Origin of the sequence: Neoroseomonas lacus, from assembly GCF_014644535.1 — a bacterium.
Classification (GTDB): Bacteria; Pseudomonadota; Alphaproteobacteria; order Acetobacterales; family Acetobacteraceae; genus Neoroseomonas; species Neoroseomonas lacus.
In genome coordinates this window covers 1-109,374 of record NZ_BMKW01000002.1, presented here as the reverse complement: position 1 = coordinate 109,374, position 109,374 = coordinate 1, and the positions used below count along the sequence as shown (strand labels likewise).

Annotated in this window: 115 protein-coding genes and 2 tRNA genes (1 of these 117 only partly in view); 57 read left to right on the top strand and 60 right to left on the bottom strand. The window is 69.1% G+C overall.

All coding sequences use genetic code 11. The annotated features are described in order from the left end of the window. The 3 genes from IEY36_RS03905 to IEY36_RS03895 all read left to right on the top strand — a co-directional run. Nucleotides 1–433, top strand: the final stretch of a protein-coding gene (locus IEY36_RS03905; protein ID WP_188965630.1) for a hydantoinase B/oxoprolinase family protein. It extends 1,211 nt beyond the left edge of the window; the window shows 433 of its 1,644 coding nt (coding positions 1,212–1,644); its start codon lies off the left edge, out of view; it ends in the stop codon at nt 431–433. A gap of 160 nt (nt 434–593) precedes the next feature. Continuing rightward, entirely contained in the window at nt 594–2,648 is a 2,055-nt protein-coding gene (locus IEY36_RS03900) for a hydantoinase/oxoprolinase family protein (protein WP_188965629.1), read from the top strand. Nucleotides 2,649–2,651: 3 nt separating this feature from the next. Then, nucleotides 2,652–3,305: a hypothetical protein gene (locus IEY36_RS03895; protein ID WP_188965628.1), complete on the top strand. Its 654-nt coding sequence runs from the start codon at nt 2,652–2,654 to the stop codon at nt 3,303–3,305. Here the strand turns inward: IEY36_RS03895 and IEY36_RS03890 are convergent. From IEY36_RS03890 to IEY36_RS03850, 9 genes are all read right to left on the bottom strand, one after another. Further along, nucleotides 3,268–3,921, bottom strand: coding sequence for an HD domain-containing protein (locus tag IEY36_RS03890; RefSeq protein ID WP_188965627.1), 654 nt, complete (start codon nt 3,919–3,921; stop codon nt 3,268–3,270). The two genes, IEY36_RS03895 and IEY36_RS03890, sit on opposite strands and share 38 nt — an antisense overlap. Before the next feature lie 4 nt (nt 3,922–3,925). Further along, complete coding sequence (locus IEY36_RS03885) at nt 3,926–4,318, bottom strand: hypothetical protein (RefSeq protein WP_188965626.1); 393 nt, start codon at nt 4,316–4,318, stop codon at nt 3,926–3,928. Nucleotides 4,319–4,615: 297 nt separating this feature from the next. Then, nucleotides 4,616–4,807: a hypothetical protein gene (locus IEY36_RS03880; RefSeq protein ID WP_188965625.1), complete on the bottom strand. Its 192-nt coding sequence runs from the start codon at nt 4,805–4,807 to the stop codon at nt 4,616–4,618. Between the two features lie 189 nt (nt 4,808–4,996). Continuing rightward, nucleotides 4,997–6,223: a 2-oxoglutarate dehydrogenase complex dihydrolipoyllysine-residue succinyltransferase gene (odhB, locus tag IEY36_RS03875; RefSeq protein WP_188965624.1), complete on the bottom strand. Its 1,227-nt coding sequence runs from the start codon at nt 6,221–6,223 to the stop codon at nt 4,997–4,999. Between the two features lie 31 nt (nt 6,224–6,254). Further along, nucleotides 6,255–9,128: a 2-oxoglutarate dehydrogenase E1 component gene (locus IEY36_RS03870; RefSeq protein ID WP_188965623.1), complete on the bottom strand. Its 2,874-nt coding sequence runs from the start codon at nt 9,126–9,128 to the stop codon at nt 6,255–6,257. 271 nt (nt 9,129–9,399) lie between these two features. Beyond that, nucleotides 9,400–10,296, bottom strand: coding sequence for a succinate--CoA ligase subunit alpha (sucD, locus tag IEY36_RS03865; RefSeq protein ID WP_188965622.1), 897 nt, complete (start codon nt 10,294–10,296; stop codon nt 9,400–9,402). 3 nt (nt 10,297–10,299) lie between these two features. Continuing rightward, nucleotides 10,300–11,493, bottom strand: a complete 1,194-nt coding sequence (gene sucC / locus IEY36_RS03860; RefSeq protein WP_188965621.1) for an ADP-forming succinate--CoA ligase subunit beta — start codon at nt 11,491–11,493, stop codon at nt 10,300–10,302. Nucleotides 11,494–11,556: 63 nt separating this feature from the next. Beyond that, nucleotides 11,557–12,510 carry a malate dehydrogenase gene (gene mdh / locus IEY36_RS03855; RefSeq protein WP_188965620.1) on the bottom strand — a complete coding sequence of 318 codons (954 nt, stop codon included), beginning with the start codon at nt 12,508–12,510 and terminating at the stop codon, nt 11,557–11,559. Nucleotides 12,511–12,622: 112 nt separating this feature from the next. After that, complete coding sequence (locus tag IEY36_RS03850) at nt 12,623–13,060, bottom strand: hypothetical protein (RefSeq protein ID WP_188965619.1); 438 nt, start codon at nt 13,058–13,060, stop codon at nt 12,623–12,625. Between the two features lie 154 nt (nt 13,061–13,214). On the opposite strand from IEY36_RS03850, the gene IEY36_RS03845 reads away from it, so the two are divergent. Further along, the gene (locus tag IEY36_RS03845) at nt 13,215–13,580 is read left to right on the top strand and encodes a carboxymuconolactone decarboxylase family protein (RefSeq protein ID WP_188965618.1); all 366 of its coding nucleotides are present in this window, start codon (nt 13,215–13,217) and stop codon (nt 13,578–13,580) included. Nucleotides 13,581–13,641: 61 nt separating this feature from the next. On the opposite strand, the gene zapE is transcribed toward IEY36_RS03845, so the two are convergent. After that, complete coding sequence (zapE, locus tag IEY36_RS03840; RefSeq protein WP_373290293.1) at nt 13,642–14,832, bottom strand: cell division protein ZapE; 1,191 nt, start codon at nt 14,830–14,832, stop codon at nt 13,642–13,644. Between the two features lie 102 nt (nt 14,833–14,934). Between zapE and IEY36_RS03835 the strand changes: the two genes are divergently transcribed. Continuing rightward, entirely contained in the window at nt 14,935–15,702 is a 768-nt protein-coding gene (locus tag IEY36_RS03835; RefSeq protein ID WP_188965617.1) for a sulfite exporter TauE/SafE family protein, read from the top strand. On the opposite strand, the gene IEY36_RS03830 is transcribed toward IEY36_RS03835, so the two are convergent. Then, nucleotides 15,689–16,375 carry an RraA family protein gene (locus IEY36_RS03830; RefSeq protein ID WP_188965616.1) on the bottom strand — a complete coding sequence of 229 codons (687 nt, stop codon included), beginning with the start codon at nt 16,373–16,375 and terminating at the stop codon, nt 15,689–15,691. The two genes, IEY36_RS03835 and IEY36_RS03830, sit on opposite strands and share 14 nt — an antisense overlap. Nucleotides 16,376–16,672: 297 nt before the next feature. On the opposite strand from IEY36_RS03830, the gene atpH reads away from it, so the two are divergent. The 11 genes from atpH to IEY36_RS03775 all read left to right on the top strand — a co-directional run bounded on the left by atpH (nt 16,673) and on the right by IEY36_RS03775 (nt 27,440). Then, nucleotides 16,673–17,212, top strand: a complete 540-nt coding sequence (atpH, locus tag IEY36_RS03825; RefSeq protein WP_188965615.1) for an ATP synthase F1 subunit delta — start codon at nt 16,673–16,675, stop codon at nt 17,210–17,212. Nucleotides 17,213–17,214: 2 nt separating this feature from the next. Continuing rightward, entirely contained in the window at nt 17,215–18,747 is a 1,533-nt protein-coding gene (atpA, locus tag IEY36_RS03820; protein ID WP_188965614.1) for a F0F1 ATP synthase subunit alpha, read from the top strand. Between the two features lie 25 nt (nt 18,748–18,772). Next, nucleotides 18,773–19,660, top strand: a complete 888-nt coding sequence (locus IEY36_RS03815; RefSeq protein ID WP_188965613.1) for a F0F1 ATP synthase subunit gamma — start codon at nt 18,773–18,775, stop codon at nt 19,658–19,660. A gap of 16 nt (nt 19,661–19,676) precedes the next feature. Next, complete coding sequence (gene atpD / locus IEY36_RS03810) at nt 19,677–21,104, top strand: F0F1 ATP synthase subunit beta (protein WP_188965612.1); 1,428 nt, start codon at nt 19,677–19,679, stop codon at nt 21,102–21,104. A gap of 209 nt (nt 21,105–21,313) precedes the next feature. Beyond that, nucleotides 21,314–21,724, top strand: a complete 411-nt coding sequence (gene atpC, locus IEY36_RS03805) for an ATP synthase F1 subunit epsilon (protein ID WP_188965611.1) — start codon at nt 21,314–21,316, stop codon at nt 21,722–21,724. A gap of 227 nt (nt 21,725–21,951) precedes the next feature. Next, entirely contained in the window at nt 21,952–22,812 is an 861-nt protein-coding gene (locus tag IEY36_RS03800) for a ferritin-like domain-containing protein (RefSeq protein ID WP_188965610.1), read from the top strand. 586 nt (nt 22,813–23,398) lie between these two features. After that, on the top strand, nt 23,399–24,529 hold the full coding sequence (locus IEY36_RS03795; RefSeq protein WP_188965609.1) for a type III PLP-dependent enzyme: 1,131 nt from the start codon (nt 23,399–23,401) through the stop codon (nt 24,527–24,529). A gap of 223 nt (nt 24,530–24,752) precedes the next feature. Beyond that, on the top strand, nt 24,753–25,223 hold the full coding sequence (locus tag IEY36_RS03790) for an Lrp/AsnC family transcriptional regulator (RefSeq protein ID WP_188965608.1): 471 nt from the start codon (nt 24,753–24,755) through the stop codon (nt 25,221–25,223). A gap of 31 nt (nt 25,224–25,254) precedes the next feature. Beyond that, nucleotides 25,255–25,926: a leucyl/phenylalanyl-tRNA--protein transferase gene (gene aat, locus IEY36_RS03785; RefSeq protein WP_188965607.1), complete on the top strand. Its 672-nt coding sequence runs from the start codon at nt 25,255–25,257 to the stop codon at nt 25,924–25,926. A 198-nt stretch (nt 25,927–26,124) separates the two neighbouring features. Beyond that, nucleotides 26,125–26,574 (top strand): carboxymuconolactone decarboxylase family protein, encoded by a 450-nt coding sequence (locus IEY36_RS03780; RefSeq protein ID WP_188965606.1) that lies wholly within the window; start codon nt 26,125–26,127, stop codon nt 26,572–26,574. Further along, a complete protein-coding gene (locus IEY36_RS03775) occupies nt 26,574–27,440 on the top strand; it encodes a sigma-70 family RNA polymerase sigma factor (protein WP_188965605.1) in 867 nt (288 codons plus the stop codon). Before IEY36_RS03780 ends, IEY36_RS03775 begins: the two co-directional genes overlap by 1 nt. An 86-nt stretch (nt 27,441–27,526) precedes the next feature. On the opposite strand, the gene IEY36_RS03770 is transcribed toward IEY36_RS03775, so the two are convergent. Beyond that, a complete protein-coding gene (locus tag IEY36_RS03770; protein WP_188965604.1) occupies nt 27,527–28,324 on the bottom strand; it encodes a thiazole synthase in 798 nt (265 codons plus the stop codon). Between the two features lie 5 nt (nt 28,325–28,329). Next, entirely contained in the window at nt 28,330–28,542 is a 213-nt protein-coding gene (thiS, locus tag IEY36_RS03765) for a sulfur carrier protein ThiS (protein ID WP_188965603.1), read from the bottom strand. 132 nt (nt 28,543–28,674) lie between these two features. On the opposite strand from thiS, the gene aroQ reads away from it, so the two are divergent. The 9 genes from aroQ to IEY36_RS03720 all read left to right on the top strand — a co-directional run bounded on the left by aroQ (nt 28,675) and on the right by IEY36_RS03720 (nt 37,489). After that, nucleotides 28,675–29,127 carry a type II 3-dehydroquinate dehydratase gene (gene aroQ / locus IEY36_RS03760; protein WP_188965602.1) on the top strand — a complete coding sequence of 151 codons (453 nt, stop codon included), beginning with the start codon at nt 28,675–28,677 and terminating at the stop codon, nt 29,125–29,127. After that, nucleotides 29,124–29,585 carry an acetyl-CoA carboxylase biotin carboxyl carrier protein gene (gene accB / locus IEY36_RS03755; RefSeq protein ID WP_229681098.1) on the top strand — a complete coding sequence of 154 codons (462 nt, stop codon included), beginning with the start codon at nt 29,124–29,126 and terminating at the stop codon, nt 29,583–29,585. The genes aroQ and accB overlap by 4 nt, the downstream gene beginning before the upstream one ends. Nucleotides 29,586–29,607: 22 nt before the next feature. Next, nucleotides 29,608–30,954, top strand: coding sequence for an acetyl-CoA carboxylase biotin carboxylase subunit (accC, locus tag IEY36_RS03750; protein WP_188965601.1), 1,347 nt, complete (start codon nt 29,608–29,610; stop codon nt 30,952–30,954). 134 nt (nt 30,955–31,088) lie between these two features. After that, nucleotides 31,089–32,687, top strand: coding sequence for an ABC transporter substrate-binding protein (locus IEY36_RS03745; protein ID WP_188965600.1), 1,599 nt, complete (start codon nt 31,089–31,091; stop codon nt 32,685–32,687). A 21-nt stretch (nt 32,688–32,708) separates the two neighbouring features. After that, on the top strand, nt 32,709–33,716 hold the full coding sequence (locus IEY36_RS03740; protein WP_188965599.1) for an ABC transporter permease: 1,008 nt from the start codon (nt 32,709–32,711) through the stop codon (nt 33,714–33,716). Next, on the top strand, nt 33,713–34,639 hold the full coding sequence (locus tag IEY36_RS03735; protein ID WP_188965598.1) for an ABC transporter permease: 927 nt from the start codon (nt 33,713–33,715) through the stop codon (nt 34,637–34,639). Before IEY36_RS03740 ends, IEY36_RS03735 begins: the two co-directional genes overlap by 4 nt. A gap of 2 nt (nt 34,640–34,641) precedes the next feature. Further along, nucleotides 34,642–35,628: an ABC transporter ATP-binding protein gene (locus IEY36_RS03730; protein WP_188965597.1), complete on the top strand. Its 987-nt coding sequence runs from the start codon at nt 34,642–34,644 to the stop codon at nt 35,626–35,628. After that, a complete protein-coding gene (locus IEY36_RS03725; protein WP_188965596.1) occupies nt 35,625–36,662 on the top strand; it encodes an ABC transporter ATP-binding protein in 1,038 nt (345 codons plus the stop codon). The genes IEY36_RS03730 and IEY36_RS03725 overlap by 4 nt, the downstream gene beginning before the upstream one ends. Nucleotides 36,663–36,733: 71 nt before the next feature. Next, the gene (locus IEY36_RS03720) at nt 36,734–37,489 is read left to right on the top strand and encodes an FkbM family methyltransferase (RefSeq protein WP_188965595.1); all 756 of its coding nucleotides are present in this window, start codon (nt 36,734–36,736) and stop codon (nt 37,487–37,489) included. Between the two features lie 40 nt (nt 37,490–37,529). On the opposite strand, the gene IEY36_RS03715 is transcribed toward IEY36_RS03720, so the two are convergent. The 8 genes from IEY36_RS03715 to IEY36_RS03680 form a co-directional block, all read right to left on the bottom strand. Beyond that, nucleotides 37,530–38,705: an MFS transporter gene (locus IEY36_RS03715; RefSeq protein ID WP_188965594.1), complete on the bottom strand. Its 1,176-nt coding sequence runs from the start codon at nt 38,703–38,705 to the stop codon at nt 37,530–37,532. A 286-nt stretch (nt 38,706–38,991) separates the two neighbouring features. Continuing rightward, nucleotides 38,992–39,750: an NAD kinase gene (locus IEY36_RS03710; RefSeq protein ID WP_188966140.1), complete on the bottom strand. Its 759-nt coding sequence runs from the start codon at nt 39,748–39,750 to the stop codon at nt 38,992–38,994. Further along, nucleotides 39,747–40,601 (bottom strand): carbon-nitrogen hydrolase family protein, encoded by an 855-nt coding sequence (locus tag IEY36_RS03705; protein WP_229681096.1) that lies wholly within the window; start codon nt 40,599–40,601, stop codon nt 39,747–39,749. Before IEY36_RS03705 ends, IEY36_RS03710 begins: the two co-directional genes overlap by 4 nt. Nucleotides 40,602–40,832: 231 nt before the next feature. Continuing rightward, nucleotides 40,833–41,228, bottom strand: a complete 396-nt coding sequence (locus tag IEY36_RS03700) for a hypothetical protein (protein WP_188965592.1) — start codon at nt 41,226–41,228, stop codon at nt 40,833–40,835. A gap of 1 nt (nt 41,229) precedes the next feature. Beyond that, nucleotides 41,230–42,252: a GTP 3',8-cyclase MoaA gene (gene moaA / locus IEY36_RS03695; protein ID WP_188965591.1), complete on the bottom strand. Its 1,023-nt coding sequence runs from the start codon at nt 42,250–42,252 to the stop codon at nt 41,230–41,232. 92 nt (nt 42,253–42,344) lie between these two features. Continuing rightward, complete coding sequence (locus tag IEY36_RS03690) at nt 42,345–42,716, bottom strand: GYD domain-containing protein (protein ID WP_188965590.1); 372 nt, start codon at nt 42,714–42,716, stop codon at nt 42,345–42,347. A 42-nt stretch (nt 42,717–42,758) separates the two neighbouring features. Next, a complete protein-coding gene (locus IEY36_RS03685; RefSeq protein ID WP_229681095.1) occupies nt 42,759–43,514 on the bottom strand; it encodes a sulfite exporter TauE/SafE family protein in 756 nt (251 codons plus the stop codon). After that, nucleotides 43,511–43,666 (bottom strand): DUF3553 domain-containing protein, encoded by a 156-nt coding sequence (locus IEY36_RS03680; protein WP_188965589.1) that lies wholly within the window; start codon nt 43,664–43,666, stop codon nt 43,511–43,513. The genes IEY36_RS03685 and IEY36_RS03680 overlap by 4 nt, the downstream gene beginning before the upstream one ends. A 99-nt stretch (nt 43,667–43,765) precedes the next feature. On the opposite strand from IEY36_RS03680, the gene IEY36_RS03675 reads away from it, so the two are divergent. The 6 genes from IEY36_RS03675 (at nt 43,766) to IEY36_RS03650 (ending at nt 49,869) form a co-directional block, all read left to right on the top strand. Then, nucleotides 43,766–44,383 carry a histidine phosphotransferase family protein gene (locus IEY36_RS03675; RefSeq protein WP_188965588.1) on the top strand — a complete coding sequence of 206 codons (618 nt, stop codon included), beginning with the start codon at nt 43,766–43,768 and terminating at the stop codon, nt 44,381–44,383. 71 nt (nt 44,384–44,454) lie between these two features. Beyond that, nucleotides 44,455–47,049 (top strand): hybrid sensor histidine kinase/response regulator, encoded by a 2,595-nt coding sequence (locus IEY36_RS03670; RefSeq protein ID WP_188965587.1) that lies wholly within the window; start codon nt 44,455–44,457, stop codon nt 47,047–47,049. A 13-nt stretch (nt 47,050–47,062) separates the two neighbouring features. Further along, on the top strand, nt 47,063–47,563 hold the full coding sequence (locus tag IEY36_RS03665) for a chemotaxis protein CheW (protein WP_188965586.1): 501 nt from the start codon (nt 47,063–47,065) through the stop codon (nt 47,561–47,563). Nucleotides 47,564–47,573: 10 nt separating this feature from the next. After that, nucleotides 47,574–47,957, top strand: coding sequence for a response regulator (locus IEY36_RS03660; RefSeq protein WP_188965585.1), 384 nt, complete (start codon nt 47,574–47,576; stop codon nt 47,955–47,957). Beyond that, a complete protein-coding gene (cheB, locus tag IEY36_RS03655; protein ID WP_229681094.1) occupies nt 47,954–49,045 on the top strand; it encodes a chemotaxis-specific protein-glutamate methyltransferase CheB in 1,092 nt (363 codons plus the stop codon). Before IEY36_RS03660 ends, cheB begins: the two co-directional genes overlap by 4 nt. After that, complete coding sequence (locus IEY36_RS03650; protein ID WP_188965584.1) at nt 49,042–49,869, top strand: CheR family methyltransferase; 828 nt, start codon at nt 49,042–49,044, stop codon at nt 49,867–49,869. The genes cheB and IEY36_RS03650 overlap by 4 nt, the downstream gene beginning before the upstream one ends. A 165-nt stretch (nt 49,870–50,034) precedes the next feature. Here the strand turns inward: IEY36_RS03650 and ctrA are convergent, their stop codons facing one another. From ctrA to IEY36_RS03605, 9 genes are all read right to left on the bottom strand, one after another. Continuing rightward, nucleotides 50,035–50,784 carry a response regulator transcription factor CtrA gene (gene ctrA, locus IEY36_RS03645; RefSeq protein ID WP_188965583.1) on the bottom strand — a complete coding sequence of 250 codons (750 nt, stop codon included), beginning with the start codon at nt 50,782–50,784 and terminating at the stop codon, nt 50,035–50,037. A gap of 132 nt (nt 50,785–50,916) precedes the next feature. Next, on the bottom strand, nt 50,917–51,819 hold the full coding sequence (locus tag IEY36_RS03640) for an alpha/beta fold hydrolase (RefSeq protein WP_229681092.1): 903 nt from the start codon (nt 51,817–51,819) through the stop codon (nt 50,917–50,919). Nucleotides 51,820–51,846: 27 nt separating this feature from the next. Next, the gene (locus tag IEY36_RS03635) at nt 51,847–52,302 is read right to left on the bottom strand and encodes an STY0301 family protein (RefSeq protein WP_188965582.1); all 456 of its coding nucleotides are present in this window, start codon (nt 52,300–52,302) and stop codon (nt 51,847–51,849) included. A 71-nt stretch (nt 52,303–52,373) separates the two neighbouring features. Then, complete coding sequence (locus IEY36_RS03630; protein ID WP_188965581.1) at nt 52,374–53,282, bottom strand: lipid A biosynthesis lauroyl acyltransferase; 909 nt, start codon at nt 53,280–53,282, stop codon at nt 52,374–52,376. Continuing rightward, entirely contained in the window at nt 53,269–54,291 is a 1,023-nt protein-coding gene (locus IEY36_RS03625) for a zinc-binding dehydrogenase (protein ID WP_188965580.1), read from the bottom strand. The genes IEY36_RS03630 and IEY36_RS03625 overlap by 14 nt, the downstream gene beginning before the upstream one ends. Before the next feature lie 143 nt (nt 54,292–54,434). Beyond that, nucleotides 54,435–55,700: a beta-ketoacyl synthase N-terminal-like domain-containing protein gene (locus IEY36_RS03620; protein ID WP_188965579.1), complete on the bottom strand. Its 1,266-nt coding sequence runs from the start codon at nt 55,698–55,700 to the stop codon at nt 54,435–54,437. Continuing rightward, nucleotides 55,697–56,872: a beta-ketoacyl-ACP synthase gene (locus tag IEY36_RS03615; protein ID WP_188965578.1), complete on the bottom strand. Its 1,176-nt coding sequence runs from the start codon at nt 56,870–56,872 to the stop codon at nt 55,697–55,699. The genes IEY36_RS03620 and IEY36_RS03615 overlap by 4 nt, the downstream gene beginning before the upstream one ends. Then, nucleotides 56,869–57,315 carry a 3-hydroxyacyl-ACP dehydratase FabZ family protein gene (locus tag IEY36_RS03610; protein ID WP_188965577.1) on the bottom strand — a complete coding sequence of 149 codons (447 nt, stop codon included), beginning with the start codon at nt 57,313–57,315 and terminating at the stop codon, nt 56,869–56,871. Before IEY36_RS03610 ends, IEY36_RS03615 begins: the two co-directional genes overlap by 4 nt. Nucleotides 57,316–57,342: 27 nt before the next feature. Next, nucleotides 57,343–57,624 carry an acyl carrier protein gene (locus tag IEY36_RS03605; RefSeq protein ID WP_188965576.1) on the bottom strand — a complete coding sequence of 94 codons (282 nt, stop codon included), beginning with the start codon at nt 57,622–57,624 and terminating at the stop codon, nt 57,343–57,345. Nucleotides 57,625–57,741: 117 nt separating this feature from the next. Between IEY36_RS03605 and IEY36_RS03600 the strand changes: the two genes are divergently transcribed. After that, complete coding sequence (locus IEY36_RS03600) at nt 57,742–59,022, top strand: chloride channel protein (RefSeq protein ID WP_188965575.1); 1,281 nt, start codon at nt 57,742–57,744, stop codon at nt 59,020–59,022. After that, on the top strand, nt 59,019–59,390 hold the full coding sequence (locus IEY36_RS03595) for a DUF427 domain-containing protein (protein WP_188965574.1): 372 nt from the start codon (nt 59,019–59,021) through the stop codon (nt 59,388–59,390). Before IEY36_RS03600 ends, IEY36_RS03595 begins: the two co-directional genes overlap by 4 nt. Before the next feature lie 34 nt (nt 59,391–59,424). Here the strand turns inward: IEY36_RS03595 and IEY36_RS03590 are convergent. The 3 genes from IEY36_RS03590 to IEY36_RS03580 all read right to left on the bottom strand — a co-directional run bounded on the left by IEY36_RS03590 (nt 59,425) and on the right by IEY36_RS03580 (nt 60,694). Beyond that, a tRNA-Leu gene (locus IEY36_RS03590) sits at nt 59,425–59,507 on the bottom strand. A 53-nt stretch (nt 59,508–59,560) separates the two neighbouring features. Next, nucleotides 59,561–59,959, bottom strand: a complete 399-nt coding sequence (locus IEY36_RS03585) for a cupin domain-containing protein (protein WP_188965573.1) — start codon at nt 59,957–59,959, stop codon at nt 59,561–59,563. 108 nt (nt 59,960–60,067) lie between these two features. Next, complete coding sequence (locus tag IEY36_RS03580; protein WP_188965572.1) at nt 60,068–60,694, bottom strand: glutathione S-transferase family protein; 627 nt, start codon at nt 60,692–60,694, stop codon at nt 60,068–60,070. Between the two features lie 89 nt (nt 60,695–60,783). Between IEY36_RS03580 and IEY36_RS03575 the strand changes: the two genes are divergently transcribed. From IEY36_RS03575 to IEY36_RS03550, 6 genes are all read left to right on the top strand, one after another. Continuing rightward, entirely contained in the window at nt 60,784–61,263 is a 480-nt protein-coding gene (locus tag IEY36_RS03575) for a disulfide bond formation protein B (protein WP_188965571.1), read from the top strand. Next, complete coding sequence (locus tag IEY36_RS03570; RefSeq protein WP_188965570.1) at nt 61,260–61,790, top strand: demethoxyubiquinone hydroxylase family protein; 531 nt, start codon at nt 61,260–61,262, stop codon at nt 61,788–61,790. The genes IEY36_RS03575 and IEY36_RS03570 overlap by 4 nt, the downstream gene beginning before the upstream one ends. Nucleotides 61,791–61,861: 71 nt before the next feature. Next, nucleotides 61,862–63,127: an ABC transporter substrate-binding protein gene (locus IEY36_RS03565; RefSeq protein WP_188965569.1), complete on the top strand. Its 1,266-nt coding sequence runs from the start codon at nt 61,862–61,864 to the stop codon at nt 63,125–63,127. Further along, entirely contained in the window at nt 63,121–64,041 is a 921-nt protein-coding gene (locus IEY36_RS03560; protein WP_188965568.1) for a carbohydrate ABC transporter permease, read from the top strand. The genes IEY36_RS03565 and IEY36_RS03560 overlap by 7 nt, the downstream gene beginning before the upstream one ends. Continuing rightward, a complete protein-coding gene (locus IEY36_RS03555; RefSeq protein ID WP_188965567.1) occupies nt 64,038–64,880 on the top strand; it encodes a carbohydrate ABC transporter permease in 843 nt (280 codons plus the stop codon). The genes IEY36_RS03560 and IEY36_RS03555 overlap by 4 nt, the downstream gene beginning before the upstream one ends. Nucleotides 64,881–65,025: 145 nt before the next feature. Further along, a complete protein-coding gene (locus IEY36_RS03550) occupies nt 65,026–66,051 on the top strand; it encodes a 2OG-Fe(II) oxygenase (RefSeq protein WP_229681090.1) in 1,026 nt (341 codons plus the stop codon). A gap of 16 nt (nt 66,052–66,067) precedes the next feature. Here IEY36_RS03550 and IEY36_RS03545 read toward each other — a convergent pair whose 3' ends face one another. Beyond that, nucleotides 66,068–66,643 (bottom strand): HNH endonuclease, encoded by a 576-nt coding sequence (locus tag IEY36_RS03545; protein WP_188965566.1) that lies wholly within the window; start codon nt 66,641–66,643, stop codon nt 66,068–66,070. 150 nt (nt 66,644–66,793) lie between these two features. Beyond that, complete coding sequence (locus tag IEY36_RS03540; RefSeq protein WP_188965565.1) at nt 66,794–67,453, bottom strand: alpha/beta hydrolase; 660 nt, start codon at nt 67,451–67,453, stop codon at nt 66,794–66,796. Nucleotides 67,454–67,471: 18 nt separating this feature from the next. Here IEY36_RS03540 and gluQRS point away from each other — a divergent pair, with 18 nt between their 5' ends. Both gluQRS and IEY36_RS03530 read left to right on the top strand, forming a co-directional pair. Further along, nucleotides 67,472–68,353, top strand: a complete 882-nt coding sequence (gene gluQRS, locus IEY36_RS03535) for a tRNA glutamyl-Q(34) synthetase GluQRS (protein WP_229681088.1) — start codon at nt 67,472–67,474, stop codon at nt 68,351–68,353. 78 nt (nt 68,354–68,431) lie between these two features. Then, entirely contained in the window at nt 68,432–69,397 is a 966-nt protein-coding gene (locus tag IEY36_RS03530; RefSeq protein WP_188965564.1) for a Bug family tripartite tricarboxylate transporter substrate binding protein, read from the top strand. On the opposite strand, the gene IEY36_RS03525 is transcribed toward IEY36_RS03530, so the two are convergent. Both IEY36_RS03525 and IEY36_RS03520 read right to left on the bottom strand, forming a co-directional pair. Then, the gene (locus IEY36_RS03525; protein ID WP_188965563.1) at nt 69,363–69,845 is read right to left on the bottom strand and encodes a GNAT family N-acetyltransferase; all 483 of its coding nucleotides are present in this window, start codon (nt 69,843–69,845) and stop codon (nt 69,363–69,365) included. The genes IEY36_RS03530 and IEY36_RS03525 overlap by 35 nt on opposite strands. Next, nucleotides 69,842–70,642 carry an enoyl-CoA hydratase/isomerase family protein gene (locus IEY36_RS03520; protein WP_188965562.1) on the bottom strand — a complete coding sequence of 267 codons (801 nt, stop codon included), beginning with the start codon at nt 70,640–70,642 and terminating at the stop codon, nt 69,842–69,844. The genes IEY36_RS03525 and IEY36_RS03520 overlap by 4 nt, the downstream gene beginning before the upstream one ends. A gap of 289 nt (nt 70,643–70,931) precedes the next feature. Between IEY36_RS03520 and IEY36_RS03515 the strand changes: the two genes are divergently transcribed. The 4 genes from IEY36_RS03515 (at nt 70,932) to IEY36_RS03500 (ending at nt 76,711) form a co-directional block, all read left to right on the top strand. Continuing rightward, nucleotides 70,932–72,476: an ABC transporter substrate-binding protein gene (locus IEY36_RS03515; RefSeq protein WP_188965561.1), complete on the top strand. Its 1,545-nt coding sequence runs from the start codon at nt 70,932–70,934 to the stop codon at nt 72,474–72,476. A gap of 136 nt (nt 72,477–72,612) precedes the next feature. Continuing rightward, nucleotides 72,613–73,473 (top strand): metallophosphoesterase family protein, encoded by an 861-nt coding sequence (locus IEY36_RS03510; RefSeq protein ID WP_188965560.1) that lies wholly within the window; start codon nt 72,613–72,615, stop codon nt 73,471–73,473. Between the two features lie 40 nt (nt 73,474–73,513). Further along, complete coding sequence (locus IEY36_RS03505; protein WP_188965559.1) at nt 73,514–74,533, top strand: NADP-dependent oxidoreductase; 1,020 nt, start codon at nt 73,514–73,516, stop codon at nt 74,531–74,533. A 126-nt stretch (nt 74,534–74,659) separates the two neighbouring features. Then, nucleotides 74,660–76,711 (top strand): HWE histidine kinase domain-containing protein, encoded by a 2,052-nt coding sequence (locus tag IEY36_RS03500; protein WP_188965558.1) that lies wholly within the window; start codon nt 74,660–74,662, stop codon nt 76,709–76,711. A gap of 232 nt (nt 76,712–76,943) precedes the next feature. Here IEY36_RS03500 and IEY36_RS03495 read toward each other — a convergent pair whose 3' ends face one another. Then, nucleotides 76,944–78,008 carry an LLM class flavin-dependent oxidoreductase gene (locus IEY36_RS03495; RefSeq protein WP_188965557.1) on the bottom strand — a complete coding sequence of 355 codons (1,065 nt, stop codon included), beginning with the start codon at nt 78,006–78,008 and terminating at the stop codon, nt 76,944–76,946. 122 nt (nt 78,009–78,130) lie between these two features. Between IEY36_RS03495 and IEY36_RS03490 the strand changes: the two genes are divergently transcribed. Then, nucleotides 78,131–79,081, top strand: a complete 951-nt coding sequence (locus tag IEY36_RS03490) for a tripartite tricarboxylate transporter substrate binding protein (protein ID WP_188965556.1) — start codon at nt 78,131–78,133, stop codon at nt 79,079–79,081. A gap of 79 nt (nt 79,082–79,160) precedes the next feature. Here IEY36_RS03490 and IEY36_RS03485 read toward each other — a convergent pair whose 3' ends face one another. The 4 genes from IEY36_RS03485 to IEY36_RS03470 form a co-directional block, all read right to left on the bottom strand. Then, entirely contained in the window at nt 79,161–79,451 is a 291-nt protein-coding gene (locus tag IEY36_RS03485; protein WP_188965555.1) for a DUF1330 domain-containing protein, read from the bottom strand. A gap of 71 nt (nt 79,452–79,522) precedes the next feature. After that, nucleotides 79,523–80,959 carry a DUF2252 domain-containing protein gene (locus IEY36_RS03480; RefSeq protein WP_188965554.1) on the bottom strand — a complete coding sequence of 479 codons (1,437 nt, stop codon included), beginning with the start codon at nt 80,957–80,959 and terminating at the stop codon, nt 79,523–79,525. A 119-nt stretch (nt 80,960–81,078) separates the two neighbouring features. Further along, complete coding sequence (locus IEY36_RS03475; protein WP_188965553.1) at nt 81,079–81,852, bottom strand: short-chain dehydrogenase/reductase; 774 nt, start codon at nt 81,850–81,852, stop codon at nt 81,079–81,081. A 423-nt stretch (nt 81,853–82,275) separates the two neighbouring features. Further along, on the bottom strand, nt 82,276–83,814 hold the full coding sequence (locus IEY36_RS03470) for an acetolactate synthase large subunit (RefSeq protein WP_188965552.1): 1,539 nt from the start codon (nt 83,812–83,814) through the stop codon (nt 82,276–82,278). A gap of 187 nt (nt 83,815–84,001) precedes the next feature. On the opposite strand from IEY36_RS03470, the gene IEY36_RS03465 reads away from it, so the two are divergent. The 4 genes from IEY36_RS03465 (at nt 84,002) to IEY36_RS03450 (ending at nt 87,364) form a co-directional block, all read left to right on the top strand. Further along, nucleotides 84,002–84,433, top strand: coding sequence for a hypothetical protein (locus IEY36_RS03465; RefSeq protein ID WP_188965551.1), 432 nt, complete (start codon nt 84,002–84,004; stop codon nt 84,431–84,433). 515 nt (nt 84,434–84,948) lie between these two features. After that, a complete protein-coding gene (locus IEY36_RS03460) occupies nt 84,949–85,725 on the top strand; it encodes a LamB/YcsF family protein (RefSeq protein WP_188965550.1) in 777 nt (258 codons plus the stop codon). Between the two features lie 5 nt (nt 85,726–85,730). Next, entirely contained in the window at nt 85,731–86,423 is a 693-nt protein-coding gene (locus IEY36_RS03455) for a 5-oxoprolinase subunit B family protein (protein ID WP_229681086.1), read from the top strand. Next, the gene (locus IEY36_RS03450; protein WP_188965548.1) at nt 86,420–87,364 is read left to right on the top strand and encodes a 5-oxoprolinase subunit C family protein; all 945 of its coding nucleotides are present in this window, start codon (nt 86,420–86,422) and stop codon (nt 87,362–87,364) included. Before IEY36_RS03455 ends, IEY36_RS03450 begins: the two co-directional genes overlap by 4 nt. Nucleotides 87,365–87,420: 56 nt before the next feature. Here IEY36_RS03450 and IEY36_RS03445 read toward each other — a convergent pair whose 3' ends face one another. The 13 genes from IEY36_RS03445 to IEY36_RS03385 all read right to left on the bottom strand — a co-directional run bounded on the left by IEY36_RS03445 (nt 87,421) and on the right by IEY36_RS03385 (nt 100,971). After that, a complete protein-coding gene (locus IEY36_RS03445) occupies nt 87,421–87,903 on the bottom strand; it encodes an RNA pyrophosphohydrolase (protein ID WP_188965547.1) in 483 nt (160 codons plus the stop codon). Then, on the bottom strand, nt 87,900–89,144 hold the full coding sequence (locus IEY36_RS03440) for a divergent polysaccharide deacetylase family protein (RefSeq protein ID WP_188965546.1): 1,245 nt from the start codon (nt 89,142–89,144) through the stop codon (nt 87,900–87,902). The genes IEY36_RS03445 and IEY36_RS03440 overlap by 4 nt, the downstream gene beginning before the upstream one ends. Nucleotides 89,145–89,167: 23 nt before the next feature. Next, nucleotides 89,168–90,556, bottom strand: coding sequence for a S41 family peptidase (locus IEY36_RS03435; protein ID WP_188965545.1), 1,389 nt, complete (start codon nt 90,554–90,556; stop codon nt 89,168–89,170). Between the two features lie 186 nt (nt 90,557–90,742). Continuing rightward, nucleotides 90,743–92,005 (bottom strand): murein hydrolase activator EnvC family protein, encoded by a 1,263-nt coding sequence (locus IEY36_RS03430; RefSeq protein ID WP_188965544.1) that lies wholly within the window; start codon nt 92,003–92,005, stop codon nt 90,743–90,745. A gap of 364 nt (nt 92,006–92,369) precedes the next feature. Further along, nucleotides 92,370–93,929 (bottom strand): 2,3-bisphosphoglycerate-independent phosphoglycerate mutase, encoded by a 1,560-nt coding sequence (gpmI, locus tag IEY36_RS03425; protein ID WP_229681084.1) that lies wholly within the window; start codon nt 93,927–93,929, stop codon nt 92,370–92,372. A 65-nt stretch (nt 93,930–93,994) separates the two neighbouring features. Beyond that, a complete protein-coding gene (locus tag IEY36_RS03420; RefSeq protein ID WP_188965543.1) occupies nt 93,995–94,672 on the bottom strand; it encodes an NnrU family protein in 678 nt (225 codons plus the stop codon). A gap of 47 nt (nt 94,673–94,719) precedes the next feature. Further along, the gene (locus tag IEY36_RS03415) at nt 94,720–95,169 is read right to left on the bottom strand and encodes a 23S rRNA (pseudouridine(1915)-N(3))-methyltransferase RlmH (protein ID WP_188966080.1); all 450 of its coding nucleotides are present in this window, start codon (nt 95,167–95,169) and stop codon (nt 94,720–94,722) included. A gap of 1 nt (nt 95,170) precedes the next feature. Next, nucleotides 95,171–95,968, bottom strand: a complete 798-nt coding sequence (rsfS, locus tag IEY36_RS30525; RefSeq protein WP_229681080.1) for a ribosome silencing factor — start codon at nt 95,966–95,968, stop codon at nt 95,171–95,173. A gap of 95 nt (nt 95,969–96,063) precedes the next feature. Beyond that, nucleotides 96,064–96,690, bottom strand: a complete 627-nt coding sequence (locus tag IEY36_RS03405) for a nicotinate-nucleotide adenylyltransferase (RefSeq protein ID WP_188965542.1) — start codon at nt 96,688–96,690, stop codon at nt 96,064–96,066. After that, a complete protein-coding gene (locus IEY36_RS03400) occupies nt 96,687–97,538 on the bottom strand; it encodes a 2-keto-4-pentenoate hydratase (RefSeq protein WP_188965541.1) in 852 nt (283 codons plus the stop codon). The genes IEY36_RS03405 and IEY36_RS03400 overlap by 4 nt, the downstream gene beginning before the upstream one ends. A gap of 62 nt (nt 97,539–97,600) precedes the next feature. Continuing rightward, nucleotides 97,601–98,353, bottom strand: coding sequence for a hypothetical protein (locus tag IEY36_RS03395; RefSeq protein ID WP_188965540.1), 753 nt, complete (start codon nt 98,351–98,353; stop codon nt 97,601–97,603). Further along, on the bottom strand, nt 98,350–99,615 hold the full coding sequence (locus tag IEY36_RS03390; RefSeq protein WP_188965539.1) for a glutamate-5-semialdehyde dehydrogenase: 1,266 nt from the start codon (nt 99,613–99,615) through the stop codon (nt 98,350–98,352). Before IEY36_RS03390 ends, IEY36_RS03395 begins: the two co-directional genes overlap by 4 nt. Before the next feature lie 312 nt (nt 99,616–99,927). Further along, complete coding sequence (locus IEY36_RS03385) at nt 99,928–100,971, bottom strand: amidohydrolase family protein (protein ID WP_188965538.1); 1,044 nt, start codon at nt 100,969–100,971, stop codon at nt 99,928–99,930. Nucleotides 100,972–101,187: 216 nt separating this feature from the next. On the opposite strand from IEY36_RS03385, the gene IEY36_RS03380 reads away from it, so the two are divergent. Next, the gene (locus IEY36_RS03380) at nt 101,188–101,610 is read left to right on the top strand and encodes a hypothetical protein (RefSeq protein WP_188965537.1); all 423 of its coding nucleotides are present in this window, start codon (nt 101,188–101,190) and stop codon (nt 101,608–101,610) included. Nucleotides 101,611–101,657: 47 nt separating this feature from the next. On the opposite strand, the gene IEY36_RS03375 is transcribed toward IEY36_RS03380, so the two are convergent. After that, nucleotides 101,658–102,581, bottom strand: coding sequence for a Bug family tripartite tricarboxylate transporter substrate binding protein (locus IEY36_RS03375; RefSeq protein ID WP_188965536.1), 924 nt, complete (start codon nt 102,579–102,581; stop codon nt 101,658–101,660). A gap of 250 nt (nt 102,582–102,831) precedes the next feature. Between IEY36_RS03375 and IEY36_RS03370 the strand changes: the two genes are divergently transcribed. Further along, nucleotides 102,832–103,215 carry a hypothetical protein gene (locus IEY36_RS03370; RefSeq protein ID WP_188965535.1) on the top strand — a complete coding sequence of 128 codons (384 nt, stop codon included), beginning with the start codon at nt 102,832–102,834 and terminating at the stop codon, nt 103,213–103,215. A 40-nt stretch (nt 103,216–103,255) separates the two neighbouring features. On the opposite strand, the gene proB is transcribed toward IEY36_RS03370, so the two are convergent. Next, nucleotides 103,256–104,380, bottom strand: a complete 1,125-nt coding sequence (gene proB, locus IEY36_RS03365) for a glutamate 5-kinase (protein WP_188965534.1) — start codon at nt 104,378–104,380, stop codon at nt 103,256–103,258. A 191-nt stretch (nt 104,381–104,571) separates the two neighbouring features. Between proB and IEY36_RS03360 the strand changes: the two genes are divergently transcribed. The 4 genes from IEY36_RS03360 (at nt 104,572) to IEY36_RS03345 (ending at nt 106,986) form a co-directional block, all read left to right on the top strand. After that, nucleotides 104,572–104,847, top strand: a complete 276-nt coding sequence (locus tag IEY36_RS03360; protein ID WP_188965533.1) for a DUF4242 domain-containing protein — start codon at nt 104,572–104,574, stop codon at nt 104,845–104,847. A gap of 62 nt (nt 104,848–104,909) precedes the next feature. Further along, nucleotides 104,910–105,326: a VOC family protein gene (locus IEY36_RS03355; RefSeq protein WP_188965532.1), complete on the top strand. Its 417-nt coding sequence runs from the start codon at nt 104,910–104,912 to the stop codon at nt 105,324–105,326. Further along, nucleotides 105,313–106,383 (top strand): GlxA family transcriptional regulator, encoded by a 1,071-nt coding sequence (locus tag IEY36_RS03350; RefSeq protein WP_188965531.1) that lies wholly within the window; start codon nt 105,313–105,315, stop codon nt 106,381–106,383. The genes IEY36_RS03355 and IEY36_RS03350 overlap by 14 nt, the downstream gene beginning before the upstream one ends. A 117-nt stretch (nt 106,384–106,500) precedes the next feature. Beyond that, entirely contained in the window at nt 106,501–106,986 is a 486-nt protein-coding gene (locus tag IEY36_RS03345) for a DUF1269 domain-containing protein (protein WP_188965530.1), read from the top strand. A gap of 45 nt (nt 106,987–107,031) precedes the next feature. Here the strand turns inward: IEY36_RS03345 and obgE are convergent, their stop codons facing one another. The 3 genes from obgE to rplU all read right to left on the bottom strand — a co-directional run bounded on the left by obgE (nt 107,032) and on the right by rplU (nt 108,713). After that, nucleotides 107,032–108,036, bottom strand: a complete 1,005-nt coding sequence (obgE, locus tag IEY36_RS03340) for a GTPase ObgE (RefSeq protein ID WP_188965529.1) — start codon at nt 108,034–108,036, stop codon at nt 107,032–107,034. Nucleotides 108,037–108,106: 70 nt separating this feature from the next. Then, nucleotides 108,107–108,376 carry a 50S ribosomal protein L27 gene (rpmA, locus tag IEY36_RS03335; RefSeq protein WP_188965528.1) on the bottom strand — a complete coding sequence of 90 codons (270 nt, stop codon included), beginning with the start codon at nt 108,374–108,376 and terminating at the stop codon, nt 108,107–108,109. Between the two features lie 19 nt (nt 108,377–108,395). Further along, nucleotides 108,396–108,713 (bottom strand): 50S ribosomal protein L21, encoded by a 318-nt coding sequence (gene rplU / locus IEY36_RS03330; RefSeq protein WP_188965527.1) that lies wholly within the window; start codon nt 108,711–108,713, stop codon nt 108,396–108,398. A 236-nt stretch (nt 108,714–108,949) separates the two neighbouring features. On the opposite strand from rplU, the gene IEY36_RS03325 reads away from it, so the two are divergent. Continuing rightward, nucleotides 108,950–109,039: transfer RNA gene (locus tag IEY36_RS03325), tRNA-Ser, on the top strand. The last annotated feature ends 335 nt before the right edge of the window (nt 109,040–109,374 follow it).

Here is a 109,374-nt window from a genome sequence, read left to right as displayed (position 1 = left end):
GGCGGGCGAATGGCATTCGGCCGGCGGGCTGAAATTTGGGTCCGTCGAGATGGCGGAGGCGCGCTTTCCGCTGTTCTTCGCCAAGCATGAATTCCGCCCCGGCAGCGCGGGGGATGGGACGTATCGCGGCGGGCTGGGTGGTGAGTTGGTAATGCGGCTGGAGACGGATGGCCCTTCCGTGGCGAACACGGCGGGTGATGGTGTGCGCTATGGCGCGGCGGGGATGCTCGGCGGGCGCGACGGCGCGCCGCACCATTACACGCTGGACCGGGCGGATGGGACGTCACGCGATCTGAAGACCAAGGAGGTCGGCATTCCGCTGGCCCCTGGCGACACGTTGCATGTGCGCGCCGGTGGTGGCGGTGGATGGGGGCCGCCGGAGAAGCGCGACCCGGCAGCGCGCGCGCGCGATGCCGAGGAGGGGTTGCTATGAGGGCGGGGCAGAAGGTCGGGGGGAGGGAACTCCCCCCGAACCCCCCTCCTTTTTTTGTCACTTGGCGCCCCGCCTCCGCGGTTGATCACCAACAGATAGAAAAAGGAGGGGGCTCGGGGGAGTTCTCTCCCCCGACCTTCCTTTTTTCAGGACCTTCTGCATGACCTACCGTATCGGCGTCGATGTCGGCGGCACCTTTACCGATGTGGTTTGCGTGGCCGCTGATGGCGTCACGACCCTTGCCAAGGCGTCCTCCACGCCGGCCGACCAGAGCGAGGGCGTGGTGAATGGCCTGGTCGTGCTGGCGGGGCGGCTCGGGCTGGCGCTGCCCGACCTGCTCGCGCGAACTGAACGCATCGTCCATGGCACCACGGTCGCGACCAACGCGCTGCTGGAACGCAAGGGCGCGCACGTGGCCATGCTGACGACGGAAGGCCATCGCGACGTCATCGAAATGCGCGAGGGGCTGAAGCCGGAACGCTACAACCTTCGCCTGCCCGCGGCGCCCGCGCTGGTGCCGCGCCGGCTGCGCCTGCCGGTGGCCGAACGCATCCGCCCGGATGGGCGAGTGGAAGTGGCGCTGGACCGTGCCTCGCTCGATGCCGCCATCGCCACGCTGAAGGCCGAACAGGTCGAGGCGGTGGCGATCTGCTTCCTGCATTCCTGGCGCGACGACAGCCACGAACGCGCAGCCGCTGAGGCGGTGCGCGCCGCGCTGCCGGGCGTGTTCGTCACGACGTCGGCGGAAGTGCTGCCGCAGATCAAGGAATTCGAGCGCTTCTCGACAGCCTGCGTGAACGCCTATGTCGGGCCGGTGGTGTCACGGTATCTTGCGCGGCTGCGCGGGCGGCTGGCGGAAGCCGGCTATTCCGGCCCGGTCTTCGTCATCCTGTCCCATGGCGGCGTCGCGCCGGTCGAGGAAGCCGCGCGCCTCGCCGCCGGCACCGCGCTGTCCGGCCCGGCGGGCGGTGTCGCGGCGGGTGTCGCGTTGGCCGAACGCGGGTTGGGCGACGACCTCATCACCTTCGATGTAGGCGGCACCTCCACCGATATCGCGCTGGTGCAGGCAGGCGAGGCGGCGCTGGGCCGCGGCCGCACCGTCGCCGGGGAACGCATCGCGCTGGAGAGCCTCGATATCGTCACGCTCGGTGCCGGCGGTGGGTCGATCGGCCATGTCGGCGCCGCCGGCACGCTGCAGGTCGGGCCACGCAGCGCCGGTGCCGTTCCGGGGCCGGTAGCCTATGGCCAGGGCGGCACCGAGCCCGCCGTCACTGACGCCAACTTGGTGCTCGGCTATCTAGATGCCGCGAACTTCCTTGGCGGGGCGCGCAAGCTTGACCGCGAGGGCGCGCTGGCGGCCTTCGAACGGCTGGGGGCGACGCTTGGCATCGATGCGATGGCGACGGCCGAGGGCGTTCATCGCTTGGCCAACGTGCGCATGGCCGATGGCATCCGTGTCGCGACCGTGCGCCGCGGCGTCGACCCGCGCGACTTCACGCTGCTCGCCTTCGGTGGCGCGGCGGGGCTGCATGCCTCGGCGGTGGCGCGGGAACTCGGCATGCGGCGCGTCGCTGTGCCGGTCTTCGCCGCCGGGCTGTCGGCCTGGGGGATGCTGCACACCGATTTGCGCTACGAGATGGCGCGCAGCGAGATCGACACCGGCGGCGTGCCGGACGATGCCACGCTGCGCAGCATCTGGGCCGGGCTGGAAGCCGAAGGCCGGGCCCGCGTCGCCTCCTGGTTCGGCGGCGAAGTCGAGACGAAGCGCGCGGCCGACATGCGCTACGGCGAACAGGTCTTCGAGATCGCCGTGCCGCTCGAGGATGTGGACTGGGACACGCCGGGCCTGACCGGCCGCGTGACGGACGCCTTCCACGCGCGGCATGAGGGCCTGTTCACCTACGCGCTTCGCGAGGAGGAGGTGGTGCTGGTCAATGCCCGCCTCGCGGTGATCGGGCGGCTGCCGCCGATGTCGGCGCCGCAGGCCACCGCCGGTGGCGCGCCGGCCGCGCCCTTCGCGACGCGCCGGGCACGGCTTGGCGGCGCCGAGCAGGACCTGGCGGTTTACGACTTCGTGGCGCTCGCCCCCGGCCAGGAGGTCGCCGGGCCGGCGATCATCGAAAGCGACACCACCACCGTCCTGTTGCTGGCCGGCGACGTCGCGCAGATGGACGGCCGTGGCTGGGTGACGGTGACCTTGCCCGAGGAGGCATGAGGTATGGCCGGCTGGACACCACCGGCCGGCACAACCACGCGATGGCTCCTGGCCTGCGTGGCCGGGCTTGGTGTTGGGCTGCCGCTCGCCACGTTGTGGGGCGTGATGCTGATGCGCGACCTGCTGCCGGCGGGGTATCACGTCGGCGTGCCGGCGATGGCGCTCCGCGCGCTGGGCGGCGCGGTCGTCGGCGGGTGCCTTGGCGGCGCGCAGGCCTGGGCGCTGCGCCGGCTCTATCCGCGGCTGTCGTCGCTGCGGTGGATCGGCGCGACGGCGGTGGCCGGCTACCTCGCCGCGCTGGTCGGCATGGCGACCTACGGGCTGCTGATGCTGCAGTTCGAGAGCATTCCGGTGCTGGCCTTCATGCTGGCCGGCCCGCTGATCTCGGGGTTGTTCGGCGGGTTGCTCTATGGCCTGGGGCAGGGCCTCGTGCTCGACGGGATTGTCGAGGCGCGCAGCCGCTGGGTGTGGCTGGTCACGCTCGGCTGGGTGCTGGCTTCCGTGGTGGCCAGCCTGCGCTGGGTGCTCGGCCTGATGGGTGTTGAGCTTGTCCCGATCGTGGTCGGCGCCGTGCTCGAGGGGCTGGCGCTCGGCCTGGTGACGGCCAGCGCCTTTCGCTTCATGCCGCCGATGACAGCGCTGCGATCTCCGCCGTGAGGTTGGCGCGCGCCGGCGCTTCGTAGATCGCCGACATGCGCGTGCGGAACAGCCGGTCGGCCGCCAGGAAACGCGCCAGCACCCGGCCGCGGCCGGCTCGCCAGGCTGGCTCGGCGACCGCGGTGTATTCGTGCCGCAACAGCGCGGTGTTGCGGGCGAAGACCTCAGGCGCCTCGGCCAGCGGCGTCAGGTCGAGGTCGAGCAGCCGCAGCACGCGGCAATCCGGTCCGGCATAGGCAAGGTGGTCGGCCGTGGCGATGATCGCCGCCTGCACCCAGCCGGTATCGCCGCGCACCAGCCGCGCGGCCAGGTCGGCGGAGCGTGCCTCATTGTCGCGCGCCAGCGGCTCGTACACCGCGTCATGGAACAGGATGGCGAGCGCCATGTCGCGGTCGCCCGGGTCGCCGCCATGCATCAGGTGGCGCAGCCACATCAGCCCGACATGTGCCGCGTCGTGATAGGCGCGGTGCGGTTCATCGTAGCGGCGGCGCAACTCGGCGCCGGTAGCGGCCGACAGGTCGGCGCGGGCCAGCAGGGCGCCGAAGCCGGCGCGGCCTTGCTCGCGGTCGACGGCCAGGGCGAAGGCGGGGTCGAGGGATTCGGGGGTGATGCTCATGGCGTCAACTCGCCCGCTGGAATTCGGTGCGCCCGCCGGTGTCCTCGAGCATCAGCCGATCACCGTCGCGCAGGATGTAGCGATAGGTCTCGCCGGGCAGCATGCGGATGTCGGTGCAGCCGAACAGGCCGCAGGCGCGGCGCGGCGCCCAATCCTCGACCACGAGGCGCAGCCAGGGGCCGGAACCGTTCAGCGTCCAATGGCCGGAGACCGTCATCGCCGTCCCGTCCGGGGCGCGGTCGCGGCGGGCGAAGGCACCATCGGGGGAGAGGGTGATCTCGACCGACTGGCCGCCCTGCGTAGCGCGCCAGGTGCCGGCGAGGGGGTTGGCCGAGGCGCCGACCATCGGCGCGGCGCCGAGCAGCAGTGTCAGGGCGGTGCGAATGATCGGAGCCATGGCGTCCTCCAGCCTCGACAGGCCTTACGGGCGGAAGCTAGGGACGGATGCATCGCCTGGCGCTGAAGTGGTTCAGGGCGTGTGGGGGCTGGTGCAACTATTCACGCGGCCCTCACGCGGAGGGGCCGCCGCTTTCCGCGCCCTCGGTGCGGACGCGGTGCGGAGAGGGGCGGCGCCCCTCTCCATGGTCGCCATCAGAGCGCGATTGGTTCACTTCGTTCACCAACCTCGATCCAACTGTTTGTTCGATCGCGTGATTCAGACCTCCGGTGCATTCGCACCTGCGGCCATCACGCTCTACCGGCGCGTGGCGGCGAGTTCCGCTTCCAGTTCCTTGACGCGCGCCTGCAGCGTGGTGCGCATCGACGCCGAAGCGTGCGGCTTCAGCCCCGCCAGCGTGTCCTTCAGTTCGCGAAGCAGCTTTTCCTTCTCCGCGGGGCTGCGCTGGATGGGGCGTGTGTCGGAAAACTGGCCTTCCCGGCTGCGCATGATGGATTCTCCTGCGTGTGACGATGGCGCGGCGCGCCCGGTGCGAGCCGCGGGAAACACCAAGGCCGCCTCGATACGGGCGGCCTTGGCGCTTGGCCCCGCGGGAATGCTCCGCGAGGCCCGGATGAACGGGGGTGTGCCGCCCCATCAACGGGGGGCACGCCCCCGTCCATGGCGACGGTTGGCGGGTCAGATGTCGAGCATCAGCCGGCGCGGGTCCTCGATGCTCTCCTTAACCCGTACCAGGAAGGAGACCGCCTCCTTCCCGTCGACGATGCGGTGGTCGTAGGACAGCGCGATGTACATCATCGGCCGGATCTCTACCTTGCCGCCAATCGCCATCGGGCGTTCCTGGATCTTGTGCATGCCCAGGATGCCGGATTGAGGCGGGTTCAGGATCGGCGTGGACATCAGCGAGCCGTAGATGCCGCCATTGGTGATGGTGAAGGACCCACCGGCGAGCTCGTCGAGCTTCAGCGCGCCGTCGCGCGCCTTCTTCCCATAGCCCGCGATGGTCTTCTCGATCTCGGCGAAGGACATCTGGTCGGCATGGCGCACCACCGGAACGACCAGGCCCGACGGCCCGCCCACCGCGATGCCCATATGGACGAAGTTCTTGTAGACGAACTCGTCGCCGTCGATCTCGGCGTTGACCGCGGGGAACTCCTTCAGCGCGGCGACGCAGGCCTTCACGAAGAAGGACATGAAGCCGAGCTTCACGCCGTGCTTCTTCTCGAAGACGTCCTTGTATTCGGTGCGCAGCGCCATTGCCGCGCCCATGTCGACCTCGTTGAAGGTGGTGAGCATGGCGGCGGTGTTCTGCGCTTCCTTCAGGCGACGCGCGATGGTGGCGCGCAGGCGCGTCATCTTCACGCGTTCCTCGCCCGCTTCCAGGGCGCGCGCCGCCTTCGGCGCGGCGGAGGTGGCGGCGACAGGCGCCGGGCGGGCCAGGTAGTCGAGCACGTCGCCCTTGGTAATGCGGCCATCCTTGCCGGTGCCGGCGCCAACGGCCTCAGCGGTGGCGCCCTTTTCGGCCATCATCTTGGCGGCGGCGGGCAGCGGCGCATGGGTGCCGGGCACGGCGACCGGGCCGGTCACGGCGCGCGGGGCCTCGACATGCGGCGTCGCCGGCGTGGCGGCGGCCGGTGCGGGGGCGGCGGGCTTCGGCGCGCCGGCGGCACCGCCGGCGGTGATCGACCCCAGCACCGCGCCGGGCTCCACCTCGGCGCCTTCGGCGACGGCGATGGCCTCCAGCACGCCGGCGGAGGGGGCGTTGACCTCGACCGTCACCTTGTCGGTCTCAAGCTCCACCAACGGCTCATCGGCGGCCACGGTCTCCCCGGCCTTCTTCAGCCAGCGGGCGACGGTTGCGGTGGATACGCTCTCACCGAGCGTTGGTACGAGGATGTCGGTCATGTCTACCGTCCGTTATCTGCCCGGCGCGCCGTCACAGCCCGAGGGCCGCGCGCACCAGGGCTGTCTGCTGCTGCTGGTGGATCCTGGCGAGGCCCGTGGCCGGGCTCGCCGCGTCTTCACGGCCCACGAAGTCGGGACGCTTGGCCTTGATGTCGAGCGTCTTGAGCACGTTTTCGATGCGCCGGTCCATGAAGGTCCAGGCGCCCATGTTCTCGGGTTCCTCCTGGCACCATACCACATCGGCGTTGCGGTAGGGCGACAGCGCCTTGGCCAGGCTGTTCTTGGGGAAGGGGAACATCTGCTCGACGCGCACGATGGCGACGTCGGTGACGCCCTTGTCGCGGCGCTCCTGCAGCAGGTCGTAATAGACCTTGCCGGTGCAGAGCACGACGCGCTTCACCTCTTCGTCCGGCGCGATCGCGTCGATTTCGGGGATCACGTAGCGGAAGCTGCTGCCGGGCCCGAAATCGGCCAGGGAGCTGACCGCCAGCTTGTGGCGCAGCAACGACTTCGGCGTCATCAGCACCAGCGGCTTGCGGTAATTGGCCTTCAGCTGGCGGCGCAGCGCGTGGAAGTAATTGGCCGGCGTGGTGAAGTTGCAGACCCGCATGTTGCGCTCGGCGCACATCTGCAGGTAGCGCTCGAGCCGGGCGGAGGAATGTTCTGGCCCCTGGCCTTCGTAGCCATGCGGCAGCAGCATCACCAGGCCGGACATGCGCAGCCACTTGGTTTCGCCCGAGGCGATGAACTGGTCGATGATGACCTGCGCGCCGTTGGCGAAGTCGCCGAACTGGCCTTCCCACAGCACCAGCGTCTGCGGATCCGCGAGGGTGTAGCCGTAGTCGAAGCCGAGCACGCCGAACTCGGCGAGCAGGGAGTTGAAGGCCTCGAATTTCGGCTGCTCGCCGCGGATGTTGTTCAGCGGGACGTATTCGGCCTGGGTCGCCTGGTCGATCAGATAGGCATGGCGGTGGGAGAAGGTGCCGCGCTGCACGTCCTCGCCCGACAGGCGCACGCGGTGGCCGTCGAGCAGCAAGGTGCCGAAGGCGAGCGCTTCGCCGGTCGCCCAGTCGATGCCCTCGCCGGTGTCGATCGCCTGCTGCTTGGCTTCGAGCTGGCGGACGATCTTGGCGTTGGCGTTGAAGCCCTCGGGCACGCGGCACAGCGCGCCGCCGACCTCGCGCAGCGTGTCGAGCGAGACAGCGGTCTCGTGCAGTTGCTCGACTTCCTCACCGGCGGTGGCCGGCTTTAGGCCCGACCAATGGCCTTCCAGCCAATCCGCCTTGTTCGGGCGGAAGGACTGGGCAGCCTGGAAGGCCTCCTCCAGCTTGGCGTTGAAGGCGTCGTTCATCGCCTTGGAGGCGTCGGCCGGCAGCGAGCCCTCGCGCGCCAGCTTCTCCGCGTACAGGGTGCGCGTCGTGCGCATCTCCTTGATGCGGTTGTACATGATGGGCTGGGTGAAGGCGGGCTCGTCGCCTTCATTGTGGCCATGGCGGCGGTAGCAGACGATGTCGAGCACGATGTCGGCGCCGAACTGCATGCGGTATTCCGCCGCCATGCGGGCGCAGAACACCACCGCTTCCGGGTCGTCGCCATTCACATGCAGGATCGGCGCCTGGATCGCCTTCGCCACGTCGGTGCAGTACAGGCCCGAATAGGCGTGCGCCGCGACGGTGGTGAAGCCGATCTGGTTGTTGGTGATGATGTGGATGGTGCCGCCGGTGCGGTAGCCGATGAGCTGGGACATCGCCAGCGTCTCATAGACCACGCCCTGGCCAGCGAAGGCGGCATCGCCATGCAGCAGGATGCCCATCACCGAGCGGCGGGTCTTGGTGTCGCCGGCCATGTCCTGGCGCGCGCGCACCTTGCCGGCGACCACCGGGTTGACCGCTTCGAGATGCGACGGGTTCGGCTGCAGCGACAGATGCACCATTTGCCCGGCGATCTCGAGGTCGGTCGAGGTGCCGAGATGGTACTTCACGTCGCCCGAGCCCTGCACGTCATCAGGGTTGGCGCCGACGCCCTTGAACTCGGAGAAGACCTGCACGAAGGGCTTCTTCACCACGTTCACGAGCACATTCAGCCGGCCGCGATGGGCCATGCCGATGGCGATTTCCTTCACGCCGCCGATCGCCGCCGTCTCGATGACGGACTGGATCGCCGGGATGGTGGATTCACCGCCCTCCAGGCCGAAGCGCTTGGTGCCGACGAATTTGCGCGCGCAGAAGGATTCGAAGCCCTCCGCCTCGGTCAGGTCGGAGAGGATGCGCGTCTTGGCGGCGGGGTCGAAGGCGGCGAGCCAGGGCGCGCCCTCGATGCGGCGCTGGATCCAGGACTTCTGCTCCGGGTCCTGGATGTGCATGAACTCGACGCCGATCGACCCGCAATAGGAGGCGCGGCAGATCGCGATGATCTCCTTGAGCGTCGCGGTCTCCTTGCCCAGCACCATGTCGAGGAAGATCGGGCGGTCGAGGTCGGCCTCGGTGAAGCCGTAGGTCTTGGGGTCGAGCTCGGGATGCGGCTTGGGGCTGGTCAGGCCGAGCGGGTCGAGCTGCGCTTCCAGGTGCCCGCGCACGCGATAGGAGCGGATCAGCATCAGGACGCGGATCGAATCGAGCACCGCGCGGCGGGTCGCTTCCGGGTCGGCGGCGGCACCTGGCTTCGCACCCTTGGCGGCGGCCGGGGCTTCCGGGTCCGGTCCGAAGGCGCCGCGGATGCGCGGCGCCCAGGAGGCGCCGGTCGCGTCGGTCAGCACCGAGCGCGCTTCATCGTTCAGCGCGTCGAAAAGCTCGGCCATGGAGGGGTCGACGCTGTCGGGCTTCTCCGCCCAGCGGGCGTAGAGATCCGCAAGATAGGCGGCATTCGCCCCCGTCATGGCGGTTGCGAGGATGTCCACTCCGGCCATCGTTTTTCTCCGTGCCGGCGGGCAGCGCCGCCGGTGTCACGCTCTGTTGGTCTGCATAAGGGTCGCTGCCGCCCCCGGGGATCCAGGATGCGGCAGCGGTCGTTAATATAGGCCCTGCGGCCGTTTCATGGCAGGCCCAAGGCCCGCACGATACGCGGCGCGGGGTTTTGGAGCGGGATGCGTCCACCGTGGTTCACGCATCTCGCTCTAACCTTCTGTTTGGTCGCGTGACTCAGGCCTTCGGTGCATTCGCACCTGCAGCCATCACGCTCTAGCCCTTGAGCGCGCGCACCATGGTCGAGCCCAGCGCCGCGGGGCTGTCAGCAACATGGATGCCAGCCGCGGCCATCGCTTCCATCTTCGCCGCGGCGGTGTCCTTGCCGCCCGAGATCACCGCACCGGCATGGCCCATGCGGCGACCCGGAGGGGCAGTGGCACCGGCGATGAAACCGACCACAGGCTTGTTCGGCTTGCCGGGGGCGAAGTTCTCGCGCCTGAGGTATTCCGCGGCATTGATCTCGGACTGGCCGCCGATCTCGCCGATCATGACGATCGACTTGGTCTCGTCGTCCTTGAGGAACAGTTCGAGCACGTCGATGAAGTCCATGCCCTTCACCGGGTCGCCGCCGATGCCCACGCAGGTGGACTGGCCGAGACCGGCCGCAGTGGTCTGTGCCACCGCCTCATAGGTCAGGGTGCCCGAGCGCGAGACCACGCCGACCGAGCCACGCTTGTGGATGTGGCCGGGCATGATGCCGATCTTGCAGGCGTCCGGGGTGATCACGCCGGGGCAGTTCGGCCCGACCAGGATCGACTTCGACCCGGAAAGCGCGCGCTTCACGCGCACCATGTCGAGCACCGGAATGCCCTCGGTGATGCAGATGATGAGCGGCAGTTCGGCATCGATGGCTTCGAGGATCGCATCCGCCGCAAAGGGGGCGGGGACGTAGATCACCGAGGCATTGGCCTGCGTCTTGGCCACACACTCAGCTACCGTGTCGAACACCGGCAGGTTCAGCTCGGGGTGCATCGTGCCGCCCTTGCCGGGCGTCGTGCCACCGACATAGGTGCTGCCATAGGCGATGCCCTGCGAGGCATGGAAGGTGCCCTGTGCCCCGGTGAAGCCCTGGGTCATCACGCGGGTGTTCTTGTCGATGAGAACGGCCATGGCTCAGGCCCCCTTCACGGCGGCGACGACTTTTTGCGCAGCGTCGGCCAGGTTGTCGGCGGGGATGATGGCGAGGCCGCTCTCGGCCAGGATCTTCTTGCCGAGTTCGACATTGGTGCCTTCGAGCCGCACCACCAGCGGAACCTTCAGCGACAGGCTCTTGCTGGCGACCACGATGCCCTCGGCGATCATGTCGCATTTGGCGATGCCGCCAAAGATGTTGACCAGGATGGCCTTCACATTCGCATCGGAGGTGATGATGCGGAACGCCTCGGTGACGCGCGCGGCGTTCGCCGTGCCGCCGACATCGAGGAAGTTAGCGGGTGAAGAGCCGTACAGCTTGATGATGTCCATCGTCGCCATGGCCAGGCCGGCGCCGTTGACCATGCAGCCGATCTCGCCGTCGAGCGCGACGTAGTTCAGGTCGTTCTTGACCGCGTCGAGTTCCTTCGGGTCCATCTCGCTGTCGTCGCGCAGGGCCTCGAGGTCCTTGTGGCGGTACAGCGCGCTGTCGTCGAAGGACACCTTGGCATCGAGTGCCACGATGTCGCCCGCGCCGGTGACGACCAGCGGGTTGATCTCGACGATCATGCAGTCGAGTTCGAGGAAGGCGCCGTAGAGCGCCGTGACGAACTTGGTGAAGGAGGCGACCTGCTTTCCGGTCAGCCCCAGCCCGAAGGCGAGCTTGCGGGAATGGAAGCCGGAAATGCCCGAGGCCGGGTCCACCGCGACCTTGAGGATCTTCTCGGGGTGGTGTTCGGCCACCTCCTCGATCTCCATGCCGCCTTCGGTGGAGGCCATGATGGTCACGCGCGAGGTGTCGCGGTCGACCAGCAGGCCGAGATACAGCTCGCGCTTGATGTCGCAGCCATCTTCCACATAGACGCGGGAGACCAGCTTGCCGGCCTCGCCGGTCTGCTTGGTGACCAGCGTCTTGCCGAGCATCGCCTCGGCGGCGGCCTTCGCATCGGCGATCGACTTGACGACGCGCACGCCGCCCTTGCCGGTCGGGTCTTCGGCGAAGTGGCCGGCACCGCGGCCGCCCGCATGAATCTGCGATTTCACCACATAAACGGGACCCGGCAGGCTTTCGGCGGCCTTGGCGGCCTCCTCGGGCGTCCAGGCCACGTGACCGTCGAGAACGGCGACGCCATAGCGGCGGAGCAGTTCCTTCGCCTGGTATTCATGAATGTTCATGCCGAGTTCCCTTTAAGGGGCGCACAGGAAAAGGGCCCGACGTTGCCGCCGGGCCCGGGTGGATCAGCCCACCAGCTTCTTGCAGGCGTCGAGCAGTTCCTGCACCGCGCCGCAGGACTTGTCGAAGGCCGCCTTCTCGGCGGGGGCGAGGTCGATCTCGACGATCCGCTCCACGCCGCCTTCGCCGATCACGACCGGCACGCCGACATACAGGTCCTTCACGCCATACTGGCCGGTCAGCCAGGCGGCGCAGGGCAGGACCCGCTTCTTGTCCTTCAGGTAGGCTTCGGCCATCGCGATGGCCGAGGCGGCCGGCGCGTAGAAGGCCGAGCCTTTCTCCAGCAGCTTGACGATCTCGCCGCCGCCATTGGCGGTGCGGGCGACGATCGCGTCGATCTTCTCCTGCGTCGTCCAGCCCATCTTGATCAGGTCGGGGACGGGGATGCCGGCGACGGTCGAATACCGGGTCAGCGGCACCATCGTGTCGCCATGGCCGCCGAGCACGAAGGCGGTGACGTCCTCGACCGACACATTGAACTCATGCGCCAGGAACAGGCGGAAGCGGCTGGAATCCAGCACGCCGGCCATGCCCACCACCTTGTGCGGCGGCAGGCCCGACTTCTGTTGGAACACCCACACCATCGCGTCGAGCGGGTTGGTGATGACGATGACGAAGGCGTTCGGGCAATGCGTCTTCACGCCCTCGGCCACCTGCGCGATGACGCCGGCGTTCTTCGACACCAGGTCGTCGCGGCTCATGCCCGGCATGCGGGGGAAGCCGGCGGTGATGATCACCACATCCGACCCGGCGATGGCAGCATAGTCGCCGGCCCCCGCCATGGCGGAATCGAAGCCGTCAACCGGCCCCGACTGCATGATGTCGAGAGCCTTGCCCGCGGCGACGCCGGGGAAGACGTCAAACAGGACGACGTCGCCCAGTTCCTTGAGGCCAATCAGGTGGGCCAGCGTGCCACCGATGTTGCCGGCGCCGATCAGCGCGATCTTCTTGCGGGCCATGTGCCTTCCTTGGGGGAATGTGGTGCAGTGCGAAAAGCGCCGCTACCTACTCCCTGGCCTGCGCGGCGGCAAGGCTGGGAGCGGTTTCGCGGCCGTGGGCGCCGGTTTGCCGCTACAGCGGCAGGCAGCGCACCACGTCGGAATGCCCGCGCGCCAGGGTGGCGAGCGTGCCCGCCGGGCAGGATTGCGCCTGGGCGTTGGTCGCGGGCTCGAGGCCTGACTGCCAGGCGACATTACGACGTTCGCCGCTCCGCCCCTGCCGGGTCGTGGTGGTGGCGACCTGCTGCCGGCGCGTGCCGCTGCGCTGTGCGCTGGCGCGGCTGGCGGTCCGGTTCGCGGCCTGGCGGGAGGCCGGGGCCCGCGTGCCGGCCAGCTGGCGCTGCGGCGCGACCGACCGGCGCGTCGCCGTGGCGCGCGCGGTCTGTGGGGCGGCGGCGGCGGGGGTCTGCGCCTGGGCCTGTGCCTGCTGGGTCCGACTCCGCGCTTCGGCCCCGGTGGTGGCCGACGCCAGGGTGGCGAGGGCGAGCAACGCCAAGGCCAAAATCCGCATGTGCCGAACCTCTCATTCCGTTTCGCAATATGTCGGGAGTCTACCGTCACGGCGGCCGGGGGAAAAGCCCGGGCGGTGATTGATGCGCGTCAAGGCCGATCCGGGGCCGTTTGCATAAGAACTCACCTGTTCATCGGCAGGGGAGATCGACGCGATGCATCAGGATTGGCCGGGCCTTGCCGCGGGGCTTTCGGGGCCGCTGAAGGAGCTGCGGGGCGGCACCCCCGAGGTGATGAAGGGCTTCTCCGCGATGTCCAGCGCTGCGCTCGAGGCCAGGGCGCTCGACACCAAGGCCAAGGAGTTGATTGCCTTGGCCATTGCGGTGGCGATCCGCTGCGCCCCCTGCATCACCTTCCATGCCGAAGCCGCCGTGAAGCTCGGCGCGACGCGGGAGGAGGTGATGGAGGCGATGGGCGTGACCATCTACATGGGCGGCGGCCCGTCGGTGATGTACGCCGCCCAGGCGATCGAGGCCTTCGACCAATACTTCGACCAGCACAAGGCTCGCACGGCGGTCTGACTGTCCGTTCGGGAATGCGCCAGAAGGTGCATTCCCGAGTCCAGCGCCGGCCCGCGCCCCGTCAGGTGAGATGCGCGAGCGCCAGGTATTCCTGCGACTGCATCTCGACGAGGCGGGAGGCGGTGCGTTCGAACATCGCGGCGTTCTCGCCCCGCTCATACAGCCGGTCGGGGTAGTCCTCGGCGCTTGCGACCAGCTTCACCCGGTGTTCGTACAGCGCGTCGATCAGCGTGATGAAGCGGCGCGCCTTGTCGAAATTCTCCGGCCCCAGCCGGGGGATGGCGTCGAGCACGACAGTATGGAAATGCGTCGCCACCGCCAGGTAGTCGGCCGGGCCGAGCGGCTTGCCGCAGATGTCGTTGAACTCGAAGCGCGCGACGCCGCGCGCCGCCTGCGGCACCTCCACCGCGCGGCCGAGCAGGGTCAGCCTGGTCGGCGCGGCGGGCGTGTCGCCGGTCAGCTCGGCGAAGGCGGTGTCCAGCGCGCGCTCGGCGCGGCCGTCGGGTGGCACATGCCACGTCGGCATGCCGCGGATGCGCTCGCGCCGGTAGTCGCGCGCGGCATCGAGCACCAGCACCTCGATCCGCTTCTTGATCATGGCGATGAAGGGCAGGAAGGCGTCGCGTCCGGGCTTTCCCTTGAACAGGTTGTCCGGCTCGGTGTTGGAGGTGGCGACGACCACCACGCCGCGGGCGAACAGCGCCTCGAACAGCCGGCCGAGGATCATCGCATCGGCGATGTCATGGACCTGGAATTCGTCGAAGCACAGCAGCGCGGCCTCGGCGACGATCGAATCGGCCAATGGCGGGATGGGGTCGGCGGTGTCGCCGTGTTCCTTGCGCCAGGCATGGATGCGCCGATGCGCCTGCTGCATGAACTGGTGGAAGTGCAGCCGCTGCTTGCGCGGCACTTCGGCCGAGGCGAAGAACAGGTCCATCAGCATGGACTTTCCGCGCCCGACCTCGCCGACGAGGTAGAGGCCGAGTGGCGCCTCGGAGGCGGCCTCGTCCACCGCCTTGCGCCGGAAGAAGCGGCCGAGGAAGCCGCCGGTGTCCGGCGGTTCGACCTTGGGGTCGTAGCCGCGGGTGCGGCGCCACAGGTCCTGCAGCTTCTCGGCGGCCAGTTCCTGGGCCGGGTCGGCGGCGATGGCGCCGGCGGCGATGCGCGCGCGCAGGGCGGGCAGGGGGCCTTCGGCGAGGGCGAGGGGATACGGGCCCGCGGCGGCGGACATGGCGTCCGGGGGAGGGGTCATGACGGCGCATGCTGTAGCCCGCGCCCGGGCAGGCGACAACCGCAGGCCGGCCATGTCCCCGGCGGCCTGGACGGGAGGGGCGCGGCGCCGGAGGCTTGCGGCATGGAATACCTGCTGTCCCACCTGCCGCCCTCGGGCGTGCTTGCCGGCATCGCCATCGCGGCGCTGGCCGGCGGGTTGTCGCGCGGCTTTTCCGGCTTCGGGGCGGCGCTGGTCTTCGTGCCGCTGGCCTCGGCGGTGGCTGGTCCGCGCGCGGCGATCCCGGTGCTGGCGCTGCTGGAGAGCGTCGCCTGCCTGGTCTTCCTGCCCGGGGCCTGGCGCTATGCCGCCCGCCGCGAGGTGACGGCGATGGCAACCGGGGCGATCCTCGCAGTGCCGATCGGCAGCCTGATCCTGGCCCATAGCGACCCGGTGGCGCTGCGCTGGGGGCTGACGGCCCTGGTGCTGGTGGCGGTCGTGGTGCTGGCCTCGGGCTGGCGCTACCGCGGGCCGGATTCGGTGCCCTTGACGGTCGGCGTCGGCGCGCTGGGCGGGGTGATGAGCGGCGCGGCCATGCTGGGCGGCGTGCCGCCGGCGGTCTGGTGGCTCGGGCGCAGCGCCACCGCCCGGGTGCTGCGGGCCAGCATGAACCTATATTTCGTGGTCTTGACGTTCGCCATCGTCGCCGCCTTTGCCTGGCGCGGGCTGTTCACCGGCTCGGCGCTGTGGCTCGCCCTGGCGGCCGGGCCGGCCTATGGGGCCGGGCTGTGGGTCGGGTCGGCGCTGTTCGGCCTGGCGAGCGAGACCACCTTCCGTCGTACCGCCTACGGCCTGATCCTGGCCGCGGCGGTGCTCGGGATGCCGCTGTGGGACCCGCTCACGGGCCGATGATGCGGGCGGCCGCGACGATCTCGCGGATCCGGTCCGTGTCGGTCGCGCCCGCCTCGACTCGGGCGATGGCGGTCACCTCGGCGGCCTGCACGGCGCGCAGCCGGTCCAGGATCGCCGCCGCGCGGTCGAGCGGCACCACCACCACGCCATCGGCGTCGCCCACGATGATGTCGCCCGGCCGGACATGCTGGCCGCCCAGGGTGACCGGGGCGCCTACCACCGCCGGGCCGTTGGCGGCCGGGGAGGCCGGGATGATGCCGGCGGCGAACAGCGGCAGGCCGGTGGCGACGATGCCGGCGCGGTCGCGCGCCAGCCCGTCGGTCACGAAGGCGGCGATGCCCTTGTTCTTCATCATGCCCGCGACGATGTCGCCGACCACAGCGGTCGCCGTATAGGCGTCGTTGGCGATGACCACGACGTCGCCGGGCTGTGCTTCGGCCAGGGCGCCGTACACGCCGACGACATCGGCGGGGTAGGACAGCGCGGTCAGCGCCGGGCCGACGAAGGCGGCATTGTCCGGGTCCATCGGCTTGATGCGGTGGTCGAGCGCCCCGCGCCCTTCCATGGCATCGACCAGGTGGGAGGTCTGGGCTCCGCGGAACGCCTCGACGAGGGCGGCATCGGGCCGTCGGTGGCCGCGATGGATGGTCAGCAGCGGCGGATTGTCGAGCATGGCGCATTCCCCTTGGCTTATGGGGCGGGAGCCTCGCGCGGCCCGGCAAGGCCGTCCAGATGGGCGCGCGACGCATAATTGCACCATGCTGAATCGGTCCGAAACGCGCGAAATCGTGGTGGATCGGTTGCGGTGCCGCAAACCCTATGTTAAGCGCCGGCCGCCGCCCGAGGGGAACCTCGCGTGGCCATGTTGTATGCCGCAGCCCAACAAGAAACAGGACCGCGATCGCCCGTGGCCACCGCCGAGACAAGCCAAACCGCTTCCTCCTCCTCCAATGCGTATGGAGGGGCCCCCATGCGTTATGCGCTGGCGTTGCTCGGCCTTGCCGACGACAAACGCCAGGCTGACCCGGGCGCGCTCGACCGCATTGCCGCCGACCTGGAGGCGCTGTTCGGCCTCTGGCGCGACAATGCCGAGTTCCGCGACTTCGTCGCCGATCCGCGCTTCGATGCCGCCAAGCAGCGGGCTGGCGTGTTTGCCGTGCTCGACCGTGCCGGCATCGGCGCCGAGGTGCGCAACCTGATCGGCGTGATGATCACCAATCGCCGGCTGTCCCAGCTGCCGGCTGTGGCGCAGGCCTTCGGCACGCTGCTCGCGGAACGCCGTGGCCAGCAGACGGCCGAGGTCGTCACCGCGCATCCGCTGACGGACACGCAGCGCGCCGCGATCGTCGCGCGGCTGACCGAGGCCGGGCATTCCGGCGTGCGGCTGTCCGAAAGCATCGACGCTTCCATTCTCGGTGGGCTGATCGTCCGGATCGGCTCCCGCCTTTACGACAACAGCATCAAGTCGAAGCTGCAGCGTCTGCAGTACGCTATGAAAGGGGCCGCCTGACCATGGACATTCGTCCCGCCGAAATCTCGGAGATTCTGAAGCAGCAGATCGCCGGGTTCGACGCCGACGCCAATGTGGCCGAGGTGGGTACCGTGCTGACCGTGGGTGACGGTGTCGCCCGCGTGTACGGTCTGCAGAACGTGATGGCCGGCGAGCTGGTGGAATTCCCCGCCGCCGGTCTGCGCGGCATGGCGCTGAACCTCGAGGCCGACAATGTCGGCGTCGTGATCTTCGGCAACGACCAGGGCATCCGCGAAGGCGACACCGTCTCGCGCACCGGCTCGATCGTGGACGTGCCGGTGGGCAAGGGCCTGCTCGGCCGCGTCGTCGATGCACTTGGCAACCCGATCGACGGCAAGGGCCCGCTCACCGACGTGACGCGCACCCGCGTCGAGGTGAAGGCGCCGGGCATCATTCCCCGCAAGTCGGTGCATGAGCCGATGCAGACCGGCATCAAGGCGATCGACGCCCTGATCCCGATCGGCCGTGGCCAACGCGAGCTGATCATCGGTGACCGCCAGACCGGCAAGACCGCGGTGATCATCGACACGATCATCAACCAGAAGCCGATCAACGCGCAGGACGACGAGTCCAAGAAGCTCTACACCATCTATGTCGCGATCGGGCAGAAGCGCTCGACCGTCGCCCAGCTGGTGAAGACGCTCGAGGAAAACGGCGCGCTGGAATATTCGATCATCGTGGCCGCGACGGCGTCCGACCCGGCGCCGATGCAGTTCCTCGCGCCGTATTCGGGCTGCGCGATGGGCGAGTTCTTCCGCGACAACGGCATGCACGCGGTCATCTTCTACGACGATCTGTCGAAGCAGGCGGTCGCCTATCGCCAGATGTCGTTGCTGCTGCGCCGTCCGCCGGGCCGCGAAGCCTATCCGGGCGACGTGTTCTACCTGCATTCGCGCCTGCTCGAGCGCGCGGCGAAGATGAACGAGGAATTCGGCCTGGGTTCGCTGACCGCACTGCCGGTCATCGAGACGCAGGCGGGCGACGTCTCGGCGTACATCCCGACCAACGTCATCTCGATCACCGACGGGCAGATCTTCCTCGAGACCGAGCTGTTCTATAAGGGCATCCGACCCGCCGTGAACGTCGGCCTTTCGGTCTCGCGCGTCGGTTCCGCCGCGCAGATCAAGGCGATGAAGCAGGTTGCCGGCAAGATCAAGCTGGAGCTGGCGCAGTACCGCGAAATGGCGGCCTTCGCGCAGTTCGCCTCGGACCTCGACGCCACGACGCAGGCGCTGCTGGCCCGCGGCGCGCGTCTGACCGAGCTGCTGAAGCAGCCGCAGTACAAGCCGGTGCCGGTTGAGGAGCAGGTGATCTCGATCTTCGCCGGTACCCGCGGCTATCTCGACCGCATCTCGGTCGGCCAGGTCGGCGAGTTTGAGCGTCGCATGCTGGCCGACATCAAGCTGCGCGAGCCGGGCATCGTGGACTCGATCCGCACCGATCGCGAGATCAAGAAGGATGTCGAGGCGAAGCTGGTGGCTTTCCTCGACGCCTTCGCCAAGTCCTTCGGCTGAGCGGACAGGGCGCGGAGAGCCATAGATGGCGAGCCTTAAGTCCCTCCGCATGCGGATCAACAGCGTGAAGTCCACGCGGAAGATCACGCAGGCGATGAAGATGGTGGCGGCGGCCAAGCTGCGTCGCGCGCAGTCGCGCGCCGAAGCCGCCCGTCCCTATGCCGAGCGGATGGAGCGCATGCTCGCCTCGCTCGGCACCGCTGTGGCAGGGCAGCCGGACGCGCCGCGTCTGCTGGTCGGCACCGGTGGCGATGCCGTGCATCTGCTGGTCGTGATCAGCGGCGATCGTGGCTTGGCCGGCGCCTTCAACACCAATGTGGGCCGTTTCGCGCGCGCCCGCATCCGGGAGTTGGAGAGCCATGGCAAGACGGTGAAGATCCTCGCCGTCGGTCGCAAGGGCGCGACCTATCTGAAGCGCGAGTTCGCCTCCCGCTTCGTCGGCGAGATGTCCTTCGCCGGCAAGAAGGTGGTGGGCTTCGAGGATGCGACCGAGGTCGCGGCGAAGGTCACCGAGTTGCTCGACCAGGGCGCTTTCGACGTCTGCTCGCTGGTCTACAACCGTTTCCGCAATGTCATCAGCCAGGTGCCGACGGCGCAGCAGATGATCCCGGCGGCGTTGCCGGAAGCCGGCGACGATGCGCCCGCGGCCGGTCCGCAGGCGCTGTATGAATACGAGCCGGCGGAGGATCAGATCCTCGCCGCGCTGCTGCCGCAGAATCTTGCCGTGCAGATCTATCGCGCGATCCTGGAGACCAGCGCCGGCTTCTACGGAAGCCAGATGACGGCGATGGACAATGCGACGCGCAATGCCGGTGAGATGATCAACAAGCTCACGCTGAACTACAACCGTACACGCCAGGCCAACATCACCCGGGAGCTGATCGAGATCATCTCCGGTGCTGAAGCCCTTTGAGCAGGGAAACCGCGCGATGAAGAACAACGTTGGCAAGGTCACGCAGGTGCTGGGCGCCGTCGTGGACGTGCAGTTCCCGCAGGACCTGCCGAATATGCTGAACGCGCTGCACACCAAGGTCGAGGACCGCACGCTGGTCCTCGAGGTGGCGCAGCACCTGGGCGAGCGCACCGTGCGCTGCATCGCCATGGACACCACCGACGGCCTGGTTCGCGGCACCGAGGTCGTGGACACCGGCAAGGGCATCACGGTGCCGGTCGGCCCGGCGACGCTGGGGCGCATCCTGAACGTCATCGGCGAGCCGATCGACGAGCGCGGCCCGGTGAACGCCGAGAAGTACTACACCATCCATCGCGAAGCGCCGTCCTTCGAGGATCAGTCGACCAGCGCCGAGATCCTCGTTACCGGAATCAAGGTGATCGATCTGCTCGCGCCCTACATCAAGGGCGGCAAGATCGGCCTGTTCGGCGGCGCCGGCGTGGGCAAGACCGTGACCATCCAGGAACTGATCAACAACATCGCCAAGGGCCATGGCGGCGTGTCGGTCTTCGCCGGGGTGGGTGAGCGGACCCGCGAGGGCAACGACCTCTACCACGAGATGTGCGACGCCGGCGTCATCAAGCTGGGCGAAGGCACTACCGAAGGGTCCAAGGTGGCGCTGGTCTATGGCCAGATGAACGAGCCGCCGGGTGCCCGCGCCCGCGTCGCGCTGTCGGGCCTGTCCATCGCGGAGTACTTCCGCGACGAGCAGGGCCAGGACGTGCTGTTCTTCATCGACAACATCTTCCGCTTCACCCAAGCGGGCGCGGAAGTCTCGGCGCTGCTGGGCCGCATCCCGTCGGCGGTGGGCTATCAGCCGACGCTCGCCACCGACATGGGCGCGCTGCAGGAACGCATCACCTCGACGAAGAAGGGTTCGATCACCTCGGTGCAGGCGATCTACGTCCCGGCCGACGACTTGACCGACCCGGCGCCAGCGACCTCCTTCGCGCACCTTGACGCGACGACCACGCTGAACCGCTCGATCGCCGAGTTGGGCATCTTCCCGGCCGTCGACCCGCTGGACAGCACCTCGCGCGCGATGGATCCGCGTATCGTCGGCGAGGAGCATTATGCGACGGCGCGCGAAGTGCAGCGCATCCTGCAGACCTACAAGTCGTTGCAGGACATCATTGCCATTCTCGGCATGGATGAGCTGTCGGAAGAGGACAAGCTGATCGTGGCGCGCGCGCGCAAGATCCAGCGCTTCCTGTCGCAGCCTTTCCATGTCGCGGAAGTCTTCACCGGCACCCCGGGCGTCTTCGTGAAGCTCGAGGACACGATCCGGTCCTTCGCCGCGATCTGCAAGGGTGACTACGACCACCTGCCGGAAGCTGCCTTCTACATGGTCGGCACCATCGAGGACGCGGCGAAGAAGGCCGAAGGCATGAAGGCCGCCGCATAAGCAGCGGGCTTCGTTCGACCCTCAGGCGCCGGGGGGCGGCCATCCGGCCGCCTTGGCTTCGCCGCACCGCTGGCGCGCCTGGGGGTTGAGTTTTGTGGGTGGCGCCGGCCGCTGTGCGGCCGGAACGTCCAAAGGTGGCGCACCGTTGGTGCGTTGTTGGATGTGGCGCCTGGCGCCGGTGTTTTGATGCAGGTTCGGGAGCGTTCGTGATGGCCACTTTCCAGCTGGAATTCGTCTCCCCCGAGAAGCTGCTGCTCTCGCGTCCGGTGGAGATGGCCTCGTTGCCGGCCGCCGAGGGCGAGATGGGCGTGCTGCCCGGCCATGCGCCGATGATCGTCGCGCTGCGCGGCGGCGTGATCAGCGTGCAGGAAGGCGGGCAGACCACCGAACGGCTGTTCGTCGCCGGCGGCTTCGCCGAGGTCACGCCGACCCGCGTCACCATCCTGGCCGATGATGCGACGCCGGTGGCGCAGTTGTCGCGCGCCGATGCCGAGGCGCGCATCGCCGAATGCGAAGCGGCGCTCGCCGCGGCGCAGGACGGAACGCCGGAGAAGCGCGATGCCGCGATGGACCGGTTGCTCTCTGCCCGGGCCATGCTGGAAGCCGCCGAGGCGGCCTGACCCTCACCGGCGGGGGCGGCACCTGTCGGCACGTCACATGATTGCCCTGTTCGCACGCCATCATGCCCCCGCGACAGTTTTCGCAAGTGGGCGTGAGGCGCATGCGGTAGAGATTGCCGGGCGTCGTGAACCGTCTATGACAGGCTGTCTTGAAACTGCCACGGCCTGGACCAGAATGCTGAACCGGGCATCCGGGCCCGCCCGTGGCCACCAGCGCGCGAGGTTGCATGAAGCACTGGCATATCGACGAGGTGGGCTGGGACCAGTTCGACCCGTCGAAGGTCGACCCGCAGGTCGTCCCGCTGGTGAAGGCCGCGGCGATGGTCGAGCGCAACGCGGCCGACTACGTGACCTACCTGACCCGCGTGTTCGTCGACGATCCTGACTTCAAGGCCGCGGTGGAACATTGGGGCGTCGAGGAAACCCAGCATGGCGACGCGCTGGGCCGTTGGGGCGAGATCGCCGATCCGGGCTGGAACTTCCAGGCCGCCTTCGCGCGGTATCGCGCCGGGTATCAGATCCAGCTCGATGCCGATGCCTCGATTCGCGGGTCCCGCACGGGGGAGCTGATCGCGCGATGCATGGTTGAGACCGGGACCTCCTCCTACTATACCGCGCTCGCCGACTCGACGGAGGAGCCGGCGCTCAAGCAGGTCTGCAAACTGATCGCGGCGGATGAATACCGCCACTTCAAGCTGTTCTACGACCATATGAGGCGCTACCTGGCGCGCGAGCAGCTTTCCTTCCCCAAGCGGCTGCGCGTCGCCCTTGGGCGGATCGGCGAGAGCGAGGACGACGAGCTTGCCTTCGCCTTTCATTGCGGCAATGAGCCGGAGGGCATGGCCTATGACCATGACCGCTGCATCGCCGGCTATATGGGCCGGGCGATGGGCTTCTATCGGTTTCGCCACATTGAACGCAGCATGGGCATGATCTTCAAGTCGGTCGGGTTGCAGCCGCGTGGGCGCATGGCCGACATCGCCGCGAAGGGGGCTTGGCGCCTGCTGTGCTGGCGGCGCGACCGCTACCAGCAGGCGCTGCAGCGGGCCGTGAACGAGAATGCCGGGGCCGCGGCCGCGGCGGCCTGACCGCGCGACGAGGGAGGGGCGTTTACTCCTCCGCACCACCGCTTCACGACCGATCGATGCGTGAGTTCGGCGCCTGTGCCGTGGCGAGGCGCCGCGTCGCCGCGGTCGTCCCCCACTGTACCCTTGCGCGTCTGATGGCCCCGAGGGGCCGGCGTTGTCCCTCGACCCAGCATCACACCGGGATGCCGAAGGCCGAGCGCGCTGTGGGGCAAAGCGCCGGGCCCGACCGACCGGCAAGCTTCCTGCGATTCGGCTTTGTTACGGGGCGAAACTCCCGGCCCCGCATCACTCCCCTGGCCCCTTTCCGGGCTTTGTGCCGGGATTGAGAAAAAAATTCGGGATGGCCTCATTTTTCACTTTTCGGCGGGTCCGGCTGGGCCTATAGCGCCCGCCTAGACGCAGTACGCACGTGCCTCTGGCCCCCGGCCTACCCGGCCAAAGGGTTTACGCAACGACGTCAAGCGTTCTGGCAACCCCGTCCGGCATCTGCCGGGCGGCTCAATTTGGTCGCTGGTTCGTTCGACCGTTTCGTCAACCTTGGGCCGTCGCCTCAGCAGGCGGCCCACCGGAGCTGGAGTGTGTGGCGGTGACCCCAAAGATCGCCCAGTACCTGCGCGAATCCGCGCCTGCGACGCCGTGCCTGGTCGTCGATGTCGACCGGATCGAGCAGAATTATCGCCGCCTGAAGGACGCGCTGCCGCTGGCGCGCGTCTACTACGCGGTGAAGGCCAATCCGGCTTTGCCGATCCTGGCGCGGTTGACCGGGCTCGGCTCCTCCTTCGACGCTGCGTCGTGGGAAGAGATCGAGGCCTGCCTCGCCGCAGGGGCGGAAGCGCGCGACATCTCCTTCGGCAACACGGTGAAGAAGGTCTCCGCCATCCGCGCGGCACATGAGGCCGGCGTCACCATGTTTGCCTTCGATAGCGAGCCCGAACTGCTGAAGATCGCGAAGAACGCGCCCGGCGCGCGCGTCTATTGCCGCATCCTGGTGAAGAACGAGGGCGCTGAATGGCCGCTGTCGCGCAAATTCGGTTGCGAGCTGGAGATGGCGCGCGAGCTGATGATGCAGGCGCGCGACCTCGGCCTCGATCCCTACGGAATCTCCTTCCATGTCGGCAGCCAGCAGACCAGCACCGCCGCCTATGAAGGCGCCATCGCCCGCGTCGCCATGCTGTTCACCGACCTCAAGGAGGCGGGCGTCAAGCTGCGCATGGTCAATCTCGGCGGCGGGTATCCGGTGCGCTACCGCGCCGAGGTGCCGGCGATCGACGATTTCGGCATGGCCATCATGGGTGCGATGACCCAGCATTTCGGCAATGACCTGCCCGAGATGGTGATCGAGCCGGGCCGATTCATGGTGGGCGATGCCGGCGTGGTTTCCAGCGAAGTTGTGCTCGTCTCGCGCAAGTCGAAGGACGACCCGGTGCGTTGGGTCTATCTCGACATCGGCCGCTTCGGCGGCCTCGCCGAGACCGAGGGCGAGGCGATCAAGTACGCCTTCCGCACGCCCCATGACGACGGCGCGGACGGGCCGGTGACGATCGCCGGGCCGACCTGCGACAGCACCGACACGCTGTACGAGAAGTCGAACTACCGCCTGCCGCTCGCCCTCGATTGCGGGGACCGGGTGGAGCTGCTGTCGACCGGCGCTTATGTCACTACCTATGCGTCGCAAGCGTTCAATGGGTTCAAGCCGTTGACGGAGCACTACATCTAGGAGCAACCGCGGAAGATCGAGGGGCGCCGCTCCTCGAGCTCCCTGGCAGGAAACTCAGTTCACGCGGTTGGTGAAGGGCGAGGGGCTCCGCCCCTCGAGCACTTCGGCAGGAAACTCAGTTTCCTGCACCTTTGTTCGATTTCTGCGAAATCGCGGGGGCGTCGCCGGGCTTCACGCTCGATACTGCGTTCCATTTGGACGCGTCGCCGGATAGCATACGGCGATGGACAGTATAGACCGGAACATCTTGGTCGCGTTGCAGCATGATGGCGCCGCGGGGCTGGCGGAACTCGCCAAGATCGCGGGGTTGTCGGTCTCCGCGACGGCCGAGCGGGTCAAGCGGCTGGAGGAACGTGGCACCATTCGCGGCTGGCGCGCCGATCTCGACCCTACCGCCGTCGGCTGCTCGTTGCTCGCCTGGGTCTTCGTCGCCCTGCGCACGGATGCCCGAGACCAGGCCTTCCGCGACGCGATTCTGCCGCTGGAGCAGGTGTTGGAATGCCACGCGGTCACCGGCCCCTGGTCCTACATGCTGAAGTTGCGCGCCGCCGGCTTGCGTGAGCTCGAAGCCCTGGTCAGCCAGGAGATCCGCCGCTGCGCCGGAGTGGAACGGACCGAGACCGTCCTCGCCCTGCTCACCGCCAAGGAGACGGCGATCCTGCCGGTGGCGCCGCCCGACGACGACGAAGAGTGACGGCGCCAGAGGGCTGGTGCAGGCTTCGGCGATGAGCCGCCGGCCGCTTGAGGTCACGCCCGATCTGGTGATTCGCGCCTATGCCGTGGGGGTCTTCCCGATGGCCGAGAGCCGTGGGTCGGACCGGATGTATTGGCTCGACCCCGCGCTGCGTGGGGTATTGCCGATCGATGCCGGTTTCCATCTGCCGCGCCGGCTGCGCCGCACCGCCCTGTCCGACCGCTTCACCGTCACTGCCGACCGCGATTTCGCCGGCGCCATCCGCGGCTGCGCGGAACCGGCGCCCGGGCGCACCGACACCTGGATCAATGGCGAGATCGAAGGCCTGTTCATCGAACTGCATCGGCGCGGCTATGCCCATTCGATCGAGACCTGGTCGGATGGTGAACTGGTTGGCGGGCTGTACGGCGTCGCCCTGGGCGGGGCGTTCTTCGGGGAAAGTATGTTCTCCCGCGTCACCGATGCCTCGAAAGTGGCACTGGTGCATCTGGTCGCCCGGTTGCGGCTGTGTGGCTACGTGCTGTGCGACACGCAGTTCCTGACGACGCATTTGGCGCGCTTCGGCGCCGTCGAGATCCCGAAGGCCGAGTACAAGGCCCGTCTGGCGGCAGCGCTGGAGGTGCCGGCGCGTTGGGTGGCCGACCTGCCGACCGAGCGCATTGCCGAGGAGATCCGCGGCCTGCGTGCCGCCGCCGAGGAATAAGGCAAATTCTGATCAGACGGCACCGGCGCGCATCCCCTCCCGGCGACCCGACGATGGCATCCTGGATGGGCGGCCGAGTGAGGATGCGGGCCGGTGCCGGTTCAGAGTGAGCTGAACATGGTCCAGTTGCGGCGCCATGTCACAACGGCCTTGGCTGCCTCGTCCTGCTTCCGAACCCCGGATGCAGGAGAGCACCGCATGACTACCCGACTGAACCACGCCGCCGCCGCGCCCAAGGTGATCCAGGCGATGATGGCACTGGAGAAGGCCAGCCGCAGCCAGGGGCTGGAGCCGCCCCTGCTGGAACTAGTGAAGACCCGCGCTTCCCAGATCAACCGCTGCGCCTTCTGCCTCGACATGCACACGCGCGAGGCGCGTGCCGCCGGCGAGACGGAGGAACGTCTGACCATGCTCGCTGCCTGGGAGGAGGCGACCTGCTATACGCCGCGTGAGCGTGCCGCGTTGAGCTGGACTGAATCGCTGACGCTGTTGGCGGCCACCGGCGCGCCCGATTCGGCCTATGCGGCGATGGCTGCCGAATTCAGCCCGGAGGAACAGGTGGCCCTGACTCTGGCGATCGTGACGATCAATGGCTGGAACCGCTTCGCCGTTGGCTTCCGGGCCGAGCCGGCGCGGGCGGCGACCTGATGTCGGGCGCCGCGGCCGGGGCGGAGGCCTTTGTCGCCCTGCGTCCCCGGCTGCGGGCGCTGGCGTACCGTTTCCTCGGCTCGGTCGCCGATGCCGAGGATGTCGTCCAGTCCGCCTGGCTGCGTTGGGAAGGGGTGGATCGTGGCGCCGTCGAGGATGCCGAAGGGTATCTGCTGCGGATTGTCGCGCGGCTGTGCCTCGATGAGTTGAAATCGGCGCGGCGCCGGCGCGAGACCTATATCGGCCCCTGGCTGCCTGAGCCGGTGGTCGAGACCGACCCGCTGGCCGGGCGTGCGGCGGCCGAGGAGGTGTCGGTCGCGCTGATGCTGGCCCTGGAGAGGTTGTCGCCTTTGGAACGGGCTGCCTTCCTGCTGCATGACGTATTCGGCTCGGACTTCGAGGATGTGGCGGCGACCTTGGGGCGCAGCCCGGCGGCGGTGCGGCAATTGGCGGCCCGGGCGCGGACGCATGTTCAGGAGGCCCGGCCGCGATTCCCGGTGACGCCGGAGGAGGGGCAGCGCATCGCCGGGGCCTTCCGCGCGGCCATGGATACGGGCGACGCGGCCGCCTTCGGACGGCTGCTGGCCGAGGATGCGGTGCTGCGCACGGATGGTGGGGGGGTCGTGACGGCGGCGATCAACCCGGTGGTCGGCCGGGATCGGGTGGCGCGGTTCTTTGCCGGGCTGGCGCGCAAGGCGCGGATGGGCCGGGATCATTCGCCGGCGTGGATCAATGGCTTGCCGGGCTATGTGACCCGCTTCGAGGATGGCTCCGTGCAGACGACGGCCCTGGAGATCGAGGCGGGTCTGATTCGGGCCGTCTATGTCGTCCGCAATCCGGAAAAACTGCGATCCCTACACTGGTGATGGCGAGCGCCCGTCGCGCGGCGCCGCCCGCCCAACAGCCAAAAAAAGGAGGGGGTTCGGGGGAGTTCTCTCCCCCGACCTTTGCTTCAGCGAATAAGCCCCGTCATCGGGCTCGACGCATCCGCATTGTAGTTCCACGGCATCCGCCCCGCGAGAAACGCCCCGCGCCCGGCCTCGACGGCGGCCTTCATGGCGATGGCCATGCGTACCGGGTCCTTCGCGTGGGCGATGGCGGAATTCAGCAGTACCGCGTCGCAGCCGAGTTCCATCGCCTTGGCGGCGTCCGATGCCGTGCCGATCCCGGCATCCACCAGCACCGGCACCTTCGCGTTCTGCTTGATGGATCGGATCATGAAGGGGTTGGTCAGCCCGAGCCCTGAGCCGATCGGCGCGCCGAGCGGCATGATGGCGACGCAGCCCATGTCTTCCAGTCGCTTGGCCGCGACGGGGTCGTCGGCGCAATAGACCATGACCTCGAAGCCGTCCTTGATCAGGGCTTCGGCGGCTTCGAAGGTGCCGGCCATGTCGGGGTAGAGATACGGTGGCGGGCCGAGGACCTCGAGTTTCACGAGGTTCCAGCCGCCGGCCTCGCGGGCCAGGCGCAGGGTGCGCACGGCTTCGCTGGCGGTGTGGCAGCCGGCGGTGTTGGGCAGATAAGTGTAGTCCTTGGGCGAGACGAAATCCTGCAGCATCGGCGCGCCCGGGTCGGACAGGTTTACACGCCGCACCGCGACGGTGACGATCTCGGCGCCGGAGGCGGCGATGGCCGCGCCGGTTTCCTCGAGCGACTTGTAGCGCCCGGTGCCGACGATCAGGCGCGAGCGGAAGCGGCGCCCGGCTACTTCCCAGGTATCGTCGCCGGTCATTGCGGGGGTTCCGTCCATGGCCTTCAGCCTCCGCCGATGAAATGCACGATTTCGAGTTGGTCGCCGGCGGCGAGCGTCACCTCGGGATAGGTCGAGCGGGGCACGATTTCCTCGTTGCGCTCGACCGCGACCTTGCGGGTGTCGAGGCCGATGGCGCGCAGCAGGGCGGCCAGGCTTTCGCCGGCGGCGACCTCGCGCCTCTCCCCATTCACCGTGATGGCTATTGTCTCGGACATGCTGGGGGGAATGTGGCGAAGGGCGGGGGCGGCGGCAAGAAGGGGGGTTGCATGGCAGGGGTGCCCGACCGCTTGCCCCGCGTGAAGTGCCCGTGCTAGCCCAGCCAGCCCCATTTTTGGCGGGAATCGCCCGTGACACCCCCACTGATCGTCGTCCTGAACGGCCCGAACCTGAACATGCTCGGCGTGCGAGAGCCGGAGAAGTACGGCACCGCCACGCTGGATGACGTCGAGGCGCTGTGCGCCGAGACGGCGGAGGAATTCGGCCTGGCGATCGATTTCCGCCAGACCAATTCGGAAGGCGAGCTGGTGACCTGGGTGCAGGAATGCCGGGGCCGCGCCGCGGGGATCATCATCAACCCGGCGGGCTATACCACTACCTCCATTGCGGTCATGGACGCGCTGCTGACCACCGAGGTGCCGGTGATCGAGGTCCACATCACGAATATTCATCGCCGGGAGGAATTCCGGCATCACAGCTATGTATCCAAGGCGGCGACCGGGGTGATTTGCGGGCTGGGCGTGGCGGGCTATGCGCTCGCGATGCGCGCCATGGCGGATCTGGTCGAGCAGGACGAGGAATGATGGGCAAGAACTTCATCGAATTTGACGCGGCCGCGATTCGCGAGCTGGCGCAGATCCTGCGCGATACGGATCTGACCGAGATCGAGCTGATGGACGGCGAGTCACGCCTGCGCGTGGTGCGCCAGGCGGTGGTCGCCGCGCCGGTGGCGACGCAGGTGGCGGTGGCCGCGCCGGCCGCCGCTGCGGTGGTCGCGCCGGTGGCCGAGATGCTGGACGCCGACCATCCGGGTGCGGTGGTGAGCCCGATGGTGGGCGTCGCCTACCTGGCGCCGGAACCTGGCGCGGCGCAGTTCGTCACGGTCGGTGCCAAGGTCACCCAGGGCCAGACCCTGCTGCTGATCGAGGCGATGAAGACCTTCAACCAGATCAAGGCACCGCGCGCGGGCACCGTGACGCGCATCCTGATCGAGAGCGGCACGCCGGTCGAATACGGCGAGCCCCTGATCATCATCGAATGAGCCGCGCGACGAGGCATTCCTGATGTTCGGCAAGGTCCTGATCGCCAATCGCGGCGAGATCGCGCTGCGCGTCCATCGCGCCTGCCAGGAGATGGGCATCCGCACCGTCGCCGTGCATTCCACGGCGGATGCGACGGCGATGCATGTGCGCCTCGCCGATGAAAGCGTGTGCATCGGCCCGCCGGCCGCGCGCGACAGCTACCTGAATGTCGCCGCGATCCTGTCGGCGGCGACGATCACCGGCGCGGATGCGGTGCATCCGGGCTACGGCTTCCTGTCGGAGAACGCCCGCTTCGCCGAGATGGTGGAAGCGCATGGCCTGAAGTTCATCGGCCCGTCGCCCGACCATATCCGCATGATGGGTGACAAGATCGCCGCCAAGGACGCGATGCGCCGGCTGGGCGTGCCGCTGGTGCCGGGCTCGATGGGGGCGCTTGATTCGCTTGAAGAAGCGCGCGCGATCGCCGAGCAGATCATGTACCCCGTGCTGATCAAGGCCGCCGCGGGCGGTGGCGGGCGTGGCATGAAGGTGGCGCGCGACGCTTCCGAGATCGAGGAAGCCTGGCGCGTCGCCCGCACCGAGGCGAAGTCGGCCTTCGGCGACGACAGCGTCTATCTCGAGAAGTACCTCGACCGGCCGCGCCACATCGAATTGCAGGTGCTCGCCGACACCCACGGCAATGTCGTGCATTTCGGCGAGCGCGACTGTTCGCTGCAGCGTCGCCACCAGAAGCTGGTGGAGGAAGCCGGTAGCCCGGTGCTGACCGCCGCTGACCGCGAGGAACTGGGCGCGCGGGTGACGGCGGGGCTGGCGTCGCTCGGCTACCGCAATGCCGGCACGCTGGAATTTCTGTGGCAGGACGGGCAGTTCGCCTTCATTGAGATGAACACTCGCCTGCAGGTTGAACATCCGGTGACCGAGATGGTCTGCGGCATCGACCTGGTGAAGGAACAGATCCGCATCGCGGCGGGCGAACCGCTTGGCTACACGCAGAAGGACATCGTCTTCGGCGGTCATGCGATCGAATGCCGCATCACCGCCGAGGACCCGGACACCTTCGCGCCCAGCCCGGGCCGCGTGAACACCTATCACGCGCCGGGTGGCCTCGGCGTGCGGGTCGATAGCGCGCTGTATTCTGGCTACACGGTGCCGCCGCATTACGACAGCCTGGTTGCCAAGCTGGTGGTGCATGCGCCGTCGCGCCCGGAGGCGATCGCGCGCATGCGCCGCGCGCTGAACGAGATGGTGGTGGCGGGCATCCGCACCACCCTGCCGCTGCACCAGGCGGTGATGGACGACCCGGAATTCCAGTCGGGCGACTATACCATCCATTGGCTGGAACGCTTCGTGGCGGGTCGCCAGGGCTAGCAAGCAGGCCGGACGCCCGAATTGCGCGAAGATGCGCTCGGGGCGCGGCGGTGCCATGCGCCCTGAGCGAGCCTAGCGGTGCCCCTGGCTGGCTGCTACAAACAATCATGACGCTTTTTGCCTGGGAGTGCTCCATGAAACCCAATATCCGCCGGCGCATGCTCGCCGCTTCCACCATTGCCGCAGCGGGTTTCGTGCTTGCCGCGGGCCAGGCCTCGGCGCAGACGGCGACGATCGCAGTCGGCGCACCGGTGACCTCGCTCGATCCGCATTACCATCAGCTGTCGCCGAACAACGCGGTGTCGGACACGATCTTCGACCGGCTGGTGAATGTCGACGACCGGTCGCGCGAGACCCCAGGCCTGGCCACCGAATGGCGCGCGGCGGAACCCACCGTGTGGGAATTCAAGCTGCGCCCGAATGTGCGCTTCCAGAATGGCAATGCCTTCACCGCCGAGGACGTCGCCTTCACCATCGCGCGGCTGCCGAATGTGCCGAACAGCCCGTCCTCCTATGCGGCCTATGCGCGTCCGATCACGCGCATCGAGATCGTCGACCCGCTGACCATTCGCTTCCACACGGCGGAGCCCTACCCGCTGCTGCCGCTGGACATGACGAATGTCCGCATTATCGACAAGGAAGTCAGCGAGAACGCGACGACCGAGGATTTCAACTCGCTGCGCGCCGCGATCGGCACTGGCCCGTACCGTGCAGTCGCCCACCGCAACGGCGACCGCATCGAATTCGAACGCTTCGATGGCTACTGGGGCGAGCGCGCGCCGTTCCAGCGCGTCAACTACCGCATGATCACCAATGACGCCGCGCGCACTGCGGCGCTGCTGGCCGGCGATGTGGACCTGATCGACCAGGTGCCGACCTCGGACCTGACCAATCTGCGGCGCAACAACAGCGTGCATCTGTCGGAGACGCTGGGGCTGCGGCTGGTGTTCCTCGGGCTCGACCACCTGCGCCAGGCAAATGAGAATTCGCCGCTGATCACCGACAATGACGGCAAGCCACTGGGGCGCAATCCGCTGCAGGACGTGCGGGTGCGCCGCGCGCTGTCCATGGCGATCGACCGTCGCGCCATCGTGGAGCGTGTGATGGAAGGGGCGGCCGTGCCGGCCAACCAGTTCCTGCCCGAGGGGGTGTTCGGCTATGTCGCCGACCTGCCCGCGCCGACCTACGATCCGAATGGTGCGAAGCAACTGCTGGCCGAGGCCGGCTACCCGAACGGCTTCCGCATCCAGCTGAACGGGCCGAACGACCGCTACATCAATGATTCGCGCATTATCCAGGCGGTCGGCCAGATGTGGACGCGCATCGGCGTGCGCACCGCCGTCGAGGCACAGCCCTGGACCACCTTCGTCGGCCGCGCCGGACGGCAGGACTTCTCCGCCTTCCTGATCGGCTGGGGGTCGAACCCGGATGGCTCGCATCCGCTGCGCAACATCCTCGCCACGGTGAACCGTGACCGCGGCTGGGGCGCGTCCAACCGCGGGCGCTATTCCAACCCGCAGGTGGATGCGCTGCTGCTCCAATCGCTGTCGGAACTCGACAACGCGAAGCGCGAGCGTGAAGTGGTCGACGGAATGCGGATCGCCATGACCGATGTGGGCGTGATCCCGCTGCATATCCAGACCAACATCTGGGCGGTGCGGCGCGGCTTCGAGCACACCGCGCGTCGTGATGAACTGACCCGGGCGCAGGATCTGCGTCCCGCAGCACGCTAACCCAGGGCAGGGGCGCCGCCGATGACCGTCTATCTTGTGCGGCGCCTGATCCAGGCCCTGTTCGTCGTATTGGCCATGTCGCTGATCGTGTTCGTCGGCGTCTATGCCATCGGCGACCCGGTCGAGATCCTGATCAGCCCGGATGCGGACCAGATCGAACGCGAGCGCGCCATCGTGGCGCTCGGGCTCGACCTGCCGCTGTGGCAGCAATACCTGGTGTTCCTGACCAATGCGGTGCAGGGCGACCTTGGGCGGTCCTTCGTGTTCAATGAACCGGCGCTGAGGCTGATCCTACAACGCATGCCGGCGACGCTGGAACTCGCCTTCGGGGCGACCTTCCTGGCGCTGGTCATCGGCCTGCCGCTCGGCCTCTATGCCGGGCTGCGGCCGAACGCCTCGGCCAGCAAGACCATCATGGCCGGCTCGATCCTCGGCTTCTCGCTGCCGACCTTCTGGGTCGGGCTGATGATGATCATGGTCTTCGCCGTGCAACTCGGCTGGCTGCCCTCGACCGGGCGCGGCACCACTTGCTCGGTGCTCGGCTTCATCGGGCTGCAACCCTGTAGCAGCGGGGTGCAATGGTCGTTCCTGACCATCGACGGCCTCTCCCACATGGTCATGCCGGCGGTCAATCTCGCGCTGTTCAAGATCAGCTTGGTGATCCGGCTGACCCGCGCCGGCGTGCGCGAGACGATGCTGATGGACTATGTGAAGTTCGCCCGCGCCAAGGGGCTTTCCCCCGCGCGCGTGACCTTCGTGCACGTGTTCAAGAACATCATGATCCCGGTCGTCACCGTGGTCGGGCTGGAGCTCGGTTCCACCATCGCCTTCTCGGTGGTGACGGAAAGCGTCTTCGCTTGGCCGGGCATGGGCAAGCTGATCATTGATTCGATCAACGTGCTCGACCGGCCCGTCATCGTCGCCTACCTGATGATCATCGTGATGATGTTCATCACCATCAACCTGGTGGTGGACCTGACCTACTCGCTGCTGGATCCACGCGTACGGCTGGAGAACAAGGGCACATGAGCGAGGTCGCCATCGGCGGGACAACCCCCGCAGCCCCACGCCAAGACAAGGTCGAGACGCCGCTGCGGCGTTTCGTCTCGGAATTCTGTGAATCGCGCATCGCGCTGGGCGGGCTGGTCGTCATCACGATCATCGCGCTGATCGCGATCTTCGCATCCTGGATCGCACCGCAGAACCCCTACGATCTCGCCCAGCTCGACATCATGGACGGGCGGATGGAGCCCGGCACGGTGGGCGGCGCGGGCTTCACCTATTGGCTCGGCACCGATGACCAGGGCCGCGACATGATGTCGGGCATCATGTACGGGCTGCGCATCTCGCTGACCGTGGGTGCGGGCTCGGCGCTGATCGCCTGCCTCGTCGGCGCCTCGCTTGGGCTGATGGCGGCCTATATCGGCGGGCGGACCGACACGGTCATCATGCGCCTGGTCGACCTGCAGCTCTCTTTCCCGTCGATCCTCGTCGCGCTGATGATCCTCGCCTTTCTCGGCAAGGGCGTGATGAATGTCGTCGTCGCGCTGGTCATCGTCGAATGGGCGTATTACGCGCGCACCGTGCGCGGTACCGCGCTGGTGGAACGCCGGCGCGAATACATAGAGGCCGCGCAATGCCTCGCCCTGCCGACCTATCGCATCCTGTTCCGGCATCTGCTGCCGAACTGCCTGCCGCCGCTGATCGTGGTCGCCACCATGCAGGTGGCCCGGGCCATCGCGCTGGAAGCGACGCTGTCCTTCCTAGGCCTCGGCGTGCCGATCACCGAGCCGTCGCTCGGGCTGCTGATCGCCAACGGGTACGAGTACATGCTGTCTGGCAAGTACTGGATCAGCTTCTATCCGGGCATCGCGCTACTCATCACCATCGTCTCGATCAACCTGGTCGGTGACCAGCTGCGTGACGTGCTGAACCCGAGATTGAAGAAGTGACGATGGCAACGCCGACACTCGAAGTCCGCAACCTCCGTACGCACTTCTTCACCCGCGGTGGCGTGGTGAAGGCGGTGGATGACGTCTCCTTCTCCATCCAGCGCGGCAAAGTGCTTGGCCTGGTCGGTGAATCTGGCTCCGGCAAGACGGTGACGGGCTTCTCCATCCTTGGCCTCGTCGACGCACCTGGCCGCATCGTCGGCGGGCAGATCCTGTTCCAGGGCCGCGATCTTGTGACGATGAGCGAGTCGGAGATGCGCGACCTGCGCGGCAACCGCATCGCCATGATCTTCCAGGACCCGATGATGACGCTCAATCCGGTCCTGCGCGTCGACACGCAGATGATCGAGACGGTGCTCGCCCACAAGAAGGTCAGCCGCGAGGAAGCCCGCCAGCGCGCGCGCGACACGCTTGGCATGGTGGGCATCCCGTCCCCGGATGAACGGCTGAAATCCTATCCGCACCAGTTCTCTGGCGGCATGCGCCAGCGCGTCGCGATCGCCATCGCGCTGCTGCACGAACCGGACTTGATCGTCGCCGACGAACCGACGACGGCACTCGACGTGACCATCCAGGGGCAGATCCTGGCCGAAGTGCAGAAGCTCGCCTCGACCACCGGCACCGCGCTGCTCTGGATCACCCATGACCTGTCGGTCGTCGCCGGCCTCGCCGACGACGTCGCCGTGATGTATGCCGGCCGCATCGTCGAGCACGGCGCGGTCTCCGAGGTGCTGGACACGCCGCTGCACCCTTACACCTACGGCCTGATCGGCTCAGTGCCGTCGCGCAACAAGCGCGGCGAGCCGCTGCGCCAGATCCCGGGCATGACGCCGTCTCTGCTCAACCTGCCGCCGGGCTGCGCCTTCCGCACCCGCTGCCCGCGCGCTGCCGAGGTCTGCATGGCCGAACCCGAGATCCGTGAACTGGCCCCTGGGCGCGATGTGCGCTGCTTCCGCCCGATGAGCGAAGCCGCGGAGCAAGCAGCATGAGCGCGGCCATGGCTACCCAGACGCACGGCATCGATGACGGTTCGCCAATGGTCGAACTGCGCGGCATCTCCCGCCGCTTCGAGAAGAAGCTCGACTTCGCCGGCCGCATCGCCAAGCGTCTCGGCGCCAATATCCGCGAGGAGGTCGTCCACGCGGTCGACAATGTCGACCTCACCATCCGCAAGGGGGAAGTGGTCGGCCTGGTCGGTGAATCCGGCTGCGGCAAGTCGACGCTCGGTCGCATCGTGGCCGGCATCCTGCCGCCATCCGAAGGGCGCATCCTGCGCGACGGCATCGACCTGCTGAACCGCAACTCCGCCGATTCGCGGGAGATGAAGCTGCGCACGCAGATGATCTTCCAGGACCCCTATGCCTCGCTGAACCCGCGCATGAAGGTCGCTGACATCGTCGGCGAAGCGCCGCTGGTGCATGGCATCACCACCCGCGGCGGCTACGACGCCTATGTCGATGAGCAGATGCGCCGCGCCGGGCTCGACCCCGCCTTCAAGCGGCGCTACCCGCACCAGTTCTCCGGTGGCCAGCGCCAGCGCATCGGCATCGCGCGCGCATTGGCCGTGAAGCCAGACTTCATCGTCTGCGACGAGGCGGTCGCGGCGCTCGACGTGTCGATCCAGGCGCAGATCCTCAACTTATTCATCCGGCTGCGCTCAGAGCTCGACCTCACCTACCTGTTCATCAGCCACGACCTTGGCGTGGTGGAACACATCTCCGATCGCGTCGTGATCATGTATCTCGGCCGCGTGGTCGAGGAGGCGCCGTCCGAGACGGTCTTTGCCAACCCGAACCACCCCTACACCAAGTCGCTGCTCGCCTCGGTGCCGCGCATCGAAAGCCGCAAGCGTGCCTTCGCGGTGGTGAAGGGGGAGATTCCCTCGCCGCTGAACCCGCCGCCGGGCTGCCATTTCCACCCGCGCTGCCCGCATGCGATGGAACGCTGCCGGGTCGAAAAGCCGGAGTTGAAGGTCGTCGCGCCCGGGCAGCGCAGCGCCTGCCATCTGAACGACGCGGCATAGGGGCCACAGCTAGGTCGGGCGCTCCGCACCCGTCCCGCACTGAACCGCCAAATCCAGAACAGGAATGCAGCATGGCCGAAGACTTTGACCAAGCCCTCCGAATCGTATCTCGGAAAATGGACGATTTGCGCGCTGCCGTCCTGTTGCAGGCAATGGGTCCAGAGCGGGTCCTCGAATTCGCCGCTTTCGACACTCCGATTCGCATGCATCTGCCCTATGCGGCGACCGATGCGGTGCAGCGTATCATTTTGCTGAGCAACACCTTCTACGAGACCCACCAGATGGCGGCCGCCCGCCAACTGATCCGCCCAGGTTCGGTGATCGTCGATGCCGGCGCCAATATCGGAAACCATACGCTTTTCTTTGCCAAGGTTTGCGGCGCGAGCGAGGTCCATGCTTTCGAACCCCTGCGCACCATCTTCGCCATCCTTAAACAGAACGTCGCCCTCAACGGTCTCGTCAATGTGCATTGCCACAACATGGCACTCGGTGCTGTCGCCGGACGTGGATCGCTCGCGCATTTTCCGACCCAAAATATCGCCGCCTCCCAATTCAAGCTTGCGGGTGGGACCGACTATCCGGTGATGCCGCTCGATGCGCTGCCACTCGATCGACTCGACCTCCTCAAGATCGACGTTGAAGGCACGCAAGTGACGATGCTTGAAGGCGCGCGCGAGACGGTACAGCGCCACAGGCCGCTGATCTGGATCGAACTGCGCGCGAAGCACGGCGAATTCGAACCGGGCGATGCAATGCTGCGCTCACTCGGTTACCGCCAACTCCAGGCGCTCTCGACGGTCGATTTTCTCTACGCACCGGAGCCGTAGTGCGCCACGGAGTACGTGGAGACTGACCTACGGTGACACTTCATCGTGGCCGTGCTGCCGCGATGAAGCCTGCCGCAGCCAGCAGCCCGACCGCAGCCAGCATCCAGGGCACCGGCCCGTAGCCGCCGGCACCCTCCCAAACCAGCGCGATCAGCAACGGCGCCGCTGTGCGCGGCAGCATCGAGACGGCCGACAGCGCGCCGGAGATGGCGCCGAAGCCCTCCCGCCCCAGGATCTCGGCTGAGCCCGCGCTGCGCACGATGGTCAGCAGCCCGTCGCCCATCGCGAAGCACAGGACGAAGACGATGGTCAGCGCCAGGCTGTCGCGCCCGAGGGCGAGGGCGAGCATGGCGACCGGCAGCAGCGCGGTGGCGAAGCGGCCCACCGCGCGCATGGTGACGCGTCGGCCGGCGGCGAACATCAGCGCGCGCGCCGCCACCTGGCATGGCCCATGGGCGGCGGCGAGCAGCAGCACCGTCGCCTCCGGCCAGCCACGTTCGCGCAGCAACGGGATCAGATGCGCGCCGAGGCCGGTGCTGATGAAGGCATGGGCGGCGAAGCACAGCGCCAGGCCGAGGAAGGCCGGCTGCTGCAGCCGCGCCCAAAGCCCCGGCCCGTTGCGCCGCATCGCGCCGGGCACCGGCCCACGCGCCTGGCGCAAGGTGAAGACGGTCAGCGCGAAGCCAGCCAGTTGCAGCGCCGCCAGCGCCCGCAGCGCGCCGCGCCAGCCGAACAGGTCGATCATCGCCCCGGTCAGCGGGATGAACAGCGTGGCGGTGAAGCCGGTGACGAAGGTGATGGCGGTGACGGTGCGCGTGACGTCGCGCGCCTCGGCCACCACCACGGCCATCGCGGTGGTCCACAGGCACATCGCCTGCACCACGCCGATCAGCACCCAGACCAGGACATAGGCGGCGGGCTGGTGCACCAGGCTCATCGCCAGCAGCAGCAGGGCGGCGGCGAGCATGCCGCTGTTCATCATCGCCCGCGGTCCGTGCCGGTCGAGCCAGCGCCCGGCCGGCACCGCCGCCAGCCCCGAGGCCAGCAGCCCCGCCGTGAAGCCGCCATTGAGCAGTACGCGCGACCAGCCGAGCTCGGCTTCCATCGGCCCTACCAGCAGGGGGAAGGGCACATAGACCGTGCCCCAGCCGATCAACTGGCTGAGCGCCATGCCCCAGAACAGGGTGCGGTCGGGGATGCCGGTGGGGGGTGTCATGGGGCGCGGTGGGTGAAACCGAGAGGGGCGGCGCCCCTCTCGTGCTCACCCCACCAAAGGCCTGAGGGCCGTTGGAAACCGATACCTGGCACCTGGCGTCCCGGCCGGCATCGGCGCCTAGATCCGCTTTCGGGCATAGAGCGCTCGTCGTGGGCGCCGCAATCCCGCACCGTCCAGTGCCAAACGACGCCTTTCCAAATGACACTGTCATTTGGTGGGGTGGTTTGGAGGGGCGACGCCCCTCCTTGTCCCGTTCTCGGCATCGACTGCGGGAGGCAGAATAACCTCAAACCGTGAACTGTTCCGCGATGATACGTTCCGACAGCCCATGGTCGGGGTCGAACAACAGCGTCAGCTCGACGTCGCGCGCCTCGCGCACCTCGACGCGGGAGACGTCGCGCACCTCGGTGTAGTCTGCCACCGCCGCGACCGGGCGCTTGTCGCGTTCGAGGATCTCGAACACCACCTCGACATCCGCCGGCAGCAGCGCGCCGCGCCAGCGCCGCGGGCGGAAGGCCGAGATCGGCGTCAGCGGCAACAGGCTCGCCCCGAGCGGTACGATCGGGCCATGGGCCGACAGGTTGTAGGCCGTGCTGCCGGCCGGCGTGCTGACCAGGATGCCGTCGCAGATCAACTCCGCCAGCCGCACCCGGCCATCGACCAGGATGCGGATTTTCGCCGCCTGGCGGCTTTCGCGCAGCAGCGAGACCTCGTTGATCGCCAGCGCCTCGACCGGGGTGCCCCCATTGGTGATGGCCCGCATGCGCAGCGGATGCAGCGTCGTGGCCTGGGCGGCGGCGATGCGCGCCGGCAGGTCCTCCGCCGCATAGTCGTTCATCAGGAAGCCGACCGAGCCGCGATTCATCCCATAGACGGGCGTGCCGCGGCCGAGGAAGCGGTGCAAAGTCTCCAGCATGAAGCCGTCGCCACCCAGGGCGACGACGACCTCGGCGGTCTCCGGCGCGGCGGCGCCGTAGCGCGCGGCCAGTGTCTCCTGGGCCTCGCGCGCCGCTTCGTTCTGCGCCGCGAGGATGGCGAGCTTCACGAAGCGGCCTTGGCGTGCCAGGCGCGGGCGGCCTCGCGATGCTCCTTGAGCGGCATGCCCGCGCGCACCCGCGCCGTCACCGCCGGGTCGATGCGTGCGGTGGCCCAGCCGATGCCGTCGCTGCATTTGGCGACGACATGACCCCAGGGATCGGCGATCAGCGAATGGCCATAGACGCTCCGCGTGGCACCGCGCTCGTCGTAGTTGCCGTAGGAAGCGGCGGCGATCATCCAGCATTGCGTGTCGATCGCCCGCGCCCGCAGCAGCACCTCCCAATGGTCCTTGCCGGTTTGCAGGGTGAAGTTGGACGGCACCAGGATCGCCTCGGCGCCCATGCGGCGCAGCGTCAGGTACAGTTCGGGGAAGCGGATATCGTAGCAGATGGTGCAGGCGAAGCGGATGCCGCCCGCCTCGAAGAAGGCCGGTTCCGACCCGCCGCCATACAGCGCGCTCTCCTTGTAGCCGGTGCCGTCCGGGGCGGTGATGTCGAACAGGTGGATCTTGCGGTACCGGGCGATCTCCGACCCATCCGGGCCGAACACCAGCGTCGTGTTGAACAGCTTGTCGCCGCCATCCTCGATGATCGAGCCGCCATGGACGGTGATGCCATGGGTGCGCGCCAGGCTGCGCAGCATCTCATAGGCCGCGCCGCCGGCCTGGCCGGGCGTGGGCAGCACCTCCGCCGCCGCGCGTCGGCTGTCGCGCCCGCCGCCGAGATTGGTCCAGGTCTCGGGCAGGGTGACGAGGCCGGGGTGGTCGGCCGCCACCGCTGCCTCGATCAGGCGGCGCGCCTGATCGAGATTGGCGGGCTTGTCGCTGCCCTGGTTCATCTGAATGACGGAGACGCGCACGGTGTTTGATTCCTCAGACGGCGGGCGCCGGCCGTCCGGCCGGCTTGCCTTCGCGCCATGCACTGCTGCGCGGGCGGCGTTTGTTGGTCTGGGCGCGGTCGCGCCGTGCGCTCCTGGTGGGGGTGGCCGGGTGGGGCGGGATGGCATCAAGTATTGGTGTCCAGAGGCCCTTAGGCCTTTGGTGGGGGTGGTCCGGAGGGGGCAAAGCCCTCTCCGGCGACTCCCTGTCCGTCACGCTCCCCGATCCGCCTTCGGCCAATCCAGTCGCGGCTCGGCCCTGGTCGAGCGTGCCGCCGGCCGCGCGGCGGGTGGCGGCACCGGCGGGGCGATGCGGGTGTCGAATTCCGGTGCCCGTTTCGCGCCGCGCACCGGCGGGGCGACGTAATCGACTTCGACCGGCGCCCGCGCCACGCTGGCGCCTGGCCCCTGCAACACCAGGGCTCTCAGTTCCATGCGCAAATCGGCCAGTTCCGCCTCGATCGCCTCCAGCCGCGACTTCACGCCGAAGACGGCGAAGGGCATGGCCAGGAAGGCCAGCAGCGACACCGTGATCGCCCCCAGCAGCACCAGCGCGACCCAGGAGGGCATGCCGGGGATCGTCAGCCGCTCGACCAAATCCTGAAGCATCTCAGCCGCCTGTCATACTCATGTGGCGCGCGACAGCCGGGCGTTTGTGCCGGCGGTCGATGACGAAGTCATGGCCCTTGGGCTTGCGCGTGATCGCCTCGCGGATCGCCTGGGCCAGCACGGCGTCGTCGGTCGACGGCGCGCGCAGCAGGTCGCGGAATTCCGCCGCGTCATCCTGGCCGAGGCACATGAACAGCGTGCCCGTGCAGGTCAGCCGCACGCGGTTGCAGGATTCGCAGAAATTATGGGTCATCGGCGTGATGAAGCCGATCCGCCCGCCGGTTTCCTTCACCGTGACGTAGCGGGCCGGCCCGCCGGTCGCGTAGTCGGTGTCCTCCAGCGTCCAGGTCTTACGCAGGCGCGAGCGCACCAGCGACAGCGGCAGGTACTGGTCGGTGCGGTCGCCGCCGATATCGCCGAGCGGCATGGTCTCGATCAGGCAGAGGTCGAAGCCGTGCTCGCCGCACCAGGCGACCATGCGGTCGAATTCATCCTCATTGACGCCCTTCAGCGCCACGGCGTTGATCTTCACCGCGAGGCCGGCGGCCTTGGCGGCGAAGATGCCGTCGAGCGTCTGTTCCAGCTTGCCCCAGCGGGTGACCGCGGCGAAGACGCCCGGGTCCAGCGTGTCCATCGACACGTTAATGCGCCGCACGCCGGCCGCATACAGATCCTCGGCCATCTTGGTCAGCTGAGTGCCGTTGGTTGTGACGGTCAGCTCGCGCAAGCCACCGGCGCCGATGCGGGCGCCGAGGCTGCGCACCAGCGTCATCACCCCCTTGCGCACCAGCGGCTCGCCGCCGGTCAGGCGGATCTTGTCGGTGCCGAGGGCGATGAAGGCGCCGCAGAGCCGATCCAGCTCCTCGAGTGTCAGGATCTCCTTCTTCGGCAGGAAGGTCATGTCCTCGGCCATGCAATAGACGCAGCGGAGGTCACAACGATCCGTCACCGAGACGCGCAGATAGGTCACCGCCCTGCCGAAGGGGTCGATCAGGCCGGTGGTGGAAGGATCAAGGTCCTGCATGGTCGGGATTTGGGGCCGGACGCCCCATGGCTGCAAGCCCCCATCGGCACGCGGGGCGAGCAGGTGCCGCCCCGCGGCCGGCGGGCAGCGGGTCAGCCTGCCGGTGGGTGATATGCGAAGGATGCCGCCTTGACCTTCTGCATCGACCGTTGGGCCTCGGCCGAGGTCATCAGCGCATGGGTCCGAAAGGCCGTGAAGGCTCCGCTGGACGCCACCCGCATGCTGCAGGCGGCGGCGCTCTCCGTGTCGGGAAATTCGGCGACCAGCATGCCGTCGCGCTTACCCAGCATGAAGTAGTAGCAGAGCAGGCGGCCGCCAAAGGCTTCGACCACCTGCCGCGCAGGGGCCTCGCGGTCCTGGGGGTTTTCCACCAGCGCCTTCGCCTGTGCGGCCGTGAATGACCACTCATACATGAAATGAGGCATGGTTTCCTCCCTGGCGGCCGTCTTATGGCCGGCCGCCACGCAGGTTACGCCCGCAAGTTACTGTACCGAGAATTAATTTCGTTATCCAAACAATGCAAGTCCGCCGGCCGCAAGCAGCACTCCCATGGCGAAGGGGCGGTACAGCCGTACCGGGACGACATGGAACAGACGCGTGCCGACCGGCACCGTCAGCGCCATGACCGGCAGGAGCACCGCCAGGCGCAGCAGCGTCGTCACGCCCACCAGACCGCCCAGCAGCGGCACGATTACCGACACGATCGCGATGGAGGCGAAGAACATGATCAGGTTGGCCCGATGGCGCTTCGCTTCCTCGAGCCCGGCCAGCAGGTAGAGGATGACCGGCGGCCCGCTCATGCCCGTCGAGCCCTTGAGCAGCCCGGCCACTGCGCCGATCGCGATGTTGAGCGAAAGCGGCCGCGTGCCATGGTAGCGCCAGCCCGACATCAGCAGCAGGCCGAACACGAGCACAAATCCGCCGATGAAGCGGCGCAGCACCTCGCCATCCACCGTGAACAGGAACCAGGCACCGAGCGGGGTGCCGAGCGCCGCGGCGCCGCCCAGCGGCAGCACCACGCGCCGGTCGGCTTCCTTCATGGCAGAGGGCAGCAGCTGCACCGAGACGACGAGTTCCATCAGCAGCATCACCGGCACCCCGGCGCGCGGTCCCCACAGCAGGGAATAGACCGGGGCGAGGATCACCGCCGTGCCGAAGCCGGAATAACCGCGCATCACGCCCGCGACGGCGGTCGCCACGATGGCGGCCAACAGGCGCCAGTCGGCCAGGACCGGCCAGGCCGACTCGGCAAGGCTGCTCAACGCCGGTCATCCTCCAGAATCTCGAGGTCCACCACGGCGGCATTGATCAATACCTTGCCCGCATGCTCGAAATTCACCGTAATGCGACTACCCGCCACGGATTGAACCTGCCCACTGCCCCAGTCAGGGCGGGACGGAAGACGGACTCGCATGCCTGGTTCAATGGTTGCGCTCACGGCCCCGGCGCTAATGTGGCGTCAATGAGCGCAGAGGATACCGTTCGCCGTCATGACGCAAGGGATGCCCGAACGATGACCCTCCAGCCTACCGCCAACATCGACCTGGCGCGGATGGTCGGGCTGCGCCTGTGCCACGACCTGGGCGGCGTGGTCGGCACCATCGGCAACGCGCTCGACATGATTTCCGAGGTGGGGGGGGAGGCGCAGACCCTCGCCCAGGACGCGGCCGAGGTGCTGCGCCGCCGCCTGGTACTGTGGCGCGCCATGCTCGGCGGGCAGGGGGAGGCGACGCTCGGGAGCACCCTCGCGCTGCTCGATGGGCAACTCGCCGGCGGGCGGGCGACGGCCGAGGCCGGCGCGCTCGACCTCGGCGTCAGCCTGCCCGAGGCGGTGGTGCCGGCGCTGCTGGCCGCCATGGTGCTGGCTGGCGAGGCATTGCCGCGCGGCGGCCGGGTCTGCCTGGCCGGCGACCCGGGCGGCGAATTGGCGATCTGGCCCGACGGGCCACGCGCGGCCTGGCCGCCGTCGCTGCTGCGCGCCCTGGGCGGGGAGATGCCGGTGGACCCGATGGGCCGCGACCTCACCGTTGTCTGGCTGTGCAGCCTCGCTACCGCGGCCCGGCTGCGCCTGTCCATCGCCATGCCGCCGGGCCAGACGATGGGACCGCTGATGATCATTTTCGGCGCCTGAGGCTGGCCGGGCTTTACGGATTCTTTCGTCCGGCCGGGTGACGTTGTCCCCCTCGAAGCGCGAGGGCTGAGATGGACGACTTGCTGGTGGATTTCCTCACCGAGACCAATGAGGGGCTGGTTGCCCTCGATTCGGCGCTTGTGCGGCTGGAACGCGCACCCGATGACCAGCCGACGCTGTCCGAGGTGTTCCGCCTGGTCCACACCATCAAGGGGACCTGCGGCTTCCTTGGCCTGTCGCGGCTGGAGGCGGTGGCCCATGCCGGCGAGAACATCCTCGGCCGCTATCGCGACGGCACGCTGGCGGTCACGCCGGCCGGCATCACGCTGATCCTCTCGGCGCTCGACCGGATCAAGGCGATCGTCAGCGGCATCGAGGCGAGCGGCACCGAGCCGGTGGGCGATGACGTGCCGCTGATCGCGGCGCTCAACGCCGCGGCCGAGGGCGAGGATGCACCGGCACTGGCACCGGCGCCGCCGTCCGCCGCTGCTCCGCCCTCGGTGGCGCCGAGCGAGGCACCGGCGGTCGAGGCGCCCCCACCTGCCAGCGCCCGTCCCGCTACCTCGGCCATCGACGAGCCCGCCACCGAGGTGATGGCGCCCAATGGCAGTGCGCCCGTCACGCAACAGACCATCCGCGTCTCGGTCGATGTGCTGGAAGACCTGATGACGCTGGTCAGCGAGCTGGTGCTGACGCGCAACCAGTTGCTGCAATTGGCGCGCGCGCATCAGTCCGATGCCTTCGCGGTGCCGCTGCAGCGGCTGTCGCACATCACCTCCGACCTGCAGGAAGGGGTGATGAAGACTCGCATGCAGCCGATCGGCCATGCCTGGGCCAAGCTGCCGCGGCTGGTGCGCGACCTGTCGCATGAATTGGGCAAGAAGATCGAGCTCGACATGCGCGGCGCGCAGACCGAACTCGACCGCCAGGTGCTGGAACTCATCCGCGACCCGCTCACGCACATGGTGCGCAATTCGGGCGACCACGGGCTTGAGAAGCCGGCCGAGCGGCGCGCCGCGGGCAAGCCAGAGACCGGCCGCGTCATCCTGAACGCCTATCATGAAGGCGGCCACATCATCATCGAGGTCGGCGACGACGGGCGCGGACTGCCGGTCGACCGCATCCGAGCCAAGGCGCTGGCCAATGGCCTCGCGACCGAGGCCGAACTCGCGCAGATGAGCGAGCGTGAGGTGCTGCGCTTCATCTTCGCCGCCGGCTTCTCGACCGCGCAGCAGGTCACCTCGGTGTCGGGCCGCGGCGTCGGCATGGATGTGGTCAAGACCAACATCGAGAAGATTGGCGGCACCGTCGAACTGATCTCGAAGGAAGGTCGCGGCACCACCTTCACCATCAAGATCCCGCTGACGCTCGCCATCGTCTCCGCGCTGATCGTCGAGGCGGGCGGCGAGCGCTTCGCCCTGCCGCAGATCGGCGTGGTGGAACTGGTGCGCGTCGGCGCAGCGCAGGAAGGCGCGCCGCGCATCGAACGGATCAAGGATGCGGCGGTGCTGCGGCTGCGCGACCGGCTGCTGCCACTGGTCTCGCTTGCCGGGCTGCTGCGCCTGCACGCCGCCAGCGAGGACCAGGGCTTCGTCGCGGTGATGCAGGTTGGCGGCCAGGCCTTCGGCATCATCCTCGACCGCGTCTTCGACACCGAGGAGATCGTGGTCAAGCCGGTGGCCCCGATCCTGCGCCACATCACCATGTTCAGCGGCAATACGATCCTCGGCGACGGGTCCGTCATCATGATCCTCGACCCGAACGGGATTGCGCGTGCCGCCGGTGTCGGCCTCGATGCCGCGACCGAGGAGGAGCGCCGCAACTTGCCGGCCTCGATCGACATGCGGTCGAATGCGCATACCTCGCTGCTGCTGTTCCGCGCCGGCGATGGCGGGCCGAAGGCGGTGCCGCTCGGCCTGGTCGCGCGACTCGAGGACATCCCGGGCGAGCGGATCGAGATGTCGGGCATGACGCCCGTGGTGCAGTACCGCGGCGCGTTGATGCCGATCGTGCCGATCAGCGGCCACTGGATGGCGCCGGAGGGCGATGCCCGCCAGCCCGTGCTGGTGTTCACCGAGAATGACCGCGCCATGGGCCTCGCGGTCGAGGAGATCCTCGACGTGCTCGAGGAGAAGCTCGAGATCGAGCCCGGCACGGGTCGTCCCGGCTATATCGGCAGCGCGGTGATTGCCGGCCGGGTGACCGAGGTGATCGACACCGCCTATTGGCTGTCTCAGGCCGGCGACGACTGGTTCCGCGCCGCGCCCTCGGCGCGCAGCAATGCCGCGCGGCCGCGCCTGCTGCTGGTCGAGGATAGCGCCTTCTTCCGCCATCTCGTCGTGCCGGTCCTCTCGGCCGCGGGCTATGAGGTCATGGCGGTCGAGAGTGCGGTCGCGGCGATGCGGGTCCGCGAGGAAGGCGTGCCCTTCGATGCCATCGTCTCCGACATCGAGATGCCGGACATGGACGGGCTGGCCTTCGCTCGCGCCGTGCGCGCCGGCGGCGCGTGGTCGGAGTCGCCGCTGATCGCGCTTTCGTCGCGTGCCGAACCCGCCGATGTGGCGCGCGGCCGGGAGGCCGGCTTTACCGACTATGTCGCGAAATACGACCGCGATGCGCTGCTGCGGTCGCTGTCCGAATGCCTGTCCGCGCCGATCCAGGCGTGAAGGGATGACCGCCATGCAGACCACCACCGCGGCCGCCGACGCTGCCGTGCGGCCGCCGCCGCCCGCTTCCACCGCCGCCGCCCCGACGGAGGAGGATGTGTTCCTCACCCTGACCGTCGCCGGCCAGGCCTGCGCCGTGCCGGTGCTGGCGGTGCGCGACGTGCTCGGCGCCCATGCCATCACGCGCATCCCGCTCGCGCCGGGGGAGGTGGCGGGCAGCCTCAATCTGCGCGGCCGCATCGTCACCGCGCTCGACCTGCGGCTGCGGCTCGGCCTGCCGCCGCGCGACGCCAAGGCACCGCCGGCAATGAGCGTTGTCGTCGAGCAAACCAACGAACTCTACGCCCTGTTGGTCGACCAGGTGGGCGAGGTGGTGCCGATGCCCGCCAGCGGCTTCACGGCCAATCCGCCGACGCTCGACCCAATGTGGCGGGAGGTGTCGCGCGGGGTGCATCGGCAGGAAGGACATCTCGTCATCGCGCTCGACGTCGGGCGTGTCCTGGCGATCGGCTGAGGGAACGACAATGACGCAGCGAACCTGCCTAGTGGTGGATGACAGCCTTGTGGTGCGCAAGGCGGCGCGCCGCATCATCGAAGGCTTCGGCTTCGCCGTGCGCGAGGCGAAGGACGGGCAGGAAGCGCTGGATGCCTGCCGGGCACAGCTGCCCGATGGCGTGCTGCTCGACTGGAACATGCCGGTGATGGACGGCATCACTTTCCTGCGCGCCGCGCGGGCGGAATTCGGGCCCGACCATCCGCGCATCGTGCTCTGCACGACGGAGGCCGAGATCGCCCGCATCATCGAGGCGCTGAGCGCCGGGGCGCAGGAATACGTGATGAAGCCGTTCGACGCGGACATCATCCGCGACAAATTCACCCAGGTCGGCCTGCTGGAGGAAGTGGCATGAACCCTGCGCCCCCTTCGATGGAGGAGGTGCGGGTGATGCTGTGCGACGACAGCGCGACGGCGCGCGCCATCCTGGCGCGGCTGCTGGAATCCGAGCCTGGCATTCGCGTGGTGCACCGCGCACCGAATGGCGAGGCGGCGCTGGCCGCGCTCGCCGAGGCGCGGCCCGATGTGGTGCTGCTCGACCTTGAAATGCCGGTGATGGACGGGATGACGGCGCTGCCGCTGATCCTGAAGGCGGCGCCGCGTACGGCGGTGATCGTCGCCTCCGCCCTGACCCAGCGCGGTGCGAAGGCGGCGATCGCCGCCCTGGCCGCCGGGGCGGCGGATTACATCCCGAAGCCGCAGGGTTCGACGGGTGGCGCGGCGGACCCCGTCTTTCGGACCGAATTGATCACCAAGGTGCGCGGCTGGGCGCGGATGAAGCGGCGCGAGGGCAAGCCCCTGGCACGGCCGGCGCCAGGGCCGCCGCCGCCACGTCCGACATCCCGTCTTGCGCCCGCCGCGCGGCCGGCCATCGTCGCGATCGGGTGTTCGACCGGCGGGCCGCAGGCGCTGGCCGCGCTGCTGAAGCGCCTGCCGCGCCTGCCGGTGCCGATGGTGGTGGTGCAGCACATGCCGGCCGGCTTCACCGCGATGCTCGCCGAGCATCTCGACCGCCTGGGCACCTTGCGCTGTGCCGAGGCGAAGGAGGGCGAGGTGCTGGTGGCGGGCCGTGCCTACCTGGCCCCCGGGGACCGGCATCTGCTGGTTGAAGCGGCGGCGGGCGGCATGCGTGCGCGCATCACCACCGATCCGCCAGAGAATTTCTGCCGCCCCGCCGTGGACCCGATGCTCCGCAGCGCGGTGCGCGCCGCCGGCGGCAAGGTGCTCGCGGTGATCCTAACCGGCATGGGCCATGACGGTCTGGAAGGCTGCCGCGCGGTTGCCGCCGCCGGTGGCCAGATCCTCGCACAGGATGAGGCGAGTTCCGTGGTCTGGGGGATGCCCGGGGCGGTGGCGCGTGCCGGGCTGACGTCGTGGCTCGCCCCGCCCGAAGCCCTGGCTGAACGCATTGCCGCGATTGCGGCCGAGAGGATCGTCGCATGACGCCGGATAGCTTCAACTTTCTCGCGGGCCTGGTGAAGGTGCGCTCTGGCATCGTGCTGACGGCCGATAAGGGCTACATGCTGGAGACCCGGCTGGGCACTATGCTGCGGCGGGAGGGCATTGCCGGCCTCGACGCGCTGGCGCTGCGCTTGCGCGCGCCGCGGTCTGAGGCGCTGGCCGCGGAAATGGTCGAGGCGCTGACCACCAATGAAAGCTCGTTCTTCCGCGACGGCAAACCCTTCGAGCATCTGAAGAAGCTGTTGCCGAAGCTCGCCGCGGCGCGGCCGCCGGGCCAGGCCATCCGCATCTGGTCGGCTGCCTGCTCCTCGGGGCAGGAAGCCTATTCCATCGCCATCACCGCGGTCGGTCTCGGCGCGGCGCTGGCGGGGCGGCGCGTGGAGATTGTCGGCACCGACCTGTCGCAGGAGATGCTCCAGCGCGCGCGGGAGGGTGTCTACACCCAGTTCGAGGTCCAGCGCGGCTTGCCGGTTCAGATGCTGGTCAAGCACTTCCGGCAGGAGGGTACGCGCTGGCAGGTGGCGCCCGAGCTGCGTGCCATGGTGTGCTGGCAGGCCTTCAACCTGTTGGACGACCCGCGCGGCCTTGGCCGGTTCGACGTGGTGTTCTGCCGCAACGTACTGATCTACTTCGACGCGCCGACCAAGTCGCGCGTGCTGGCGGCGCTGGCCAGCCTGGTGGCGGCCGATGGCGTGGTCTATCTCGGCGGGGCGGAGACGGTGCTTGGCCTGACCGACCGCCTGGTGCCCACGCCCGGCGAGCGCGGCGTCTATGAAGCGGCCCGGCCGGCAGCACGGACGGGCTGACACCCCGTGGATCCACGGATTGGAATGTTGGCCACGGCGCCCGGCCATCCGCGTGCCAGCAGGCCGGGCGCGCGACGCTGCCTGGCCTCGAGGCTCGACGATGTGCTGGTGGTGGTGGTCGGGCCCGGCCCGCATCGGCGGGGCCGGGCAGCCGTCCGGCGCGGATCAGGCCGCGCGAACGTCGAGGACAACCGGGCCGGTGATGCCAGCCGCACTGGTCTGCCAGCCGGCAGCGCGGGACGCGGTGGGGTCGCGCAGCACATAGCCGCGGCCCCAGACCGTGCCGATCAGGTCGGAGGCACCGGCCTGGGCGAGCTTCTTGCGCAGCTTGCAGATGAAGACGTCGATGATCTTCACCTCGGGCTCGTCAATGCCGCCATAGAGATGATTGAGGAAGGCTTCCTTGGTCATCACCACGCCTTTGCGCAGGGCGAGCAACTCCAGGATCGCATATTCCTTCCCGGTCAGATGGACGGTACGGCCTTCGACCGTCACCTCCCGCGAGCCGAGGTTGAGGTTCAGCGGCCCGACCGACAGGGTCGGCTGGCTGAAGCCCTTGGCGCGGCGGACGATGGCCTGGATGCGGGCCACCAGTTCCTGCTGGTCGAAAGGCTTGGTGATGAAGTCATCGGCCCCCATGCCGAAGACCTTCACCTTGGTCTGCGGGCGACTGACGCCCGACAGGATCAGCACCGGCGTCTCGATCCGCGCAGCCCTCAGCCGGCGGACAACCTCCGAACCGTCGATATCGGGAAGCATCAGGTCGAGGATGACGATGTCGTAGTCGTAGAGGCGGGCCAGTTCGACCGCCTCCTCGCCGGTATCGGCGCTGTCGACGATCATGGCTGACTGGCGGAGCATCATTGTGATGCCACGCGCAGTCGTGAGATCATCCTCAACTAACAAGACGCGCATTTTGGTGCCCTCTCACGCTACAGGCGATAAGGTACCACCTATACGTGCATCATCAAGCGGTTTTTCACCAACAAGCGGGTTCAAGAATAACCCGTAAACCTGATTTTGTAAACGAACCCAACAAAAGAGACATCATGAGCGGGAGGATGGACCCCTCAGCTCCCGCAGGGCAACTACCCAGGGTTGTGGCGCCTCGCGCGGTAGGAAATGGCCCGCACCTGCAATCACCTCACGCCGATAGCGGCCGAGGAAACGCCGCGTCTCGTTCTCGCTGTTGGCCGGCGGATCCACCCCATCCTCCGCCCCGTGCAGCACCACGGTGGGCACGGTGATGGGCGGCTGCGCGGCCAGCCGCGCCTCGATCCCTTCCAGCGCCGGGTCGCCCGCGGCGGCCTTGTGGCGGTGGCGGTAGGATTGCACCACCGTCGCGACGAAATCCGGATTGTCGAAGCTCGCCGCGGTTACCGCATATTCCGCATCGGTCATCGGATAGGTCGGCGACCACATCTTCCACAGCAGCCTGCAGAAGGCGGCGCGATTGGCCGTGAGCCCGGCCACGCCGCGTTCGGTGTGCAGGTACCATTGGTACCAGTAGCGCAGCTCCCGCTCCGGCTCGCGTGGTTCGGTCGAACGGGCAATGTCCTGGATGTTGTAGCCGGTCGCCGAGACCAGCCCGCGCACCCGCTCGGGCCACAATGCGGCGACGATGCAGGCGGCCCGCCCGCCCCAGTCATAGCCCGCCAGCAGCGCCTGGCCGATGCCCAGAGCGTCCATCAGCGCCAGCAGATCCGCCCCCAACGCCGCCTGCTGGCCCGATCGCGGCGTCGCCGGGTCGCGATACCGCGTCGGGCCATAGCCGCGCAGATAGGGCACCACCACCCGATAGCCGGCGGCCGCGAGCGGCGGGGCTACCCCATCCCAGGTGCGGACATCGTCGGGGAAGCCATGCAGCAGCACGACCGGCTGGCCGTCTTCCGGGCCGTGCAGTTCGACGGCGACATCCAGCGCGCCGGCGGTGACCATCACATGGGACACGCTTTCTCTCCTTCTCATTCGACCGGGTCAGCGGCACAGCGCCGAGAGCGCCCGGCCCCTGGCGCGTGGCGGCAGCATCTGGACGCATTCCCGCGCCGTCGCGGGCAGCACCTGTGCCAGCACCGTGGCCGTGCCCTCGTACCGGCAGACGATCAGGAAGCCACGTGGGCTGCCTTGCGAGACATCCCAGCGCTGCCGCAATTGGCCGCCCTGCATCGCGCTTTCATCCGGCACCAGGGAGCCAGGCGCCTCGGCGCGCAGGTCGCCGGGGCCGCCATCGACGATGGTCACGCCCTCGAAGCGCTTGCGGCCGGCCGAGTCCGGGCCGCGATAGGGAAAGCCGGTAGGGGAGGGATGCGGGTCCACCATCCAGCCCGGCATCGCCTCGGCGGTGAGCGGCGTGGTGACGGCGGCCGGGCAGGTGATCTCCGCCGCGCCGGCAGTGCCGGGCAGCAGCAGAAGCAGGAAGGCGATGCGTCGCATGGGGTGGCCTCGCGTGGGATCGGCGCGGCCAGGGTGGTGCCGATACGCCCGCAGGCGCAATGCGCCACGTCTCACCGCCAGCGGCGATGCATCCACAGCCACTGGCCCGGATATTCGCGCACCCAGCCTTCGATGACGCTATTCATCTCCTGGGTCGCGGCTTCGACATCGATCAGACCTTCGGCGTCGCGCGGCAGGGCGATCTCCTCGGTCAGGTCCAGCCGGAAGCGGCCGCCCGGCAAGCGGATGGCGCGCGCGCCATGCACAGGGCAGTCGAAGCGCCGCGCCAACTGCGCCAGCAAGGGATTGGCGAAGGCCGGCCGGCCGAGGAAGGTGATGCGCGGCCCGCGCCCGAACCGCTGGTCCACCAGCATGCCGATATGCTTGCCGCGTTCCAGCGCTCGCGCCAGCTTGAACGGCGCGGACATGCCCGCCGCCACCAGCATGCCCATGCTGTCCTGGCGCAGGCGCAGGATTTCCTTGGCCACAGCCGGGCTGTTTGGCGTGCGGTACAGCACCGCGCTCTCTATGCCGTGCTTGGCGGCGGCGATCGCCGGCAATTCCCAATTCGCCAAATGCGCCGAGAAGACGATTGCCGGCTTGCCGTCCTCGCGCAGCCTCTCGTACAGCGCCATCGTCTCGGCGCTGGCGGTGATGCGCCCGGCCTCGGGGTTCTCGGGGTCGAAATCCCAGATGCTGTCCATATGGACGTATTCGCAGGCGACCCGGCCGAGATTGTCCCATGCCTCGGTCAGGATCGCTGCGCGTTCCGCCTCGGTCTTCTCCGGGAAGGCGCCGGCGATGTTCTCCCGCCCGATGCGGTTGGCGGAGGTCAGCGGGCCGAGCCTGCGCGCCATCCACGCCCCGATGCGCGGCCCGGCATCCGGCCCCAGCAGGCGCAACAGCGCGAAGACCGCCCGGACGAGCAGCCCGAACAGGCGGTCGGCGAACAGCCAGAGGCGGTACTTAAAGCGTAACAACGATCTTCCCGAAGACGCGCCGGCTTTCCAGCCGGTCGAGCCCTTCCGTGAAGCGTTCCACCGGCAGCACCGTGTCGAGCACCGGCAGGATGCCGCGCGCCATCTTGGCGTAGCCATCGGCGATGTTGCGCATCGACGCGCCGAAGGACCCGAAGATGCGCAGCTGGCGCTGGAAGATCATCATCAGGTTGGTCTCGGCTGACACGCCGCTGGTCGACCCACATGTCACCAGCCGCCCACCCATGCGCAGCGACAGCAGCGACCCGGCCCAGGTCGAGGCGCCGACATGCTCGAACACCACATCCACGCCGACCTTCCCCGTCGCGCGGCGCGCCACGGTCGGAAAGTTCTGCGTCGAGTAGTTCACCACGATATCGGCGCCGAGCGCCTTGGCCTTCGCGCACTTCTCGTCATCGCCCGCGGTCGCGATGACCGTGCAGCCGAGATCCTTCGCGATGCGCACCGCCACCGTGCCGATCCCCGACCCGGCGGCATGCACCAGGATGGTCTCGCCCGGTTCCAGCTTCGCATTGTCGAACAGCATGTGCTCGACGGTGGAGAAGGTGATTGGACCGCAGGCGGCATCTTCCCAGCTGATGCCGTCCGGCACCCGCACCATCAGCCGCGCTTCCTGGTTCACCAGCTCGCAGGCGAAGCCACCGACATGGAAGCCCTTCACGCCGCGGACGTCCTCACAGAGGTTGTCCTGCCCGGCCAGGCAACGGCGGCACTTGCCGCAGGTCAGCGCGCCATAGGGGGCGGCGCGGTCGCCGATCTTCCAGCCGGTCACGCCCTCGCCGATGGCAACCACCTCGCCCACCGCTTCGGCCCCGACGATCAGGGGCATCTCGCGCTTAGCGAAGGCCATGCCGCGGAAGCCCCACACATCGATGTGGTTGAGCGCGACGGCGTGGATGCGTAGCGTCACCTCGCCAGCGGCGGGGGGCGGCGGGGCGGGGATGTCCTCCAGGCGGAGGTCACGGTCGGCGTGGAGGCGGAGTGCGCGCATTCAACAGAAAGGTCGGGGGAGAGAACTCCCCCGAACCCCCTCCTTTTTTTGACTTTTGGAGACTGACATCTGGGGACGGCGCCAATGGACAGAAAACGGAGGGGGATTCGGGGGAGGTGTCCTCCCCCGACCTTCCTTCCTGTTCACGGCGCCGCGCTCACCACGAGGCAAACATTCTGTCCGCCGAACCCAAACGAGTTCGACAGCACATGCTTCAGCCCCGACACCTTGCGCGCCACGTTCGGCACGACGTCGAGCGTTACCGCCGGGTCCGGCTCATGATGGTTGATGGTCGGCGGCAGTACCTGGTCGCGGATGGTCAGCAGCGAGAGCGCCGCCTCGATCGCCCCGGCGGCCGACAGCGTGTGCCCGAGCATCGACTTGTTGGACGAGATCGGCGGCGGGGCGTCACCGAACACGGCGCGCATGCCGAGCGTCTCCATCCGGTCGTTCTCGGGCGTGCTGGTGCCATGCGCGTTGACGTAGCCGATGTCGGTGGGCGCGAGCCCCGCATCGGTTATGGCGTTGCGCATGGCGCCGATAATGGCGTGGCCATCCGGGTTCGAGCGGGTGCGGTGGAAGCTGTCCGCCCGCTCTCCGCAGCCCGACACGATGCCGAGCACGGTGGCGCCGCGCGCCGTCGCGTGTTCGAGGCTTTCCAGTACCAGGGCGGCCGCGCCTTCGCTCATCACGAAGCCGTCGCGCGACTTCTCGAAGGGGCGGGAGGCGCCCTCGGGGTCGTCATTGCGCGCCGTCAGCGCCGACAGCAGGGAGAAGCGGATCACCGCCTCAGGCTGCACCGACCCATCGGCACCGAGGGCGATGGCGGCGTCGGATTCGCCGCGCTGGATGGCTTCCACCGCCATCTGGATGGCCGAGGCGCCGGTCGCACAGGCCGTGGTCAGCGCGATCGGCGCGCCACGGGTGCCGAAACGGGCCGCCAGCCGCTCGCCGACGCCGCCGAACAGGAAGGTCTCGTAGATGTCGGTGCGGCCGGTCGCGACCTGGGTGATCGCGGTGTAGGCGCCGTTGCCATTGGCCTGGCGGGCGAGTTCGAAACGCTGCGGCCATTCCATCTCGACCGGCGGCATGCCGACCATCAGCGGGCCAGGGAAGGCGCCGGGCTCACCCAGGGCAGCCTGAGCCAGGGCTTCCTCGACCGCAGCGGCGGCCATGCGCTCGACCCGGATGGCAGAGGAGACCGGCGGCCCGCCGGCGGCTTCCTCGGGCAATTCGACGGTGCCGGCGATGATGGTGCGCAGCTTGTCGACCGGGAAGCGGCGGATGCGGGAGATGCCGGACTTGCCGGCGACGATCGCCGCCCAATTGGCTTCCCGCCCCCAGGCGAGGGGGGTGACGAGGCCGATGCCGGTGACGGCGACCAGCGGACGCCCGAGATGGTCCTTCATGCCACGCGCTCCAGAAGGGCGAGCGCCTCGCCCCGCCACTGGCCGAAGCCGGTGATGAGAATGCGCTCCACCGGCCCGTCCCCGATATCGGCCGGGTCCATCGCCGGATAGAAGCCCCCGCGCGACAGCGCCAGGGCGCCGAGCGCGACATTGGCCGGGAAGGTCGCCTCGATGCCATGGCCGAGCAGCGAGCCGGTCCGGCGCACCGCCGTGGCCTTCACGCCGGCGAGGAAGGCTTCCTCCTCGACGCGCGCCTCGGCGACGCCGGTCATGCCGGAGAGCACGCCGAGCCCAGTTTCTGGCGCGCCGAGCTTCTGCCACAGCGCGGCGGCCGTCGCGGAGGAGCTGCCGGCGCGCTCATGCACCGCATCGGTGGCGACGCCGGCCAGCTTCGCGAGGGGCTTGGCACCACGGGCGGCTGCGTGTTCGGCGGTCTCGAGCACCAGGAAGGCGCCGAGCGCCCCGCCGACGAAGCCGCCGGACCCGTCGCGCGCCGAGATCGGCGCGAAAGGCCCGCGCCACAGCGCATTCCCCGCGCCATACAACAGCACCAGGTCCCAGCGCTGGGACGCATAGGCGCCGCCCACCAGGGCGATGCCGCCACGACCTTCCGACAGCCGCGCGGCAGCGATGCGCACCGCGTCGGCGGCGGCAGCTTCCTCACCCATGAAGGTACGCGAGGAGCCGGTGACGCCATGGACGATCGAGATGTTGCCGGCCAGCAGGTTCGACAGCTGGGCGAGGAACAGCGTCGGGCGCAGCTCGGTGCCGAGCTTGTCGTTCAGCGCGCGGCCGGCCTCGTCGGGCGGCAGGGTGCAGAACGCGCTCGCCACGGCTTCGTCCACCGCGACGTCGCGCTCGCCACCGCCGGCGGCGACGATCAGGTGCATGTCCGAGACCAGCCCGCGTGCCCCGGCCTGGTCGATGGCGAGCCCGGCGGCATAGGTACCCAGGCGCTGCCAGGGTTCCATCTGGCGCTGATCGCCCTTCTTCGGGATCTGCGCGTCGAGTGAGAGCGGCGGCAGCGGGTGGACCGCATGCGGGGCGAAGGCGGTCTCGTCCAGCACCGGGGTCGCACCCGGCTGCGACAACACGGACCAATGCAGATCGGCCCCCTCGCCGAGCGAGGAGACCAGCCCGATGCCGGTGATGACGACGTCCTGGCGGGTCATGCGAGGCCAAGCTCCTGCCCGCGGCCACGCATGGCGGCGGCAAGTTCGGGGGCGGGAAAGTCCATGATGCGCAAGGTCAGCTCCGCGTCGCAGATACGCTTGCCATTCGCCTCGATGCGCGCCTTCGTCACGGCGTAGCCCGACCCGTCATGCAGGCGCTGCGCATGGACCGTGACCGGCGTGCCGGGGCCGATAAAGGATCGGAACTTGGCTTCCTTAACGCCCATCAGGAAGGGCATGCGCTCAAAATTGCCGAGCTTGAGCAGCAGCCAGCCGGAAGCCTGGGCCATGGTCTCGACCAGCAGCACGCCGGGCATCAGCGGGTAGCCGGGGAAATGCCCCTCGAACACCGGGGAGGCGTCAGGGATGGTGCTCTCGACCACGATCGATTCGCCGTCGAAGGAGACGACGCGGTCGATCATCTGGAAGTATTCGAGCTTCAAGGCGGGTTCCCCCCGGCCGCGGCCGGCTCAGCCGCCCTTGGCGGCGACCAGCTCGTCGATGCGCGCGGCCAGATTCTTCATGACGAAGTACTGTTCCGCCGGCGCGGTGCCGGCGTTGACTTCCTGCGTCCAGGCCTCGACAGGGACCTTGATGCCGAAGGCCTTGTCGATGGCGAAGACGATGTCGAGGAAGTCCAGGCTGTCGATGCCGAGATCATTGATCACATGGCTGTCGGGCAGGATCTTGTCCCGCTCGACTTCGCTGTTTTCGGCGATGATGTCGGCGATGCGGTCGAAGGACGAGGCCATGGGTGGCCCTCCGTGGGGAATCCGGGGTGGGGAAGGGATTGGGGGGCGTCTTTGGCGCGAATGAGGCCGGATGGCAAGTTTCGAGGCCCGCATGGGCGGTGACCCGGCAGGTTTGGCGTGAGTCCGGCGGCCCCTGACGCCCCGGAAGGGACGCGCCGACCGGTCGCCTATGTCCTCGCCGTCCTGCTGACCGGCCTGGCCGGCGGGCTGGCCGGGGTGTCACTGGCGCTGCTGCTGCATGCCATCCAGCACCTGGCCTTCGGCTACAGCCCGCACGCGCTGCTCGGCATGGAAAGCTTCCTCGACGGCGTGCGGGCGGCCCCGCCATGGCGTCGCCTGGTGGTGCTGGTCGGCTGCGGCACGGTAGCCGGGCTCGGCTGGTGGGTGCTGCATCGGTTCTGCCGGCCTTTCGTCTCGGTGGAGGCTGCCATGGCCGATCCCGCCACGCCCATGCCGGCCGCCACGACGATCGGCCATGTGCTGCTGCAGATCGTCACCGTCGCGCTGGGGTCACCGCTGGGACGGGAAGGGGCGCCGCGCCAGCTCGCCGCCCTGGCCGCCGGGCGGCTTGCCAGCGCGTTGCGGTTGCCGGCGGAGGAAGCGCGCGTCCTGATCGCCTGCGCGGCCGGGGCGGGGCTGGCGGCGGTCTACAACGTGCCGCTCGGCGGGGCGCTGTTCACCATGGAGGTGCTGCTCGCGAGCTTCGCCCCGGCGGTGGCGGTGCCGGCGCTCGGGGCAGCCGCGGTGGCGGCGGCGGTGGCCTGGGTCGGGCTGGGGGATATCTACCAGTACCGGCTGCCGCCGCTTGCGGTCAGCGCTTCGCTGGTGGCCTGGGCGGCGGCCTGCGGGCCGGTGCTCGGGCTGGGCGGCTGGCTGTATCGCCACGCCATGCGACGGGCCCGCACCGGGGCGGTGCATGACGCTCGGAGCATCTTGTTCTGCCTGCTGGTCTTCGGCCTGATCGGGCTGGCCGCCATGCCCTTCCCGGCGCTGCCGGGCAATGGCAAGGGGCCGATCCAACTCGGGCTGGATGGCACGCTGGGGATCGGGGTCGCGGCGATGCTGATGGTGTTGAAGATCCTGGCCACCACCGGGGCGCTGCGCGCCGGGGCCGATGGCGGGCTGCTGACGCCGGGGATGACGATCGGCGCGTTGCTGGGCGTGGTGCTGGGCGGGGTGTGGAGCCTGGCTTGGCCTTCTGGGGCCGGGCACGGGGCCTACGCGCTGGTCGGCGCCACCGCGTTCCTTTCGGTGTCGATGCGCATGCCGATCACCGCGATTGTGCTGGGATTCGAACTCACCCGCGCGGACGATGACTTCGCATTGCCGGTGCTGGTGGCCGTAGCGGTGGCGACGGCCATGGCGCGGCTGTGCGACGGGATGAGGAGGGCTGAGTGACCGACAGGCCGATCAGGCTGCCCAATGCCGACCACCCGATCAGCATCGCGCCCGCTTCCGGGCGGGTAGCGGTGCGGGTGGGCGAGGTTGTCATCGCCGACAGCGCGGCGGCGCTGACGCTGTGCGAGGCGCGGTATCCGCCGGTGCACTACATCCCGCGCGGGGATGTGGACATGGCGCAGCTCGAGCCCAGCGCGCACCACACCTACTGCCCCTACAAGGGGGAGGCATCGTATTTCAGCGTGCCGCTGCTCGGGGAAAAGGCGGCGAATGCGGTCTGGAGCTATGAGGCGCCCCATGACGCGATGAAGGCGATCGAGGGGTATCTGGCCTTCTATGCCGATCGGTTCAGCATCGAGGTCGTTTAGGCACGGCCCGGCGTGCCGTTTGCCAGGGTGGGTATGCCCCCGGGGAGAGTCGAACTCCCATACCCTTACGGGTGGGCGATTTTGAGTCGCCTGCGTCTACCATTCCGCCACAGGGGCCTGCGCCGCCCCTGGTAGCCGGGGGCGACGTGAGTCGTCCAGAGCCTCGCCGCTTATTCCGCGGCGGCGGCGCTTGCCGGGGCCGGGACGACCTTCGTCTCGAATTCCGCCGGCCCGGTGATCTCCAGGATCTCGACATCGTCGGAATGCTCGATCTCGCGGTGCTTCACCAGCCGCGGCTGGTAGCAACAATCGCCGGCCTTGAAGGTCTTTTCGCCGATATCCTCGTATTCGAAGCGCACCCAGCCCTTCAGCACGAAGAACATCTGGAAGGGCAGGTCATGGGTGTGCCACTGGCCGGTGGCGTGCTCGCCCGGGATGCCGCGGATGACATGCGCCCCGAAGGCGCCTTCCGTGGCCTTGGCGATGCCGAGGTCGCGATACTCGAAGAAAGCGCGCAGCCCGCGTTCAAAATGGGCGCCCTCGGCGTGGCTCGTGGTGGTCTGTGTCATTGCATCCTCCCGAAAAGAGCGGGGGCAGGATTCCACCCCCCCGCCGTCAGTCCCCACCAGCCAGAAAAAGGAGGGGGATTCGGGGGAGTTCTCTCCCCCGACCTTCCGTCACTCCAGCGGCAGGGCAATGTGCTGCACGAATCCTGGCCGGGTCTTCAACGTTTCATAATATGCCGCGAGGTTCGGCAGGTCAGGCCGTTCGATCGGCAGCGCGAACCATCGGTGCACCCAGCAGCCCAGCGCGATGTCGGCCAGCGTCAGCGCATCCCCGCACAGGAAGCGCCGGCCCGCGAGCTTCGCGTCGACAATCTTCCATAGACGCCCGCAATCCTCGCGTGCCTTCTTCTCCGCCGCCCAGTCGCGCTCGTTCTCCTTCAGCCGGATATGGGTGAAGAAGATCACCACCATCGGGCTGGTGACATGGGCCAGCGCCCAATCCATCCAGGTCTCGGCCTCGGCCCGGGCGCGCGGCGCCTTCGGATACAGCGGGCTGTCCGGCGCGTATTCATTGCACAGGTAGCGGCAGATCGTGTTGGCCTCCCACACCGACCAGCCGTCTTCCTCCTGCAGGGTCGGCACCAGGCCCATCGGGTTCATGGCGCGGTATTCGGGCTCGCGCGTGCGGCCGAAGGCGCCGCCGGCGTCGATGCGGTCATAGGGCAGGCCGAGCTCATCCAGCGCCCAGAGCACCTTCATGACATTGCTGGAACTGGCCCGGCCCCACAGCTTGCGCATCGCTCTCTCCCTCGCGTCGGGGCGAGGCTAGGCGCGGCCCGCGTACCGGTCCAGTTGCGCCGGCGCCGCTGCGGCGCAACATGGGCGCCATGCCCTACGCGCTTCTCATCGTCGTCCTCGCCGCGGCCGCGCCGCTCTTCGCCCTCGGCAGCGAAACCTGGTGGGGTCTCGCCCCTTGCGAGCTCTGTCTGTGGCAGCGCTGGCCCTATTGGGCGGCGGCCGGGTTGGCCGCCCTCGGCGTACTTATCCCTGGCCGGGCGCGCACCGTGCTGATCGGCCTGGCCGGCCTTGCCGCGCTGGTCTCGGCCGGCATCGGCGCGCTGCATGTCGGCGTCGAGCAGGGCTGGTGGCCTTCCCCGCTGCCGAGTTGCCAGGCGCCGACGGCCGGCACTGCGGGCAGCATCGACGACATGATGCGCAGCCTCGCCGCCGCGCCCACCAAGCCGTGCGACGCCGCGACCTATCTGATCGAGGGCCTGCCCCTGACCATGGCGGCGATGAACCTTATCTACGGGCTGAGCCTTGGCGCGCTGGCGCTGGTGTTGGCCCGCCGGAGCACCCGCCCATGACCCACCCCGACCCCACCCCGCGCGCCATGGTCGAGCGCGCCATCCGTGTCGACCACGCCGGCGAATACGGGGCGAAGCGGATCTACGAAGGTCAGCTCGCCGTGCTCGGCCGCACCAAATGGCGTGGGACGCTCGAACACATGAAGGACCAGGAGCAGGTCCATCTCGACACCTTCTCCCGCTTGGTCGGCGAACGCCGCGTGCGGCCGACCGCGCTGCTGCCGGTCTGGCATGTCGCCGGCTTCGCGTTGGGGGCGGCGACCGCGCTGCTCGGCCATCGCGGCGCCATGGCCTGCACCGTCGCGGTCGAGGAAGCGATCGACGAACATTACCAGGCCCAGGAAGCCGCACTCGGCGAGGATGAGGCCGCGCTCAAGGCCCATATCGCTACCTTCCGTGCCGAGGAACTGGAACACCGCGACATCGGCCTCGCCAACGAGGCGGAACAGGCCCCCGCCTACCGACTGCTCTCTGCCGCCATCAAGGCCGGCTGCAAAGTGGCGATCCGGCTCAGCGAACGGATCTGACCCCCGCTGCATCTTTCCGCCCCGTCACGTGTTGTGTGTCTGCACGCAACAGGTGAACCGGGAGGAACAAGATGCGCGCGATCCTGTTGCTGATCGGCGCGACGCTTCTGGCCCCGCCGGCGCGGGCTGAGGTCACCCTGGCGCTGTCCTGCGGGTCGGTGGGCATCGAGGCCCGGCTCTGCCGCGAGGGCGCGGAGGCCTGGGCGCGCGACACCGGCAATCACGTCACGATGATCTCGACGCCGGCCGGCAGCTCGGAACGCCTGGCGCTGTACCAGCAGCTCCTCGCCGCCCGGTCGGGCGACATCGACGTGCTGCAGATCGACGTCGTCTGGCCAGGCATCCTTGCGGCGCACCTTCTCGACCTGTCCGGCGCGCTCGATGCCGTGGCGCGGGCCGAGCAATTCCCGGCGATCCTCGCGAACAACACGGTGGCGGGCCGGTTGGTGGCGATGCCGTGGTTCACAAATGCCGGCGTGCTCTATGTTCGGCGCGACCTGCTGGACCAATATCACCTGCCGGTGCCCGAAACCTGGCGGCAACTCACCGACACCGCGCGCCGCATCCAGGAGGCCGAGCGCGCCGCCGGCCATGCGCGAATGTGGGGCTTCGTCTTCCAGGGCCGCGCCTATGAGGGGCTGACGGTCAACGCGCTGGAATGGGTCAACAGCCATGACGGCGGCACCATCGTCGCCCCGGATGGCGCCATCACCATCGACAACCCCCGCGCCGCCACCGCCCTGGCCCAGGCCGCCGGCTGGGTCGGCACCATCGCCCCCGAGGGCGTGCTGAACTACGGCGAGGAGGAAGCCCGCGGCGTGTTCCAATCGGGCAACGCCGTCTTCATGCGGAACTGGCCCTACGCCTGGCCGCTGGTGAACGCCGAGGACAGTCCGGTGCGCGGCCGTGTCGCCGTCGCCCTGCTGCCACGCGGCGCGGGGGAGGGTGGGCGCCACAGCGCGACGCTCGGTGGCGAGCAACTCGCCGTCTCGCGCTACTCCCGCCACCCGGACGAAGCCGTGGCGCTGGTGACCTACCTGACCTCCCGCGCCGAACAGAAGCGCCGCGCCATCACCGCCGCGCTCAACCCGACCATCCGCGACCTGTACGAGGACCCGGAGGTGCTGGCCGCCAACCCCTTCTTCGGCACGCTGCGCGGCGCCTTCGAGAACGCCGTCGCGCGCCCGTCGAGCGTCACCGCCGGGCGCTACAACCAGGTCTCCGCGCAGTTCTGGAACGCCGTGCACACCGTGCTGTCCGACCACGGCGAGGCCCCCGCGGTCCTCCAACGCCTCGCACGCAGCCTCGAGCGCGTGCGGCGGCACGGCCCATGGTAGCGCCCGCCGCCCGCGGCCTGTCGGCCCTCGCGCTGGAGCGCCGCCGCGCCGCCTGGCTGTTCCTGGTGCCGATGGTGGTGACGGTGCTGCTGGTCGCCGGCTGGCCGCTGGCCCGCACCATCTGGTTCTCGCTGACTGATGCGCGGCTCGACGACACCGCCGCGCCCGCCTTCATCGGGCTGGAGAACTACGCCTGGCTCATCCAGGACCCCGACTGGTGGAACGCCGTGCGCAACACCGTCTCCTTCGCCATCGTCTCAGTCTCGCTGGAGACGCTGCTCGGCCTCGTCATCGCGCTGGCGTTGAACGAACGCATGCGCGGGCGCGGCCTGCTGCGTGCGGCAATGCTGATCCCCTGGGCGATCCCAACCGTGGTCTCCGCGCAGATGTGGGGCTGGATGCTGCACGACCAGGTCGGCGTGGTGAACGAGGCGCTGCTCGCGCTCGGCGTCATCGCCCGCCCGCTTGCCTTCACCGCCGACCCCGACCTCGCGCTATGGGCCGTCGTCGCCGTCGATGTGTGGAAGACGACGCCCTTCATGGCGCTGCTCATCCTGGCCGCGCTGCAATTGCTGCCCGGCGAGATCTACGAAGCGGCCGAGATCGACGGCCTCGGCCCGGTCGGCCGCTTCTTCCGCCTGACCCTGCCGCTGATCCGCCCGGCGCTGATGGTCGCCGTCATCTTCCGCGCGCTCGACGCGCTGCGCGTCTTCGACCTGATGTATGTGCTGACCGGCAACAGCGCCGCCACCGCCTCGATGTCGGTCTATGCGCGCCAGCATCTCGTGGATTTCCAGGATGTCGGCTTCGGCTCCGCGGCGGCGACCGGGCTGTTCCTGGTGATCGCGGCGGCAACGGTGCTGCTGGTGACGCTCGGCCGCGTGCGCCTCGGCGCGGCGGAGGACGGGCGATGAGCGGGCGCCGGCTGCGTAGCCTGGCGGCCCGCGCCCTGTTCGCGCTGCTGCTGCTGGTGATCGTCGCCTACACGGTCTTCCCCTTCTTTTGGGCGATCGTCTCCTCGCTGAAATCGGGCAGCGCGCTGTTCAGCGCCGAGCTGTTCCCCGCCGACCCCGCCTGGGGCAACTACGCCGCCGTGTTCCGCGACCGGCCCTTCGGGCGGAACATCCTCAACTCGGTCGTCGTCGCCGGGTCGGTGGTGGCGGTCTCGCTCGCCCTCGGGGCCAGCGCGGCCTTCGCCCTGGGGCGCGTCGCCTTCCGCGGGCGCGGGGTGATGCTGGCGGCCATCCTCGCCGTCTCGATGTTCCCGCAGGTCGCCGTGCTGTCGGGGCTGTTCGAGCTGATCCGCTGGCTCGGGCTCTACAACAACCTGCTGTCCCTGGTGTTCTCCTACCTGATCTTCACGCTGCCCTTCACCGTCTGGGTGCTGACCACCTTCATGCGCGAGATGCCGCGCGAACTGGAGGAAGCCGCCATGATCGACGGCGCCACGCCCTGGGTGGTGCTGACCCGAATCTTCCTGCCGCTGATGGGCCCGGCGCTGGCGACCACCGGCCTGCTCGCCTTCATCGCAGCGTGGAACGAGTTTCTCTTTGCGCTGACCTTCACCCTGACCGACGAGATGCGCACCGTGCCCGTCGCCATCGCCCTGATCAGCGGGTCGAGCGCCTTCGAACTGCCCTGGGGGCGCATCATGGCGGCCTCGGTCATCGTGACCGTGCCGCTGCTGGTCCTCGTGCTGGTGTTCCAGCGCCGCATCGTCGCCGGGCTGATGGCCGGCGCGGTGAAGGGCTGACGCAGCACGGCCCGGTTGCCCGAAGCGGGGGGAAGGAAATGCCCTGCCACCATCATGCATCTGCAACCCGGCGACCCCGCCCCCTGGTTCAACCTGCCCTCGACCGACAACCCCTGCTACGCCTTCCATTCGGTGGCGGGACGCTATGTGTTGCCGGGCCTTCATCAGCGCCGCGACGCGACCCGAAGCACAGGCCGCGCTGGCCGCCACCGCGGCCTGTCGCGCTCTGTTCGATGACGGCAACGCCTGCGTCTTCGGCATCAGAGCCGACCCCGCCGATCGCGACCAGGGCCGCCTGAAGCCCTCCATCCCCGGCATCCGCTTCCTGTTCGACCTCGACGCCCGGGTGGCCCGCGCCTATGGCGCGCTCCGCGACACCGCGGGCGCCGACGGCCGGGCGATCTGCGCCCCGTCCTGGGTGCTGCTCGACCCAATGCTGCGGGTGATCGAGACGCGCCCGATCACCAAATCACAGGCCATCCTCGACCGCTTGGCCTCCCTCCCGCCACCATCGCTGGATGCTGGTGTCGAGATCCCACCACCCGTTCTGGTGCTGCCGCGGGTCTTCGACCCCGCACTCTGCCGCGCCCTCATCGCCTATTACGAGGATCAGGGCGGCACCCCCTCCGGCTTCATGCGCGAGGTCAACGGCAAGACCGTCGGCCTGCAGGACCCCGCCTTGAAGCGCCGCCGCGATTGCGACATCGCCGATGAAGGCCTGCGCCAAGCCGTACGCGATGGCGTGCTGCGCCGTGTCGTGCCGGAATTGCTGAAGGCCCATCACTTCCGCGCCACCCGCATGGAGCGCCACATCGTCGCCTGCTACGATTCCGCCGAACTCGGCCATTTCGGCGCGCATCGCGACAACACGACGGCCGGCACCGCACATCGTCGCTTCGCCGTTACGATCAACCTCAACGCCGAGGAATTCGAAGGCGGCGAATTGCGCTTTCCCGAATACGGCCCGCGATCCTGGCGCGCGCCGACCGGCGGGGCGGCGGTGTTCTCCTGCTCCCTGCTGCACCAGGCGTTGCCGGTAACCGCCGGGCGAAGCTACGCCTTCCTGCCGTTCCTGTATGACGACGCGGCCGCGCGCATCCGCGAAGCGAACAACGCGAAGCTGGGGGAGGGCGTCGGCGCCTATCGCGGCGTCGCGGCGCTGGCGAGGTGAGCCCCTCCAACCTCGCTCACCCTTCCAGTTCGCTGTCCCAGTACAGATAATCGCGCCACGACTGATGCAGGTAGTTCGGCGGAAACCCTCGCCCATTATCCTGCAATTCCCACGATGTCGGCTGGCGCGGTTCCTGCCGCGGGATCATGCGGATCTCGCGCGGCAGGAAGCTGCCCTTGCGGAGATTGCACGGCCCGCAGGCGGTGACCACGTTCTCCCAACTGGTGCGCCCGCCGCGCGACCGCGGGATCACGTGGTCGAAGGTCAGGTCCGGCGTCGGCCGGCCTTCGCCGCAATACTGACATTCGAAACGGTCGCGCAGGAACACGTTGAACCGCGTGAAGGCCGGCCGTCGTGCCGACGGGATGTACTCCTTCAGCGCGATGACCGAGGGCAGCTTGAAGGCGAGGGAGGGCGAATGCACCTCAACCTCGTATTCCGACAACACCGAGACACGGTCGAGGAACACCGCCTTCACCGCGTCCTGCCAGGACCAGACGGAGAGCGGAAAATACGAAAGCGGGCGAAAATCCGCATTCAGCACGAGGGCCGGGTAGGACTGGCCACTGGAGAACTGTCCGCCGTCAGGCAAGCGCCGCTCCTTCCAGCGGAGCGCCAACAACACCTAGGGGCCTGACCGGCGGAAAGGCCCCAGATAATGTGGCGCCGCCGCGTATCGGGAGCATGCATGACATGCGCCGCAGGGGGCTGCAACCCTCCTGCGTGAGGTTTCAATGCGCTGTCATTTTTGCCCCAAAAGCCCGCGTAGCACCTCCGCCCCGGCCGCCAGCCCGACCTCGTCGAGGCCATGGCCGAGCCCCGGCCGATACAACGCGCGCACCGGCACGCCGGCATCGGCGAGCGCCACTTCGGCCATGCGCGAGGCAGCGACGGGGACGACCTCATCGGCCTCGCCATGGACCAGCAGCACGGCGGGTTTGGCGGCGATCCGCCCGGCCAGCGAATCGGCGCCGATCATCCCGCCGGAATAGGCGAGGATGCAGCCCGCCTCCGGCACCGCGCCGCACAGCCCGGCCTCGAGCACCGTCATCGCGCCCTGGCTGAAGCCCATCAGCGCGACGCGCCCAGGGGCGAGGCCGAGCCTCGCCACCTCGGCCGCGACGAAGGGCCCGAGCACTGCCGCCGCGCGCGCCACCCCGGCTTCGAGCTGCGCCGCCGAGCGGTCCCACAGCGAGAACCATTGCCGCCCGAACGGCCCGCCGGCACAGGGTTCCGGCCCATCGGGGGCAACGAAGGCCGCGCCCGGCAACACCTCCGCCCAGACCGGGGCGAGGTCGATCAGGTCCTGCCCATCGGCGCCGAAGCCGTGCACCAGCACCACCAGCGCATCCGGCGCCGCCCCGTTCAGCGGGCCGAAACGCGGCCCATCCAGCACGTCCATGCGCGATCCCCCTTGCCGATGTCCGTCCCCGCCCGCTACCGGCTGTGGCGCATGGGCGCAACCGCCATCGTCACCCGCTTCGCACCGAGCCCGACCGGGTATCTGCATCTCGGCCACGCGCATTCGGCCGCCTTTGCCTGGCGTCAGGCGCGTGATGCCGGCGGCCGCTTCCTGCTGCGTATCGAGGATATCGACCCCACGCGCTGCCGGCCCGAGTTCACCGAGGCGATCCTGGAGGATCTGGCGTGGCTCGGCCTCGACTGGGACGGCCCGGTGCGGGTGCAGTCGGCGCATCTGCCGGCGTACCGCGCGACGCTTCATGCGTTGTCGGCGCGCGGCCTGCTCTATCCCTGCTTCTGCACCCGCGCCGACATCGCCCGCGAAATCGCCGCCTCCGTTGCCGCGCCGCATGGCCCGGACGGCCCGGTCTATCCCGGCACCTGCCGCCGCTTGTCGGCCGATGAACGCGCCGCTCGCCTCGCGCGCGGGGAACCGCATGCGCTGCGCCTCGACATGCAAGCTGCGCTGGCGACGCTGCCCGCGCCGCTCACCTTCGAGGAAGCCGGCGAGGGTCGCCTGGGCTGCGACCCGGCGCGCTTCGGCGATGCGGTGTTGGCGCGCAAAGATGTGCCGGCCTCCTACCACCTGTGTGTCACCCATGACGACGCGCTGCAGGGCGTGACGCTGGTGACGCGCGGGGTCGACCTGAAACCGGCGACTGATTTGCACCGGCTGTTGCAGGCGCTGATGGGCTGGCCGGAACCGAGCTATGCCCACCACGGTCTGCTGACCGATACCAGCGGACGGCGCCTGGCCAAGCGCGACCGGGCGGCGACGATCCGCGACCTGCGGGCGTCGGGCGCCAGCGCCGCCGAGGTGTTGCGCCTGGCCGGGGCGTGAGCCGCGGTTGGTGCTCGCGTGCAAGTGACGCTAGCCTTGCCGCCAAGCCCCCGGGAATGGGCTGGAGGAAACAGAACCATGCTGACACGACGCCTGATCGGCGCAACGTCCCTTGCGCTGCTGGCGCGCCCCGCGCTGGCGCAATGGCAGCCGACACGCCCCATCCGCGTCCTCGTCGGCTTCGCCCCGGGTGGCGGCACCGACATCACGACCCGCACCATCGGCGGCAAGATGCAGACCTTGCTCGGCCAGCCCATCATCGTGGAGAACCGCCCCGGCGCGGGCGGCAACATCGCGAGCGAGGCTACCGTCAATGCGCCGGCCGATGGCTCCGTGCTGATGATGGGCACCATCGCCTCGCTGGTGATGAACCCGATCATGACGCCGCTGTCCTTCGATGTGCTGACGGACCTGACGACGATCGGCCGCTCGGTCGAAGTCACCAACGTCTTCGTCGTGCCGGCCGACCGCCCTTGGCGCAGCCTGCCCGAGGTGATCGCCGCCGCGCGCGCGAGGCCCGACACGCTGACCTATGGCTCCTCGGGCGTCGGCGGCGCGGGGCATGTCGGCGGCGCGCTGCTCGATTCCATGGCCGACATCAAGACGGTCCATGTGCCCTATCGCGGCGGCGGCCAGCTCATCACCGACATCATCTCGGGCAAGGTGGATTTCTCCATCGCCACCGCCGCGACCGTGCTGCCGCACATCGAGTCCGGCCGGCTGCGCGCCCTCGCCGTGCCGACTGCCCGGCGCAGCCCGCTGCTGCCCAACGTGCCGACGGTCGCCGAGGCCGCCAGCCTGCCGGGCTACGAGGTCGCCAACTGGTACGGCATGATGGGCCCGCGTGCCCTGCCGCGCCCGATCGTGGAGCGTGTGCATGGTGCGCTGGTGGAAAGCCTGCGCGACCCCGACGTGGTCGCCAGCCTGGCCGGCCACGGGCTGGAACCGGCCCCGAGTACGCCCGAGGAATTCACCGAGATCATCCGCGCCGAGACGGCGAAGTGGCGGCCTATCCTGGCGCGGGCCGGGGCGAATGCGAACTGAGCGGCTTCTCCAGGAAGCGGCTGATCGGCGACGCCGCGTAGGTCCCGAAGGGCCCACGCGGCGTGAAGCCGGCACGTAGATACATCGCATGCGCCGCCTCGTTGCGCGTGCCGACCTCCAGCCGCAGCGTGGCGATGCCGAGACCGAGCGCCTCCGCCTCGGCCGCGCGCAACAGTGCCTCGCCGATGCCGCGCCGGCGAAAGGCGTCATCGACGATCATGCGTTTCAGCTCGACGGTCGCCTCGCCCTGCTCGAACAACACGCAGCAACCCGCGGCGACGCCTTCCACCCGCGCCACCAACACATGCGCGCCGGGGATGGCGAGGCCCCGCGGGTCGATCGCCCGGCGATAGGCGCCCGGGTAGAGCGCCGCCGCCACCGCATCTGACTGCCGCAGCAGCGCGGCGACGGCCTCCTGCAACGGCGTCTCGACCCGGACGGCGATCACTGCCCCTTGAAGACCGGCTTGCGCTTCTCGTTGAACGACGCGATGCCCTCGCGACGGTCATCGGTGCCGACCAGCTGGTTGTAGCATTCGATCTCGAAGCGAAGCGCCGTGCGGATGTCCATCTGCAGGCCGAAATGCATCGACCGCTTGGCCTGGCGCACCGAGAGCGGCGCGTTGCGCGCGATGGTGCGCGCGGTTTCCATCACACCTTCCGTCAGCGCCTCGCGCGTTTCGAACACCCGGTTCAGGATGCCCCAGTCGCAGGCGTCCTGCGCAGTGAACGGCCGGCCGGTCAGGATGATCTCCTTCGCCCGGCGTTCGCCGACGACGCGCGGCAGCGTCTGCGTGCCGCCCGCGCCGGGCATGATGCCGATGGTTACCTCGGTCAGAGCGAAGCGCGCGGCGGCGAGGCCGTAGGCGAAGTCGGACGCCAGCACCATCTCAAGCCCGCCGGCAAAGGCGTGCCCGCTGACCGCCGCGATGATCGGGATCGGGCAATCGAGCTGCGCCCAAAAGGCGCGTTCGAAAATCTCGTGCTGGTGGCGCCACTGCGCATCGGTCATGCCATGGCGTTCCTTGAGGTCGCCGCCACCGCAGAATGCCTTCTCGCCCGCCGCGGTGAACACCACGCAGCGCGTCTCGCCCGGCTCGGCGGTCAGGTGCATCCACACCGCATGCAGGTCGCGCCCCATCTGCGTGCTCAGCGCGTTCGAGACATGCGGGCGGTTCAGCCGCACCACCAGCACATGCGGTTCGGGCATCTCAAGCTGCAGCGTCTCGTATTGCGGCAGGTCCATCGGGCATCCTCCTGATTCGGTTGGCCGCAGAGAGCGTTTGAGAACGTGCCACATGGCGCGTTCCAGGCTCCGGCACCGGCCCGCACCCCCATCCGGCCACCCATCCAGGATACTGTCGTTGGGTGGCCGGGTGGGGGTGCGGGCCGGTGCCGGACGTCTCTGACGGGCGCGCAGACTGCGACGGGATGGCGCCCGTGTCAGCGCCCCATCGTCATCCGATCGCAACAGGATTGTCGCGCGGGGATCATCTGCGTCTGGCAAGGCGGCCCGCGAAACACGGAGACCGGCCATGACCCTGACCCGACGCGGCCTGATCGGCGCGAGCCTCGCCATCCCTCTCGCGCAGGAAGCCGCTGCCCAGGCCGGCGCGCGCCCGCTGCTGCGCATCGCGGTGCCGGAACTGCCGCCGACGCTGGAACCGGCGAAGGAGCTCTCCAATGTCGGCACCCGCACCACCTATTCCATGTTCGATACGCTGATCCGGCGCGACTTCCTCGGCGCGCCCGATGGCGGCGGCTCCGAGCTCAAGCCGCACCTCGCCGAAGCCTGGGAACGCGCCGGCCCGCAGGAGCTGGTGGTGCGCCTGCGCGAGGGCGTGCGCTTCCACAATGGCGACCTGCTGACCGCCGAGGACGTGGTCTATACCTTCACCGCACCGCGCATGTTCGGCGAGCGGCCGCTGATGCCCGAGGCGCGCTCCTATTTCGCGACGCTCGCCTCGGTCGAGGCGCTCGATGCGCGCACCGTCCGCTTCCGCACCCGCGTGCCGGATGTGCTGCTGGAACAGCGCCTCGCTTCCTGGGCGTCCTGGATCGTCAACAAGCGCGCCTATGAGGAACGCGGCTTCGAGGGCTTCGCGCTCGATCCCGTCGGCACCGGCCCGTATAAATTGAAGCGCCTGCAACGCGACCAGCTCATCGCGCTCGACGCGCATGACGACTACTTCATGGGCCGCCCCACCGCGCGCGGCGTCGAGTTCCGCCAGGTGCCGGAACTCGCCGCCCGCGTCGCCGCGCTGCAATCGGGCGACGTTGACCTCATCACCAACGTCACGCCGGACCAGGCGGTGACGCTGCGCGGCGCCGCGGGCATCGATGTGCGCAACGTGGTGCTCGCCAATGTCCATGTGTTGACCTTCGACGAGCGCGGCCCGCAGATGGGGGACAAGCGCATCCGCCAGGCGCTTGGCCTGGCCATCGACCGGCAATTGCTGATCGACACGCTGTGGGACGGCAAGGCGGTGGTGCCGCCCGGCCACAACTACCCCGAATATGGCCAGATGTTCCTGCAGGGCCGCGCGCTGCGCTACGACCCCGAAGCAGCGCGCCGGCTGCTGCGCGAGGCCGGCTACAGCGGGCAGGAGATCACCTACCGCACCATGCCGAACTACTACACCAACGCGCTGCGCGCGGCGCAGGTGATCGTCGAGATGTGGAAGGCGGTCGGCATCAATGCCCGGCTCCAAGTGGTCGAGAACTTCAACCAGATGCGAGCCGACGGCCAGCAGGTCGGCAACAACTCCAACTCGACGCGGCTGCCCGACCCGCTCGGCGCGCTGTGGGTCTCCTGGGGCCCGGCCTCGTGGTTTCAGAAGTCCGGCGCCTTCGCGACCACAGCCGAGTTCAACGCCGCCGGCCAGGCGCTGGAAGGCGAGACCGACCCGGCAAAGCGGAAGGCGCTGTTCGAACGCATGCTGAATGCGTTCGAGGATGCCGCCCCCGGCACGGTGCTCTACCAGCCGGCGGAATTCTACGCGGTGCGCAGTGTCGTTCGCTGGCGGCCGACGACCTTCTACTTCATAGACCTGCGCCCCGATAACCTGGCCTTCGGCTGAGCGTCCTTTTGGAAGCACGCCATGCGGCGCGTTTCCGCGTCCGGCACTGGTCCGGCCGCCGCTTCCAGGAAACTGGCGTGGGCGGCCGGGCTAGTGCGTAGGCCGGTGCCGGACTTTTCAAACGGATGATGACCCCATGACGCCGATCCGCCTGGTCCAGGTCAGCGACACGCATCTCTCCGCGACCCACGCCTATTTCGGGGTGAACTGGGATGCCTTCCGCGACGCCATGACAGCGGCGCCGCCCGACCTTCTGGTGCATGGCGGCGACCTGTCCTTCAACGGACCCGAGGCGGAAGCCGACCTCGCCCATGGCGCGGCGGCGGTCCGCGCGCTCGGCGTACCGTGGCGCGCCATCCCCGGCAACCACGACATCGGCGAGGCGCCCGCCTTCTCGCGGCTCGATCAGCCGGTGGATGCGGCGCGCATGGCGGCCTGGCAGCGCCATGTCGGGCCGCAATGGTGGCGGCACGACGCCGGCGGCTGGCGGCTCGTTGGCCTCGACACCGCGTTGATGGGCAGCGACCTGCCGGCGGAAGCCGAACAGCGGGACTTCCTCGCCGAGGCACTGGCCACGCGCGGCCCGCGGCCGGTGATGGTGTTTATGCACATGCCGCCCTTCATGGACGACCCGGCGGACCCGGCGCCGACCACCTCGGTCATCCCGCATGCGGCCCGTGGCCCGTTCCTCGACGCCTGCGCGGCCGGCGGCGTGCGCGTCATCGCCTGCGGGCATCTGCACACCTATCGGCGCATGCATCATCGCGGCATGGAGATCGTCTGGGCGCCGGCCACGGCGATGGTCGATGTCCAGCGCGGCCTGGCACGGTGGGACCGCTTCCCGCGCCCCGGCTACCTGGAATGGTGGCTCGAGCCCGGTCGAGCCTCGCACCGTCTCGTCGAGCCCGCCCGCATGTTTGTGATCGACATGTCAGGCTGGACCAGCCGCAACAACGGCACAACCACCACCCTGCCGCCCTGGTCACGCTCGCCCTGATGACGCAGGGATGGCATTCTCCGTGCGAACGGAGAACGCCATGCCCGAGACCAACCTCCAGATCCTGCTCAAGCGCCGCCCGGTGGGCGCCCCGGTGGCCGGGGATTTCGACATCGTCGAGACGCCGGTGCCGACCCCCGGCGAGGGCCAGGTGCTGGTGCGCGCGCGCTTCCTCTCGCTCGACCCCTATATGCGCGGCCGCATGTCCGATGCGAAGTCATATTCCAAGCCGGTCGAACTCGGTGCGGTGATGGAAGGCCAGACGGCCGGTGAGGTCGTCGCTTCCCGCGCGCCGGGCTTCGCAGTGGGGGATGTCGTGCTCGGCGGCTATGGCTGGCAGCGCTTCTCGGTCGTCGGGCCGGAGCGGCTGTTCAAGGTGCCGGCCGACAATCCGCCGCTGTCCAGCAGCCTTGGCGTGCTCGGCATGCCGGGCCTGACCGCCTGGTGCGGGCTTGAGGATATCGGCCAGCCCAAGCCCGGCGAGACGGTGGTCGTCTCCGCCGCCTCCGGCGCGGTGGGGCAGGTGGTCGGGCAGATCGCGAAGATCCGCGGCTGCAAGGTCATCGGCATCGCCGGCGGGGCGAAGAAATGCGACTTCGTGGTCAAGGAACTGGGCTTCGATGCCTGCCTCGACCACCATGGCGACCTCGACGCCCAACTCGATGCCGCGGCGCCCGAGGGCATCGACGTCTATTGGGAGAATGTCGGCGGCAAGGTGCAGGCCGCTGTCTTCCCGCGCCTACGCGACTTCGGCCGGATGGTGATGTGCGGCATGATCGCCCAGTACAACGAAGCGCCGGGGGCGGATGCCTCGGGCGCGCCGCCGGGGCCCAATCTCGGCCCGGTGGTGCGGAAGCGGCTGCGCATCCAGGGCTTCATCGTCAGCGATACCGGGTGGGCCCGCTACGGCAGTTTCCGTACCCAGATGGAGGGCTGGATCGCCGAGGGCCGGCTGCATTGGCGTGAGGACGTGGTCGATGGCCTGCGCCAGGCGCCGGAGGCCTTCATCGGCCTGCTGAAGGGCGCCAATTTCGGCAAGCTGATCATCCGGGTCGACTGATGCGTCGCCGGGCCACCGCATGAGCCATCGCATGGCGGTCATTCGCCTTGCATCCCGTGACGGAGCGCGGGGGTGTCATTGTGGGGCCCGGCCGGCGCCGGCCTTGCCGTCGGTCGGCGTCAGCGCATGACCATGGATAACCCGGCCACGCATGGCGGCGTCTCGCGTGAAGGCATGCCCGCCTTGGCGCCCCGGCCAAGGAGCAGCGCGTGGCGGTTGTGGGGCCTACTGGCGGCGGCGCTGCTGTTGCCGGCGGCGATCCTGGGGACCGGCGCCTGGGGCGCCTGGCACCTGACCTGGACGGAGACCGAGCGGGATCTGATCCGCGGCGCAGACGTCAATGCGAATTATGTGAGGCTGGCCATCGAGAGCCTGGCCCGCACCGCCGAACGCCTGACCGTCGATACCGACAGGATCGAGGCGCCGCCTTCCGATGAGGGGCGCGCCGCCCTTCGAAACCGCATTCTCGACATGGTGCGCGAACAGGCGCTGGTGCGCGCCGTGGTGATCATCGGCGCCTCGGGCCGGCAGCTTCTGCATGTCGATGTTCGGCTGAATGCCGGCCCGAGTGCCGATCCGCCCGGCGGCGACATCGAGGAAGCCCTGTCGCGCACGCCGCCGGGGCAGGTCGCCGTGGGCCGCGCCTATCGGTCCGCCGCCGATATGCTGCTCGCACTGGGGTGGCGCCGCGCGCCGGCCGGTCCGGCGGTAATTTTCGTGCTCGACGCGGCCCAGATCGGCATCGCACTCGCGCGCCATACGGACAGCGAGACCGATTCCGTGGCGCTGATCCGCGATGACGGGCAGATCCTCGCCCGGCAGCCATCCTTCGACGAGCCGTTGCCACCTTTCGGTCCGGAGCGTCCGATGATGCAACTGCTCGCTGCCGGGGCGAGCCAAGGCAGCCTGATGGGCGCCACGCCACGCGACGGCTATCCGGTGGCCATCGCCTTCTGCCGCGTCGAGGCGTTCCCCCATCTGGTGGTTGCGGTCGGCCGCCGCCGCACCGACATCCTCGAGCGTTGGCAGCAGGTGATGGTGCCATTGCTGTTCGTTGGCCTGCCGGCGCTGTTTGCGCTGATCGGTCTCACGCTGGTGGTGCGCCGCCAGCAGGATGCGCTCGAGACGGCGCTGGACGGGCTCGAACAGCGCGTCGCCGAGCGCACCAATTCGCTGCGCGAAGGGGAGGAACGGCTGCGCCTGGCCGTCGATGCCGGCCAACTCGGCACCTGGGAGACCGAGCTTCGCACCAGCCAGTCCACCCGCTCGCCCCGCTCGATCGCGATCCTTGGGTTCCGGCCAGACCTCGCCACCACGCCGGTCGATGACTGGTCGTCGCGCATCCATCCCGCCGACCGCCGGCGGGTTCTCGACGCGTGGGACCGCCTGGTGGCCGGTCGCCAGGCTGTCTATCACGTCGAGTATCGCTTCCTGCGCGCGGATGGCAGCTGGCGCTGGCTCGACAGTACGGGCGCCGTGGTGCGCGCCGACCCCGAGACCGGCAAGCCGTTGCGCCTGGCCGGCACCATCCAGGACATCACCGACCGCCACGCGGCCGAGGAACGGCGCGAACTGCTGACTCAGGAGGTGAACCACCGCGCCCGCAACGCGCTCGCCATCGTGCAGGCGATCCTGCGCGTGACGCATGCGGCAACGCCGGCGGAATTCGTCCAGCTGGTCGAAGGTCGCATCGCCGCGCTCGCGCGCGCGCAGTCACTGCTGGCGGCGGAGGGCTGGTCCGGCGCGCCGCTCGCCACGCTGATCACCGATGAACTCGCCCCCTTCGGCACGGTCGACCAGCCGGACAGCGACGATGGTGGCCGCTTCCACCTCGAGGGCCCGGCGTTCCGCGTCCGCTCCGAGGCGGTGCAGCCCCTCGGCATGGTGTTGCATGAACTGGCGACCAATGCGGCCAAGCATGGCGCGCTGTCGGTCCCCGAGGGACGCGTCGCGGTTCGCTGGGCGGTCGATGAGGTCGCCGGCTTGTTGCGCATGCGCTGGACCGAGACCGACGGTCCGCCACCGGGTTTCCCGACCCGCCGCGGCGTCGGTTCGCGCGTTATCGAGACCACGGTGACGGGCCAGCTTGGCGGGGTGGTCGACCGGCGCTGGCCGGAAGAAGGCCTGACCTGCGACATCTCCCTGCCGCTGGCGCGCGCACGGGCGGGGCCGGGCTGAGTGTCCGTTCGGGAATGCGCCATCTGGCGTATCCTCGCATCCGCCGCCGGCCCGCAGGGCACCAATCCCAGGATGCTGACAGGGACGGCTGGCTGTGCAAGCCTGTGCCGGGCTGATCGAACGGACACTGGGAGCCTGGCCTGACACACCGGCACCGACTGCCGCACGTCACCCCCGGTGATTGTCGAGACGGCCTCCGGCGATCCGTCCGGCTGGCGTCCGCGGCGGAACGCTATTCCGCCGCTGCGGCGACGGTGTTGGCGAAGCGCGGCGCCACCTCCTCCATGAACAGGCGGATCGACCCCGCCGCCACATCCGCCGGCATGGGGCCGAGGCGGAAGGAGCAGATCACGCCGCCGACGCCGGTCGCTTCGATCTCCGCCATCTTCGCCGCCACCGTCGCGGGCGAGCCGGCGATCAGCGCGGCTTCATGATTGACGCGTGCCGGTGGCACCGTCTCGTGCTTCATAATGATGCCTTGCTCGGCGTAGATCTTCTCGCGCAGCGTCTTGCGGTGCTCCTGCATCGCCTCGAAGGCGGGGATGCCGATGCGGCGCGCTTCCTCATCCGTCGCGGCCACCACGACATTGCGCCATACCCAGGATTCGTCGAGGCAGCGCGCGACATGCGCGGCGTCGTAGCCGGCCTCGGCCATGGTGGCGCCATACAGCGCGAGGCGCTTGGCCGTCGTCTCGTTCGACTGCACGTTCATCAGGAAGGGCAGGCCGCGGCGCGCAAGATGCAACGCGCCTTCCTCGGACGAAGCGGAGCGGATCAGATAGGGATGCGGCTGGGTGAAGGGCGTGGGGCGAAGCCGCGGCACTTTCAGCGACCAGTGCTTGCCCTCATGCGTGAAGCCGTCGGGGCTGGTCCAGGCCTTGAGCATGATGCCCTCGGCCTCCTCGTAGCGTTCGGCGGCTTCCTCATGCGGGATGCCGTAGCCTTGGTATTCATAGACGTTGTAGGCGGTGCCGCGACCCAGGCCGACGATGACGCGCCCGCGTCCGAGGTTGTCGAGCAGCGACATCTGTTCGGCGAGCCGCATCGGATGATGCAGCGAGACCTGCGCCACCGCGAAACCCACCTTGATCCGCTTCGTCGCGGCGAGCACCGCGGCGGCGAAGGTGACCGGATCGACATAGGCGCAGTTGCCGTCGAAATGGTGTTCGGCGAGCCACAGCACCTCGACGCCGAGCTCGTCGCACAGCTTCGCCTCGGCGATGCAGTCGGCGATCACATCGGCGTCGCGCGCGGGGTCGCGGCTTTCCGGGAACATGAAGTTGCTGAAGCGCAGCATCCGGACATCTCCGCGGTGGGGCGGGGAAAGCGTAGCGGAACCGCACGATCACGCAACCTTCGCACTTGCACACGGCGGACAGGCCATGCAGCCTTTGCTGACACAACCGGGGGTGACTGGTGATGACGACGCGTCGCATCGTGCTAGCCGGTGGCCTCGCGCTGCCCGCCCTCGCCGCCCGCGCGCAGGACCGGCCGGTGCAGATCTATGTCGGCTTCGCGCCAGGCGGGAACATCGATCTCGCGGCGCGGATGGCGGCGCCGTTCCTCGAGAAGCATCTCGGCGGCGGCACGCAGATCATCGTCGTCAACAAGCCCGGCGCGGGCGGGATGTTGATGCTGAATGAGGTCGCCGCCGCCGCGCCGGACGGGCGGCATGTCGCGTTGGTGTCGTTTCCAGCGCTGGTGACAGCGCTGTACGACAACACGCCGCGCTATCGCGTCGACAGCTTTACCTATGCCGGGCTGCTGACGGATGAGCCCTATACAGTCTTCGTCGGCACCGACACGCCGTTCCGATCCCTGCGGGACCTGGTCGAGGCTGCGCGCGCGCAACCCGAGACGGTCACCATCGCCGGTGCCGGCATCGGCGGCGCGCCGCATCTGGCGATGATGGCGATCGAACGTGCCGCCGGCGTGCGCTTCACCTGGGTGCCGACGCAGGGTGCCGGGCAGGCGATGCAACTCGTCCAGGGTGGCCATGTGGCCGGGTCAATCTCGACCGTCAGCCTGACGGTGCGCGCACATATCCAGGGCACGCTGCGCGTCGTCGCCATCATGGAACGCGAACGCTGGGACAAGGCACCCGATCTGCCGACCGCGATCGAGCAGGGGGTGGATGTGGCGGCGGGTTCGGCGCGCGGCTTCGCGCTGCCGGCGGCAACGCCCGCACCGATCGTCGCTCGGTGGGAGGAGGCGGTGGCGAAGACCGCGCGCGACCCGGAATTCCGTGCGCTCGCCGACCGCGACTTCCTGATCGTACGGCACATGGACCGCGCGACCATGACGCGCTTCGTCGAGGACAATGCGCGCGAATACGGCGCGCTGTGGCGCAGCAGCCCCTGGCGGCGGTAACGCCTGGGCGCGCCAACGCCGCTGTGCAACTCGCCCCGCCAAGGGTCGGCAGCGCTCCGGACCTGGGTGTCTGCCCGGCTCAGGCTGGGCCGTCGACGATGACCAGGCTGCCGGTGGAACTCTTGTGCCGCAGGTCGATCACCGCCTGGTAGGCGGGCGAGGCATACCAGTCCTCGGCCGCCGCGCGCGACGGGAAGGCGATGATCACCGTCCGCACATGCGGCCATTCACCTTCGAGCACCGTCAGTGTGCCGCCGCGCACCACGAACTCGCCGCCGAAGGCGGCGATCGTCGGCATCACCTGCTGGCGGTAGCTGTCGAACATCGCCTTGTCGTGGACCGTCTCGACCGCGATCACATACGCCTTCATCGCCCAACTCTCCCCAGGATCCGCGGCCAGGACGGTTCCGCCAAGGACGGAATCGCTCTGGCCTTCCGTGATCAGGCATCCATCGTCGCCGTCACTGTCCCCTTGCGCACCGCCGCCTTCAGCGCCGCGTGGTCGCGCTCCGCCTGGTCGGCATAGGCGACCGCGAAATCGCCCATCGCCTCGTCGAACTGGTCGCTCGAGCCGAGATAACCGGCAATGCCGGAAACCTCGGCGCTCTTGGCATGCGCGCGGGCGAGCGACCAGCCGCAGATCCTGCCATAGAGCACCATCACTTCCTCGTCGAAGGTCTCGACCAGCGGCTTGATCTTCGCGTCACGCAATTGGCGCACATAGAACTGCCGCCCATTCGGCGCGGTGACCCAGCCGAGGAAGAGGTCGGAGGCCGGCTGCGTCAGCCGTTGCCCGGCCACCACCCGCTGGCCGTGATGAGCGTAACGGCTGGCGCCCGCATAGGGTTCGAGCACCGAGGGCACGGCCTCCTTGAACTGCAGGAACAGCGGGTCGTTGGCGGCGGACATCAACAGCGCGATCCAGCACCGTCGCCCGACGCTGCCCACGCCCACCACCTTGATCGCGGCATCCACTACGCGATAGCGGTCGAGTAGAACGCGCCGGTCATCCGACAGCGTATCGTGGTAAGTGGCGAAGACTTCGTCCAGCGTCTTCGTGAAATCAGGCGTGCGCGCGACATCGGGGTGGAAGATCAGCGGCGGCGCGTCGCGAATGGTGGTGCGGCCGCCGACCACGCCGGCCAGGCGCGGAAAGTCGAACTCGGCGCTGCTGCCGCTCATCGCCTTCTCGACCCGCGCTCGTACGCGCGTGCGCGTGGTGGCGGGCATCAGCTGGGCAATATCCTCGGCCGTCACCCGCGCATACCACAGGTCAAGCGGCGCCATCCGCGCGAATTCCCGCAGCCGCCTGCGGTAGCTGCGCGCTGTCGCGACCGCCGCCTCGCGCCCCACCTTGTCAGGCAACCCGTTGGAGCGCGAAGCCAACACGAAGGAAGCAGCGAGCCGCTTCAGGTCCCATTCCCACGGGGCGGGCAAGGTCTCGTCGAAATCATTGATGTCGAACAGCACATTGCGCTCGGGCGTCGCGAAGCCGCCAAAATTCACCAAGTGGCAATCTCCGCAGGCCTGCACGGGAATCCCCGTGTTCGGCGTCTGCGCGAGGTCGCTGGCCATCACCGCCGCCGCGCCGCGATAGAATGCGAAGGGCGATTGCAGCATCCGCCCATAGCGGATCGGCACCAGTTCTGGCAGGCGCTCCTCATCGGATGCCTGCAGCAGGGCTATTGGGTCCGGTCGGTTCGCCGGGCGCTTCCAGGCCGCATGGGCGCTGCGGGAGATGGTGGCGCGCAGTGCTTTGCCGGCTTCGACGCGTTCATCGACTGACCGATCGTGGCTCGCCGTGGCCTTGGGGCTCGCCGGTCCCGCCGGCGCCTCCTTTGGCGGCGGGACGAGGCGGATCTTGGTGGGTTTCGTCATGACCTTCGCTCCCTGCCAGGGGACCGCCGCAAGGCTGGACCCTTCGCGCAGGAAATAGAAGCGTCGACCGATGTTCCGCCGCCTTGACGCCGATCAATCGGCGCCGCGGCCGGCGTAGGTCAGGCGCGGAACATCCCGCCGCCATCCACATCGACCACGGTGCCGTTCACGTAATGCCCTCGCGGTGAGGCGAGGAACACCGCGAGGTCGGCGATCTCGGCGGCCTCGATCGGCCGGCCGAAGGGCAGGTTGGTCAGCGTTTCGGCCCAGCGTTCCTCATCGCCGAACTTCAGCTTCGCGTTGGTGCGCGCCTGGGTCATCATGCGTTCGGTCTTGGTCACCGCAGGGTTGATGCCGACGACCTTCACGCCCGAAGCCTGCGCAGCCGCGCCGATCGCCGAGGTGAAGGCGATCAGCGCCGCATTGCCCGCGCCACCGGCGATGTAGCCCGCCCGCGGCGCCCGCCCGGCCATGCCGATGATGTTGACGATCGCCCCCGCGCCGCGCGCTTCCATGCCCGGCAGGTAGAGCTGGCACAGGTGGATGTAGCCCATCACCTTCAGATCCCAGGCCTGCTTCCACCGCGCGATCGGGATGTCCTGCAGCCGGCCGGACGGGATGGCGCCGGCATTGTTCACCAGGATATCGATGCCGGGAAAGGCGGCGTGCAGCCGCTCGCGCTCGGCATCGAGCGAGAGGTCGGCGGCGAAGGTCTCGACGCGCACCTGGCGCGCCGCGCGCACCGCGTCGGCGGCGGTGGCGAGCGTCGTGGCATCGCGCGAGGCGAGGATGACGTCGCACCCCTCGGCGGCGAAGGCTTCGGCGCAGGCCAGGCCGATGCCCTTTGATCCGCCGGTCACCAGGACCGTCTTGCCCTGAAGCTGCATGTCCATGTTGCGTCCTCCCCTTGTGTGTCGTGCCGACAGCATCCCGCGCCGGTGGGAAGGCGCAAGGGGGGGAGGGCGGCGGCGCTAAGGTCAGAGGGGCTTTGCCCCTCCGAACCACCCCACCAAAGGGCCGTGCCCTTTGGAATGCCATCCATTGGTCTCGTACGCCGCTGTCAGGATGGGTCTCGCGAGCATGCCGCGGTCCGAAGGTGATCTGCCCTGAACCAGCGCCGCCACGCGCAGCGGGGGGCGGCACATGTCGGGGAGCCGTCGCGTCCGCTGAACATCGACCGACGCTCGGCAGGGGGAACCCTGGTCATGCTCCGCGGCAAATCCCGGCGGTCCAGGATGCCCGGCACCCTGGCGGGGTGAGGATTGGAGAGGGGCGGCGCCCCTCTCCAATCGACCATGGCACGGAGAGGATGCGCCTCAGATCACCAGTTCGATCAGGAACGGCCTCGACCGGGAGAAGGACTGCGCCATCAGGTCGCCCACCTGTTCGAGCGTGGTGACGCGCGCGCCTTCCACCCCCATCCCGCTGGCGATTTTCACCCAATCCATGTCGGGGTTGCCGAGGTCGAGCATGTCCATCGCCGTGCGCCCCGGATTGGCGCCGACATTCTGATACTCGCCAAGCAGGATCTGGTACTTGCGGTTGGACAGGATGACGGTCGTCACCGGTAGTTGCTCGCGCGCCTGGGTCCACAGCGCCTGCACCGTGTACATCGCCGAGCCATCGGCCTGCAGGTTGATCACCCGCCGCCCGCCGCCGCCGATCGCGGCGCCGGTGGCGAGCGGCAGGCCGCAGCCGATCGCGCCACCCGTGATGTGCAGCCAGTCATGCTTCGGCGCGCCGAAGGTCTCGCTGTAGAAGCCGCGGCCGAAGGAGACGCTCTCATCGGCGATGATCGCCCCTTCGGGCATCACCGCGGCCACCGTGCGCGCCAGGCCCTCGGGCGTGGGCGCGCCGCGGCCGCGCTCGGGGCGGGCGCCGACATCGGGCATCGCCGCTGCCGGCGCGCCCAGCTCCTCGCACAGCGCGCGCAGCGCCGCCTCGGCATCCTGCTCGTAGCGCGTCAGCACATGGACTTCGGCGGTCTCCGGGTAATGCTTCGACGGCTTGCCCGGATAGGCGAAGAAGCCGACCGGCGCCTTGGCATTCACCAGGATGACGTGCTCGACCCAGGACAGCGCGTTGATCGCCACATCGGCCGGATAGGGCACGCGTTCGAGCGGCAGCCGCCCCTGGCCGCGCTGGACGCGGGCGTTCGAGCCCTCGGCCAGCAGCTTCGCCCCGCTCGCCTGGGACGCGCGCCAGGCCAGCGCCTGCGCGCCCTCGCGCAGTGCCGTGCCGCCGAGCAGGATCAGCACGTTCTTCTTCTCGCGCAGGATGCGCGCCGCGTTGCGCACCGCCAGCGGGTCGGCCTGCTGCGCCACCGGCACGGGCAGCGGCTTGGCCACCACGCCGCCCTCATCCCAGCAGGTGTCCGACGGCAGGATCATCGTCGCGACCTGGCCGGGCGAGGTGCGCGCCGCCTGCACCGCGGCCGCCGCATCGGCACCGACATCCGTCGCCTTGGTCGAGGTCCGCATCCATTGCGAGACGGTGCGCGCCAGTGCCTCGGTATCGGCGGTCAGCGGCGCGTCGAAGGGGCGGTGATAGGTCGCCTGGTCGCCCACGCAATTGACGATGCCCGAGCGCGCGCGCCGCGCATTGTGCAGGTTGGCCAGCCCGTTCGCGAGGCCGGGGCCGCAATGCAGCAGCGTGACCGCCGGCTTTTCCATCATGCGCCAATAGCCGTCGGCCATGCCGGTGACGACGTTCTCCTGCAGGCCGAGCACGCACTTCATGCCGGGGATGCGGTCCAGCGCGGCGACGAAATGCATCTCGCTCGTGCCTGGATTCGCAAAACAAACTTCCACGCCACAGCCAAGAAGTGTGTGGACCAGGCTCTCTGCACCGTTCACCGCGTCTCTCCCGAATTCAATGCGGCGCGCAGCCTGCGCGGGGATGGCCGGCGGGGCAAGATGGCCCGGCACGCGTCCATTGCGGGACGGCCGTGCTTGCCTCCATGATCGCGCATCATCTCAGCGGATCGAACGCCATGCGCGCATCCACCACCAGTGCCCATCGCCGCATCGCTGGCGGCAGGCCATGAGGGCGGTTCGCATCATTCCGGTCGGGTTCGTTGTCGGCGTGCTTGCCGTGCTGGTGTTCCACCAGGGGATGGTGGGGCTGCTGCACGCCCTGGGCGCGCTGCCCAACCCGCCCTTTCAACTGCGGCCCCTGCCACCGCTTGGTGTGCCGTCGCTGGTCTCCGCCTGCTTCTGGGGCGGGCTGTGGGGCATCGCCACGGCGGCGATCGTCGCGGCGCGGCCGGATTGGTCGCCGATCCTGGTCGGGCTGGCGATCGGCGCCGTGGCCTGCGTGCTGGTGGGCTTCATCGTGGTGGCGGGCCTCAGGGGGCAGCCGATGCTTGGCGGCATGGACCCCAATCGCTGGTGGCGCAGCGTGGTCATCAACGGGGCGTTCGGGCTGGGGGTGGGCGTGTTCCTGATGGGCGCGCGGCGGCTCGGGCGGATATGACGGTTGAAGGGGCGCTGAACTCTGCATCCCCTTTCAGCGAATCTGCTGCCATGGCTTCGAGGGTGCTGCGAACGGCGACGTCCTTCGCGGGCATGACAGCGCCGCCGACTCGCGTGATTTCGACAAGGTAACCAGGCGGTTCGATCTCCCGCCTGCTGCCCTGGCAACCGTTCGGGCACCAACAATGGACGGATCCGGGCCTCGCTCTGGATCGATGTGCCTCACCGAAGCTCACATGACCTCGAGAACGCGCGGCGGGCCCTGGGGGCTCGCCGCCAAGGTCCACGGTCATCATTCAAGGCACTCTTCAAGGATGCCGGGCTCAACAGGGGACATGCGCGGAACCTGCTTGCCTGATCCTTCGCGCGGGCCGGTGCAACGGGGCGGCTGGGTGCCGCTCCTTCGCGCATCAGGCGCGACGCCGGACCGGTCGCGTGCCCTTCCGCCGGCGGCGGCCAGCCCCTATGGAGGCACACTCTGCTGCCACCGCACCGCCGGACAAGGACTGCCAAGCGATGTCAGAACGCATCATCGACTTCAACGCGGACATGGGCGAAGGCTACGGCCCCTGGCGCATGGGTGACGACACGGCGATGCTCGACATCGTCACCAGCGCGAGCGTCGCCTGCGGCGGACATGCCAGCGATCCTGAGACGATGTTCCGAACGCTCACCCAGGCGCGCGAGCGGGGTGTGACGATCGGGGCGCATCCCGGATACCCGGATCGCGAGGGCTTCGGCCGCCGCCGCCTGCCTTATCCGCCGGCCGAGATCGAACGCTTCGTCGCGGCCCAGATCGGCGCGTTGATCGGCATTGGCCGCTTGGCCGGCGTGCGGGTCGGCTATGTCAAGCCGCATGGGGCGCTCGGCAATGTTGCGGCGGAGGACCGCACGGTCGCCGAGGCGATCGCGCGCGCGGTGCGCGCCTTCGATGGGCTGGCGGTGCTGGCCATGCCGGGTAGCGAGTTCGAACGCGCGGCGCGCGCCGCCGGGCTCACGACCTACGCCGAGATCTTTGCCGATCGCGGCTATACGCCGCAGGGCCAGCTCGTCGCGCGCGGCCAGCCCGGCGCCATGATCGAAGACACGCAGGAGGCCGCCGCGCGGCTGCTGCACTTCCTCGAGACGGGCCGCATGAAGACGGTGGATGGTGGCGAGGTGCCCCTCGATGCTGTGTCCATCTGCATCCATGGTGACAGCGACCACGCCGTGGCCATGGCGCGCGGCGTGCGCCGTGCGCTCGAACAGGCGGGCGTCACGCTGAAATCCTTCCTGCCGGCCGAACGGATCTGATGGCGGTGCCGGCGGACCCATTCCCTCGCCTGCGTCCGGCTGGCGACCAGGGGCTGCTGGTCGAATTCGGGAATTCGGTCGATGTCGCGGTCAGCGAGCGCGTCCTTGCCTTCGACGCGGCACTGCGCGCACGGCCCTTCGACGGCTTCACCGAGAGCGTCCCGTCCTATGCTGCGCTGCTGGTCGGGTACGATCCCCTGGCGGTTGCGCCCGCCGCGGTGCGTGCGCATGTCAAGGCGCTGCTGGCCGAGCCCCATGCGCGGCAGGCCAGCGTCGCGCTTCATGAGCTTCCGGTCTGCTACGAACAGCCCTTCGCGCCGGACCTCGCCGATGTGGCGCAGCGCTGCGGCATGAGCGAGGAGGCGGTGATCGCCGCGCATCTCTCCGGCGAATACCGCGTCTTCATGTTCGGCTTCGCGCCGGGATACGGCTATCTGGGTGGCGTGCCGGAGGCGATCCGCCTGCCGCGCAAGGCGAACCCGGTGCGTGGCATGCCGGCGGGCAGCGTGGTGGTTGCGGGGCCGATGTGTCTCGTCACCACGGTGATCGCACCGACCGGCTGGTGGGTCATCGGCCGTTCGCCCGCGCAGATCGTCAGCATCCACCGCGAACGCCAGTTCCTGTTCGAGGTGGGCGACCAGATCCGTTTCCGGCGGATCGGGCGCGACGCGTTCGATGCGCTGGAGAGCGCGCTATGAGCCGCGCGGTCTTGCTGGTCGAGCATGCCGGGCCGCTGACCACGGTGCAGGATCGCGGCCGCTTCGGCTATCTGCGCTATGGCGTGACCGAGGCCGGGCCGATGGATCGCCAGGCCTTCGCCATCGCACAGGCGGCGCTTGGCAATCCCGACGACGCGGCGGCGATCGAGACGACGATCGGCGGCGTCGCGCTCCGGTGCATCGAGGGTGAGGTGACCGTCGCGAGCGTCGGTGGCGGATTCCACTGCTTCCTCGATGGCAAGCCCGTTGGTGCCTGGGGCGTGTTCAGCCTTCGCGAAGGCTCGCTGCTGTCGGTTCGTCCCGGTTATTGGGGAAGCTGGACCTACCTGGCCTTCGCCGGCGACATCATCGCCCCCGCCTGGCTCGGAAGCCGCGCGACCAATGTGCTCTCGGATTTCGGCGGCCAGCGTCTGGCACCGGGGCAGCATGTCGAGATCCGCGATGCCGAGCGGCGTCCTGACCGCGAGCGCGATCTCGCCTTGCCGGTAACGTCGCGGCCGCGGCAGGAGGTGCGCGTGGTCCTTGGGCCGCAGGATCGCTTCTTCGCGCCAGAGACGATCCGGCGCCTGCTGACCGAATCCTTCATCCTCAGCAATGAATACGACCGCATGGGTGTCAGGCTGAAGGGGCCGAAGCTGCCCATCGTGGGCGCGCTCGACATGCCCTCGGAGGCCATACCGCGCGGCTCGATGCAGGTGCCTGGTCACGGCGATCCCATCGTCCTGCTGGCCGACCACCAGACGACGGGCGGCTACCCGAAGATCGCGGTGCTCGCCTCGGTCGACCAGGACGGCTTCGCACAGCTACGCAGCCGCGACAGCGTGGCCTTTCGAGCCGTGTCGGCGGAACAGGCGGTATCCGCGGCGCGGACACGCCACAGCGCGCTGCAGCAGTATCTCGCCTCACTGCGACAGTCCTGACGTGCCCGTCCGACAGGTCCGGCTACTGCGACTGGGCTGTGCCAGCCGTCTTTCCCTCACCCCGCGAACCGCGCGAAATCCCGCGCCAGCCGCTCATAGATCTCGCGCTTGAAGGCCACCGCCAGCCCCGGCAGTTCGTCCAGCCCGGCCCACCGCCAGGCGTCGAATTCCGGATGCGGGTCGAGGTCGAGCCGGATGTCGGACTCCACCCCGGTGAAGCGCAGTGCGAACCACTTCTGCCGTTGTCCGCGGTACTTCCCGCCGAGCGCGCGGCCGAGCAGTTCGGGCGGCAGGTCATAAAACATCCAGTCCGGATGTTCGGCGAGGATTTCGGCGCGGGCGGTGCCGATCTCCTCCTCCATTTCGCGGAACACCGCGATGGCGGGGTCCTCGCCGGGATCCATGCCCCCCTGGGGCAGTTGCCACCCGCCTGGGGCGCCTTCGGCATTGGGCAGGTCGGCGCGGCGGGCGACCAGCACGAGCCCGGCGGCATTGAACAGCACGGCACCGACATTGTCGCGATAGGGCAGGGTCTTCATGGTGCGCTCGCGGGACGGATAGGGGGGCTCGCCGCATCGGCGGTGATGCCGTCCGGGCGACGGATTAGGGCGGTGACGGGGGCGAGCACCAGGCCGCGGGCTTCCAGCCCCGTCGCCCAGGCGACGATGCGCTCCACCAGCACCGGTGTCGCCGCCCCGGCGAGGCCGAGTGCCGCGCCGCGGTCGCGTGCCATGGTTTCGAGCTCGGCGAGCCGGCGGTCGATCTCGCCGCGCGTGCCGGCCGGTTCATCGAGCAGGACATCGACGCTGCGGCCCCAGGCATTGGAGGGCGGCGGGGCCCCCGGCCGTGGGTCGAGATACAGCAACCCGCGCAGCCGGAGCGCATCCTGCACCGTGGCCATCGCGTCGGGCAGCGCGGCGAAGCGCTCGCCGCGCATGCCGCCGATAGCGCCGATCGCGCCGACATAGCCCTGGGCGCGCGACAGCACCCATAGCAACCGGTCCATGTTCTCGGCCATCGAACGCCCGGTCAGCAGGGCTTGGTCGCCTGGGTTGTTGAGCGGGTAGCCAGCCGGCTCCAGCGGGAGGGAGATCAACGTCTCCATGCCGCGCTCGCGGGCGCGGTCGGCGGCCTGGCCGGGCCGTGCAGCATAGGGCGAGAGGGCGAGGGCGACGGCCGGCGGCAGGCGCCGGATGGCTTCCTCGGTATGGGTGGCGTTCAGGCCAATATCGGCGATGACGATGCCGATGCGTGGGCGAGTGTCGCGGCGGTCGAAGCTGCGGCCATAGGCCCGGATTGAGGTCCGCCCATCGGCTCCGGCGCGTGGCACCATGCCGTGGCGGCTGGCTTCAAGGAGCACCGGATCGGGCGCGGCGATCGGTCGGGTGGCGGCGCGCGGGGTATTGGCGGCGGCGAGGGGGGGTGGTTCCGGCGCGCTGGGCGGTGCGGCCGCCGCCGACGCAACCGGCGCTGTGGCGTCGGCTGCGGGTGCGCCCTGCGTTGCGGCTGGTGCCTCGGCCGCTTCCGTGGCGGGCGGTGGTTCGGCGCTTTGCACGGCCGGCGCAGTCTCCGCGGCGGTGGCATTCCCGTCCACCGCTGGCGTGCCGGCCGTGCCGGGCGGGTCGGCTGTGGTCGCGCCATGGCTGGCGCCCGGCGCCGCGGCCTCCGTCACCGCCGCCGCGGGCGGGCCGAGATGCTGCAACCACAGCCCGCCACCCAATCCGGCGCCGAGTACGACAACCCAGAACAGCCCCAGGGCGCGCCAGCCGGGCATACGCATCGGCCGGCCGATCCCGGGCAGTGTCAGCGCGCGGCGCGGCGCTGTGGCGCAGGCACCGCGGCCAGGGTGCGCAGCAGGGTCGTCGCCTGCTGCAACTGGAAGTCGGTTTCAGGCTTGGTCGGGTCGAAGGCGGCAGCACCTTCGGCCGGCATGCGCTGCACCTGGTCGACCACGCCGGCCGGCAGGTTCAGCGGTGGGAGCGGCGGCAGCGCCGCATGGCCCGGGGTGTTGTTGTCATTGGTCAACGCGCGGCGCAGGTCGGCCTCGCGGTCGCGCCGGGCGGCGGCGACCTGTTGCGCATCCTCGCGCGTGGCGAGAACCTCGATGTCGGGCTCAATGCCGGTGCCCTGGATCGAGCGGCCCGACGGCGTGTAGTAGCGCGCCGTGGTCAGCCGCATGGCGCCGTTGCCCGGAATCGGCATGACGGTCTGCACGCTGCCTTTGCCGAAGGACTTCACGCCCATGATGATGGCGCGGCGATGGTCCTGCAGCGCGCCGGCGACGATCTCGGAGGCCGACGCCGAGCCGGAATTGATCAGCACCACCACCGGCAGCCCCTCGGCGATGTCGCCGGCGCGGGCATTCCAGCGCTGGGCATCCTCAGGCCGGCGGGCGCGGGTGGAAACGATCTCGCCCTGGCTCAGGAAGTCGTCGGAGACTTGCACCGCCTGGTCGAGCAGCCCGCCCGGATTGTTGCGCAGGTCGAGCACGATGCCGCGCAGGTTGCCGCCGGCCTGCTGGCGCAGCTGCGTCATGGCGTTGCGCAGGCCGGATTCGGTCCGCTCGTTGAAGGAGGTCAGGCGGATATAGCCGATGTCGTTGCCTTCCAGGCGGAAGCGCACGACTTGCGGCCGGATCACGGCGCGGGTGATCGACAGGTCGATCGGCCGGTCGGTGCCCTCGCGGCGGATGGTGATGCGGATCGCGGTGCCGCGTTCGCCACGCATCTGCTCGACGGCGTCCTGCAGCGAGAGGCCCTGCACGGAATTGCCGTTGAGATGGGTGATCAGGTCGCCCGGCTTGACCCCGGCGCGTGCCGCCGGCGTGTCGTCGATCGGGCTGATGACCTTGATGTAGCCGTTCTCCTGGGTGACCTCGATGCCGAGGCCACCGAATTCGCCGCGCGTCTGCACCTGCATGTCGCGATACATGCGCGGGTTCATGTAGGAGGAATGCGGGTCGAGGCCGGAAAGCATGCCCTGGATGGCGTTCTCGATCGCGTCGCGGTCATTGACCGGCTCGACATATTCGGCGCGAACACGCTCGAACACGTCGCCGAACAGGTTCAGCAGACGATAGGTTTCCGCCCGGCCACCGGGATCCTGGGCCCAGGCACCAACGATCGGGCCGACGACCACGCCGGCAGCGAAGGCTGCGCCCACCGCCGCGAAGGTCACGCTCCTGCGCCGCATCCGAAATCCTTCCTTCAGCATCGCGGGGCGAGCAAATGCCCGGCGAGAATGACCAATCTGTAGCCCAACGCGCCCCCGGGTGCAGCCCGAAACCGCGTTGAAACATTGCTGTTACCGCCCTTACCGCTCGGCCGCCCCGGTTCTTACCGTTTGGCAAGCCGGGCGCTGGGCCTCTGCCACTGGGCCTCAGCCGCCCCTGCCGCGCGCCCCGGCCAGCCAGGGTTGCGGGTCCACCGCATGCCCATCCCGGCGCAATTCCAGGTAGAGCCGACCCCGGCCGCCCTGCCCGTCGCCCACCACGCCGACAGGTTCGCCGGCGAGCAGCCGGGCCCCGGTTGCCGTGTCGAGTCGACCGAGCCCCGCCAGCACCACATGGTGGCCTGCCGCGCAGTCGACAATCATCAATAGGCCATAACTTCGGAAAGGACCGCTGAACACGACGCGGCCCGCGCAGGGGCTGACCACCCGTGCTCCGGCCGGCGCGACGATGGTCTGGCCGCGCGCCGTGCCGCCTTCCGTCTGGTCGCCGAAGCCGTGCAGCACGCGGCCGGCTACCGGTTGGACACGGGCGGCTCCGGTCGCCACTGCGGCCGTTTGCTGGGCGGGCGGTGCGGCGGGTGGCGGCTCCGGCAATGGCCGGCCGGCGCGCCGGGCCGCTCGTTCCGTCCGGGCCCGCGCGGCGGCTTCCTGGCGCTCCTGTGCCGCGGCGGCGGCGGCCTCGCGTTCCAGGCGGGTCAGCATCTCGGCGAGGTCCGAGGCCCTGGCCAGTGCTTCCTGGGCACGGCGTCCGGCCTCGCGCTCGGCTTGGCGGGCATCGGCCTCGCGCATTCGGGCGCCGGCGATCTCGGCATCGAGGGCGCGGGCTGCGGAGCGAGCCTCCTCCTGCGCGGCGGCGACCAGGGCGGATTCGGCGGCGGCGATGCGGGCGCGGCGGGCGGCTTCCTCATCGGCCGCGCGCAGGGCGTCGAGCTCGTGGCGGATCTGCCGGGCGATGCCCTGGAGCACCAGCACGCCGCGCAGCGCCTCATCCGGCGGCAGGGGCACCGCAAGCAGCGTCTCGGCAGGCCAGAGCGACAGCCGGCGCATCGCCGGCATCATCGGCGCGAGGGCAGCGGCGCGGTGGCCGACCTCCTCGCGCGCCGCGATGGCGGCGAGGACCGCCTGGCGCTCGCGCTCCTGTGCCATGTCGAGCACGGCATCGGCCTGCTGGACGCGCTCGGCCATGGCGACGCGCTGGCGGGCGAGGCCGCGCTCCATCTCGGTGGCCTCGCGGGCGAGGCGGGCGGCGTCGGCGGCGGCGGCACGTTCGGCCTCGGCGGCGCGGCGGGCGTCCTGGACCGCCTCGCGGGAGGGTTGGGCCGCGGCGGGGACGGCGAGCAGCAGCAGGAGGAGCAGGACGTGGAAGTGGCTGGGGAGGGCGGCTTTGCCCCTCTCCGGACCTCTCCCCACCACTCGTGCCCATGGGCGTTGCGCGGCAATGCCGAGGGGAGCCCCTGTAACCCAATACCTAGCGTTGGGCGGGGGGCGTGTTTCCGGCAACAACGGTCGCGATGGGCATGGGAGCGAAGCCCGTCGCCGATCCGATCTGCACCGCCAAGCGCGAAGTATTGGTGTCCAGAGGCCCCTAGGCCTTTGGGGGGGTGGCTTGGAGGGGCAAAGCCCGTCCAACCTTTGCGCGTACCGGGAAAGGCCGCTCCAACGCTCGCGCCCACAGCATGAGGCGCCGGCAAGGACAACACGGATCGCCGCCCAAGGGCCTTCGGGCCATCGGAGCGAGGTGTGCGGAGGGGACGAGGCCCCTTCCGGTTGCCCGCTAGTCAGCAGCCGCCGCCGTCGCCGCGTCGCGCAGTAGCGACACGCCGGTCATCGCCGCCGGCTGGGCGATGCCGAGCAGGGCCAGCAGCGTCGGCGCGATATCGGCGAGCCGCCCCTCGGCCAGCCGGCTGGCCGCCGGCGCGCCGAGCAGCATGGCCGGTACCGGGTTGGTGGTGTGGGCGGTGTGTGGCCCGCCGGTCGCAGGGTCGCGCATCAGTTCGGCATTGCCGTGGTCGGCGGTGACGAACAGGGCGCCGCCGGTGGCGCGGATGGCCTCGGCAATGCGGCCGAGTCCGGCATCGACCGCCTCGACGGCCTTGGTTGCGGCGGCGAGGCTGCCGGTATGGCCGACCATGTCGGCATTGGCGAAGTTCAGCACGATGAGGTCGTAGCTGCCCGAGCCGATCGCCGCGACGGCCTTGTCGGTCAGTTCGGGGGCCGACATCTCCGGCTGCAGGTCATAGGTCGCGACCTTGGGGGAGGGGACCATGGTGCGGTCCTCGCCCGGATAGGGCACCTCCTCGCCGCCATTCAGGAAGTAGGTGACGTGTGGGTATTTCTCGGTCTCGGCCATGCGCAGCTGGCGCAGCCCGGCGGCCGAGACCACCGCGCCGAGGATGTCCGCCATCGATTGCGCGGCGAACATCGTCGCCAGATGCGCGTTCAGTGCCGTGCTGTATTCCGTCATGCCGACGGCGGCGGCGAGGCGGACCACGCGGCGGCGGGCGAAGCCGTCGAAGGTCGGGTCGACCAGCGCGGCGAGGATCTCGCGCACCCGGTCGGCGCGGAAATTGAAGCACAGCAGGGCGTCGCCATCGCGCATGCCGGCATAGTTGCCGATCGCGGTGGCGGGGATGAACTCATCGGTCTTACCGGCGGCGTGGCCGGCGGCGATGGCGGCCTGGGCGGTCGGTGCGCGGGCGCCTTCAGCCGAGACCATGGCGTCATAGGCGGTGACGACGCGTTCCCAGCGATTGTCGCGGTCCATCGCGAAGTACCGGCCGATGACGGTGGCGATGGCCACGCCGGGCAGGGGCGCGATGTCGGCCTCGAAGCGGGCAAAGAAGTCCGGCGCCGACTTGGGGGCAGTGTCGCGGCCGTCAGTCAGCGCATGGATGGCGACCCTGATGCCGGCGCCCGAGATGATGCGCGCCAGCGCCACCGCATGATCCTGATGCGCATGGACCCCACCCGGTGAGAGCAACCCCATCAGGTGGCAGGTGCCGCCGGAGGCCTTGAGCTTCTCGATCAGGCCGGTCAGGGCGGGCAGCTTGGCGATCGAGCCATCGGCAATGGCGCGGCCGATGCGCGGCAGGTCCTGCATCACCACGCGGCCGGCGCCGATGTTCAGGTGGCCGACCTCCGAATTACCCATCTGCCCGTCCGGCAGGCCGACATCCGCGCCCGAGGTGCGCAGGAAGGCGTGCGGGCATTCGGCCCAGAGACGGTCGAAGGCGGGCGTGCGGGCCTGGCGGACCGCATTGTCGGCCGAGTCCACGCGCCAGCCCCAGCCATCCAGGATGACGAGCATGACGGGGCGGGGACGATTGGCGGGCATGGCGGGTTCCTCGGCTTCGGGGTCGGATTAGCCCCCGCGGTGGCGCAGCCGCAAGGCCACCGAGCCTAACCCTGTATCAGTGCCGGCATGCCGAACAGCATGCGATGCCCGTGCAGCACCCCCGCCCAGAGCAGGACGCCGATGAGCGGGGCGACCCAGCCGATCTCGGTGGCGGAGAAGCGGTTGCGCCCGCCGAGGATGGCGCCGAAGGGCATGATCGAGCTCGCCGCCGCGAAGCCTGGCCAGGTCGTGGGGTGGCGACGGGCCATCTTGGCGTCGATCGAGGGCATGCCGGCGAGTGCGGTGACGAGGAAGGCGCCAAAGAAGACGGTCGCCGCCGTATCGCCATTGGCCAGGATGTGCAGCGCCGCCCAGGCGACGAAGGCGCAGAGCATCGGGTGCCGCGTGACGCGCTGGATGCCATGCGGCCCCTTGGCGACCAGCGCCCCACCGCCCTGGGCCGTTGGGTTGCCGACCAGCGAGCAGGTGAAGGTCACGAAGACCGGTAGCATCAGCGCCGCGATCACCCAGCGCAACCAGGCGGGCGCGAACCACAGTGGCACCGTCTCGGCCCCCTGCCAGGCGCGGATCAGCAAGGCGATGAGGGCGAAGGAGGCGAGCGAAAAGGCCATGGTGAAGCCCTTCTCGCCGGTCCTGGCGACGATGCGCCCGCGCAGCCCGGTGCCGGCGATGCCGACATGCACACCGACCCAGAGCAGCGCGGCGAGGAGGAGGAACAGCATGCGGATATCATCGCCGCACCGCCGCCGACGCGTCCAGCACGCTGGCGTTACGGCCGCCAGGCGCGGTGATACGGGTGGTTCTGCCGGATCGCCTGGGCGCGGTAGAGCTGTTCGGCCAGCATCCCGCGCACCAGGAAATGCGGCCAGGTGAGCGGGCCGAGCGCGATGCGGTGGTCCGCCCGCGCGGTGACTGAGGGGTCGAGGCCCTCCGCGCCGCCGATGATGAAGCAGGGCGTGCGGCCTGCCTCCTCCCAGCGGGCCAGCAGGGCGGCGAAGCGTTCGCTGTCGGGCTGTTCGCCGCCGAGGTCGAGGGCGACCGCGACCGCATCGGCGGGCAGGGCGGCCAGCAGGGCCGCCCCTTCGCGCTTGCGGATTTCGCCCGCCGAACCGCGGGCTTCGGGGATTTCCGTCACCTCAGGCGCGGGGCGCAGCCGGGCGGCGTAATGCGCGTAGAGCGCCGCCTCCGGCCCCGCCTTCATCCGTCCGACGGCGATGATCCTAGCCGGGCGTGGCGTTGGAGGCCCCCGGGCTTTCCGGGCCCCACATGCGCTCGATGCGGTAGAGGTCGCGCGCTTCGGGCCGGAACAGGTGAATCACCAGGTCGCCGGCATCGATCAGCACCCAGTCGGGCGAGGCCTGGATGGCGTCCCGCTTGATGTTCATGCCGACCTTGTTCAGCGCCTCGTCCAGATGCGTCGCCATGGCCTGGAGCTGTCGCTCCACCTGGCCGGTGGCGATGATCAGGCGGTCGGCGTAGTCGGCCCGGCCGGTGACGTCGAGCAGCACGATGTTCTCGGCCTTGTCGTCCTCGAGGCTCGCCATCGCCGCTTCGACGATGGTGGTGAGGCGGTCGGGCGTGAGCTTTTCGCGCTTGCTGGTGCGCTTCGGGCGCGGCGCGGCGGGAGCCTCGGCGACGGGGGCGGCCTTGGCCTTTGCCTTCGGCGCGTCCTTGGCAGCAGCCTTGGCCTTCGCCTTCGGCGCGTCCTTGGCGGCGGCCTTGGCCTTTACCTTCGGCGCGTCCTTGGCGGCGGCCTTGGCCTTTGCCTTCGGCGCGTCCTTGGCGGCGGCCTTGGCCTTCACCTTTGGCGCGTCCTTGGCGGCGGCCTTGGCCTTCACCTTTGGCTCGTCTTTGGCGGCGGCCTTGGTCTTCGCCTTTGGCGCGTCCTTGGCAGCAGCCTTGGCCTTCACCTTTGGCGCGTCCTTGGCGGCGGCCTTGGTCTTCGCCTTTGGCGCGTCCTTGGCAGCAGCCTTGGCCTTCACCTTTGGCTCGTCCTTGGCGGCGGCCTTGGCTTTCACCTTCGGCTCAGTCTCTGCGGCGCCTTTGGCCTTTGCCTTAGGTTCTGCCTTGGCCTTGGCGGCAGGCTTCGTCTCGGTGGTCTTCGGTGTGCGGGCTATGGCCCCCTCCTCTCGCCCGTGGCACCGCCAGACCGCGCTTGTCGGATGGCGGTGGCGGATGCGGCGTGTTCTCGCGCCGGAACCAAGCACCAAGCGGCGTGGGGTGCAAAGGATTCCGTCAAAAGCCCTCCCGGTGCCCGTCGATGCCGTTGCAGCACATGCGCCGCGCGCCCCGCCAGGGCCGGTCGCGTCCAGCCCGGCCGTGGCAGCACGGCGAGCGCGACATGCCGCGCGATGTCCCGCCACTGCTTCCACCGCGGCAACTGCACCAGGTTGTCCGCGCCGATCACGAAGACGAAGCGCGCGCAGCGGAAATGCCGGCGCAGCGCCGCCACCGTATCGGCCGTGAAGCGCGTGCCGAGCAGGCGCTCGATATCCGTCGCGATGATGCGCCGCCCATCGGCGATGCGCCGCGCAGAGGCCAGCCGCTCCGTCAGCGGCGCCATCCCGGCAACCGGCTTCAACGGATTGCCCGGTGAGACCAGCAGCCACACCTCATCGAGCTTCAGCGCCCGTAACGCCATGCGCGCGACGTGGAGATGCCCCTCATGCGCCGGGTTGAACGACCCGCCGAGCAGCCCGATCCGCCGCCGCCGCTCATCCCCGAACCGGCCGGGCGTCACCGCGTTCGGACGCTCACGCTGACCGACTGCGCCACCAGCCCGTCATAGCGCACCGTGTAGGTCCGCCCGGCTTCCAGGGGCAGCGTCGGGGAGTAGCCGGCGACCGAGAGCAGTTGCCCGGCCTCCAACTGCTTGCCAGCGCGGGCGAGGTCCTCGATCAGGAAGGCGACGACGTCGAGCGGATGGCCGAGCGCCGCCGAGCCTGGCGTGCGGGCACGTTCCTGGCCGCGGTCATCGACCATCGTCACCGTCATCGAGGCCAGGCGATCGACGAAGTCCTGCGTCGGCTCCACCGGGATCGGCGCACCGACCACGCCAAGCCGCGCGCCGACATTGATGGCAAGCAGGTTCGGTCCGTCGAAGCCGCCCGACAGCACCAAGTCGGGCAATTCGATGTAGGGGATCACCTGGTCGAGATGGCGCAGGATCTCCAACCGGTCATGCCCGGCCTGGTTGATGCCACCGTCGCGGACACGGACCAGGAAATCGCTCTCGATCACCGGCACGGCGCCGAAGCGGGCCGGGACGGTGGCGCCGTCGCGCAAGCTGACGCTGCTTTCCATCAGCACGCCGCGCACCGGGTGGTTCACGCCGAAGCGCTGCTGTACCGGCGCGCTGGTCAGACCGACCTTGTAGCCGATCGGCCGGCCCCAGGATTCACGCAGGACCGCGACCAGCTGGTCCTGCGCGCAGAAGCCGTCGGCCAGCGAGGTCATGCCGGTGAAGGCGGGCGAGGGGCGGTTGTCGAGCAGCGCCTCGGCCACTTGCCCGATCGCATCGGCATCCGGGCAGGCGGCGTGGGCGGCGACAGGCAGGGCGATCAGGCTCGCGAGCAGCAAGCGGCGCATGGTGTCGTTCCTCCGTGATGCGCGGATGCTACCGGTGTCGCAGGCCGGACGGGAAGGCCGCTTCAGCGGAAGGTTACCGAGACCACGCCAAGACCGAAGACGGAAAGCCGCCAGGTCTCGCCCGACCGCGGCGCGATTGGTGCGGGGGCGGCGAGCAGCGCGACGCTGGCGCCCGGGCGCAGCGGGCGCCCCTCGGCCGCCAATTCGCGCGCCAACTCCGCCAGCAGGTCCTGCGGCGATGCGGCGAACCCAAGCTGGGCAAGGGCTGCGACAGTGCTGCCATCGGCCTGCAGCAGCGCATCGGGCGCGCTGGCCGGCAGCGGTGCCGGCGTGCCCACCACGCCCAGGCGTAGCCCCAGATTGCCTGCGATGCGTGCGAGCGCGCCATCGCCATCCGGCATGGCGACGAGGTCGAGCAGCGCGAGATAGGGGCTGGCCATGGCTGCCCGGCCGTCCTCGCCGATGTGCAACACGATGCCGGGTGCGATGGCCGGGCGGGCGGCATAGCGGATATCGAGCGTCTCGCCTGACCGCGCGCGCAGCGAGGCGAAGAACAGCACGCCACGCAGCGGCGGCTGGGCTTCGGCGGCCAGCACGAAGCCCTGCACATCGCCCCAGGGCTGCGCCAGCAGGGCGACCAGCCGGTCCTGCGCGCAGCGCGCCTCGGCCAAGGTCGTGACGGGCAAGGGCGCCGGCACCTCGCGCTCCAACAGGGCGCGGGCGAAGTGGGCGACGGTCGGGATGTCAGGGCAGGCCGCGCGGGCCGGCGCGGCGGCCGCGAGAAGCAGCAACAGCGCGGCCGCGCCCCGGGTCATGGCCGCGTCTGGCCCGTGCCGATCACGTGGTAGCGATAGGTGCAGAGCTGTTCGAGCCCGACCGGGCCACGCGCATGCATGCGCCCGGTGGCGATGCCGATTTCGGCGCCGAAGCCGAATTCGAAGCCGTCGCAGAACTGCGTCGAGGCATTCCACATACCGACGGCGGAATCGAGCCCGTCGAGGAAGGCGCGCGCCGCAGTCTCGTCCTGGGTGATGATCGCCTCGGTATGTTCCGAGCCGTAGCGGCGGATATGGGCGAGCGCCTCGTCCACGCCATCGACCACTTTCACCGACAGGATGGCGTCGAGCCATTCGGTGGCGAAGTCTTGCTCCGTTGCCGGCGGCAGGTCGGCGATGATCTCGCGTGCGCGGCCATCGGCATGGAAGCTGCAGCCGAGCGCGCGCAAATCGGCCACCAGCAGCGGCAGCAGCGAGGGCGCGATGGCGCCGTCGATCAGCAAAGTCTCGGTGGCGCCGCAGACGCCGGTGCGGCGCATCTTCGCATTGGCCAGGATGGCGCGCGCCATCGCCGGGTCGGCGGCTTCGTGGATGTAGGTGTGGCAGAGCCCTTCGGCATGGGCGAGCACCGGTACGCGGGCTTCTTCCATGACCCGCGTCACCAGGCCCTTGCCGCCGCGCGGCACGATCAGGTCGATCAGCCCGGAGGCACGCAGCATGGCGCCGACGAAGGCGCGGTCGGCGGTGGGGGCGACCTGGATGGCGGATTCGGGCAGGCCGGCGGTGCGCAGGCCCTCGACCAGGCAGGCATGGATTGCGGTGGCCGAGCGCGTGCTTTCCGAGCCACCACGCAGGATCACCGCATTACCGGATTTCAGGCAGAGCACCGCGGCATCGGCCGTCACGTTGGGGCGGCTTTCGAAGATCATGCCGATGACGCCAAGCGGCTGCGCGACGCGGCGCATCACTAACCCGTTGGGGCGCGTCCATTCCGCCAGTAGGCGGCCGACCGGGTCGGGCAGGGCGGCGACATCCTCGATGCCGGTGGCCATCGCCTCGATGCGCGCTGGGGTGAGCGTCAGGCGATCGCGGAAGGCGGCGGTAAGGTTCGGCGCGGCGTCGAGGTCGGCGGCATTGGCGGCAAGGATTGTTGCGGCATTGCGGCGCAGGGCGGCGGCGGCTTCGAGCAGTGCCAAGTTCTTCGCCGGGGTCGGGGCGCGCGCGATGACGGCGGCAGCCTCGCGCGCGGCGCGGGCGGCGGTGTCGAGAAGGCGGGCGGCGTCCTGCGGGATGGCGTTCACGGTGTGGTTCTCCGGGGCGGAGAAGTATCGCGACAGGGCGGCGGGGGGAAGCGTTTGATGGGGTGGGGGCGCGCGGAGAGGGGCGCCGCCCCTCTCCGGACCTCACCCCGCCAAAGGCCCGAGGCCTTTGGGAACCGACACTTGGCGTTGGGCAGAGGCGTCATTCCCGCGCGCATGGCATGCGTTTGGCGCAGGACGGATGCGGGCGTTGGTCCCGACTGTGGCGCCCATCGCCCAAGATGGCATTCCAAAGTGCACTGCACTTTGATGGGGTGGCTTGGAGGGGCGACGCCCCTCCAATCGTTTCGGCGACTACGCCGGCAGTTTCAGCAGCGCCCGCGCATTCCCGCTCGCCACCGAGACCCTTGCTTCCGCCGTCAGTGGCGCCGCCGCGATGAACTGCGCCGCGGCGTCTGAGGATTCATAGGGGTAGTCGATCGAGAACAACACCCGCCCATGCCCCATCGCGCCGATCGCCGCCATCAGCGGCACATTCGCGAATTGGCCTGACGTGGTGACGTAGACATTGTCGCGCACATACTCCGACGGCTTGCGCTTCACACGACGGTTCGTCTCGGTGAAGGCGTAGCGGCTGTCGAGGCGCCACAATTCGTAGGGGATCGCCTCGCCCATATGGCCGAGGATGATCTGCGCGCGCGGGAAACGGTCGAAGACGCCGGAGACGATGAGGCGCAGCGCATGGGACGATGTTTCCGTCGTCCATTCCCACACCGGCTTCTGCAATTCAGGGAAGCCCTGCAACACGAAGGGCATCTGGAAGGAATCGCCGGGATGCAGATAGAGCGGCACGCCGAGCGCCTGCAGCCTTTCCCAGAACACGTCATGCCGCGGGTCGTCGAGATAGACACCGTTGGTGTGCCCGTTCACCAGCGCGCCCTTGAAGCCGAGTTGCGTGACGCAGCGTTCAAGTTCATCGGCGGCGGCAGCGGGATCCTGCATGGCGAGGTGCGCGAAGCCGGCGTAGCGCGTCGGGCGCTTGGCGATTTCCCGCGCGAGGGTGTCGTTGGCGCCGGCGGCGAGCCGCGTGGCGAGGCGCGCATCGGGTTCGATCTGCACGCCCGGGCCTGAGATCGACAATACCGAGATGGCGACGCCGGCGGCATCCATCGCGGCGATGCGTTCATCGCCGAAATCCGACAGGCGGCGCACGATGGTGTCATGCGCCTCACGCGGCGTGGGCGGGAAGGCCTTCTCCAGATACGGCATCAGCGGTTGCGTGATGACGTGTTCCTCGAGCGCGACCTTCGGGATCGCCTGCGGCGTGGTGCCCTGTGCGCTTGCCGAGACGGCGACGAGCGGCGTTGCAGTGACAATCGAACGACGGGACAACGACATCGGAGATTCCTCGACTGCGCGCTGACGACACTGACGCCACGTCGCACGCCGTCGCTGTCGTGTCGACCGTGCAGGTGTCGGCGCGTCTGTGAGGCGCACGCATGGCGATTCTACGCCTGGTTCTTCGAGCCGCGTAACCAATGATCCGCCGGTGACGAAACAATGAGCGGCACAGGGCCCGGTGCCTTCACACCAGGACACGATGGAGAGACGACCATGTCGAACAGGACCCTGCGTCTGGTTGGGGCCGCGCTGCTTGGCGCGCTCGCTGCCGGGCCCGTGCTGGCCCAGACCGCCCCGGCCCCAGCCCCGGAGCCGCGCCGCTTCGCGCTGACGATCGGCAGCGGTGAGAATCAGATGGTGATCTATGTCGATACCGCGATGATGCCGCGCACCGCAGCCGGTCCGAGCGGCGCCGGCGCCGGGCCGATGGGACCGCTGGAAGCGGTGACGATCGGCGTCGGCGAAGGCGCGATGACGATCTATCGCGATGCCAACGGGCGTATGGCGATGACCCAGACCGCGCTGATGACCGCTCCGGTTCCGTTCGCTCCGGGCCGCGCCGTCACGGTCGGCTCCGGTTCGAACGAGATGGTCATCTATGTCGCGGAAGTGCCGATGACGCCGGCGCGGCGCTGAACCATGCGGCAGGGCGGCGCGGTGTCATGCTGCGCCGCCCTGCGGCGTCACTCGATGCGGATGCCGCTGTCACGGATGATGGGTTCCCACTTCGCGCGTTCCGCTGCCCAGGCAGTGGCGAGGCCGGCGGGCGTCGTCGGCATCGGTTCAAGCCCGTTGCGATTCAGCGAGGCCGTCACCGCGGCATCGTCGAGCGCGATGCGCATTGCGCCGGCAAGACGCTCGATCGCCGCTTCCGGTGTGCCGCGTGGCGCGACGACGGCATACCAGCCGGGCACGTCGAAGTCGGGCACGCCGCTTTCGGCGACCGTCGGCACATCGGGTAACAGGCGCGATCGCTGCAGCGTCGGCACCGCGAGTGCGCGCAGCCGTCCGGACTGCACATGCGGCAGCACCGAGGCCGCGGTCGCGAAGGAATAATCGATCCGCCCCGACAGCAGGTCCGTCGCGACCAGCGCACCGCCGCGATAGGAGACGGGGATCGTCTCGATCCCCGCCATGCGGTCGAACAGCAGCCCCGCGAGATGCGGGCCACCGGCGATGCCGCTGTGGCCATAGGAGAGCCGGCCCGGTTCGGCCTTCGCCGCGGCGATCAGCTCCGCAACGTTGCGCCACGGCCGGTCGGCCGGCACCACCAGGATGTTGAAGAGATCGACGGCGACGGAGACCGGCACCAGGTCACGCTGCGGGTCGAAGGACAGCCGCATCACCATCGGGCTGATCACCAGCGCACCGATCGTCGCCAGCAGGATGGTGTGGCCATCGGCCGGGCTGCGCACCGCGGCTTCCGACGCGATGTTGCTGCCTGCACCTGGCCTGTTCTCGACCACCACGGGCTGACCGAGCACGTCACCCATTTTCGGCGCGAAGCTGCGCGCGGCGATGTCGACGGCGCCGCCCGGCGTGTAGCCGACCAGCAGGCGCAGCGGTCGATTCGGAAAGCCCTCCTGCGCGATGGCAGGTATGGCCAAACTCGTTGCTGCAACAGCAAGAAGCATGCGGCGATTGACGCGCTCAATCATAGATGTTCGTCCCGGTCGATCATGTTGTTGTGACGCAGTTTCGCATGGTGACGCGGCGCGACAAGTCATCATTCGCCAAACGCATGGCGGTAATAACGCATGCGCGTTGGGGTTACGTCGTTACCCACCCATCTCCTGTGACGAAGTGATGACCAGGAAGCTTCCTCCATCACGACATCTGCTCAAGGAGCATCAGACCATGAACCGCAACATCATTCGTATCGCCGCCGTCGCCGCGCTGGGCCTCGTTGCCGCGCAGGGTGCGATCGCCGCGCCGCTGCAGAACACGGGCAACGCCAACGCCTCCAACGGCGTGGTCACCGCCTTCATGAACGACAATCGCGATGCCGGCGGCGCCTATGTCTCCGGCAGTGGCGACAACCAGTCGGTTGCCTATGTCGGGGCGCGCCCGCAGGGCGTGACCGCGGCGCCGGCGCGCGTCACGGGCAGCGGCGAGAACGTCTCGGTCGAACTGTCGGCACCCATCTACACGGCGCCGAGCGCTTGGGTCGCCGTGGTCGAGGGCACCGGGGAGAACCAGTCGGTGACCTACGTCCTGCGCAACAACACGCCGCAGGGCTGAGGCACCGTGCCGCCGCCGGATCAGTCGATCCGCGGCGGCGCTATGCCAGGACGAGGTCGTCGCGGTGGATGATCTCGTCCCGGCCACGCCAGCCGAGGAGCGCTTCAAGTTCCTCGCTGCGATGGCCCGCGATGAGGCGCGCGGCCTCGGCATCATAGGCCGAGAGGCCGCGCGCCACTTCGCGTCCGGTTTCGTCGCGCACGCTGATCGGGTCGCCGCGCGAGAAGTCACCTTCGACGCTGCGCACGCCCGCGGGCAGCAGCGACGAGCCACGGTGCAACGCGCGCGCCGCGCCGGCATCCACCACCAGCGCGCCGAGCGGCGCCAAGCTTCCGGCGATCCAGCGCTTGCGCGCCGTGCGCCCTTCCGGTGCCGGCAGGAACCAGGTGCAGCGCGCACCGTCGACCAACGCCGCCAATGGATTGTCGCGCTGGCCGAGGGCGATCGCCATCGCGCAGCCCGCGCCGGTCGCGATGCGCGCGGCGATCAATTTCGTGCGCATGCCGCCGGATGAATAACCGGGCGGCGGCTCGCCCCCCATCGCCATGATCTCGTCGGTGATGCGCTCGACGGTGGGGATATGCGCGGCGGCCGGATCCTTGCGCGGGTCGGCGGTATAGAGGCCATCGATATCCGACAGCAGCACCAGTGCGTCGGCGCTGATCATCTCGGCGACGCGCGCGGCGAGGCGGTCATTGTCGCCGAAGCGGATCTCCGCGGTGGCGACCGTGTCGTTCTCGTTGATGACGGGCACGCAACCGAGATGCAGCAGCGTCGTGATCGTCGCGCGCGCGTTGAGGTAGCGGCGGCGGTCCTCGGAGTCCTCCAGCGTCAGCAGCAGCTGCGCGGCATTCATGCCATGCGCCGACAATGCTTCCTGCCAGGCGCCGGCCAGGCGGATCTGTCCGACCGCGGCGGCGGCCTGCTTTTCCTCCAGCCGCAAGGCGCGGCGCGTCAGCCCGAGCGCGCGGCGTGCCAGCGAGATGGCGCCGGAGGAGACCAGCACGACCTCCTTCCCCTGCGCCCGCAGGGCGGCGACATCGGCGGCGACGGAGGCGAGCCAGGCAGCGCGCGGTGCCGCCGTCTTCTCCTCCACCACGAGGGCTGAGCCGATCTTGACGACGATGCGCCGGGCGCTGGCGAGGGAAGGGAGCTTGCTATCCATGTCACGGCGGATGGGTGAAGGGCGGGCTAGCCTTAGTGCATTCCGACCCGGGGCGGAACAGGGGCGACGTGCCGCCCCTCGCGTCCGGCATGGCAGAAATGCCCCTCATCAAAGTCGGGAATCCCGTCTGCCTTCCCGCGGCGCGTTGGTGTCCGATCAGGTCGTCGCAACCCCACAGGAGGAAAGCCGACATGAAGCGCTTCATCATCGAGCGGGAACTGCCCGGCGTCGGCGGCTTCGACGCCGGCCAGCTCAAGCAGGCCGCCGCGACGTCCAACGACGCCCTAGCGCAGCTGCAGGGCAAGGTGCAGTGGGTCGAGTCATTCGTCGCCGACAACAAGACCTTCTGCGTCTATCTGGCCGAGGACCAGGCCCTGGTGCAGGAACACGCCCGCATCAGCGGTTTCCCGGCCAACACGGTCACCGAGGTGCGCGGCGTCATCAGCCCCATGACGGCCGTGGCCTGAGTGAGCCCCGCGCGCGCCGCCCTGCCCACGGCGCGCGCGGGCAAGCCGAGGAGGCTCTGGCAATGTTCGACGCTCTATCTGGGCATTTCGGCTGGGTCGACCTGGCGGCCACGGATGTCGGCGCGGCGGCCGGCTTCTATGCAGGTGCCTTCGGGTGGAGCGCGCGCGAGGAGCGCGTTGCCGGCGGTACCATCATCCGGTTCCGGCACGAGGGACGCGACGTCGCGTCGGCCTATCAACTGCGCCAGCGCCATCTCGCGGCCGGGGTGCCGTCGCATTGGACGCCTTATCTGCGTGTCGTTGCGCTCGAGCAGGTGATCGGGCGCATCACCGCGTGCGGCGGGCGGGTGATCGTGCCACCCTTGGCCGCCTCGGACCGGGTGCGGATCGCGCTGGTCCAGGATGTGGTCGGTGCGTTGGTCGGCCTCCGGCAGGAGGACGCGGCGCGCGAGGAGCGGCAGGCTGATGTCCCGGCGTGACAGGGCAACGCTTGATGGACAATACGACAAGATGGCGGCGGTGATCGACGTCACCGTGGTGCTGACCGAGGGCAGCTTCGCCTCGACGGCCGTCGCGCCGATCGAGGTGTTGCATTCCGCCGGACTGCTGTGGAACACGTTCCGCGGGGACGCGCCCGAGCCACGCTTCAACGTCCGCGTCGCCTCCGTCGACGGCCAGCCGGTGCAGAGCGCCTGTGCCGTTGGCTTGGTGCCGCAGCACGCCCTTGACGACATCGCGCGGCAGGACATCGTGATCGTCGCGGCCAGCGGGCTCGACCTCGATGCGCAGATGCGCCGGCATGCTCCGCTGCTGCCCTGGCTGCGGGCGCGCCATGCGGAGGGTGCGATCGTCGCGAGCATCTGCAGTGGTGCTGCCTTCCTGGCCGAGGCGGGGCTGCTCGACGGCAGGCGCGCCACCACGCATTGGGCGACAGCGGAGATGCTGCGTCAGCGCTACCCGGCCGTGCGATGGGAGCCCGACAGTTTCGTGACCGAGGATGGCCGTGTGTTGTGCAGCGGTGGCGTCTATGCCGCGATCGACCTTTCGCTGCATCTCGTCGAGCGCTTCTGTGGTCATGAGATCGCCGTTCGCTGCGCCAAGTCGCTGCTCGTCGGCATGCCGCGCGCGCGGCAATCGGGTTATGCGGTGCTGACCATCGCGCGGCCGCACGACGATGCGCGCATTCGCGAGGCGGAGGAATGGTTGCAGGCGCACTTCGACACGGATGTCTCGCTCGATGCCCTCGCCGCCGATCTCGGCATGGCGACGCGAACCTTCATCCGACGCTTCAAGGCGGCGACTGGCCGGCAGCCGCTCACCTATCTGCAGGTGCTGCGCGTCGAGGCCGCCAAGGAGATGCTGGAACAGGGCGCCAGTTCGGTGCAGGCGGTCTGTGACCGGATCGGCTACGAGGACATCGCTTTTTTCCGCACGGTGTTCCGTCGCCACACAGGCATGACACCTGCGGAATACCGCCGGGCCTTCGCGGGACTCAGCGTGCCGCGACGCCGCGTTGAGGGCGCGTCCCAAGGCTGAGCCGTGTGAGCATATGTCATGCGATCCTGCTGCCGCTCCGACGAAGAAGGCTCTAGGATGAGGGAAGGGGGGTGGCGTCGGTTGGCGAGCATCTCCATGACCTAGAAGGAGCACGCCGTGGCCGACCTGATCATCATCGCCTACCCCGACCTCGCGACCGCCGAGGCCTCGCGCGCGAAGCTGATGCAGCTTCAGAAGGAATACCTGATCGAGCTGGGCGACGCGGTGGTCGCGGAGCGCCAGGCCGATGGTGCCGTGAAGCTGCATCAGCTGATCAACACCACGGCGGCGGGTGCCGCCGGCGGCGCGATGTGGGGCACGCTGATCGGGCTGCTGTTCCTCAACCCGCTGCTGGGTGCCGCGGCCGGTGCGGCAGGTGGTGCGCTGAGCGGCTACCTCACGGATGTCGGCATCGACGACAAGTTCCTCAAGGAAGCCGGGGAAGCACTGACACCTGGCCAGGCGGCGCTGTGCGTGCTGGTGCGCAAGGTGACGGCCGACAAGGTGCTGCCAGCGATGGCGCATTTCGGCGGCACGGTGCTGCGCACGAACCTGACCTCCGAGCAGGAGACGAAGCTGCGCGATGCGCTGAAGGCCGGCTGAGGCTGGACGCCGGCGGGGCCTCTCGCGAGGCCCCGCCGCGCGGTGTTAACGCGCCTCGCGCTCGGCGTAGATGGTGTCGGCCAGGGCGCGCAGCGTCTGCGGCACGTTTTCCCCGGTGGCGCCGCTGATCAGCAGCACCTTGCCCCCGCAGGCGCGTTCCAGCGCCTTGACGCGGGAGGCGCGCGCCTGCGGCGTCATCGCATCCACCTTGTTCAGCGCGACGATCTCGGGCTTTTCGTCGAGACCATTGCCGTAGCCGGCCAGTTCGGCGCGGATGGTGCGATAGGCCTCGGCCGGGTCGGCCTGGGTGCCGTCGATCAGATGCAGCAGTACGGCGCAGCGCTCGACATGGCCGAGGAAGCGATCCCCGAGTCCGGCGCCTTCATGCGCGCCTTCGATCAGCCCGGGGATGTCGGCGATCACGAATTCCTCGGTCGCGTTCAGCCGCACCACGCCGAGCTGCGGATGCAGGGTGGTGAAGGGGTAGTCGGCGATCTTCGGCTTGGCGGCGGAGACCGCGGCAAGGAAGGTCGATTTGCCCGCGTTCGGCAGGCCGACCAGCCCGGCATCGGCGATCAGCTTCAGGCGCAGCCACAGCCAGCGTTCCTCGCCAGGCCAGCCCTTGTCGGCACGGCGGGGGGAGCGGTTGGTGCTGGTCTTGAAATTGGCGTTGCCGAAGCCGCCATCGCCGCCCTTGGCAAGCACCACGCGCTTGCGCGGGGTGTCGAGGTCGGCGAGCAGGGTTTCCTTGTCCTCTGCAAAGATCTGGGTGCCGACCGGAACCTTGATGATGACATCGTCCGATCCGGCGCCGGTGCGGTCGGAGCCTGCGCCGTTGCCGCCCTTGCGGGACTTGAAATGTTGCATGTAGCGGAAGTCGATGAGGGTGTTGAGGCCGTCGACCGCCTCGGCGATCACGTCGCCGCCTTTGCCGCCATTGCCGCCGTCCGGGCCTCCATATTCGATGAAGCGTTCGCGCCGGAAGGCGACGACGCCGTCACCGCCATCGCCGGACTTCACCCAGATTTTGGCTTCATCGAGGAATTTCATGGATCAGGGTGCCTGAAAAGCAAACGGGGGCCATACGGCCCCCGCTGATACGACAGCGCGGCGCGCGTCGTTATTCGGCGGCCAGGGCTTCTGGCTCGACGGTGACATGGACGCGGCCTTCGGCGCGGCGGATGAACTTCACCCGGCCGGCGACGTTGGCGTGCAGGCTGTGCTGGCGGCCGGCATAGACGTTCTCGCCAGGGATCATCTTCGTGCCGCGCTGAGTCACGATGATGGCGCCGGCGGCGACGGTCTGGCCGCCGAACAGCTTCACGCCGAGGCGCTTGCCTGCGGAGTCGCGGCCGTTGCGGGACGAGCCGCCTGCCTTTTTATGAGCCATGACTTGTGTCCTTCTCCGCTCAGGCTGCGGTGATGGTGGCGATCTTCAGCACCGTCTGGTGCTGGCGATGGCCGTTCTTGCGCCGACTGTTCTGGCGGCGGCGCTTCTTGAAGATGAGGACCTTGTCGCCGCGCGACTGCTCGACGACGGTCGCGGTTACGGAGGCGCCCGGGACGGTCGGCGCGCCGACGGTCAGGCCGCCTTCGCCCGCTACCATGAGCACATCGTGGAAGGTCACGGTCGAGCCGGGTTCGGCTTCGAGCCTCTCGACGGTGAGGACGGCGTCAGGGGTGACGCGGTACTGCTTGCCGCCGGTGCGGATCACTGCATAGGTCATGGGTCGCCCCGGGACTCTTTCAAACTGCGTGTGGCTTCCGGGCGTCGACCCATGAAAGTTGGGTGTCGGCCCAAAAACGAGCGTCGTCGGCACCGAGGCGCCGCCGTGGGAGCGGCGTAATAGCGCCGGGTGAGGTCGGCCGTCAACGGTGAGGGGGCGTTGCATGGCACGAAGAGGACGATTATACGGCGGGACCCCTCGACCAGGGACCCCTGCCGGAGATGACCGGCGACAGCGGAGAGGTGCCGGAGTGGTCGAACGGGTCGGTCTCGAAAACCGAAGTACGGGCAACTGTACCGTGGGTTCGAATCCCACCCTCTCCGCCAGACCTAAGTTATTGATATAAAAGACAATTCTTGTTTCTGGCACAGTCGCCGGAGGCGGCGGTTTCCCGCGGTGTTCGGGGAATGAGGGCCGGCGCCAGCGTCTCTGGTGGCAGTCTCTATGCCGGATGCTGGCCATATCGTGACCCCGCGTCTCTGAGCGCCGGTTCCGCACTCCCTTTTTCATGTCCTCTGGCGAGCTGCGGCCGCTCAGATCATGGGCTGCGGACCCCGAAGAATATGCACATATGCTCGGTGACCAGCCCCCATCGAGTGATCCAGGCGGAATTTTAGTGGGCCATCGCAAGCGCGCCTACTCCTGGGCTGATCGGCGACCT

Excerpts from the sequence above, each read along its gene's own strand:
- IEY36_RS03900 (WP_188965629.1), top strand. The coding sequence starts at position 594 with ATGACCTACCGTATCGGCGTCGATGTCGGCGGCACCTTTACCGATGTG.
- IEY36_RS03895 (WP_188965628.1), top strand. The coding sequence starts at position 2,652 with ATGGCCGGCTGGACACCACCGGCCGGCACAACCACGCGATGGCTCCTG.
- IEY36_RS03890 (WP_188965627.1), bottom strand. The coding sequence starts at position 3,921 with ATGAGCATCACCCCCGAATCCCTCGACCCCGCCTTCGCCCTGGCCGTC.
- IEY36_RS03885 (WP_188965626.1), bottom strand. The coding sequence starts at position 4,318 with ATGGCTCCGATCATTCGCACCGCCCTGACACTGCTGCTCGGCGCCGCG.
- IEY36_RS03880 (WP_188965625.1), bottom strand. The coding sequence starts at position 4,807 with ATGCGCAGCCGGGAAGGCCAGTTTTCCGACACACGCCCCATCCAGCGC.
- odhB (WP_188965624.1), bottom strand. The coding sequence starts at position 6,223 with ATGACCGACATCCTCGTACCAACGCTCGGTGAGAGCGTATCCACCGCA.
- IEY36_RS03870 (WP_188965623.1), bottom strand. The coding sequence starts at position 9,128 with ATGGCCGGAGTGGACATCCTCGCAACCGCCATGACGGGGGCGAATGCC.
- sucD (WP_188965622.1), bottom strand. The coding sequence starts at position 10,296 with ATGGCCGTTCTCATCGACAAGAACACCCGCGTGATGACCCAGGGCTTC.
- sucC (WP_188965621.1), bottom strand. The coding sequence starts at position 11,493 with ATGAACATTCATGAATACCAGGCGAAGGAACTGCTCCGCCGCTATGGC.
- mdh (WP_188965620.1), bottom strand. The coding sequence starts at position 12,510 with ATGGCCCGCAAGAAGATCGCGCTGATCGGCGCCGGCAACATCGGTGGC.
- IEY36_RS03850 (WP_188965619.1), bottom strand. The coding sequence starts at position 13,060 with ATGCGGATTTTGGCCTTGGCGTTGCTCGCCCTCGCCACCCTGGCGTCG.
- IEY36_RS03845 (WP_188965618.1), top strand. The coding sequence starts at position 13,215 with ATGCATCAGGATTGGCCGGGCCTTGCCGCGGGGCTTTCGGGGCCGCTG.
- zapE (WP_373290293.1), bottom strand. The coding sequence starts at position 14,832 with ATGACCCCTCCCCCGGACGCCATGTCCGCCGCCGCGGGCCCGTATCCC.
- IEY36_RS03835 (WP_188965617.1), top strand. The coding sequence starts at position 14,935 with ATGGAATACCTGCTGTCCCACCTGCCGCCCTCGGGCGTGCTTGCCGGC.
- IEY36_RS03830 (WP_188965616.1), bottom strand. The coding sequence starts at position 16,375 with ATGCTCGACAATCCGCCGCTGCTGACCATCCATCGCGGCCACCGACGG.
- atpH (WP_188965615.1), top strand. The coding sequence starts at position 16,673 with ATGCGTTATGCGCTGGCGTTGCTCGGCCTTGCCGACGACAAACGCCAG.
- atpA (WP_188965614.1), top strand. The coding sequence starts at position 17,215 with ATGGACATTCGTCCCGCCGAAATCTCGGAGATTCTGAAGCAGCAGATC.
- IEY36_RS03815 (WP_188965613.1), top strand. The coding sequence starts at position 18,773 with ATGGCGAGCCTTAAGTCCCTCCGCATGCGGATCAACAGCGTGAAGTCC.
- atpD (WP_188965612.1), top strand. The coding sequence starts at position 19,677 with ATGAAGAACAACGTTGGCAAGGTCACGCAGGTGCTGGGCGCCGTCGTG.
- atpC (WP_188965611.1), top strand. The coding sequence starts at position 21,314 with ATGGCCACTTTCCAGCTGGAATTCGTCTCCCCCGAGAAGCTGCTGCTC.
- IEY36_RS03800 (WP_188965610.1), top strand. The coding sequence starts at position 21,952 with ATGAAGCACTGGCATATCGACGAGGTGGGCTGGGACCAGTTCGACCCG.
- IEY36_RS03790 (WP_188965608.1), top strand. The coding sequence starts at position 24,753 with ATGGACAGTATAGACCGGAACATCTTGGTCGCGTTGCAGCATGATGGC.
- aat (WP_188965607.1), top strand. The coding sequence starts at position 25,255 with ATGAGCCGCCGGCCGCTTGAGGTCACGCCCGATCTGGTGATTCGCGCC.
- IEY36_RS03780 (WP_188965606.1), top strand. The coding sequence starts at position 26,125 with ATGACTACCCGACTGAACCACGCCGCCGCCGCGCCCAAGGTGATCCAG.
- IEY36_RS03775 (WP_188965605.1), top strand. The coding sequence starts at position 26,574 with ATGTCGGGCGCCGCGGCCGGGGCGGAGGCCTTTGTCGCCCTGCGTCCC.
- IEY36_RS03770 (WP_188965604.1), bottom strand. The coding sequence starts at position 28,324 with ATGGACGGAACCCCCGCAATGACCGGCGACGATACCTGGGAAGTAGCC.
- thiS (WP_188965603.1), bottom strand. The coding sequence starts at position 28,542 with ATGTCCGAGACAATAGCCATCACGGTGAATGGGGAGAGGCGCGAGGTC.
- accB (WP_229681098.1), top strand. The coding sequence starts at position 29,124 with ATGATGGGCAAGAACTTCATCGAATTTGACGCGGCCGCGATTCGCGAG.
- accC (WP_188965601.1), top strand. The coding sequence starts at position 29,608 with ATGTTCGGCAAGGTCCTGATCGCCAATCGCGGCGAGATCGCGCTGCGC.
- IEY36_RS03745 (WP_188965600.1), top strand. The coding sequence starts at position 31,089 with ATGAAACCCAATATCCGCCGGCGCATGCTCGCCGCTTCCACCATTGCC.
- IEY36_RS03740 (WP_188965599.1), top strand. The coding sequence starts at position 32,709 with ATGACCGTCTATCTTGTGCGGCGCCTGATCCAGGCCCTGTTCGTCGTA.
- IEY36_RS03735 (WP_188965598.1), top strand. The coding sequence starts at position 33,713 with ATGAGCGAGGTCGCCATCGGCGGGACAACCCCCGCAGCCCCACGCCAA.
- IEY36_RS03730 (WP_188965597.1), top strand. The coding sequence starts at position 34,642 with ATGGCAACGCCGACACTCGAAGTCCGCAACCTCCGTACGCACTTCTTC.
- IEY36_RS03725 (WP_188965596.1), top strand. The coding sequence starts at position 35,625 with ATGAGCGCGGCCATGGCTACCCAGACGCACGGCATCGATGACGGTTCG.
- IEY36_RS03720 (WP_188965595.1), top strand. The coding sequence starts at position 36,734 with ATGGCCGAAGACTTTGACCAAGCCCTCCGAATCGTATCTCGGAAAATG.
- IEY36_RS03715 (WP_188965594.1), bottom strand. The coding sequence starts at position 38,705 with ATGACACCCCCCACCGGCATCCCCGACCGCACCCTGTTCTGGGGCATG.
- IEY36_RS03700 (WP_188965592.1), bottom strand. The coding sequence starts at position 41,228 with ATGCTTCAGGATTTGGTCGAGCGGCTGACGATCCCCGGCATGCCCTCC.
- moaA (WP_188965591.1), bottom strand. The coding sequence starts at position 42,252 with ATGCAGGACCTTGATCCTTCCACCACCGGCCTGATCGACCCCTTCGGC.
- IEY36_RS03680 (WP_188965589.1), bottom strand. The coding sequence starts at position 43,666 with ATGCGAGTCCGTCTTCCGTCCCGCCCTGACTGGGGCAGTGGGCAGGTT.
- IEY36_RS03675 (WP_188965588.1), top strand. The coding sequence starts at position 43,766 with ATGACCCTCCAGCCTACCGCCAACATCGACCTGGCGCGGATGGTCGGG.
- IEY36_RS03670 (WP_188965587.1), top strand. The coding sequence starts at position 44,455 with ATGGACGACTTGCTGGTGGATTTCCTCACCGAGACCAATGAGGGGCTG.
- IEY36_RS03665 (WP_188965586.1), top strand. The coding sequence starts at position 47,063 with ATGCAGACCACCACCGCGGCCGCCGACGCTGCCGTGCGGCCGCCGCCG.
- IEY36_RS03660 (WP_188965585.1), top strand. The coding sequence starts at position 47,574 with ATGACGCAGCGAACCTGCCTAGTGGTGGATGACAGCCTTGTGGTGCGC.
- cheB (WP_229681094.1), top strand. The coding sequence starts at position 47,954 with ATGAACCCTGCGCCCCCTTCGATGGAGGAGGTGCGGGTGATGCTGTGC.
- IEY36_RS03650 (WP_188965584.1), top strand. The coding sequence starts at position 49,042 with ATGACGCCGGATAGCTTCAACTTTCTCGCGGGCCTGGTGAAGGTGCGC.
- ctrA (WP_188965583.1), bottom strand. The coding sequence starts at position 50,784 with ATGCGCGTCTTGTTAGTTGAGGATGATCTCACGACTGCGCGTGGCATC.
- IEY36_RS03635 (WP_188965582.1), bottom strand. The coding sequence starts at position 52,302 with ATGCGACGCATCGCCTTCCTGCTTCTGCTGCTGCCCGGCACTGCCGGC.
- IEY36_RS03625 (WP_188965580.1), bottom strand. The coding sequence starts at position 54,291 with ATGCGCGCACTCCGCCTCCACGCCGACCGTGACCTCCGCCTGGAGGAC.
- IEY36_RS03620 (WP_188965579.1), bottom strand. The coding sequence starts at position 55,700 with ATGAAGGACCATCTCGGGCGTCCGCTGGTCGCCGTCACCGGCATCGGC.
- IEY36_RS03615 (WP_188965578.1), bottom strand. The coding sequence starts at position 56,872 with ATGACCCGCCAGGACGTCGTCATCACCGGCATCGGGCTGGTCTCCTCG.
- IEY36_RS03605 (WP_188965576.1), bottom strand. The coding sequence starts at position 57,624 with ATGGCCTCGTCCTTCGACCGCATCGCCGACATCATCGCCGAAAACAGC.
- IEY36_RS03585 (WP_188965573.1), bottom strand. The coding sequence starts at position 59,959 with ATGACACAGACCACCACGAGCCACGCCGAGGGCGCCCATTTTGAACGC.
- IEY36_RS03580 (WP_188965572.1), bottom strand. The coding sequence starts at position 60,694 with ATGCGCAAGCTGTGGGGCCGGGCCAGTTCCAGCAATGTCATGAAGGTG.
- IEY36_RS03575 (WP_188965571.1), top strand. The coding sequence starts at position 60,784 with ATGCCCTACGCGCTTCTCATCGTCGTCCTCGCCGCGGCCGCGCCGCTC.
- IEY36_RS03570 (WP_188965570.1), top strand. The coding sequence starts at position 61,260 with ATGACCCACCCCGACCCCACCCCGCGCGCCATGGTCGAGCGCGCCATC.
- IEY36_RS03565 (WP_188965569.1), top strand. The coding sequence starts at position 61,862 with ATGCGCGCGATCCTGTTGCTGATCGGCGCGACGCTTCTGGCCCCGCCG.
- IEY36_RS03560 (WP_188965568.1), top strand. The coding sequence starts at position 63,121 with ATGGTAGCGCCCGCCGCCCGCGGCCTGTCGGCCCTCGCGCTGGAGCGC.
- IEY36_RS03555 (WP_188965567.1), top strand. The coding sequence starts at position 64,038 with ATGAGCGGGCGCCGGCTGCGTAGCCTGGCGGCCCGCGCCCTGTTCGCG.
- IEY36_RS03550 (WP_229681090.1), top strand. The coding sequence starts at position 65,026 with ATGTGTTGCCGGGCCTTCATCAGCGCCGCGACGCGACCCGAAGCACAG.
- IEY36_RS03540 (WP_188965565.1), bottom strand. The coding sequence starts at position 67,453 with ATGGACGTGCTGGATGGGCCGCGTTTCGGCCCGCTGAACGGGGCGGCG.
- gluQRS (WP_229681088.1), top strand. The coding sequence starts at position 67,472 with ATGTCCGTCCCCGCCCGCTACCGGCTGTGGCGCATGGGCGCAACCGCC.
- IEY36_RS03530 (WP_188965564.1), top strand. The coding sequence starts at position 68,432 with ATGCTGACACGACGCCTGATCGGCGCAACGTCCCTTGCGCTGCTGGCG.
- IEY36_RS03520 (WP_188965562.1), bottom strand. The coding sequence starts at position 70,642 with ATGGACCTGCCGCAATACGAGACGCTGCAGCTTGAGATGCCCGAACCG.
- IEY36_RS03515 (WP_188965561.1), top strand. The coding sequence starts at position 70,932 with ATGACCCTGACCCGACGCGGCCTGATCGGCGCGAGCCTCGCCATCCCT.
- IEY36_RS03510 (WP_188965560.1), top strand. The coding sequence starts at position 72,613 with ATGACGCCGATCCGCCTGGTCCAGGTCAGCGACACGCATCTCTCCGCG.
- IEY36_RS03505 (WP_188965559.1), top strand. The coding sequence starts at position 73,514 with ATGCCCGAGACCAACCTCCAGATCCTGCTCAAGCGCCGCCCGGTGGGC.
- IEY36_RS03500 (WP_188965558.1), top strand. The coding sequence starts at position 74,660 with ATGACCATGGATAACCCGGCCACGCATGGCGGCGTCTCGCGTGAAGGC.
- IEY36_RS03495 (WP_188965557.1), bottom strand. The coding sequence starts at position 78,008 with ATGCTGCGCTTCAGCAACTTCATGTTCCCGGAAAGCCGCGACCCCGCG.
- IEY36_RS03490 (WP_188965556.1), top strand. The coding sequence starts at position 78,131 with ATGACGACGCGTCGCATCGTGCTAGCCGGTGGCCTCGCGCTGCCCGCC.
- IEY36_RS03485 (WP_188965555.1), bottom strand. The coding sequence starts at position 79,451 with ATGAAGGCGTATGTGATCGCGGTCGAGACGGTCCACGACAAGGCGATG.
- IEY36_RS03480 (WP_188965554.1), bottom strand. The coding sequence starts at position 80,959 with ATGACGAAACCCACCAAGATCCGCCTCGTCCCGCCGCCAAAGGAGGCG.
- IEY36_RS03475 (WP_188965553.1), bottom strand. The coding sequence starts at position 81,852 with ATGGACATGCAGCTTCAGGGCAAGACGGTCCTGGTGACCGGCGGATCA.
- IEY36_RS03465 (WP_188965551.1), top strand. The coding sequence starts at position 84,002 with ATGAGGGCGGTTCGCATCATTCCGGTCGGGTTCGTTGTCGGCGTGCTT.
- IEY36_RS03460 (WP_188965550.1), top strand. The coding sequence starts at position 84,949 with ATGTCAGAACGCATCATCGACTTCAACGCGGACATGGGCGAAGGCTAC.
- IEY36_RS03450 (WP_188965548.1), top strand. The coding sequence starts at position 86,420 with ATGAGCCGCGCGGTCTTGCTGGTCGAGCATGCCGGGCCGCTGACCACG.
- IEY36_RS03445 (WP_188965547.1), bottom strand. The coding sequence starts at position 87,903 with ATGAAGACCCTGCCCTATCGCGACAATGTCGGTGCCGTGCTGTTCAAT.
- IEY36_RS03440 (WP_188965546.1), bottom strand. The coding sequence starts at position 89,144 with ATGCGTATGCCCGGCTGGCGCGCCCTGGGGCTGTTCTGGGTTGTCGTA.
- IEY36_RS03435 (WP_188965545.1), bottom strand. The coding sequence starts at position 90,556 with ATGCGGCGCAGGAGCGTGACCTTCGCGGCGGTGGGCGCAGCCTTCGCT.
- gpmI (WP_229681084.1), bottom strand. The coding sequence starts at position 93,929 with ATGCCCGCCAATCGTCCCCGCCCCGTCATGCTCGTCATCCTGGATGGC.
- IEY36_RS03420 (WP_188965543.1), bottom strand. The coding sequence starts at position 94,672 with ATGCTGTTCCTCCTCCTCGCCGCGCTGCTCTGGGTCGGTGTGCATGTC.
- IEY36_RS03400 (WP_188965541.1), bottom strand. The coding sequence starts at position 97,538 with ATGCGCCGCTTGCTGCTCGCGAGCCTGATCGCCCTGCCTGTCGCCGCC.
- IEY36_RS03395 (WP_188965540.1), bottom strand. The coding sequence starts at position 98,353 with ATGACCCGGGGCGCGGCCGCGCTGTTGCTGCTTCTCGCGGCCGCCGCG.
- IEY36_RS03385 (WP_188965538.1), bottom strand. The coding sequence starts at position 100,971 with ATGTCGTTGTCCCGTCGTTCGATTGTCACTGCAACGCCGCTCGTCGCC.
- IEY36_RS03380 (WP_188965537.1), top strand. The coding sequence starts at position 101,188 with ATGTCGAACAGGACCCTGCGTCTGGTTGGGGCCGCGCTGCTTGGCGCG.
- IEY36_RS03370 (WP_188965535.1), top strand. The coding sequence starts at position 102,832 with ATGAACCGCAACATCATTCGTATCGCCGCCGTCGCCGCGCTGGGCCTC.
- proB (WP_188965534.1), bottom strand. The coding sequence starts at position 104,380 with ATGGATAGCAAGCTCCCTTCCCTCGCCAGCGCCCGGCGCATCGTCGTC.
- IEY36_RS03360 (WP_188965533.1), top strand. The coding sequence starts at position 104,572 with ATGAAGCGCTTCATCATCGAGCGGGAACTGCCCGGCGTCGGCGGCTTC.
- IEY36_RS03355 (WP_188965532.1), top strand. The coding sequence starts at position 104,910 with ATGTTCGACGCTCTATCTGGGCATTTCGGCTGGGTCGACCTGGCGGCC.
- IEY36_RS03350 (WP_188965531.1), top strand. The coding sequence starts at position 105,313 with ATGTCCCGGCGTGACAGGGCAACGCTTGATGGACAATACGACAAGATG.
- obgE (WP_188965529.1), bottom strand. The coding sequence starts at position 108,036 with ATGAAATTCCTCGATGAAGCCAAAATCTGGGTGAAGTCCGGCGATGGC.
- rpmA (WP_188965528.1), bottom strand. The coding sequence starts at position 108,376 with ATGGCTCATAAAAAGGCAGGCGGCTCGTCCCGCAACGGCCGCGACTCC.
- rplU (WP_188965527.1), bottom strand. The coding sequence starts at position 108,713 with ATGACCTATGCAGTGATCCGCACCGGCGGCAAGCAGTACCGCGTCACC.